Origin of the sequence: Amycolatopsis sp. cmx-4-54 (assembly GCF_046548895.1) — a bacterium.
Classification (GTDB): domain Bacteria; phylum Actinomycetota; class Actinomycetes; order Mycobacteriales; family Pseudonocardiaceae; genus Amycolatopsis.
Genome location: NZ_JAEBEJ010000004.1, coordinates 54,084 through 166,259, shown reverse-complemented (window position 1 = coordinate 166,259; position 112,176 = coordinate 54,084). Strand labels below are relative to the sequence as shown.

Sequence of the window (112,176 nt, the reverse complement as noted above, 5' to 3'; positions counted from 1 at the left end):
ATCCGTTCTGCGCGGTGAAGAACGACCAGAGTGCCTGCGCCTTGTCGAAGTTGTTGGACTCGTTTTCCGTCAGCTGCTTGGCCTTCGCGACCACGCGGGGATCGACGCGGTCGATCTGGGTTAACTGCAGCGGCACCTCGGCCAGGCGGGCGTCGTCGCGCCGGAGTTCGTCCTTCGTCGGGTTCTCGATGGACGCGGTCTCGGTGTAGGCCGGTGCGTTCTGCTTGGTCGTGGTGAACACGGCGCCGCCGACCGGGTCGTACAGCCAGTTGTCGGCCAGCCCGTTGATCGCCCGAGGCGCGCCGTAGATCGGCAGCCAGTTGTCGACCCAGTTCGTCGGTTCGATCCGGATGTCGCGCGCGGGACCGGAGCCGTCGTCGCCCGGAGCGGGCGGAAGGCCCTTGTTGGCCTGCACACCCTGCTGGGCGCGGCCGTTCTGCGCGAGCCCCCAGCCCTTGTTCGGCGTGTACGTGTCGAGGGTGAAGGCGCGCAGCAGCCGTTTGTCCGCGCCCATTCCGTAAACCTTGAACAGCTCCACGTTCTCGCCCTGGTCGAGCAGGCCGCGCAGCTGGGTGAACGGCTCGACGCCGTATCCGCCGGCACCGCCGCGGCCCGAGCCGGTCCCGCCGGGAAGGCTGCCGACCGTGCCGACCCCGGTGACGGCCGTGCCGATCACCAGGCCCATCGCGATCGCGGCGGCCACCACGCCGACGGGGGCCGACAACGTGCTCGCCGAGTTGCCCAGCCCTGGCGCGTCCCGGTTGCGCCAACGGCGATGCCGGTGGTTGCCGTCGACGGCGAGGAGGGCGGCGAAAGCGGCCGCGCCGAGCAGGAAAGTCCACCACGGCAGCATGTCCTCGGCCAGCGCGGCCGGGACGGCGTACACGCACAGCAGGACCAGGCCGGTCGCGGCGGGCGCGGCGGCGGCCACGGCCAGCGTGTCGACCAGGACCGCGACCAGGCCGATCGCGATGGTGATCAGGCAGAGGATCGGCGGGGTGCCCTCGATCGGCGGCAGGCCGACGCGGATCTGCTCGGCCGCCGCGGCGAGGACGCCGCGCAGTTCCCCGAACGCGTCCGGGCCGGGGAAGATCTTCAGGATCCCGCTGGTGGTGAACGCCCCGGTGATCAGCAACAGCAGCACCAGCAGCTGCGCCACGCCGACGACGATGGTCGGCGCGCGCAGCGAGCGCAGTGCGAGCCCGGTCGAGGCGATCAACACGACGGCGACCAGCAGGTAGCCGAACCACGCCCAGCCGGAGACGACGCCGGTGAGCGAGGTCGAGGCGAACAGCGTGGCGAGGCCGGCGGCGACCGGCGCGAGCACGCTGTTCGTCCAGGCGGGGGGAGGGGCGGCCGGGCGCGGTTTGGGGGTGTGCGGCAGGGGTGGCGCGGTCGCGGTCACAGGCCGCCTCCGATCAGCGTGCCCCGGCGGGTGGCCGTCTGGCAGAGCTCGGCCCAGATCTGCGGCATGGGCGAGCCGGGACCGGCGACGACGACGCCCCAGCCCGCGGCTCGCAGCAGCGCCACCGATTCCTCGGTGGCGGCGGCCCGGGTTTCGGGCCGGTTGACGCCGGGGGACCAGCCGGGGGTGTCGAGCAGCACGGCGAGGCTCCGGATCCCGCGCGGGCGGTACCGGGACAGCTCGTGCACGGATTCGTTGCTGACGGTGCCGAGCACCGCGATGAGTTCCTGTCCCTCGGCCGGGTCGTGGCCGAGGGTGATGTCGCGCTGGTGCGCGGGCTGGAGCGCGGCGAGGACGTCGAGCACGATGTTGTCGTAGTGCTCGCCACCCTCGCCGGGGGTGTCGGCCAGGGTCTGGCCGTGTTCGGTGATCAGCCGGACCCGGTGACCGGAGCGGCGCAGGTGCAGCGACACGGAAGCGGCGAACGAGACGGCCCATTCGAGGCTCGCCGCGGGGCCGGTGCCGTGATGCGCCGCCGCGCGGTGGTCCAGCAGCACCGTGGTGCCGCCGCGCCACGGCCGCTCCTCGACGCGGACCATGATCTCGTCGCGGCGGGCGGTCGAACGCCAGTGGACCTTCCGCAGGTCGTCCCCCTGCCGGTACTGCCGGACGATCACGTCCGATTCGCCCTGTCCGGCGTGCAGGCGGATGCTGCCGTCGTCCCCGGCCCCGATCCCGGCGCCGCTGGGCAGCCCCCACAGGCCGACCACCTTCGGCACGACGACCAGCCGGGAATGCCCGATCAGCTCACGTTCGAACTCGCACAGCCCGAACGGGTCGGTGATCGTCGCCCGCAGCGGACCGACCTGCTGGATCCCGCGCAGCACCGGCTGCAGCGGATAGCGCAGCGCGACCCGGCGGTGATGGGGGAGGCGTTCGACGACGAACCGCGGCCGCGAACCCAGCGCGTAGGGCACGCCGTCTTCGAGCAGGACCTCGCCGGCCGGGAGCCTGCCGTCGCGCCAGAGTTCGAGCTGGACCTCGCCCGGCGAACCGACCGCGACCCGTTCCGGGCGCAGCGAGCGGGCCGCGCCCAGCCGCAGCCGGGTCGCCGAGATGAAGTAGGCGACCAGCAGCGGCAGGGCGACGACGAACACCGCGACCCGCAGGAGATCCCGTTCGTTGAGCACGAACGAGCAAACCGCCGCGGCCAAGCCGGCGGCGAGAAGGCAGCGGCCGCGTGTGGTCAGGCCGGACAGAGCACGCAGCATGCGCCCTTTTCCTTACTCAGCGGTGGTTCGAGCCCTGCGGCACGGGGACGCGGTGCAGGATCGCGCGGACCACGTCGGTGGCCGACCGGCGGGCGGCGTGCGCCTCGGTGGTGAGCACCATGCGGTGCGCCAGCACCGGCACCGCGACCGTGTGCAGGTCGTCCGGGACGACGAACTCACGGCCCGAGAGCGCGGCCTGCGCGCGGGCCGAGCGGACCAGCTGCAGGGTCGCCCGCGGCGAGGCCCCGAGACGGATCTCCGGTACCTGACGGGTCGCGGACACCAGGTCGACGGCGTAGCGGCGGATCTCCGGCGACATGTGCACCGACCGCACCATCTCGATCAGCCGCTGCACCGACTCGCGGTCGGAGACGGGTGCGAGATCGGCCAGCGGGTTGTGCCCGGCGTGCTCGTCGACCATGGCCAGTTCGGCCTGCTGGTCGGGGTAGCCGATGGACACCCGCGCGGTGAACCGGTCCCGCTGGGCCTCGGGCAGCGCGTAGGTGCCCTCCATCTCGATGGGGTTCTGGGTGGCGATCACCATGAACGGCTCTTCGAGGTGGTAGGTCGAGGTGTCGACGGTGACCTGGTGCTCTTCCATGCATTCGAGCAGGGCCGACTGCGTCTTCGGCGAGGCGCGGTTGATCTCGTCGCCGACCACGATGTTCGCGAACACCGGGCCGGGACGGAACTCGAACTCGCCGCTCTGCCGGTTGTAGATGGACACCCCGGTGACGTCGCTGGGCAACAGGTCGGGGGTGAACTGGATCCGGCTGACGGTGCAGTCGATCGAGCGGGCCAGCGCCTTCGCCAGCGAGGTCTTGCCGACCCCGGGGACGTCTTCGACGAGGAGGTGGCCTTCGGCGAGCAGGGTCACGAGCGCGATGCGGATGACGTCGGGTTTGCCGACCAGTACCCGCTCCACGTTGGCGGCGATCCGCCGCGCGGTCTCGTGCAGCTCGTCCAGTGATGCTCTGGCATCACGGCCGTTCTGCCGACCGCTGACCGAGCCGGCGCCCGTGGGGTACGGCGCTTGCCCGGTTGCCTGCTCGCCCTGGTGTTCGCCGGGCGTCGCAGACTGGATTCTCGACGTCACTCGACCTCCTGATGCCGCGTGGCTGCATTTCCGCTGGGTCCCCTGCCGGACCGTTCAGTCCCCCGGGCAGCGGTCAGCCTCCCACGAAGTGTGTCAAACTCGGGCGAACTCGTGGGGGGAACCCCACCAACCCCAGTCGATGACTCTGTGCAACCGGAGACTTTACCTCGATCGGGTGAGGTCAGCGCGTTTTCGGGTGCTCCCGCTGACACCGGGTTTTGTCGTATGCTCCGGTGCGAGGTCGCTCGACTACGGAGAGGCGTAATCGCATATGAGCGAGGTGAGTACCGCCAGAACTCGGTTCGACCTGAGCGGATTCGCGGTCGCGCCGGAGCTGGCGGCGGACGCCCACGTGAAGATCTCCGCCCTGCAGGACGTGGTCGGCCAGATGGTCCGGGAGGCCAAGGTGCTCGGCCGCACGGTTCCCCTCGGCGGGGGATACGCGGACGAGGTCGGCCGGTTCATGGCGCAGTACGGGATCGGCGCCGAAGGCTCCGCGGTCGAGGCGCTCACCGCGTTCGGCAAGGAGCTCGAGGCGCTCAAGAACCGGATCGAGAAGGCGCTGGCCCGCTACACCCGACAGGATGAACAAGCGGCGGCGGATGTGGACTGTGTCGGCGGCTGATCCCATGAGCTCCCGCCTTGTCGCGCTCGGCGTCCTCGTCGTCCTCGCGGTGTCCGCTTGCGGGCAAGGAGCCGCGGGCCAGGCGCCGGTTCCGTCCACCCGGATCGTGGTCACCGGCGGGACGTCCGGAGTCCTCGTCCCGCCTGCCGCTCTGGATCCCTGCGCGCTGCTGTCACCACAGGACCGGTCGACGGCCGGGATCAACGTGCTCGGCGTCGCGAAGGAGATCAACGGCGCCCGCGCCTGCGACTGGACGGTGCCCGCGACCTTCGGCGTCACCATCACCGTGGACGAGCGCAACGGCCTGAAGGATCTCGAGGTCGCGCGCAAGACCGCCACCAAGACCAAGGTCGGCGGCCGGGACGCGCTCAAGGTCGCCGACGCCAACGCCGCCGACGGGACCTGCGCGGTCCTGCTCGGCATGGGGGAGAAGGCGAGCGTCCAGATCGACGTGAGCAACACGAACTTCACCGACACCCCGCTCGCCTGCGAGCGAGCGGTGACGGTGGCGGGACTGGCCGAACCCAAACTGCCTTAGGGACTGGCGGCGGAGCGGAGGACGAACTCGGGAATGGACAAAACGTGTGAACCCGCCCGGCCGGAGGCCCCGCTATCGCGGTGGCAGGGCGCCTCGGCTCGCGAACGTGAGAGGTCTGATCGGGTAGCGCCCTGTCGACGTGATCGCGGTCGCGGGTTCACCACCGGATACTGAGGAGAACTGCCGTGCCTGAAGGAGAGACGCCGGGCCGCGAGGTCCCGGTCGCGGCCACGCGTTACGAGGCCTACAGCCACGAAGCGCTGGCCGTCGAAGTCGAAGCGGGCAACGACCCCGAGGCGGCGGGCGGGATCGGCGCCGCTTGGGACGCGCTCGCGCGGCGCATGCACGACGCGACGTCGGAGCTGGCCGGACTGGTCGGCAGCAGCGAAGAGAACTGGCGCGGGGAAGCGGGCGACGCGCTCCGCGGCGTGCTGGCCACCGCGTCCGGCTGGCTGACCTGGTCCGCGGACATCTCCTCCGCGCTCGGGAAGGCCGTGTCCGGGCAGGCCGAAGCGGCGGCGCGGGCCCGTGCCGACATGCCGCCGCCGGTGGACTACGACCCCGGCGCGATGATCCGCGGCGCCGCGGCAGGCGGGAACCTCGCGCTCCTCGCCGCGCTCGCCGACGAGATGGAGGCCAAGCACGCGGAAGCCGAGGAGGCCCGGCGCAAGGCCGTCGACGTCATGAACACCCGCGACGCGTCCCTGCGTTCGCTGACCCCGCAGGTCTCCTTCGGGAAGCCGCCCGAGCTGGGGCGGTCTTGATCCGCGTTTCCGCGTCGGCGTTCGACGTCCTCTGGTCCGACCTGGGCCACGCGGCCCCGCCGTGGCCGCTGTCCGTCCGCAGTGTCGGCGCCACGGAAGCCGAACGCGCCGAGATCCGCGGCGCGGTCTACGAAAACCTCGCCGAACGAGGCCTTTACGACGGCGACCGGCTCGACGCCGCCCTGGAAGCGAGGCTGGACCTGCTCGCGCGCGCCGAGGTCTACGTCGAATGCGAGGCGCTCGCGGACATGACGGCTCAGGCCCCGTTCCGCGCGGTCGCGGCCGCGCGCGGACGGCACGGTGTGCTGGCCACGCAGCCGGAACAGACCATCGCGCTGTCCGGGATCACCGACGGCGAAGTGTTCGCCGCGATCGTCGGCGTCCTGCCCGAACTGCGGCCCGGCCCCGGCTACGGGGTCAGCCTTCCCGCGACGCGTTTCGGCGACGATCTGGAGGATCCGGTGTTCGGCGACGGCGGGCGATCGTCGGCTTCGGACAGTCAGCTGCGCGAGGTGCTCGCGATCCAGGCGCGGCCCGTCTACAGCGCGGGCCAGTTCACCGTGCGGACCCGCGACCGCGACGGCCGGGCGCACCGGGCCGGCGGGCTGACCTGGTTCGACACCGACGTCGGCGCGTACTGTGCCGCGCGGACCGAGGGCCGCGGTGGGCAGGCGTGGGTGACCGTGTCCCCTGTGGACGGTCCCCGGCTGGCCGCTCGGCTGGCTTCGCTGCTGGATCCGGATCGCTAGACCACGTCCCTCGTGAGTGGTGAGCCCGGTCCGTGAAGGCCTCCTTGAGGGACTCTGGGTCCCTCAAGGAGGCCTTCACGGACTCGTGCGGGGCTTCAAGGCGCCCGCACCGCAGTCCTTTGTCGACACATCATGGGATGACCCGACGCCACTCTCCACAGTGTCCCCGGCTGTCCCCACCGCGCCCCACCGGATTCCCCACTTTCACCCCCACTTCGCCCCACAGCAGGGTTCCGGCTGCCGATATGCGGACGCATCAGGCATGGATGAGGTTGCTTCGATACCCGCCCAGGGGGATCTTGGCCACCGTCCCCCACCGAGCCCCCACCTGGCCCCACCTGGCTGACCAGCGAAAACGCCTGACACGACGGAGTGGTCGCGGCTTTTGACGCGTTGACTGTGGTGAAAAGTGGGGTACGGTGGTGCGCAGTGGGGCAGAAGGGAGCCCCGTGGCCGAGCTCGGTTGTTCGCAGCCGGGAGCGGTAGGGAGGTGGAGCCGGTGTTCCTCGGCACCCACACCCCGAAACTGGACGACAAAGGGCGGCTCACGTTGCCCGCGAAGTTCCGCGACGCGCTCGCCGGTGGGCTGATGGTCACCAAGGGACAGGATCACTGTCTCTTCGTCTTCCCCCGGGCGGAGTTCGAGCAGATGGCGAGGAAGGTCGCCGACGCCCCGTTCACGAACGAGGCGGTCCGGGCCTACCAGCGTTATCTCTTCGCCGGGACGGACGAACAACGCCCGGACGGGCAAGGACGTATCGCGATCGCGTCCGAGCTCCGACGCTACGCCGGGCTGAACAAGGAGTGCGTGGTGATCGGGGCGATCACCAGGCTCGAGATCTGGGACGCCCAAGCGTGGCAGGGCTACCTGGACGAACACGAGGACAGCTACGCGAAGGCTCGAGAGGAAGTTCTGCCGGGCGTCTTCTAGACGTGGCCGAGGAAGCACCCACGCCGTCGGGGGGCGCGGGTTCACGCTTCGGGCACGCCGGGAACCGTCCACACGGATGCCGTGAGGCCTCTGTCCGCTCAGTGGCCCTGGTACACCTTCCCCGGTACCAGGTCAGCAGGCGGGCGGACAGGGACCTGACGGCATCCGGCATCTTCCCCGGCACTACAGGAAAGGGGGGAAGACATGGCAGACGAACACGAGCACGTACCGGTGCTGCTGGACCGCATCGTCGAGCTGTTCTCGCCGGTCTTCTCCGACCGCGAGGCCGTGCTGGTCGACGCGACCGTCGGACTCGGCGGCCACTCCGACGCCTTGCTCACCGCGTTCCCCTCACTGCGCCTGGTCGCCCTCGACCGCGACCCCAACGCGCTGGAACTCTCCGCGAAACGGCTCGCGCGGCACGGTGATCGGGTCGGCTTCGTGCACGCCGTCTACGACGAGATGCCGTCCGCGCTGCAAGGTCTAGGACTGTCCAGAGTGGACGGGATCCTGTTCGACCTCGGGGTTTCTTCGATGCAGCTCGACCGGGCCGAGCGCGGTTTCGCCTACTCCAAGGATTCCCCGCTCGACATGCGGATGGACCCGACCACCGGGTTCACCGCGGCCGACGTGCTCAACACCTACGCGCCCGGCGAGCTGATCCGGATCCTGCGCGACTACGGCGAGGAACGCTTCGCCCAGCGGATCGTCAAAGCCGTTGTGGCGGAACGAGAGAAGGAACCCTTCACGCGCAGCGGGCGCCTGGTGGAACTGCTGTACGACGCGGTACCCGCGGCGAGCAGGCGCACCGGCGGGCATCCGGCGAAGCGCACGTTCCAGGCGTTGCGGATCGAGGTCAACGGCGAACTGGAGGTGCTGCGGCGGGCGATGCCGCGGGCGCTGTCCTCGCTCGCCGTCGGTGGCCGCATCGTCGTCGAGTCCTATCAGTCCCTCGAAGACCGGCTGGTCAAGCAGGCCTTCGCGGAACTGGCGAAATCCCGGACGCCGGAAGGGCTTCCGGTGGAACTGCCGGGCCACGGCCCGGAACTGAAACTGCTCACCAGAGGGGCCGAGAAGGCCGGCGAGGCGGAGACCGAACTGAACACGCGGGCCGCCTCCGTGCGGCTGCGAGCCGCCGAACGGATCGGAGACCGAGCACGATGACCGCTCCCGCGAAGTCCCGCGGCCGCCGGACACCGGCACCCGGACGGCGTGCCCGCGCGACCAGCACGGTCGACGAAGCACCCGGCACCACCGAATCCACGACGTCCACCCGTGCCTCCCGCGGCCGCACGTCGGCGGCCGAACGCGCCTACGCCCGCCGCGCCCAGCGCGCCGACCTGCTGCAGCGAGACCAGAAGCGCAACCGTCCCGACGCCGAAGGCGGTGCGGGCAAGGAAGAGCCGGCGAAGAAGCTCACGCTGCGCTGGCCGCGTTCGCGGGCGTCGTTCGTGCTGATGATGATGGGCCTGCTGGCCGTCGGCGTGGCGTGCACGCTGTGGCTGACCACGCAGGCCATCGCCGATTCGTACCGGCTCGAACAACTCCGCACGACCAACGCCGGGCTCGCCGAGGCGAAGGAACGGCTGCAGCGCGAGGTCGCGAAAGCCGAGTCGCCTGCTTCGCTGGCGCCCAAGGCCAGGGAACTGGGCATGGTGCCCGGCGGCGACCCCGCGCATATCGTGATCGGCCCGGACGGACAGTCCACTGTGGTCGGTGAGCCGAAGAAGGCCGAAGGCGAAGCGCCCGCGGCCTCGGCCGAGTCGACGGCGCCGCCGCCCGCGGAGGGAACGCAGCAGGGCACGCCGTACGAGGGCGACCAGCCCGCGGTGCCGCAGGAGAACGCGGCACCGGCGCAGGGAGGTCAGTGATGTCGCCCGGCCGCCCGGCCCAGTCCAGGGCCCGGTCGGCGGGGAGCGCGCGCAGGACGTACGCCGCCGGAACGCGTCGCGCCACCGCCCGCCGGGGCAACGGGGGGAACCGCAGCCGGTTCACCGGCGTCCGGATCCTGCTGATCGTCGTGATGGTGCTCGCCGGCCTCAAACTGGTGCAGGTGCAGTGGTTCGAGGCAGGCGCGCTCTCCGAGGCGGCGGAACGGCAGCGGACGTCGGTGATCGAAAGTCCCGCGCAGCGCGGGTCCATCCTGGACCGCAACGGCACGAAGATCGCGTTCAGCGTCGAGGTACGGACACTCGCCGTGAGCCTGAACTGGCTCCACAAGACGAGGGCCGACTTCGCCGCGAAGAACCCGGCCAAGGGCAATACCTTCGAGGCCGACGTGGCGGGCGCGGCGAAGCTGATCGCGGCCAAGCTGCCGGGGGTGATCACCGAGCAGGAACTGCTGGACAAGTTCCACAAGCCGGACGGTTTCACCTACCTGGTCCACGACATCGAACCGTCGGTCGCCGAGTCGATCGTCAAGGAATACCCGTGGATCAGCGTCGAGAAGCGCTCGAAGCGCGAATATCCGGGCGACTCGATCGGCGCGAACATCGTCGGTTACGCGAACTGGCGCACCGACGACAAGGACGTCTCCAAGCACAACCTGCACGGTGGTTACGGCCTCGAAGCCTCGCGGGACAACGACCTCGCCGGAACGCCGGGCCGCAAGATCGTCAACACCCGTAACGGCAACGACAACCTCGTCATCCCCGGCACCGAACGGGACATCCAGAACGCCGTCCCCGGTTCGGACCTGCAGCTCACGATCGACACCGACCTGCAGTACGAACTGCAGCGGCAGCTGAGCGATTACGTCGCCAAGTCGAAGGCGAAGGGTGGCCAGGCGGTCATCCTGGACTCCAAGACCGGCGAGGTCTACGCGCTGGCCAACGACAAGACCGTCAACCTCAACGATCCGGCTTCGCGCAGCGAGACGGAGAACCTGAACAACCGCGCGGTGACCACGCCCTTCGAGCCCGGTTCGGTGAACAAGATCGTCACCGCCGCGGGCGCGATCGACGCGGGTATCACCACGCCGGAGGCGTCTCTGCCGGTGCCGGGCTCGCTGCAGGTCGCGGACAAGGTCGTCAAGGACGCCTGGCATCACGGCACGCAGCAGTTCACCACCACCGGCATCTTCGCGAAGTCGTCGAACGTCGGCACCCTGCTGCTGGCGCAGAAGCTCGGCGAGGACCGGTACGCGGATCTGCTCAAGAGATTCGGTCTCGGCCAGCGCACGGGGCTCGGCCTCCCCGGGGAGAGCCCTGGCGTCGTTCCGCCGCGCAACCAATGGTCGGCGACGACCTTCGGAAACCTGCCGATCGGACAGGGCCTTTCGATGACCGTCGTGCAGATGGCCGGGATGTACCAGGCCATCGCGAACGACGGGCTGCGCGTGGAACCCCGGGTGGTCAAGGCGAAGGTGAATCCGGACGGGACACTCGTGCCCGAACCGGCGCCCAAGACCGTCCAGGTCATCAGCCCGCAGGCGGCGAAGACCGTCCGCGAGATGATGCGCGCCGTGACGCAGAAGGGCCGCGGGCAGCAGAGCGGCACCGGGCCGAAGGCGGCGCTGGAGGGCTACCAGATCTCGGGGAAGACGGGGACCGGCCAGCAGGTCGACCCGCAGACGAAGTCCTACAGCAACCATCTGTACAACATCACCTTCGCCGGGATCCTGCCCGCCGACAACCCGCGTTTCGTGGTCGGCATCCGGCTCGACGCCCCGGACGCCACCCTGCAGCAAGGGCTCTCGGCCGCGCCGCTGTTCCACTCGGTGGCCGCGTACCTGGCGCAGCGGTTCCAGATCCCGCTTTCGGACGGCCCGTCGCCCCAGGTCCCGCTGGTGCTCTCCTGACGTAACACGCGTGATCGGACACGGAACTCGCGTGATCGAAGGCGTCACTCTCACATCCGTCCGGAGACACGCGAGTTACGGCTCTAATCACGCGAGTTACGGCTTCAATCACGCGAGTTACGGCTTCGGGCACGCCGGGCTGAGCGGCGCACCCGCGTTGCGAAAGCCACTTTCGCAACCTTCAACGTTGCGAAAGTGGCTTTCGCAACCCCGCCTGGCCGCCAACGAGACCACCAGTGTCGCTGCCATTGGTCCAACTCCTCCGTGGACGGCTCGCGGTCGTCGAAGGACGCCAGGAACGCGTACTGGAAACGGACCCGAACAGCAGTGATGCCGCGTCCGCGGGACGCCGGCCGTGAAGTCCGTGAAGGCCTCCTTGAGGGACTCTGGGTCCTTCAAGGAGGCCTTCACGGCTCAACGCCCTGGCTTATCCGGTGGTCGTGAGTGATGGGGTCCGCGGGAGCTACAGCATCAACCGCGGACGCCCACTCGTCCGGCAGACGGTCTCGATCACCCAGGCTGCCCCCCGCGTTTCGTCCTCTCAATGCGGTTGTTGCGTGCGCAACGATCGCCTTGAGAGGACGAAACGCGGAAGTAGAGTCGCGGGGTGATCAGCCGTGCGGTGGTGCTCGCCCCGATCCTGCTCGCGCAAGCCGTCCGGGTGCGCCGGACGACGCCGAGGCTGCCCGGTGCCGAGGGTCCGGTCACCGGCCTCGTGAAGGGCGACGGCCCTCCGCTGCGGCTCGCGGTGCTCGGCGAGTCCACAGTGGACGGCGTCGGCGCGGCCACCCACGCCGAGGCGCTGACCGGACGGCTCGCGGAAGAACTCGCGCGGGACGGCGGCGCGGTCGCCTGGCAGGCCATCGGCAAGACCGGCGCGAACGCGCGCGTGGCGCGCGAGGAACTGCTGCCGCTGCTCGAACCCGCCGACCTCGTGGTGATCGCGCTCGGCGTCAACGACACGATCGAACTGCGTTCGGCCACGCGCTACCGGCGTGACCTGCTCGATCTCGTCGTCGCGGTGCGGCGCCGGGTGGGCCGGGTCCCGGTGGTGCTCGCGGGCGTGCCGCCGATGGGCCGGTTCCCCTCGCTGCCGCGTCCGCTGCGGGACGTCCTCGGCGCGCGGTCGGCCGTCCTCGACGCCGCGGCCGCGCGGCTGGCGCTGCTGCCCGGTGTCGTCCACGTCCCGATGCCCGCCGCGATGCTGGACCCGGCAGCCTTCGCCGAGGACCGCTTCCACCCCGGCCCCGAGGGCTACCGGCGCTGGGCCGGACAACTCGCGGACGTGAGCCGTCGGCTACTCAGCGACACCGATTCCCGGTAAAAACGCTGATCAGGTCACCCGCCTGCCACAGATTAAGAAATTTCCGCGAAAAAGCTGGCTCTGCGTGTATCTGGTGGCAGCCTCATTGCGTCCTATGGAGCAGTCGAGGAAATGAGGGACACCCGATGACGACCGAGACCAACACCGCACCCGTCAACGACGAGGCCACGGCCACCGAGGACCTCGAAGAGACCCTGAAGCCGCAGCCGATCACGGCGCCGGTCCCGCCCCGTCCCGGCACCGGCGCGGACGGCAACTGGGATCCGTACGGCACCAACCCGCCGTCGAACTGAATCAACACGGACAGGTGATGTCCGGAGGCCGAGGGGGCCTCCGGACATTGCCTCCGGGTGCTCCTTCGGGGGAGGGGGACGCCCGGACGCGGGCCCGTTGGGGAGCGGGCCCGGGGGGAGGGAAAAAGGACCGGCCGGTGCGCAGTCCACACCTACTCGCGCCGGCCGGTGCCTTTGTCCTTCGCCCCAGACCGAGGGATGACCGAAACTCGACAAAAAAGTTAGTGACTTGATGTATCCCAGAGCCTCTTGCACGCTCCTTCTCCCCGAAGGGCCCGCGATACTGCCAGCGCCGACACGAAGACACGTCCGAAGTGGGGCAGATACGGTGACCGACGTGCAAACGACCGAGGTAGACCCGCCATGGGAAGGACTGACCGGTGCCGACCTGCATGCCGCCTGCATGCGCGCGGCGCGGGCCGGTGACCGCCAGGCGATGGACAGACTTGTGCACGAGCTGACCCCGCTCGTGTGGCATGTCGCGCGCGCGAACGGGCTCGACCGCCTGACCGCCGAGGACGTGGTCCAGACGGTGTGGCTCGCCCTGTTCAGCCAGCTCGACAAACTCCGTGACCCGAAGGCACTCGCCGCCTGGTTGATCACCACCACCAGACGTGAGGCCCAACATCCCTTCGGCCGCCGCGCCCAGCCTGTCCCGCTGACCGACGAGCTGGCCGAGAGCATGGAGAGCACCCACCCGGCCCCCGAGGAGGAAGCCGTCCGCGCCGACCGGGATCGCCGGGTCTGGCGCGCCTTCCTCCGCCTGCCGCACCGCTGTCAGCAGCTCCTTCGGCTGACCGTGCTCGCCGGGCGGGCCGAATACCAACTGGTCGCCGAAGCACTCCGTATGCCGCGTGGAAGTGTCGGCCCGACCAGGGGCCGTTGCCTCGAATCGATGCGCGACCTGCTGGCCCACGAAGGGGGAAGCCGATGAACGACCTCGGGACGCCGGGGGAGATGACCTCCCCGGGCGATGAGGCCTTGCTCGCCGATATCGGGCGCTTCATGGACGAATTGGACCCGCCACCGGGAAACCTGGTGCAGCGGGTTCAGTTCGCGCTCGCGCTCGAAAACCTCGACGTCGAGGTCGCTCGCTGGGAACGGATGGACGCCACGGCGGGCGTTCGCGGCAGCGACACCGGCACGATCACCTTCACCGTCAGCGACCTGACCGTGATGATCAACCTCACCAAGATCGGCAAGAAACACCGGATCGACGGCTGGCTCGTGCCCGCCGGCGAATACGGAGTGGAGGTTCGCGTCGCCGAGCACGGCACGAGTTCCACCACCGCCGACGAGGGAGGGCGGTTCGTGCTGGACAACGTCCCCCAGGGCACCACCCAGATCGTGATCCATCTCGGCGACGTGACCTGTCGTCGAACCGTCGTGACCCCGACAGTGGTGCTCTGACCGGACGGCTGTTCCGTTATGCGGCGCGGGTGTGCTCCCATAGTGCGTGTGCCCGCGCAGCCTTCCGTCGTCGACGCCGTAGTCGAATCGGCGGCCGAGCTGCACCGCCAGGCCAGGGTCGCGGCATCCGATCACGGGCCCGGCGCGGCGATCAGGCTGCTCCGGCACGGATTGGCCGGTCTCGGGCCGGTGGAGGCGGACAACCCCGGCAGGCTGGAGATCAGGGTCCGGATCCTGGTCAGTCTCGCGGCCGCGGAAGCGGAGATCACGTCGCAAGAGGACGGTTTCGTCCGGCTGGACGAGGCCGAGCGGACGCGGCTTCTGTTGCCGGGCGGTGAAATCCGGCGAGAACTGGGTTTCATCGTCGTGCTGCAGCGCGCGCTGGTGATGATGCGGGTGGGGCGGCTCGACGAATCGCTCGCGCTCTACAACGCGGTGATTCCCCAGCTGGTCGCCGAGGCGGGCCAGCGCAGTCTCCTGCTGACCCGCACCCTGGTGAACCGGGCCTGGCTCCAGTTGCAGAAGACCAATCCCGTCGACGCGCACCGCGACCTCGCCGACGCGCTGGATCTCGCCGTCGAGCACGGGCATCGAATGCTCGAAGGGAAGATCCGCCACAACCTGGGTGACCACGCCCAGCTGCTCGGCGACATCCCCGAAGCGCTCCGGCACTACGAGCAGGCGGCTTCGATCTTCGTCACCGACGGGCCCGGTTCGCTGCCGCTCGTCCGGCTCGACCAGGCGAAGGCCCTGCTCACCGCCGGGCTCGCCGAGGAGGCGGCGCGACATCTCGACGAGGCGATCCCCGAACTCCGCGGCAACGGCGCGCACCATCTCGTCGCGGAAGCGGAGGTCGCGCGAGCCGGGGCCGCCATCCTGGAGGGTGACCACGTCCTCGCGAAGAAACTCGCGACGTCCGCGCGGCGGAGCTTCCTCCGGCGCGGCAACGGCCGGTGGGCGGAGATCTCCGAGTTGACCCGGCTCCGCGCGGACGCGGTGAAGGCCTTGGCGGACAGAGAGAAGAAACCGGCCGCGAAACTGCCAGGACTACTGGCCGATCTCGCCGTCCGGCTGGCCGGGCTCGGGCTGCGTGACGAAGCGGGCGCGGCCAGGATGTTCGCGGTGCGGCTGCTGATCCGTCGCGAAGAGACGGTCGCCGCGCAGGAACTCCTGGCGCAGGTACCGAAACCGCGGCAGACCACGCCGATCGACCACCGGATGCAGTTGCGGTTGTGCCGGGCCGAACTCGCGGTGGCGTCCCACCGGCCGCGTTCGGCGCTCGCGCAGGCACGGGCCGGACTGGCGGAACTCGGGCAGATCCGCGACCGCATGGGCGGGCTCGACCTCGTCTGCGGGACCGCGGCGCACGGCGAGGAGCTGGGCAAACTCGCGCTCACGCTGGTGCTCAAGAAGGCGAGGCGGAGCGGCGCCGGCGCGAAGAGCCTGTTCGCGTGGCTGGAACGCACGCGCGCGCAGGTGTACCGCTACGAACCGCTGCCGGTCATCGAGGACCCCGCGCTCGCCCGGCACATCAACGAAATGCGGCACGTGCAGGGGACGATCCAGGCACGGCGGCTGTCCGGCGAACCGGTCGGGAAGCTCGAGGAACGCTACGACCGGTTGCAGCGAGAGGCGACGCGACTCGGGTGGTACACCAGCCAATGGGGTCGTCCGCGCCCGGTCTCGGCACCCGAAGAGGTGGTGGAGCGGCTCGGCGATCGCGTGCTGGTCAGCCTGATGGGGTATCGCGACACCTTGTACGCGGTGGTCGTCGACCGCGGCCGGTTCCGGCTCGTGAAGCTGGGGCCGCTCGCGGAGATCGTCGAGGCCGCGCGGCAACTGCACGCGGACCTCGACGCGCTGGCCCCGGACAACCTGCCCGCGCCGCTGGTCGAGGTCGTCACCGGTTCCGCGCGGCGCCGGGCGGACAAACTGGACAAGCTGATCTCCGCTTCGCTGGCGAAAACGCTGGAGAACCGCGAGCTGATCATCGTGCCGATCGGTTCGCTGTACGCGCTGCCGTGGGGCGCTTTGCCGTCACTGCACGGACATCCGGTGTCGATCGCGCCGTCGGCGACCGCCTGGGTGACCGCGACCGGGCGGCGGAGTTCCGGGCCGGTCCTGCTCGCCGGCGGGCCCGGGGTGCCGGGTTCGGTCGGTGAGGTGCGGAACCTGCGGACCGTGTACCCGCACGCCCGTCTCGTCGACGGGAAGGACGCGACCAGCGAGGCCGTACTGTCCGCTTTGGACGGTTCCGGGATGGCGCATCTGGTCGCGCACGGCGCGCACGAACCGGCGAACGCGCTGTTCTCGCGGTTGGAACTCGTCGACGGCCCGTTGTACGCGCACGAAACCGCCCGGCTCGCGAAGCCGCCGGAACGGGTGGTGCTGGCCGCGTGCGAACTCGCGATGAGTCACATCCGGCCCGGCGAGGAGGCGCTCGGTTTCGCCGGGACGCTGCTCGCCAGTGGTTCGCGGACGGTCATCGGCGCGATCGCGCGGGTCGGCGACAAGGCCGCCGCCGCCGCGATGTCCGACCTGCACCGGCGGCTGGCTTCGGGGACCGCTCCCGCTTTGGCACTCGCGGAAGCGACCGCCGCCGATCCGCTGCGGCGCCCCTTCCTGTGCCTGGGCGCGGGCTGACTTTCGCCGCGTGATGTGGCGAAAGCTCCCTTCGCCGCGTCCTATGCGGCTATGGCGTCCTTCAGTTCCCCACAGGAGTTGTCCACAACCATCGTCGCCTGTGGACAACTCCGCCGGGCGGCCCTTCCCGACGCCCATCGCCGGTAGACTGGACTCGGGGTCGCCCCCCTTGGGAAGGGCGGGGGGTGGGGTCAGGCGCGTTCCGCGTGTTTCACCAGGCGGGTGGCCAGGATCGAGATCACGGTGCGCAGGGCCGTGCGGACGGCGGCGCCGGTGCCGGGCAGCGGTTCGGTGAACCGGCCCCTCCAGCGCAGATCCGTGCCGCCGGAAGCGTTCGGCGTGAACGAGACTTCGGCGCGATAGTCCTTGAGCGGCGCGAGACCCGCGAAGCCGTAGACGTGCTTGCGGTCCTGTTCGTACTCCAGCGTCTCTTCGTGGAGGTACACCGGCCACAGCCCGACGGCCCGGACGGCGCCCACCCCGTCCGCGTCCGGCTTCCGCGCCCAGCGCGAATGGAACACCACCGGCTTCGCCCATTCCGACCACCGGGAACCATCGGCCTCCAGCGCGAACAAAGAAGCGGGCGAGGCGCTGCTCGTCCGGTTGACCTCGAAGGAGTACGTCTTGCCCATGTGGCGACGATAACCGTTCCGGCCGCCACGGATAAGTGGTCAAGGGTGACAGTGCCGCCTCCGTCGACGTGGCTTTCGCAACGTGTCACCCTCGGCCGTACCGTCCGATGAGCGAAGATAGGGGGCGTGAGCACGACGCGCCGCGAGATCGCCGCACCACATTGGCTGGTGCAGCTGCTCCGCAGCACACCGGTTCCCATTCCGTGGAACATGGTCGCCCGCGCCGTCCTCGCCCTCGCCGTCCCGCTGGCCGTCGGCTACGCGCTCGGCGACATCGGCGTCGGCGCGCTCATCTCCACCGGCGCCCTGCCCACGGTCCTCTCCGAATCCGCCGGTCCGTACCGCTACCGCGCCCGGCGGCTCGGCGGCGCCACCGCGGCCGCCGGACTCGGCTACTTCGCCGGGCTGATCACCGGCGGTATCCCGGCCGCGTCCATCCCCGTCGTCGTCGGCGTCGCGGCGGTGTCCGCGCTGATCAGCGCGGCGGGCAGCAACGCCTCGGTCGCCGGGCTCCAGATGTTCGTCTTCTGCGTCCTCGGCACCGGCCAGCACGTCACCGGCCTGCGCGTCGAAGTCCTCCTCGGCTACTTCTGCGCCGGCGCCGCCTGGAGCCTGCTCGTCGCGCTCGCCACCTGGACCTTCCGCGCCACCAGTCCCGAACGCGGCGCCGTCGCGCACGTCTACGTCGAACTCGCCGCGATGCTGTCCGCGACCGACGAAGCCACCTCCCGCGTCGCGCGCCACCAGCTCACGACCGCGATGAACACCGCGTACGACCGGCTGCTCACCGCCCGATCCTGGCTGTCGGGCCGCGACGCCACCTACCGCCAGCTGCTCAACCTGCTTTCGGCCAGCACCCCCGCCGTCGAGGCGTCCGTCGCGATGGTCAACGCCGGCCGCCGCGCCCCGGACGAGGTGATCGACCACTTCATCGCGACTTCGGCCGCCGTACTCGCGAACCAGGAACTGCCGGAGCCGCCCGAAGCGCCCGAAGACGCCGACCCGGTCCTCGCCGCGCTCTACGCCGGACTCGCCCGGATAGGCAAGGGCGACAACCGGAAACGGCGCGAGATCCAGCCGTGGCACAAACGCCTCCGCGGCTGGGCGGGGTCGCTCGTCTCCGGCCCGCTCACCTGGTTCGCCGCGCTCCGCCTCACGTTGTGCGTCGCGATCGCCGAAGTCGTCGCGCTGCTCGTCCCGTTCGAGCGGTCCTACTGGATCACGCTCACCGTCGGCATCGTCCTCAAACCCGACTTCGGCTCGGTGTTCGGCCGCGCCGTGCTGCGCGGCATCGGCACGGTGATCGGGGTGGGCATCGGCGCGGCCGTACTCGCCGCGGGCGGCGAAGGCTGGCTGCTGGTCCTGCTGATCGCCGTGTTCGCGGGCGGCGTCGCGGTCGGCAAGGTCCGCAACTACGGCATCCTCAGCGCCTTCGTGACACCGCTGATCATCCTGCAGATGGACCTCGCCAGCACCGGAAGCTGGGACGTCGTGCTCGCGCGGCTCGTCGACACCGTGCTCGGCTGCGCGATCGTCCTGCTCTTCGGCTACCTGCTCTGGCCGGGCAGCCGACGGCCGCAGGTCGGCGGACGGCTCGCCGACGGCCTCGACAGCCTGGTGGAATACCTCGACAAGGGTCTCGTGCTCGCGCCGTCGGGCGAAGCGCGATTGGAACGTTCCCGCGCCCGTCGCCGCGCCTACCGCGCACTGGCCGACCTGCGGACCGCGTTCCAGCAGGTCGTCGTCGAACCCTCCGCCGCCGGACGGCAGGCCGTCGCCTGGTGGCCGGTGATCGCCGGGCTCGAACGCGTCGCCGACGCCGTCACCGAGGTCGGCGTCACCCTCGGCCGCGGCGCCCCGGCCCCGGCCGACGCCGACATCGCCCTCCTGACGGCCGCCCTCGCCGAACTCGCGGCCGCCGTCCGCGAAGAACGGGAGCCGGCGGAGATGCCGATGCCCGACAACGAGCAGCTGTCCGGCGTCGTCGACCAGATCGGCGCCGCGTTCGACGCCGTGCGCGGCCCCGATCTCGTCGAACGCGCGCCGCTGCGGCTGGTCCGGCGATTCCTGCCGTACCACCGCCGCGCGTGAAGGCCGACCACCACCCGGACGGGGGAGGGTGAGCATCATCTCGAACTAATGTTCGAGTTTTCACGCATAATCGACCCATGCTCGACACTGGTGACACGCTGCCGCCGGGGCCGCGTCACCTGCACATGGTCCGGCCCAACCAGCCCGTTTGGGTCGATCTCAAGCTGGTGTACCCCGTCGGCGCGGTGAAGACCCGCCTGTCCGACGGCCTGGATCTGACCGGCACCGTCCCCGGTCTGCTGGGGATGTGGCGGGCGACGACGACGGGACACTGGGTCGGCTGGGTCACCTTCCAGCTCGGTCCGGTCGGCCGAGGCGGTACGACGCATTCGCAGTGGGTGCTGGCCGAGGCGCTGCGCCCGCGCGAGGAGCGGAACACGTGGTCGGGCAGTTTCCCCTCCGAGCGGAGACGATGATCGTCCCGCCGCGTGGACGCTGTTGACGGCACGCCAAATCGCGCCCACGATGGGGCCGTGTCCGTAACCTGGGAGTCCGCGCCGCACCGTTCGCTCGGTGAAGGCGTCGCCGCATTGCTCCTGCGCCGTGGACGTTTGGGTTCTCCGCCCGCGTAACCGTATTTCCCGCGAAGGCCATCTGTGAAAGATGGCCGGTTTCGTCATTCCCGGAAATCGGAAACCCCTGGAGCCCAGCATGTCCATCACCCTGTCCGACCGTGTCCGCCTCCGCCCCGCGACCGTCCCCGACGGCGGGATCCTCGAAGGGCCGCGGCTGCTGCGACGCCTGCCGGAAGGCGTCGAAGAACGCCCGTACGAGCTTTTCGCGCTGCGTCCGCTGGGACGGGTGATCGGTGCCGAGATCGGCGGGGTCGACCTCGCCCGGCCGCTGACGCCCGCTCTCCACGCCGAGCTGAATCGCGCGCTGCTGGAGTGGAAGGTGCTGTTCTTCCGCGACCAGGACATCACTTCAGAACACCAGCGCGCCTTCGCCGCCAACTGGGGTCAACTGGAGACGAACCCGTTCATCCCGAAAGGGGAGACCGAGGACACCACCCGGTTCACCCGCTCGGCGAGCATGCCCGCGTTCGAGAACATCTGGCACGTGGACGTCACCTTCCGGCCCGAGCCCGCGCTCGGTTCGGTCCTGCGGCTGATCGAGGTCCCGCCGGTCGGCGGCGACACGATGTGGGCCGACATGGCCGCCGCCTACGACAACCTGCCGGACGACGTCCGCGAGCGGATCGACGGGGCGACCGCGGTGCACGACTTCATCCCCGGCTTCGACCGCTTCTCCGATCCGGGACTGCTGCTGCGCCACCAGGACGCGTTCCCGCCGGTCGAGCACCCGGTCGTCCGCACGCATCCGGAGACCGGGCGGCGCACCCTCTTCGTGAACCAGGCGTTCACGACGCATATCGTCGGCATGGACCGCGACGAGAGCGACCGGCTCCTGCGGTACCTGTTCAGCCGGGCGCATGTCCCGGAGTTCCAGGTGCGCTTCGGCTGGCGGCCGGGTTCGGTGGCCTTCTGGGACAACCGCGCCACCCAGCACTACGCCGTCAACGACTACCACCCGTACGCGCGCGTGGCCGAACGCGTCGCCATCGTGGGCGACCGGCCGTTCTGAGCGTCCCCACGACGGGTGATCGCCGCGGCGTCTTCGCCGGTACCTGTGTGACGATGTGGTCATGGGCATCAACTTCGACGAATTGAAGAACAAGGCCACCGACGCTCTCCGCGAGCACAACGACAAGATCGAGGGCGGCCTGGACAAGGCGGCCGGCTTCGCGAAGTCGAAGTTCTCCGGTCACGACTCGCAGATCGACTCCGGGGTCGAGAAGGCGAAGGGCTTCATCAACAAGTTCGACGACACCCCCGACACCCCGCCCCAGAACCAGCCCCCGCAGGGCCAACAGCCCCCGCAGGGCCAGTAACCGTTCGCGTTTCGTCCTCTGGATGCGGTAGTTGCGTGTGCAAGGACCGCATCCAGAGGACGAAACGCGTCAGGAGACCTCGCCGACCGCGGTGTCGCCGTCGATCGCCGTGATCCGGCCGCCGCGCTCGCCGAGCGCGATCAGGCCGTCGCGCGCGTCCGGCGCGCTCAGGCCGACCCGGACCCCGGCACGTTCCGCGTCCTTGGCGGCCGCAAACGCTTGCGCCCCTTCGTGACCCGCGTTGACCGTCACCGCGAGACCGCCCGTCGACGCCAGCGAGCCCCGCGCGGCACCCAGCCGCCCGAGCGCCTCGTCGACGATCGGCAGCAGCGCGTCCCGGTTGCCCTCGGTCATCGCCCGCACCAGCGCCGGGCTCGACCCGGCCACCCGCGTGCCGTCCGTGTAGGACCCGGCGGCCAGCGCCATCGCCAGCGGCCCGCCCTGCGCGCCGATCGTGGCCAGGATGGCCGCGAAGATATGCGGCAGATGCGAGATCCGCGCGACCGTCTCGTCGTGCGAGTCCGCCGGCAGCGGCACGACCTGCGCGCCGACGTCCAGCACCAGCTGGGCGACCTCCGCCCAAGCGGTCAGATCGGTGTCGTGCTCGACACCCAGCACCCACGCCGCGCCGCGGAACAGCGCCGGATCGCTCGCCTTCCAGCCGGAGTTCGCCGTCCCGGCCATCGGATGCCCGCCGACGAACTTCGCATACGGCGCGCGACGACGGACCGAGTCGAGCACCGGGCCCTTCACGCTGGTCACGTCGGTGAGCACGCAGTGCCCGGCGACCCGCGAAACGGTCCGGAGCACCTCCTCGACCGCGGGCAGCGGCACCGCGAGCACGATCATCGCGTCCCGCTCCGCCGCCTTGCCCAGCGCGGCTTCGACCTGCGTCGTCACGTCGAAACCCGCTCTGCTGGCGGCGTCCGCGTCAGCTTCGGAGGTCGTCGCCCCGAACGTGGTGCGGCCGACCGAATGCGCCGCGCGCAGCAGCGAACCACCGATCAACCCGAGCCCGATCACGCATACGTCCCGCACAAGGGTTCATCCTGCCATCTGTGGGCCCCCACGTCAGAGAACGGCGGCGAGGCGCGTTCCCTGATCGATGGCCCGTTTGGCGTCCAGTTCGGCCGCGACGTCGGCGCCGCCGATGAGATGCACCGGCAGCCCGGCCGCGCGCAGGTCGTCCACGAGGTCGCGCACCGGCTCCTGTCCCGCGCAGACGACGACGTTGTCCACCTCGAGCACACGCGGCCGGTCACCGACGGTGATGTGCAGGCCGTCGTCGTCGATCCGGTCGTAGGTGACCCCGGTGAGCTGCTCGACGCGTTTGGCCTTCAGCGCGGCCCGGTGCACCCAGCCGCTGGTCTTGCCGAGCCCCGCGCCGATGCCGGACTTCTTGCGCTGCAGGAGGAAGACCTGCCGCGGTGACGGCTCGACCTTCCGCTCGGTCAGCCCGCCGGCCGCCCGCTCGGGATCGGTGACGCCCCATTCGGCCATCCACGCGTCCAGATCGAGCGCGGGGGAGGTGGTGTGCGTCAGGAACTCGCTGACGTCCACGCCGATCCCACCCGCGCCGATCACGGCGACCTTGCCGCCCACCGGTTTCCCGTGCCGGACGACGTCCACATAGGACAGAACCTTCGGGTGGTCGATACCGGGGAGCGACGGCACCCGCGGCGTCACGCCGGTGGCCAGCACGACCTCGTCGAAACCGGCGTCGACCAGATCGGCGGCGGCCACGCGCGTACCGAGGTGCACCTTGACGCCGGTGACCTCCAGCCGTCGCGAGTAGTACCGGATGGTCTCCGCGAACTCCTCCTTGCCAGGGATCTTCCGCGCGATCCCGAACTGGCCGCCGATCTCGTCGTCGGCTTCGAACAGTTCGACCGCGTGCCCGCGCTCGGCGAGGCCGGTCGCGGCCGCGAGCCCGGCGGGGCCCGCGCCGACCACGGCGACGCGTTTGGTCTTCCGCGTGGGCGAAAGCGTCAGCGTCGTCTCGTGGCCCGCGCGCGGATTCACCATGCAGGACACCAGTTTGCGCTTGAACGCGTGGTCGAGGCAGGCCTGGTTGCAGGCGATGCAGGTGTTGATCTCGTCCTCGCGCCCGCTCTCGGCCTTGCGGATCCATTCCGGGTCGGCGAGGAACGGCCGCGCCATCGACACCAGGTCCGCGTCGCCGCTCGCCAGCGCCTCCTCGGCGACCTCGGGCATGTTGATCCGGTTCGACGTGACCACCGGGATCCCGACGTGCGGTTTGAGCTTGCCGGTCACCCAGGTGAACGCCGCTCGCGGCACGGACGTCACGATCGTCGGCACCCTCGCCTCGTGCCAGCCGATGCCGGTGTTGATGATCGTCGCGCCCGCCTCTTCGACCTCCTTGGCCAGCGCGACGACGTCTTCCCAGTGCTGTCCGCCTTCGACGAGGTCCAGCATGGACAGCCGGTAGATGATGATGAAGTCCTCGCCGACCGTTTCGCGTGTGCGGCGCACGATCTCGACGGCGATCCTCCGGCGGTTTTCCGCGCTGCCGCCCCATTCGTCGGTGCGTTTGTTGGTCCGCTCGGCGAGGAACTGGTTGATGAAGTAGCCCTCGGAACCCATGATCTCGACGCCGTCGTAACCCGCTTCCTTGGCCAGGAAGGCACAATCGGCGAACGCGCGGATCTGGCGCAGCACGCCGTACCCGGAAAGGGCCCGTGGTTTGAAGGGGTTGATCGGCGCCTTGATGCCCGACGCGGACACGCTCAGCGGGTGGTAGGAATACCGGCCCGCGTGCAGGATCTGCAGCGCGATCTTGCCGCCCGCCTCGTGCACCGGATCGGTGAGTCGCTTGTGCGCCTTGGCTTCCGCGCGCGTCGAGAGCTTGGACGCCAGCGGCAGGAGCCAGCCGGTCCGGTTCGGGGCGAAACCGCCGGTGACGATCAGCCCGACCCCGCCGCGCGCACGTTCGGCGTAGTACTCGGCCAGTTGCGGGAAATGCGCTTCCTTGTCCTCGAGGCCGGTGTGCATCGAACCCATGATCACCCGGTTGCGCAGGGTGGTGAAGCCGAGGTCGAGGGGGGACAGCAGGTTCGGGTACTGGCTCATCGCTGGTCCTTACGCATCGTGGTGGAATGCCCGGAGGACTTCCTCGAGCCACTCGACGTGGCCCTGTTCGGTTCGGATTCCTCCGCGCAGCACGAGGAACTGATGCAACGACTGTCCACTGAGGACACTCGGATCGGGGAAGTCGTGCTTCTCGATCAGCAGGTAGGCGTCGAGTCGTGCCGCGTGCGCGTCGCGATGCCGGGCGACCTCGGCGGCGACGGCGGCCGGATCGCCGAGGGTGGCGCCGCGGATCTTCACGGCGAGTTCCCTGGCGGTGGCCGACGGATCGGGTTCGGCGAGCCAGCGGGCCAGTTCGGCCCGCCCCGCGTCACCGACGGTGTAGACCTTCTTGTCGGGTTTCCCGGACTGCGCGACCGGCGCGACGGCGACCCAGCCCGCGTCCTCCATCCGCTTGAGGACGCGGTAGATCTGCTGGTGGGTGGCGCTCCACCACAGTCCGATGGACTTCTCGAAGCGGCGCGTCAGCTCGTAGCCCGAGCCGGACCGCTCGGACAGTGAAACCAGGATCGCGTGCTCCAGTGCCATGCACCTAGTTTCATATGCACCCAGTTGCACTGCAAGGCGACGCGCGTCACAAGTACATGAAGGCCCCCTTCCTGTACCTAGGCGCAAGGAAGGGGGCCTTCATGTACTACAAGAGCTATGGCTTGCGGGCGATACCGCCGATGACGCGGGACTCCGAGGGGTTCGCGGCGAAGACCGTCTTCTCGTCCGGATGCCACGCCGGCGCGTAGACCAGGCCCGGCTCCAGCAGCGGCCAGCCGCCGAAGAACCGCCGGAACTCGTCCATGGTGCGCAGGAAGCCGGGGTTCGTCGTGGTCTCGTAGTACTCGAGGATGTCGAGCAGCGCCTGGCGTTCCTCGTCGTTGGCCGGGTTCTCGTTGGTCATCTGCGAAAGCACCAGCAGCGAACCCGGCGCGAGCCGGTCGCGGTAGAAGTCCAGCAGCCCGTCGGGGTCCTGCTCGTCCTTGATGAAGTGCATGACCGCGTTGACCACCAGCGCGATCGGCTCCCGGACGTCGATGATGCCGGAATCCATCACCCGGTCCCAGAGGTCTCCGGGGTCGAACAGGTCGGCGGCGATCGCGTGGTGCCGGTCCGGGTCGGCGGTGTCGGCGAGCAGCAGCGTCGAATGCGCGAGCGCGATGGGCTCGTTGTCGATGTAGAGGACGTGCGTGTCCTCCTGCGGCCGCGCCTCGTCGGCGACCTCGTGCACGTTGCCCGCGGTCGGCAGGCCGGAACCGATGTCGACGAACTGCTTGATACCCAGCTCCGCGCAGTGCCGCACGGCCCGGCCGAGGAACTGCCTGCTGGTCTTGCAGTAGTCGCCCATGAGCGGCAGGCGCTCGCGCACCTTCTCGGCGAAGTCGCGGTCGATGGCGTAGTGGGTGTCGCCGCCGATGAAGTAGTCGTAGACCCGGGCCGCGGACGGCCGGTCCAAGCTGTTCTCGACGGCCCTGAGCGCCGCGTCGTGATCGATCATCGTCATCCCTTTGTCCGCGCCGGAAATCCCATGCTAACCGGCCGGGACGTAGGCCTCGCGGTAGGCGTTCACGGATTCGGTCAAGCGATCGAGCTCCGCGCGGGTGCGGGCGAGACCGGCCGCGTCGAGCCCCATCGCGTCGCCGATGATCTTCGGGATCCCGCTCGCGCGCTCGCGGAGCCGGGCGCCGTCCTCGGTCAGGCTGATGCGGACGGACCGTTCGTCGTCGGCCTGCCGGACGCGCTCGACCAGTCCGGACTTCTCCAGCCGCTTGAGCAGTGGCGACAGCGTGCCGGAGTCGAGGTTCAGCACGGTGCCGAGTTCCTTGACCAGCCGCTCGTCCTCCTCCCAGAGCGCGAGCATCACCAGGTACTGCGGATAGGTCAGGTCCAGATCGTCGAGCACCACGCGATAGAGCGCGGTCACGGCCCGCGATGCCGCGTAGAGCCCGAAGCACAGCTGATCGTCCAGGCACAGCGATCCGGTGTTGTCCGTCGGCATCGGTCCTCCTCGTCCCCATGGTGCGTCGATCATGCCGCAGACCGCCACTGGAGTGAGCCAAATCTCCTTGGGTACATTTTAGTTGTGCGCAACTGAGTTGCGAGCTACTTTTATCGCATCGACTTCGGAACCCAGGAGGCAGAAATGACCGCCAACCCGCACAACCTGGCCCTCGAACCGGCCGCGCAGGCTTTCGTCGAGGCCACCGCCACCCCGCCGTTCCTCTTCCAGCTGCCGCCGGAGGAAGGACGCAAGGCCGTCGACGATGTCCAGGGCGGCGACGTCGAACTGCCCGCCGCGGACGTCGAGACCACGCACGTGGACGGCGTCGAGGTCCGCATCGTCCGGCCCCGGGGCGCGACCGGGCCGCTGCCCGTGATCGTCTACATCCACGGCGCCGGCTGGGTCTTCGGCAACTTCCACACCCACGAGCGCCTGGTCCGCGAGCTCGCCGTCGGCGCGGGCGCGGCCGTCGTCTTCCCCGAATACGACCGCTCGCCGGAGGCGCGTTACCCGGTCGCCATCGAGCAGAACTACGCCGTGGCGAAGTGGGTCGCCGAGCACGGCGCCGAACACGGGCTCGACGGCACGAAGATCGCGATCGCCGGGGACTCCGTCGGTGGCAACATGACCGCCGCGCTCACCCTGCTCGCGAAGCGGCGCGGCGACGTCACCTTCCGGCAGCAGGTGCTCTTCTACCCGGTGACCGACGCGGACTTCGACACCGAGTCCTACCGGCGGTTCGCCGAGGGTTACTTCCTCGCCCTCGACGGCATGAAATGGTTCTGGGACCAGTACACGACCGATCCGGCTCAGCGCGCGGAAATCACCGCGTCGCCGCTGCGAGCGAGCCTCGACGACCTCGCGGGCCTGCCGCCCGCGCTGGTGATCACCGCCGAGGCGGACGTCCTGCGTGACGAGGGCGAGGCGTACGCCGCCAAGCTGCGTCAGGCCGGAGTCCCGGTGACCGCCGTGCGGTATCAGGGCATCGTGCACGACTTCGTCATGCTCAACACGTTGCGCGGAACGCACGCCGCGAAAGCCGCGATCGCGCAGGCGATCGGGGTGCTGCGCACCGCGCTCGAAGGCTGAGCGCTTTGTCCGGGGTGACACGCGTCACCCCGGACAACACTTTCCGGTGGTCGCACGTCTCTTGATCCAGATGTGGGAGTGCGGTGCGGGGGCGTGCCGCCGCCGGAGAGGGACACGATCGTCATGGGACTGGGACTGAGTGCCATCCGGCTCGATTCCACACTGAACCTCGTCATCGTCGTGGTGCTGACCCTGCTCGCGATCATCGCCGTGCCGTTCTTCTGGGAACGCTGGCGCCGCAAGCTTCTCGGCCGCAGCGGCACGATCCTCGTCGCGGTGGTGCTGATCGTGGTCAGCACCGGGATGGGCGGGAACATGATCGGCGGCTTCTTCCCCACCGTCGGTGCCCTGTTCGGCACCGGCGTGTACTCGGCGGAAAACGTCGACGCCGTCGCCGGTGAGAACGGCTCGGACCTCGACAAACTGCGTGACGCCGGTGCCATGCGGGCCAAGGAGGGCAAGGGTTCCGTCGTGCACATGACGGTGACCGGCAAGCGCACCGGCCTCACGCGTGACGTCTCGGTGTACTTCCCGCCCCAGTACTACGATCCCGCGTACCGGTCGCTCAAATTCCCGGTCATCGAATGGATCCCGAACTACCCGTCCGGCCCGGAAGTGGTCACCGGCCCGTACGGGATGCCGGGCAGGCTCGACGAAGCCATCGCGAAGCACGTGCTCCCGCCGACCATGGTGATCATCCCGGACCCGACCGGGAAACCGAAGGTCGGCCACGACACCGAATGCGTCGACGAAGTCAACGGCGACGCCAACGACACCTACCTGACCGCCGACATCCGCGACTGGGCCATCGAGAAGCTCGGTGCCGGCACGCAGCGGAAGGCGTGGACGATGGCGGGCTGGTCCTCGGGCGGCTACTGCGCGATGAACCTGGTGACCCGGCATCCGCAGTGGTACGGCCAGGCGGCGAGCGTCAGCGGCTACTACAAGGCTTCGGTGGACGCCGAGACGGAGAACCTGTTCAAGGGCAGGCAGGACATCGTCGACGCGAACACGATCACCTTGAACCTGCAGAAGCACCCGTCGCCGGTCGACCTCCTCGCGATCGCTGGGGACAAGGAAAGCTTCGAGAGCTTCTCGCTCGACCAGCTCCAGTCCGCCGTCCGCGCGCCCGCGACGCTGTCCACTTGGCGGATCCCGGACGCCGGGCACAACATGAACACCTTCAAGACGCAGATCCCGGACGTGCTGGCGTGGATCGGCGCGCGCACCGCGCCGCCGAGCGCACCTCAGGACAAGAAGATCGCCAACAGCGGCGGGGTCAAGCCGTGGCCGTTGCCGAACACCGGAGCCAAGGGCGCGCTGGTCGACGTCGTCGAGTAGTCAGGCGCGGTAAGCCTTGGGGTACAACCGAAGCCGGTCGGGAACGCGGTTCCCGGCCAGCTTCACGACCGCGCCGAGGCGCCGGAGTCGACGCTCGTCCCTGTCTGTCCACTTGAGACTCAAGCGGTCCCGAAGAGCTGGGGGGAGCAAGCCGATCGCGCACAGGGTCAGCACGTTCCCGCCCGCCGGCCGGACGGGACGCCACCAGGCCTCCGACAGGAACCACCACGGCGGCGGTGGCGTGTCCCGCATGGTGATCGAGCGGAGCAGTTCCCGGACCGTGTGGTTGTCCTCGAGCCGGTTCTCGACGACGTCGTCGAAGTAGGCGTCGAAGCCTTCCATGTCGTCGGGCATGTGGTGCTCGCGTAGGCCGAGCAGCAGGCCGAGGCGTCGCCATTCCGCGTAGAAACGGCGTTTTTCGGTGGGGGACAACGGATTTATGAACACCTCGTGCATGCGGACCGTCGTCCAGAACGTCGAGCCGTGCACCCACCAGTACGCCTCGGGGTTCAGCGCGTGATAGCGCTCGCCGTGGTGGTCGACGCCCTTGATCGCCTTGTGCAGCTCGCGGAGCCGCTCCGCCTCCGCGATCGCCTTCCAGTCACCGAAAACCTGGCACAGCAAGGAATCGATGGTCCGGTCGAGGCGGCCCCACGGGTCTTCGGTGTAGTTCGAATGGTCGTGGACGCCCGCGCCGACCACCGGATGCGCGACCTGCAGCAGCAACGCCGTCCCCGCGCCGAGCACCAGCCTCCGGTCGCCGACCACTTGCCAGGCAACGGAATCCGGGCCGAGCGGGGTCACGGCGGGCAGGCTGGCTTCGGTGCTCACGACGACCTCCCGGAAGAGTGGCGTACGGCCACTGTCCCACCTTGTTTACAGGCCGTCAATAGCCGGTCGAAGCGCTTTCACCACCTCGGAAACCCGCCTGCCGGCGCCGGGGTAGGTGGTCGACACCGGTTGGGAAGTCAGAACGACGACGATATGGCGATCGTCTTCGCCGACCGTGCCGGAACTGTGCAGGATCCGCGAGCCGCGGCAGCACGCCCAGCCCTGCTTGATCGACCAGCGAAGGGAACCGACGGCGTCCGGGATGCCGAAGTACTGCCGGACGCCGTCGGAGCCGCTTTCCGTCGCGCCGCTCAACGCCCGCATGATCGTCGTCCGCGTCCCCGGGCCCGCCTGGTCCAGCAGGTAGCGGTAGATCTTCGCGACGTCCGCCGCGGTGATCCGGGTGTCGCCCCAGCGGCCGGGATCCTCGGGAGGACGCGTGCCGCCGAGGCCGATCTTGGTCGCCCAGCGGGTGACGATGGCGGGTCCGCCGTGTGCCGTCCACAGCCTGCTGGCGATGTCGTCGTCGCTGGCCGAGAGCATCCGCTGCACGGTGCTCGCCGGTGCGCCCGCTTGAAGCGCTTCCAGCGCGATGAGGAGTTTCACCAGCGAAGCCGACGTGTACGACCGGTCCGCTTTGACGGAGACCGTGGTCTTCTTGGCGGTGCGGTCGTAGACGACCACGCTCACCTGCCCGCCGGGGACGAGGCCTGGGAGGGCCTTGGTGTCGACGGACCTCGGCGGTGAACCCGGTACCGCGGAGGAGAGCGGGGGCGGGGACTCGGCCTGTTCCGGTTCTGCTTCGAGGGTGATCACCGTGTCGGCGGCGGCCGCGACCGCCGCCGGGCCGGGACGCGACCGCGGAATCAGCACCATCGCGAGGATGGCTCCCAGGCACAACCCCACCAGGAGAAAGACTCCGCTCACCTTGCCCACATGACTTGTTGACCGGATCACCCGATCGTGTTCACGGTTAGGCCGTTCGGCCGCCTCGGTTTGCCCGCGAGGGCCCCTGGGTATCCGGCACCCAAGCCTGAATACAGGTCGCCAACTCTGGGAGGCGGAGCAATGGCACGTGCACAACGCGCTCGTATCCGGACTGCGGGTGTCCAGCCCGCGCAGGTTCTCGCCGGGCTGTCGAGCCTGGCCTTCCTGGTGTTCGGGATAGTGGGCTTCACCAGGACCGGGTTCGCCGATTTCGCCGGTCGCAGCGACGCGACGGTGCTCGGATTCTCGGTGAATCCCCTTTACAACCTCGGATTCGTCCTACTGGGCGCGATCGGTCTACTGCTGACCTTCGGCTCGGGCCGGTCCAGGGTCTTCGGACTCCTGACGTTCGCCGCCTTCGGGGCGCTGTTCATCTGGGGCCTGATGATCGCCGGGACGGTTTCGACGAACCCGGTTTCAGAAGCGGGTAACCCGTTCAACCTCAACTCGACGGACAACTGGCTGCACCTCGGCCTCGCCGCTCTCGGGCTGCTGATCGCGGTCCTGCCCGCGCGGCACAAGGTGCTGCTGCCGGAGGACGAAGAGGAGAACGTGGTGACGGACCGGGCCGACAGCGCCACGGTCGTCGAACCCCTACCCGACGGCTCGCGACGGCCGAAGCATGAAAAAGGCCCGACCGTCGCTCATGAAGAGCGACCGCCGGGCCTGGCCCACTAGGTCTCAGTAGCCGTACTCCTGGGCAGGAGCGTCGTCCCCTTTCTTGGGGGCGGCGTTCCCGCTCTGCGCGGCCTTGTTCTTCACCGGCGCGGTGCTCTTGCAGCCCGCGGGCTCGATGACGAACCAGGTGCCGCCGACGCCGTGCCCGTTCGCCTCGCCGGCGTTCGCGTCCTTGGCGTAGCGGTAGACGGCCCAGCCGCCGACGGTGACCTGCGTGGTGCCGTCCGCGCGCTTCACCGTGCCGAGCAGCTTCTGGTCGATGCCTTCGGGCTGGACGTCGCCCTCGGCGAGCACCGGCGGCCAGGTCTTCGCGCAGTCACCGTTGCAGGTCGGCTGCTTGTTCTTCTTGTCCTTGGTGAACATGTAGAGGGTGAAGCCCTCCTGGTCCACAATGGCCGGTCCGATGCCGTCGACGTCGGTCGCGACCAGCTTCGTGGCGCCGTCCTTTTGTTCGGCCGGAGCCGCCTCTTTCGCGGCCTGGCCCGCCTTGCCGCCCTTGGCGTTCGCGGCGTACCAGGTGCTGCCGACGCCCTGCCCCTTCGCCTCGCCCGCCTTGGCGTCCTTGGCGTAGCGGTAAAGCGCCCAGCCGCCGACGGTGACCTGCTTGCGTCCGTCGGTGCGAGTCACTTCGCCGACCAGCGCCTGATCCACGCCCTCGATCTGTACGTCGCCTTCGGCCAGCATCGGCGGCCAGGTCTTCGCGCAGTCACCGTCGCAATTGGACTTCGGCGGTTTCGCGCTGTCCTTGTCGAAGCGGTACAAGGTGAACCCGTCCTTGTCGACGAGCACCTGGCCGAGATCACCGGCTTCGGCCACGGCCACCTTGGTCTCACCCTTGGCCGCGGGGGCGTTCCCTCCCGCCCCGGCCACCGCGGCGGCGGGAGCGACGGCGGGGGCCGCCGTCTCGGTGCCACCGGAGCAGGCCGACAGTGCGACCAGGCCCACGGCCGCGGACGCCGCTGCGACGACGAAACGCTTGCGAAGCATGGGATTTCTCCTTGTTCGTAGGGGTTCCGCGGCTTGGCGCGGTGAGCTTGTACCCCCTACACGGAGCCGGCGCGGGACCGGTTCAAGGAGTTTTCGGATTTTCTTCGCGCGTCTCCAGCGCGACGTCCGTGAGCACGCCGGCCGAACCGGTGTAGTGCGCGGGATCCAGCAGCTCGGTGAGGGAATCCGCGGGGAGGACTCCGGTTATCTCCGGCAGGCCGGAAAGAACCTCGCCGAGCGGCTTGTCCTGCTCCAGCGCGAGTTTGGACGCGCGTCCCAGAACCTCCTTGGCCCGAGCCTTGCCGAGCAGCGGGGCGAGCACGGTCGACAGGCGCTCGGAGACGATCTGGCCGTGCGTGAGGCCGAGGTTCTCGCGCATCCGCTCGTCGTCGACCACCAGGCCACGGGCGAGCTCGGCCGCCGTGTGCGCGGCACCGCCGGTCAGGCGCAGGCATTCGCGCAGCAGCTGCCACTCGGCGTGCCACGCGCCCGCGGACCGTTCGTCCTCGGAGACCATGGCCTGGGTGACGCCGGTGGCCAGCACCGGGACCTGGAGCGCGGCCGACCGGATCAGCGTCGCGAGCACCGGATTGCGCTTGTGCGGCATCGCCGAGGAGCCGCCACGGCCCTCGCCCGCCGGTTCGGTGACCTCCCCGACCTCGGTGCGGGTCAGGAACTGGACGTCGACCGCGATCTTCCCGAGCGCGGCGGCCGTGAACGCGAGGGCGGCCGCGAGGTCGGCCGTCGGGGTGCGGAGGGTGTGCCAGGGGAGCGTGGTCTCGGCAAGCCCGGTCTCCTCGGCGAAGGCCGTCTGGAGCCGCTGCGGATAGCCGTCGGGCAGGTCGGCGAGGCGCGCGTACTCGGCGTACGCGGCCCTCGTGCCCGCCGCGCCACCGAGCGAGACCGGGAGGACGACACGGTTCAGCCGGTCGAGCGCGTCGAGCGTCAGCTGACGCCAGCCCGCCGCCTTGAGCCCGAACGTGGTCGGGACCGCGTGCGCGGTGAGGGTGCGCCCGGCCATGATCGTGTCGCGATGCGCGCGGGCGAGGCCTTCCAGCGCGTCCGCCGTCGCCTCGATATCCGCGACCAGGATCGCCCGCGTCCGCGCCGCGACCAGCATCATCGCGGTGTCGAAGATGTCCTGGCTGGTGGAGCCGCGATGGACGTACTCCGTGCCGGCGGCCTCGGTCAGCTCCTTGATCAACCCCACGACCGGGTTCGCCGTCTCACGACCCGCCCTCGCCAACGCGACCACGTCGATCTCCATCGACGCGGCGGCCTCGGTGATCGCCTCCGCGGCGGCCCGCGGGATCAGCCCCGTGCCGGCCTGTGCCCTGGCGAGCGCCGCCTCCGCGTCCAACAGGGCCCGCACCCAGGCGAGATCACCCGTCGCCGCCTCGGCGGGCGTGCCGGCGCGGACCGGGGACAAGAGGCCGGAATCGGGATCGGCGTTCATCGGCCCAGCATCGCACTTCAAGGGTTCAGTGGCCTGTCCTCCCGTCGATGCGCTCACGCAGCAGGTCGGCATGCCCCGTGTGGCGCGCGTACTCGGCGATGTGATGGGTCAGCAGCCACCGCAACGAGAACGGCTCACCGTCGCGGCGGCTCTTGCCCGTGTCGTCGAGCGACGCGGCCGCCACGATCTCCCGCGACCGCGCGCACTCCTCGTGCCACGCCGCCCACGCCTCCTCGACATCGCCGCCCAGATCCTCGAAGTCCTGCTCGGGCCACTCGTCGGAGTAATAGAGCAACGGGACGTCCTCGCCCGCGAACTGCAGGCGGAACCACCAGCGCTCGACGCCCGTGAGGTGCCTGAGCAGCCCGTGCAGCGACATGCTCGACGGCTCCACCGACCGCAGCGCCATCTGCTCCGGCGTCAACCCCTGGCACTTCAGCTCGAAGGTGCGGCGATGCCAGTCGAGCGTGGACGTCAGGATCTCGCGCTCGCTCGCCACGCGCGGAGGCTCCGGACGGTCGCCGTCCCAGCTGGCCGCATAGTTCTCGTCGGGGATCTCGTCCATGCCCCCGACCATGACAGAGACCCCCGACAATTCCGTGGCGCTCCGGCGGCCGCCCCGCCATCCTGGTGGTCGACGGCGGTCTACTAGACTCGGCCGCACGGGCCGTTAGCTCAATTGGTAGAGCTGCGGACTTTTAATCCGTAGGTTCTGGGTTCGAGCCCCAGGCGGCCCACAACATCAACATCCCCGCCGACCTGCGGGGATGTTGATCTTTCTGCGGCATGGCCATCTCTGCGTTGATTGCGATTGGGCTCCGTTTCGTCTCCGTTCGCTCTGCTGTGCCGAAGTTCGTGTCCAGCTAGCTGCACCGGGCCATGGCCCCTCGGCGCTCTCCTCGCCGTGTGAGCGGTCCGGCGTGCCCGTGCTCTGCAACATCCCTGCCGATTCCAGCAACGTCTTCGCTGGTGTCCGCGACGATGAAGGTGATGACCGAAGACGCGCGGCGGGCGGCCGTGAGCGCCTCCTCAACGCCGGGCTCGGAAACAGCAGGACGCCGAGGTGTGGCCGCGCGGTGGCCTCCCTCGAACAACGGCGGAAAACTTTGCACTTCGCCATGAGCTCGCTGCCGAGGACTTCGATGGTCTGGCATGGGACCGCTTCGCCGCGCCGCCTACAACCAGGCAGAACCCGCTATCGCCGCGATCGTCCTCTAGCTCCAGTGATTTGCAGGACACGGCCAGTTGCGAAGCCGTCTTAGGATGGAGAGGGGCCGAGCGAGGAGCAGGGCATGACGCGTGACGGGACGCTGGGGCGTTACGCGGTGCTGCGTGATTCCGACGTCGACGGATTCCGTACCGCGGTGTCCCGTTACCTGACCCCGCACCGGCTCACCCCGATGGGGCGCGGCGCGACGGTCCACAGCGCGTTGGCGGTCGCCGCGATGGGGCCGTTGTCGCTGGTCTACGGGTGGCATCGTGGCTCCGAGCTGGGCGCCAGGCTGACGGAGCAGGTCGACTACTACGACGTCAACCTCTCGTGGGGTGGTCGCAACCGGATCACCTGCGGCGCCGACGAGGTGGTGGTGGACCACCTGACCGCGGGGATCATCTCACCGCGGATGCAGGCTCAGATGCTGCTGAGCGCGGAGTACCGCCAGCTCCACGTCCGGGTGGAACGGTCCGCGCTGGACCGGCACCTCGAGGAGTTGCTTGGCAGGCCGATCGTCGCGCCGATCCGGTTCACCCCGGCGATGGATCTCCGCGCGCCCGCGGCGGCTTCGTGGGCACGTGCCGTGCGGCTGCTCGTCGCCGACCTCGACGCGATCGGTCTGTCCGGTCATCCGTCGGGGGTCACTCCGTGGTCGTCGTTCTTGATGACCGGTCTGCTGCTGGCGCAGCAGCACAACTATTCCGATGAGCTCGAGTCCGGAGTGGACCGTGCTTCGCGTCCTTCACCGCTGAAGCGGGCCATCGAGTTGATCGAGACCCAGCCCGAGACCGACCTTTCCATCGGCCGGATCGCGACGCAGGTCGGTGTCGACCCGCGTTCGTTGCAGCGGCATTTCCGTGACCATGTCGGGGTTTCGCCCCGGGAGTACGTCCGGCAGGTCCGGCTCACGAGAGTTCGTGAGGACCTGCTGGCCGCGGATCCGGTGAGCGGGGTGACGGTGGCGGAGGTGGCCTTCCGGTGGGGATTCGGTCATGTGCCGCGCTTCGCCGCCGTCTATCGGGAGCGGTACGGCGAAGCACCTTCCGCGACGTTGCGGCAGCCCTGTCGGGAAACGGATCGGGGTGTCGCGAAGGGGATCGGTATCGCGGAACGCCGCGTTTAGCGTCCCTTCCCATCAGCAGGAGCAGTGGCGCTCCTCGTCGATGCGGGAGTAGGCGACATGATCCACGAGTACGACGTCGCGGTTGTCGGGTATGGCCCGACCGGTCTCGTCCTGGCCTCGGCCCTCGGCAAGGCGGGGCATCGAGTGGTGGTGTTCGAACGGTGGCCGGGGCTGTACGGGTTGCCGAGGTTGACGCATATCGACGGTGAAACCGCGCGGACCATCCAGGCCGTCGGCGACCTCGACCTGGCGCTGCGGGACGCGTCGCCGTTGGAGCACTACCGGTATTTCAACGGTCAGGGTGAGCTGCTGTTCGAGATCGACTGGCGGGGTAAGTCGTGTGGTCACCCGGCGCATATCGCGATGTACCAGCCGGACATCGAGGACAGCATCGACCGGCACGTCCGGGCCTCCGGCACCGTCGAGGTCAACCAGGGTTGGGCCGTGGTGAACGTCCACCCGACCGACGCCGGGGTCGAGCTCACCGCCCGCCCGTGGACGAAGTCACGCACCGGACAGTGGGCGCACGCGGGTGAGGAACGCACCGTCAGCGCGAAGTACCTCGTCGGCGCCGACGGGGCGAACAGCTTCGTCCGCGCCACTCTCGGCATCGAGCGCAGCGACCTCGGCGTGCACGACAACTGGCTCAACATCGACTGCGAACGGCTGCGCCCGCTGCCGGAACGGTTCGACCGGACGACGCAGTTCTGCGATCCGGTCCGGGGCCATATGTTCATGCCGATCGGCAAGAGCAGGCAACGGTTCGAGCTGGCTGTCCTGCCAGGTGAGGACATCGCGGCGTTCGAGGACCCCGGCTACGCCTGGTCCTGGCTGCGGGACACGCACGGGCTCGGTCCCGAGGACGTCAAGATCCTGCGCAACGTGGTCTACGGGTTCGAGGCCCGCATCGCCGAACGCTGGCGGACCGGCCGGGTGTTCCTGGCGGGCGACGCCGCGCACACCACGCCGCCGTACATGGGCCAGGGGGCCTGCTCCGGCATGCGTGACGGAATCACGCTCGGGTGGAAGCTCGACCTGGTGCTGCGTGGCCTGGCCGAAGACGGCTTGCTGGACACCTATGAGGCCGAACGGCGCCCGCACGCCACGACGATCACCGAAACGTCGACGATGCTGGGACGGGTGGCCAACACCCATGACCCGGCCGCCGCGGCCGCTCGCGATCAGGCCTTCCGGGACGGCACGGCGCCCCCGCCTCCGCCGTTCCCGACGATCGTCGCGGGCGTCGTCCGGCACGGCGCGGACGGACGGCCGTCACCACTGGCGGGAACGCTGGCACCTCAGGGCGTGGTGGCCAAGGACGGCGTCCAGGGGCTGTTCGACGACGTCGTCGGCCGCGGGTTCAGCCTGGTGAGCGCGACCGATCCGCGCGGTGTGCTGACCGGCGAACAGCTGGACTTCCTGGCCGAATTGGGTGCCACGACGGCGACCCTGGCTCCCGGCGCGCAGGACTCGGTGACGGACGTCGCCGGGACCTACCGCGATTTCCTGCACGACAACGGGGTGGAGGCTTTCATCGGCCGTCCGGACTTCCACCTGTTCTGGGCCGGCTCACTGGCCGAGCTGCCCGCGGCGGTCGGAGAACTCCGCGACCGACTGCGCTGGGTGTCGGCATGAACGCGCTCGCTCCCGCGGAAGCCTTGTGGCGGGCCATGTCTCCCACCCGCATGCTGGACTGCGGGATGGACTACGCCGACGTACTCGAACTCCAGACGCTCACCGGAGCGGGGATCGCGTGGGACGTCGCGGCCGAGGAACTCGGCGACCGGCAGTTCGCTCGCGCCCGAGCCGCCGAGGAAGCCGGTCGAGTCGTCACCGCGGAGGAGGCGTATCTCGCGGCCACGGCCTGCTACCTGTTCGCGCAGATGGCCTACAACTTCGACGGGCCACGCAAACGGCAGCTCTACACGCGGCTCACCGAGGCGTTCGCGGCAGCCGGGGCGTCACGGAATCCGCGATGGGAGCACCTCGAAATCCCCTTCTCGGGCGGACGGCTGTTCGGCTGGCTGATCCGCCCGCCCGGCCCGGTGACCGGGACCGTGGTGGTCTTCGGCGGCCAGAGCGGGTGGGGCCCGGCGTATGTCCGGCAGGCCGAGGCCCTGAACCGCCGGGGCTTGGCCGCGTTGCTCGCGGAGGGCCCCGGCCAGGGCGAGTCCAGACTCGACGGCGGCTTGCTGCTGGACGTGGACGTGCGGGCGGCGTACAGCGCTTTCGTCGACCACGTTCTCGCGCGAGGGCCCGTCGGCCTGTGGGGGAACAGCAACGGCGGCCTGTTCGCCGGCACGACGGCCGCGTCCGACCGCCGGGTGGCCGCGGTGTGCGTCAACGGCGGGCCCGCCCGGCCTCGTCTCCTCGACTTCCGCACCTACGTCGAGCAGGCGGCGGCGATGCTCGGCACAACCGACACCGACGCGATCCAACGCAACTTCGACCGGATCGCGTTGCGGCCAGAGGACCGCATCGACTGCCCGGTACTGGTTCTGCACGGCGGGAACGATCCCATCGTCACCGCGGCCGATCAGCGACCGTTCCTGGACGCCGCGACCCACGACGACGCGACGCTGCGGATCTGGGACGACGGAGAGCACACCATCTACAACCACGCCACCGAGCGAACCGCCTACGTCGCGGACTGGTTCGCGGACCGGCTCACGCGGCGAGACTGAGAGGGCCGACATGGACTTCGACGAACACACCACCCTCGATGCGGTCGTGGACAGCTTCCGGGACACGCCCGATCCGCGGGTGAAGCAGATCCTGACCACGCTGGCCCGGCACGCCCACGCCGCAGTGCGCGAGTTGAGGCCCACCCACGAGGAGTGGGAACGGGCCATCGGCTTCCTGACCGCGGTCGGCCAGAAGAGCGACGACACCCGCCAGGAGTTCGTCCTGCTGTCCGACGTGCTGGGGATCTCCACGCTGGTGGAGACGATCAACGGCGACGCGCACGGTACCGAGGGAACCGTCCTCGGCCCGTTCCACCTGGTCGAGTCGCCGGAGCGCGAACTCGGCGAGTCCATCGACCTGGTCGGCACGGGGACCCCCTGCGTCATCACCGGAACGATCACCGGCGCCGACGGCGTCCCCCTCGGCGGCGCCACCGTCGACATCTGGCAATGCGACGAGAACGGTTTCTACGACGTCCAGCGACCCGACGCGCAGCCGCGAGGCAACGGACGCGGCCTGTTCCGCACCGACGAGAACGGCCGGTTCTGGTTCCGCACCGTGGTGCCGAGCCATTATCCGATCCCGACCGACGGCCCGGTCGGAGAGCTGCTCGCGGCGTCCCGGCGCCATCCGTACCGGCCCGCTCACGTCCACGTGATCGCGGAAACCGCCGGGTACAAGCCCTTGACTACCCACATGTTCGTCGCGGACAGCCCGTATATCGACAGCGACGCCGTCTTCGCCGTGAAGGAGAGCCTCGTCGTCCCCTTCACGGAGTCGCACGACCGGTCCGAAGCCGACCGTTATGGCGTCGGCGTTCCCTTCCGGCACGCGCATTTCGACATCCGACTCGCATCCGACGGAGCGCCTGAATGACTTTCGACTCCTTTGTGTACGACGCCCTTCCGATGCGGGTCGTTTTCGGCGCCGGCGGCATCGGACAGCTACCCGAGGAAGTCCGGCGGCTGACGCTCCGGCGGGTGCTCGTACTGTCCACACCGGAGCAACGGGACCTCGCCGAGCGCGCTTGGGATCTGCTGGGTGACTCGGCGGTGGGCATCTTCGACCGGGCCCGCATGCACGTACCGACGGACACCGTCGCCGCCGCCGAGGAGTCGGCGAAGGAACTCGGCGCCGACGGATGCGTGGCGATCGGCGGGGGATCGACCATCGGCCTCGGCAAGGCGCTCGCCCTGCGGCAGGGTTTGCCGATCCTCGCCGTGCCGACCACCTATGCGGGTTCGGAAATGACCCCGATCTGGGGGATCACCGACAACGCGCGCAAACAGACCGGCCGGAACCGGAGCGTCTTACCCCGCACCGTCGTCTACGACCCCGACTTGACCCGGTCCCTGCCGGCCGGGATCTCGGCCACCAGCGGTCTCAACGCGCTGGCCCACGCGGTCGAGGCGCTCTACGCCCCGGACGTCTCCCCGGTCATCGCGGCGATGGCCGAACAGGGAGTGCGGGACCTGGCCGCCGCCTTGCCCGCGATCGGAAAGAATCCCGCAGACCCGGCCGCCAGGGCCGCCGCACTCCAGGGCGCCTGGCTGTGCGGCGCGTGCCTGGGCGCGACCACCATGGGGCTGCATCACAAGCTGTGCCACGTACTCGGCGGAAAGCTCGACCTGCCGCATGCCGAGACCCACTCGGTCATCCTGCCCCACGTCGCGGCCTTCAACCTGCCCGCGGCACCGCGGGCACGGGCGGCACTCGCCCGCGCCTTGCCCGACGACGACCCGGTGGCGGCGCTGAACTCACTGACGCACCGGATCGGTGCCCCGCACCGGCTGTCCGCACTCAGGGTTCGCGAGTCCGATCTGCCCGCAGTGGTCGACGAAGTACTGGCCGACCCGTACGCCAACCCGCGACCCGTGGGACGGGCGGAACTGGAACGGCTTCTGGCAGAAGCCCTATGAGACGGTCAGCGTGGCCAGCCCCTCCCGCGCTTCGGCGGCCACGGCCTGGTCCCAAGGAACGACCTCGGCGAGGGCCCGCCGGAACCACTTGCCGGCGAAGTATGAGGCGCACGAGTTGGCCGAGCGCACCGTCGCGAACACGCTCGAACAGCAGCAACAAGCGGCGGCGGATGGTCGGCATGACGCGGCTGCGGACCCGCGTTGGGTGGATCTAGACGTGGGACCAGGCGACTCCCGAGATGGTGCGTGAGTTACACGCTTCAGAGCGAGTGGAAACTGTGTCCGCTACCTGTCTTGCTCCGGAGAATGTCGTCCTATTCCGAACAAGACGTCTCAGACAGAAACCCGCTCGAGGCTTATGCCGCCTGCCGAAGCGACGTGTTATCCGGGACGAGAACCGAGATGGGGACCGTGGCCGCGTTCCGGCTCCTGCCCAGACCGCCGGACAGTGCCCAACCATGCGCCGCGCGGGGCGGCGTGTTGGTTACTCGGCGGGGCGGCGTCGTTTGTCGCGGATGTAGATGACTGCCGGCTTGCCGTCGCCGGGGGTGCGCCGGTCGTGTTCGAACAGGGTGGTGGCGGTGATCAGGCCGCTGAGCTTGGGGTAGCCGTAGTTGCGTGGGTCGAAGTCCGGGCGTTGTTTGGTGATGATGCTGCCTACCGCGGCGAGTGCGGCCCAGCCGTCGTCGTCGGAGGCTGCCTCGACCGCGTTGCGCAGCTGGTTCACCAGTGCTGTGTCGGCCTTCAGCTGCGCCGCGGCCATCACGGCTTGCGGCTTGGGGTCTGTTTCCACCGGCGCGGTGGGGTTGTGGGGATGGGCGAGGTTCTCGGTGTAGATGAACTTGTCGCAGGCCGCGACGAAGGGTTGGGGTGTTTTGCGTTCGCCGAAGCCGTAGACGGTGAGGCCGGATTCGCGTAGTCGTGCGGCGAGTCTGGTGAAGTCGCTGTCGCTGGAGACGATGCAGAATCCGTCGAAGCGCCCGGAGTACAGGAGGTCCATGGCGTCGATCACCATCGCGGCGTCGGTAGCGTTCTTGCCGGTGGTGTAGGCGAATTGCTGGATGGGCTGGATCGACTGGGCCAGCAGGTGGTCCTTCCATCCTTTGAGGTTGTTGCCGGTCCAGTCGCCGTAGGCGCGTTTGACGTGTGCTGTGCCGTACTTGGCGACCTCGGCCAGCAATCCTTCGGTGATCGACGGCCGCGCGTTGTCCGCGTCGATCAGTACCGCGAGTCTGACAGTGTTCTCGCTGGCCATGGATCAAACACTCCTGTAGTAGTTGTTAGGCCCTCGTCGGCCGATACCGGTCGATCACCCCCCTGCAGCGCGTCATCATCATCATCATCATCGTCCCTGGTCTCGTGCCGCGCTGGACAGCGGAGCAGGAGTTTTAGCCTGGTCGATCAGACTCAGCGAGGTGGGGGGCGTCCACGGCGGACAGTCGTTGCTCGGGAATCTTGCCGTCGGTGTCCTCGGAAATCTTCGACGGTGGGTCGGTCTCGATCTCCACGAATAGCGTTTTGATCTGGATGTGGTCGCCGGGCTGCACCTTCTTGAGGATCAGGCGCAGGAGGCCCTAGATGTCGATGAGCATAACTGCGAGTACGAAGCTCCAGAGCCCAGAGGTCCGATGCGGACATGGTCGCGACACGGGCGGTGTTTTCGACGCACAGCCCTTACCGTCAGGAGCCGGGTATCTCGCCAGCCGGTAAATGCGGTGCGCATCAGGCAGTACGTAGTGGTGCCTCTCCGCTCCGGTCCCGGTGGTGTGCCGCGCGGTCAGCGCGACGAAGCAACCGTATTCGCCTTGGGTGCGGTCCGAGTCTGCGTCATAATCGCCGCGTGAAACGTGCGGACCGCCCCCTTACCCGTGATGACCTCGAGGTAGATCCACCCGAAGGCCACGACCAAGGCAGGCCTGAACCGCGATTCGGGGTGTACTCCGTGTCATGGTCGGACGCAAAGAACCAGATGTACCCGCTGCCTGACGAAGACGGACGCGGCCAGCCTGACGACAGCTCGGCCGATGAGATGAACCGTCTACGTGGTCTCATCATGGTTCAAGCGGCCGAAACTGAAGCAGTGCTGGGTGAGGTGCTCTTGCATCTCGATCCTGAGGCCAAGCCAGGCAAGATGATGGCCGGGTCGCTCTTTAACGCCGTCTGGGACGCGTTGCTGGATTCTGACAGACATTACTGGGAATACGAGTTGTACTGGATCCGGCAAGCGCAGAAGCTTCGAAATCGCGCAGTCCATCACCGGCCGGTAGTTGGGTTCAGCTGGCGGGACTATTCGAGCGGAGCGGGAGGCGAGTGGGTTCCGGTAATTAGCTTTCTTGGGTACGAGGCGAAGAAGCCCGGCGAGAAGAGTGCCATACCGAAAATCTACAATGAACAGGATTTACTGGGGGACCTAGCCGAACAGCAGACTGCGATGGCATTCGCGATTGAGATCTTGCATCGTCTCAAGTGCCCTGGCCACGACGCTGAGGATGGTTGTCCGCATGCTTGGTAGGGGTTGGAATCATCGCGAGAGTCCAGGTCGCGTCGGTGCAGTATGCGGTTTCCCAACTTCCCGAAGTCGGTGAGAGCGGCGGGCGGCACAGCTGCTCGTCCGCGATCCGTCCCCGGCCATCGGTCTGGGATCTGCGCCGGTTGGGACGAGCAGGTCCGTAGGCGTGGAGTCAGACGCTGGCGTTACCCGCGGTGAATGTGGGTCTCAGCGAGGCGCGGACGGCTCGTGAGACTCTGGTAGCGCCGGTCGAGCGCGCTGCGATCTAGGTAGTGGCCCGGCAGTCCTCCCCTCACCGTCGGGCTATTGAAGACTTCCCTGGTCCCTCCGTCGTACGGCCGCGGAGGACTGGCGTTACAGCCCACTTTGGCGGCTCGACACCTGGGGGCCGGGCGACCAAGCAATGACGTCGACAGCAGCTCGCGCAGCCATCGCTGGATGGACAGACGACGGACGAAGCGGCCTGATCGTGTATGTCCACGGTGGCGCGTTCCACGCCACCGACGGCATTTTCGGCGCACCTGTCCCCCTGCACAGCTACCTCCTTTGCGTCTCCCGGCCAGCGGCCACCCACGATGAATTCGATGCGGTTCACCGACTCACGCTTTCGTGCCCTGGCGAGAACTGGTGTCATCGTGGTGGATGTACCGAGGAGCCATGTCTGGAACTGGAGGCGCTGCTTCGTCCCATCGTCACTGCCGGCATCGCCGCCGATGCGGTTCGTACGGAAGGACAGGAGGAATATCAACAGCTTTACGGCGGCGCCGGGAGTGTCGAATACACGGACACGGTCCTCGGTATTGCCCACCTGACACTCGTCACCGCAGGCTGGGCGGACCTGGGACGCTCGGAATGGGAGGGCGGTATCGAAGAAGGCCACTTTCGCCGAGGCGAGCACTGCTTGACTGTCACCTATGATCCGGTCACTCGCCAGCTGCAGCTGGCTGACGGGAAGCCTGAGCTGGAACTGACTCTCCAGTTGCTGGCTGAGGACGGGGTGCTGACCGGTGATGAGGGAGCCGAGTCCCTCGACACCGGTGAGGACACAGTCGAGACGTGGGGTGCTGATCTCCTCGACGCTGCCGCGGAACTGTTGCGAGGTCGCATCAGCCCCCTTCCGGGTTTGGATGACGCCGTGCGGATCACGCTGGTTGGATTGCATCCACACGCTGACGGGAGCTTGCGTGGTTCCGGCTCGAGCGACCTCGTCGAGGAGCAGCTGACAACCTTCTTGCGCACGATCGGGGTCCTCCACATGCCGAGCTGATCAGTCGCACGACACGCGTGAGACGGCAGCTCGTTTGGCCGTCGACCGGTCTTGTTGCCGAGCGGCCGGAGCACCATCGCGCATCCTCGGGCCGGCCACTTCGCGGCCGCGAGCGTGGAGCCGGCCGCGAAGCTTCGCCGTGGTCAGGCGCCGAGGCGGTTGTAGATCCGGCTGGCCAGCGTGGCGGCAAGCTGGTTCAAGGCGCTCCAAGGTTCGTCGAGCGCGAACCGGCCGAGCAGTTCCGCCACCGCGTAGGCCTCCGCCTCGGAGAGCAACGTCGTGCGCCGGTCCTCGAGGCCCCGCTCGACCAGCCGGGACAGAGCTTCGGCGTACTCCTTCAGGTCACGCACCTCCGCCAGGCCGTACCGCTCGTCGAGCGAATCCCCGACGAGGTCGTCACTCATGGTCGTCTCCTTCTTCCTTCACCCGTCCGACGCACCTCAGAAAATCTATGGCGGCTGGGGTAGACATTCAACGCCGGGTGTGTGTAATGTTCTCCTCGTACCGAGAAGACAACGTCAAGCAGGCGCGGGAGATGACGTAACTACCCGCGAGGTGAGACAAGCCGGTCAGGCGGCGCGGGGCCGATGAAGGAACGGGTTCCGCACGGTGATCGGGAGCAGGACCCCGGGCCGGGTTGTGAAGAAGGTTCGACCAGGTAGTGCCGGCCCTGGAAGGAAAGTGCAGGACGCGGGCGGAGCAGGTGCGTCCGTGAAGAAACACAGTTGTAGGTAGTGAATGCAGTTGCAGGACCGGTCAGGTGGCCGGAGCCGATCAGTGACCGGGGCTCCGGGCAGTGACCAGCGGCGTCAGCGTGCTGGGACCGATCAGTGGAAGGGTTCCCGCGTTGTCGTCCGTAGCAGGTGAAGTAGCAGTACCCAGCAAGGTGAAAACACAGGAAAGAAGGGAACGGCAACATCATTGGATCGCCCGCAGCGGCAAGGCAGCGCCGCGCGGGTGCCGTAGTTCCATCGAGTTCGGAGGTGGTTCGCGGTCACGAATGAGCGATCCCCGCGAGATCCGGCTTTCCAGCGGACGCGGGTGCAAGAGGCCGGCGGTCACGTCGGTCGACAATGGTGAAACCCAACCCTGAGGACCCCGGGTGCCGTTCTGGCACCCGGGGTCCTTTGTGATGCGGAGGTGGAATGATCCCTGACCAGAACGGATCGGCCGACGGGGCCGACAAATTCGATGACGAGCACTACCCCGCCTACACGATGGGCCGGGCCGCCGACATGCTCGGCGCCACCCAGGGCTTCCTTCGCAGCCTCGACGAGGCCGGTCTGATCATCCCGCAGCGTTCCGCCGGCGGGCACCGCCGCTACTCCCGGCACCAGCTCCGCCTGGCCGCCCGGGTGCGGGAACTGGTCGATCAGGGCACCGCCGTCGAGGCCGCCTGCCGCATCGTCACCCTCGAAGACCAGCTTTACGAAGCGCGGCGTGTCAACGCACGCCGCGCCGACGACTGACAACCGTGCCCTGTGAACGCCCTTGTCCGGATCGGACAAGGGCGTTCGTGCGTCGATGTCGAGACGGCCGAGTCCGCTCCGACTCCCTCCTGAACGTGCCGGACGGGAGCGAAGGAGGCCTTGCGATGAGCAAGGTGGTGCTGGATGTGTCGATGTCGCTGGACGGCTTCACCGCGGGGCCGAACGTCCGGGCCGGAGAGCCCATGGGCGACGGCGGGGAACGTCTGCACGAATGGATGGCCGGGGCGGGGCCCGACGCCCGCGTTTTCCAGGAGGTGAACGCGATGGCCGGGGCGACCGTCATCGGCAGGCGCACTTTCGACCTCGGGTTGCGGCCGTGGGGCGGGACGCCGTGGCCGGGTGTCCCCGGCTTCGTGGTCACCCATCGGACCCGGGAAGACCTCCTCGGCGACAACGGCGGCACGTTCGCCTTCGACGGGCTGGAGGCCGCGGTCCGCCGTGCCAAGGACGCCGCGGGGCACAAGGACGTACTCGTGATGGGCGCCGACGTCGCCGGGCAGCTGCTGGCGGCGGGCCTGCTCGACGAGGTCTACCTTCACCTCGCCCCGGTGGTGCTGGGCCAGGGGACGTCCGTGTTCGCCGGGCACGTGGGCGAGCTCGTCCCCCAGGGCGAACCTGTCGCGGGCGTCGCCACTCACCGGCGTTATCGCGTCCGGTGATCACCACGGGATGACGGCCCGGATGGCGGCCGAGATCGGTTCGAGGTCGGCGACGACGTTCTCGAGTTCGCTGGGGCTCAAGGCGTTGTAAGGCGCTTCAGCGAGCCGGTCCGTCGTCGCCTCGACGCGCTCTTTCGTGGCCTGCCCGGACGTGGTGAGCCGGCCGTCGGATCCGATCAGGCCGCGGTCGCGCATCCCGTCCACGACCGCGGCCAGCTGCGCGGCGGGGAGATGGCCGACCCGGCCGAACTCGTTCGCGGGGATGCCGACGGACAGCGCGTGAAGCACGTGGCACTCGGTCCCGCCGATGCCTTCGGCCACCAAGGCGACGGTGTGGCCGTCGCCGCGATGTTCACGCAGCAGGGTGGCCGCGTGCCACAGCCGCGCCACGGGCTCCTGCGGAATCGGGAGCGTCCGGACGGCGGCGAAGAGGGCGCGTCCCTCGACGGGCGCGCTGGTCGCCGCCTTCAGCAGGAGGTCGGCGGCGCGCGTGACGCCGGGGGCGTCGGCGAGGTCACCGAGGATCCGCCGCATTCCCGCGACGCATCCCCGCTCGCGGGCCGCCAGCGCCGCCTCGGGCGTGGTCAGCTCCCAGACCTTCGGGAGATGACGTGCGACCTCGCCCGGGGCGAAGTTGTAGAAGATCGCGTGGATCACCTCGGCGGGCACCGACCGGCCGAACGGCGCGACCCGCCCGGCGAAGTAGGCGTCCCACGGATTGCGCAGGCCGAGCGCCATCAGCGCCTCATCGGACTCGTCGGCGAAGTAGGGGATCAGGCCGATCGGCTCGACCAGGTCGTACATGCGGCGGGCGACGGGTTCCGGGTGCGACATCGTGTCTCCTGCGGTCGTGGCGGCGCCCTCGTGGCGACCGCTCGACTACCCCACGAACGCCGCACCCGGAAATCGACATCGGCCTACTTCAGGTGCCGGGCGATGAACCGGCCCGCGGCGTCCCCTTCGAAGTGGGGGACACCGGTGTGCCCGCCCATGTTGGCGTGCAATGTCTTCTCCCGCGAACCGAAGGCGTCGAACAGGTCGAGGGCGTGCTGCCGGTCGTTCCCCTCGTCGTCCCACTGCAACAGGACCAGCAGCGGAATGGTGACCTGCCGGGCCTCTTCGAGGATGCTGCGGGGCACGTAGCTCCCGGCGAACAGGACAGCTGCTTCGACGCGGGGTTCGACCACCGCGAGTCGCGTGGCGATGGCGATCACCCCGCCCGAGAACCCGACCGGACCGCCGATTTCGGGCAGCGCGAGGAGGGCGTCCAAGGTGGCCCGCCATTCCGGGACCGCCGTTTCGACCAGCGGGAGGACGAGCCGGTCGACGATGTCGCCGGTGACCGGCTCGCCGGCCTTCAACGCGCGCTGCAGGTCGGCGCGGGCCTCGTCGACGGCGGCGAAACGGGGCCGGTCACCGGCTCCCGGGAGTTCGATGGTGGCCGCGGCGTAGCCCGCCGCCGTGCAGGCCTTGGCCCTGGCCACGAGCCGGGGGTACATCTTGCCGAGTCCGCCGGGATGCCCCATCAACATCAGCGGGGCCGGTGCCGCCGATTCGGGCGTCCACAGGATTCCGGGGATGTCGCCGAGGGTGAATTCGCGCTCGAGGGCGTCTTCGAGGCGTCGTTCGGAAGTGAAGCGCATGGTCGTGCCTTTCGGGAGTGCTCGTGAAACGGCGCTCCCGGACGACCTATCGCCCGGCCGTGACCCCTGAGGGGAGCACCCTGGTCGAAATGTCCACGGGTACCACCTCCTCGTTCGCTCGCACGGCCTCCGGCAAGTTAGCAGCGGACGGCGACCGCGCGCCAGCGCTTTACCCCAGCACTGAAAGCCCGTCCGCCACGACGACGCCGTCGTGCAGCACCGTGCGGTCCTTGCCGCGGTCCATCACCGCGCTCGTCGGGGTCTCGCCGTCCACCAGCACCAGGTCGGCGCGGTCGCCGACGGCCACGCCCGGCCGGTCGGCGATGCCTGCCAGCCGCGGGACGTCGTGGCTCATGATCGACGCGCCGCCCATCGTCGCGACGGCCAGCGCCAGCTCGATCAGGTCGTCGCGGCGGAAGCCGTTGGTGAAGGCCAGCTGCCAGGTGCGGTCGAGCAGGTCGCAGTTGCCGTACGGGCTCCAGTAGTCCCGCTGGCCGTCCTCGCCGAGGCCGACGCGCACACCCGCGGTCGTGAGGTCCGCGAGCGAAAGCCGACCGTCGGTGGACGGCGCGACGGTCGCCATCGCGATGTCCAGTTCGGCGAAGGTGTCGATCAGGCGGCGGCTCACCGATTCCGAGATCGAGCCCAGTTCGTACGCGTGCGACAGGGTCACCTTGCCGCGCATGTCCAGCGCGCGGACCCGTTCGATCACCAGATCGGTCGAGAACAAGCCGAGGTGACCGGGTTCGTGCAGGTGGATGTCCACCTCGACGCCGTACTTCTCGGCGAGCCCGAACACGACGTCGAGATGCCCCTTGGGATCCTTGTCCAGCGAGCACGGGTCGATCCCGCCGACGACCGTGGCGCCCGAGCGCAGCGAGGCCTCCAGCACGTCCACGGTGCCGGGTTCGCGCAGGATCCCGGCCTGCGGGAACGCCATGATCTCGACGTCCGCGTGCTGGGCGAAGCGCTCCTTCGCGGCGAGGACGGCGTCGAGCTTCTCGAGCCGGCAATCGACGTCCACCTGCGCGTACGTGCGCACGCGGGTGGTGCCGTTCGCGATCATGCGCTCCAGCGTTCCGATGACGCGTTCGGGCAGCGGGACCTCGGCGTCGCGCCAGTTCTCGCGGTCGTTCAGCATCATCGCCCAGACGCCCGGGGCGCCGGTATGCGGCCGGAACGGCAGGCCGATCCGCGTCGAGTCCAGGTGGACGTGCACGTCGCTGAACGACGGGAACAGCAGCCGTCCGCGCCCGTCGACCGTGTCCGGTGCCGGCGCGACGGCGGGATCGTGCGGCCGTATCGCGGTGATCCGGCCGTCGGCCACCTCGACGTCACTGCGTTGTCCACCCCAGGGGCGGACGTCACGGATCACCACGGAGGACACCTTTCTCGCCGGACTTCATTTGGTATACCAAAGCCGGTGAGCGGCGGCAACGTCACTTGGTGTGCCGGTACGGGCGCGTGTGCCCGGTTTCCGCGTTGTGCTTGGTGATGTGGTCGATCCCCATTTTTTCGAGCCGCGGGTACTCGGTCACGTCGAACACGTTGTCCTCGCGGCGATGCGGGTAGACGTCGTGTCCCTTGCCCGGCCAGTAGGGGAAGACCACGTGCGTGTCCTTGTTGGAGTTCTTGGCGAAGGTTTCGGAGACGTAGTCCCATTTCTCCTGGACGAGCGGTTTCCTCGGGTCGTTGGGATCGTTGATCCACCCGGGCATCTTGATGTTGTTGTCCTTGAGGGTTCCCTCGAGGGTGTTGCCGCCGTCCTGCTTCGCGATCTTGGTGGCCTTCTCCTCGACCGAGCCGAGGTACTCGTCCTCTTCGCCACGCTTGCGTTTCTTGGTGCCACCGGACCAGAAGAAGTGCTTGTCCGCCTTCAGGATCTGGTCGAGTTTCGGCTTGAACTTCTCGAACTCCTCCTTCGACATCTTGTCGACGTCGATGGGAGGCTTCCGCGGGCTCCTCCGCAAGGGCTGGGGTTGCCCGCTGGGCCCGACCGGCTGAGGTCGCTGCTGGCTGCCCGGACCGCTCCGCCCGCAGGGCGGGACGAGGCCGAGCGGGTCGCCGATGAGCAGTGGCTGGTCGACGTAGCCGACGGGGTCCGGCGCGGCGGCGAGGCCGAGCGGATCCTGGCTGAGATACCGCGACGTCCTGGGGTCGTAGTACCGGAAGACGTTGTAGTGCAGCCCGGTTTCCTCGTCGCGGTGCTGGCCGGGAAACGCCAGCGGCATCGACGCGGTGTCGGCGCCGGGCAGTGGCACGCCCCAGAAACTGCTGCGGTCCTGCCAGACGAGCGTGCCGTGTTCGTCGAGCAGTTCGGTCGGTGTCCCCGCGGGCGACGTGATCACGGCACGGAACACGGCGTCCTCGAGAGCGCCCGTGCGCTCGATCTGCACGACGGGGCGGTCGTCGTCGTAGCGTTCCCAGGTCAGGAGCCGGTAGGACTCGTCGGCGGGGTCGTAATCCATCCGCTCGACCACGTTCATCCCGCTCCACAGGAACCGGACGTCGTGCGTGAGCTCGGCTTCCCCCGCCGGATCGAGCAGCCAGCGGCGTTTGGCGAACCGCCGCCCGAGCGCGTCGTAGTGGTAGGTCCAGAGCGCGCCGTCGGGGGTGCGCACGGAGCGCAGCCGGTCGAGGTGGTCCCACTCGTAGGCGCAGGACCGGTCGGCGGTGACCCGGCCCCGCTCGTCGTCGCTGTAGACGCCTTCGCCGAGGGAGATGGCTCCCGCGGCGTCGTGGGTGAACCGTTCGGCCCCGGCAGGCCCGCGCGCCTCGCTGACCCGGCCCGCGGTGTCGTAGGTGAGCTGCCAGGGCCGGATCGCGTCGTCGACGGCGGCGAGCCTGCCGTCCGGCCGGTAACCGTAGACGCGCGGCCCGACGCCCGCGATGTGCTCTTCGGCGAGCCGGTCTTCCGCGTCGAATCGCCGCCGGAGCACCACGGTGCCGTCGACGCTGCGCGTGACCTCCCGCCCGGCGTCGTCGTAGCCGAACTCGACTTCGTGCCCGCCGATCCGCAGTGACCGCGGCAGCCCGGACTCGGTGAACCGCCACTCACTGTCCACACCGGACGATGTCCGCCGGACGAGCACGTCGCCGTCGTGGCGCCAGCACACCCCGAGCCCGTTGATCGTGTCGGTGACGACCTGGTCCCCGTCGTCATGGACGAGTTCGACCCGCGACTCGATGTTCTCGGCGACGGTCATCCTGCCGAGCGCGTCGTATTCGTACCGCGTGACGTCGTCCGGGGTACGCCTCGCCACGACGTTGCCCCCGACGTCGTAGTCGTACTCGGTCGCGTCACCCGTACCGCTGGTCATGCGAAGCAGTTGCCCAGCCGCGTCGTAGGCGTAGCCGATCCGGCGGCCGTCGTAGTCGATCTCCTCGACGAGCCTGCCCGCGGCGTCGCGGACATAGCGCCAGGTGCGGCCGTTCGGGTTGGTCACCGAGGTGAGCCGCAGTTCGCCGTCGTAGGTGAACAGCGTGCGCGCGCCCGCGGCGTCGGTCTCTTCCAGGACGAGGCCGAACGGCCCGTATTTGCGGCGCCGGGCGGCACCCGCCGCGTCGCGGTGCTCGACGACGTGGCCTTCGGCGTCGTGCACCCACGTCTCGCGACCGCCGTCGGGCCCGAGCCGCCAGGCACGGCGCCCGTCGGCCGTCCAGCCGAGCCGGGCCGCGCCGCCGGAGGCGGTGTACGCGAGGCGGGGGCGGCCGAACAGGTCGCGGTCGCCGGGCCGGTCCGTCACGGGCGCGTCGGTGAGCGGGTCAGGCGCGTCCGGGATCTCCACCGGCATCCCGGTGCCGACCAGGGTGGTGGCCGGGTCGAACGCGGGGACCACGCGTTCGACGTCGCCCGCCGACAGCCGCACCTCGCCGCCGGTGGCGCGCGCCAGCCGGACCGTGGAGCCACCGGGACGGTGGACGGCCACCAGTTCGCCGTCTTCGTCGTACTCGTAGCCGGTCTCGCGGCCGAGTCCGTCCACTTGGGACAGCAGCTCGTCGCGCCGGTTCCAGGAGTAGCGCTGGGAGTTGCCCAGCGGATCGACGCGTTCGACCAGTTGCCTGGCGTCGTTGAGGCGGTACGTCCAGGTGTGGCCGTCGGCGTCGGTGTGCCGGGTCGTGCCGGGTTCGTAGGCGAACGTCGCGTTGTAGTAACCGCTCGCCCCGACGGCGCGGACGCAGCGCCCGGCGTCGTCGTAGACGTAGCGGTACCAGGTGCCCGTGCGGTCCCGCCAGCCGACGAGCCGGTGCCCGAAGTCGTAGTCGAGTGTCATGGGGCGGCCGGCGTAGTCCGTGACGGTGCTCAGCTGGCCCAGCCTGTTGTACGAGAAGCGCACCAGCGGCGGCTGTCCCGGAGCCCCGAGCGCGACGATCCGCCCGTTCGCGGTGCCGATCGCGAGCTCGACGCCGTCGGCACGGCGGAGCCGGGCGGGCGTGCCGTCGGCCGCGTAGGCGAACTCGGTGCGGACGCCGTTCTGCTCGATGGCCGTGAGCGGCAGGATCCGGCCCACGCCGGCGAAGTGCAGCTCGCAATCGCCCATCGACAGCCGGTAGCCGTCCGCCGCGCGGCGCAGCCGGTGCCGCGGGCCCTGCACCGGAAGGACGGGGCCACCCGCCGGAAGGGGATAGGTCAGCACCATCCCGTCTTCGGCGTAGAACAGGACTCGGTCGCTTTGCACCGCCAGCCGTTGGTCCATTGTGGACGTCCAAGATGGACCGAACCAGCGGCCGGCGGTGTAGGACGACAGATGTGTGCGGGAGAGTTCGAGTTCGCCCGCGTCGCCGGGCAGGGTCACGTCGACCTGCTTCATGACGACCTCACCGGTCGCGACGTCGACGGGGTCACCGCAGTAGTTCTTGGAATCCGACGACGTCGAGCGGTCGCCGTTGCCGTCCTTCTTGGTGGTGTCGGTGCTGCCGCCCCGGTCGCGCGTGCCACCGCCGCCGCCAGTGCCGCTGGTGTTCGTCTGGTCGTTGTCGCTCTTGGTGTTGGTGCTCTTGTCGTTGGTGGGGCCGTCGTTGCCGCCGGGCTTACCGCCCCCATCGGCGCTGGAACTGCTGGTGCCCTCGTCGATCCCGCGGTCGTTGCCGCCCTTGGTCTTGGGCGGCGGCGGGGCGTCCACCTTGCCGCCCTGCAGTTTGCGCAGCGCCTTGGCGGTGTCGTCGAAGAGCGTGTCGGCCTTCTTGAGCAGCGGCATCAGGCCCTTGAGCGCCTTGACGAGCTTGGTGGTGAGGTCGGCGATCTTCGACGCGGTCTTGGCGACCGCGGTCACCACCTGCGGCACCACCCAGGTCAGGCCGATGCCGAGGGTGAACAGCACCTGCAGCGCCCAGCTGATGAGGTGGCCGACGAGTTCGGCGATGATGTCGCGGACCAGGGTGCGGACGGCCGCGACGACCTCGCCCGCGGTCTTGACTCCGCTGGACGCGCCCTCGCAACCCTTCTGCGCGGCGGTGAGCACGGTGACCGTGTCCTGTGACCGTTCGCGGTAGCGGTCCGCCGCGTCGCCCGCCCACGTCTGCAGGTCGGCCTTGACCAGATCGGTCAGATCCGTGCCGATGGCGCCGAGTTCCTTGGCGATGTTGGACCAGGTCTCGGCCTGTGCCTTGATCTGATCGGCGTCGCCGGTCAGGGCGTCGAGCGCATCGGAAAGCGGGCCGACGTGTTCGAGCAACCAGCCGACGCCCGCGGCGAGGATCGAACCGAACGGGTCCATGGCCATCGACAGCGCGTCGAGAGCCGTCCCGACGGCGCCCATCGCGACCGCGGCCCAGTCGCCCTTCTCGATGCCTTCCTTGAGGTCGATCGCCGATTCCAGCAGCGGCACCCCGGAGTGGGCCTTGGTGGAGTCCTGACGCTCAGCGACCAGCGGATTCGCCATGTATGCCGTCTTTCCTGCCTCGGGATCCTCACCGACGGGGCAGGAGATTTCTACCATCGCCGCGCCGTGGTCCCCCTGCGAGGAAAGGATCTTTGTCCGGTCGCCGGGAGGACGACCCGTAGGGGCAGGGGCTTGCGAGTTCTGCCATGCGGAAGTTAACCTCCGCAGATTGAAATTGCCCGGCATCGCTCGCTTCTATCGAGAGGCGGATCCATGGTGAAGAGGACGCGGGCCGAAGCGGCCGCGAGCGGCAGGCCCGAGGACGAACGGCTCGGGATCGGCAAGAGTTTCACTTACGGCGTCCAGCACGTCCTGACGATGTACGGCGGGATCATCGCGCCGCCCCTGATCATCGGCGGCGCAGCGGGCGTCTCGACCGCCGAGATCGGCCTGCTCGTCGCGTCGTGCCTGTTCATCGGCGGCCTGGCGACGATCCTGCAGTCGTTCGGAATACCCTTCTTCGGCTCCCGGCTGCCGCTGGTCCAGGGCACCTCCTTCGCGGGCGTGGCGACGATGACCGCGATCGTGGCCGACGGCGGGCTGCCCGCCGTGTTCGGCTCGGTGATCGCGTCCGCGCTGCTCGGCCTGCTCATCACGCCGGTGTTCTCCCGGCTGGTGAAGTACTTCCCGCCGGTGGTCACCGGGACGGTGATCACGGTGATCGGGCTCAGCCTGATGCCGGTCGCGGCCCAGTGGGCGATGGGCAACGACACCAAGGCGCCGGAGTTCGGCTCGGTCTCCAACATCGGCCTGGCCGCGATGACGCTGGCGATCGTGCTGCTGCTCAGCAAGGTCGCCGTCCCGGCCATCTCCCGGCTCTCGATCCTCCTGTCGATCGTGGTCGGCACCGTGCTGGCCGCCGTGCTGGGCAAGGCCGACTTCTCGCAGGTCTGGGACGGCCCGATCTTCGCCGTGCCGACCCCGTTCGGCTTCGGCGCGCCGACCTTCGACGTCGCCGCGATCGTGTCGATGTTCATCGTCGTGCTCGTGACCCTCACCGAGACCACGGCCGACATGCTCGCGGTGGGGGAGATCGTCGGCACGCGGGTCGGCAAACGCCGGATCGGCGACGGGCTGCGCGCCGACATGGCGTCCTCGGCGGTCGCGCCGGTCTTCAACGGGTTCATGCAGAGCGCGTTCGCCCAGAACGTCGGTCTCGTCGCGATCACCGGCGTCCGGAGCCGGTTCGTGGTGACCGCCGGCGGCGTGATCCTGCTGGTGCTGGGCATGCTCCCGGTGCTCGGCCGGGTCGTCGCCGCGATCCCGTATCCGGTGCTGGGCGGCGCCGGACTCGTCCTGTTCGGCACGGTGGCGGCGTCCGGCATCAAAACCCTGTCCAAAGTGGACTACAACGGGAACATGAACCTGGTGATCGTCGCGGCGTCGGTCGGGCTGGGCATGGTCCCGATCGCGGCGCCGGAGTTCTACCACCACTTCCCGGCGTGGGTCGGCACGATCTTCCACTCGGGGATCAGCTCCGCCGCGCTCATGGCCGTCGTGCTGAACCTGCTGTTCAACCACCTGAAGCCGGCCAAACCGGGCAGCGACCCGTCGGTGTTCGCGACGGCGACCCGGGTGATCGACTACTCCGATCTCAAGGCCTTCTCGCGGCTCAAGGACGGCGACAAGATCGTCGACGGCAAGATCGTGGACGCCGAGGGCAAGCCGGTCCAGGTGCGCGACGAGGACGGCAGGCCGGTGCCCTACCGGATCGGCTCCGAGCCGGAAGAGCACTGACGCAGCCGGGCGCGGTGGGCGAGTTCGCCGACGATGCGCCGCCACGCCGGTGACGTCTCGGAGATCCGGGACACCACCAGCTCGCGGTGTCCCGGCCGCCCACCGTCCCGTTCGTGTTCGATCTCCCAGGCGTCCAGGTCTTCGATGAGCCGGTCGAGGCGCGGATCGCGCGGATCCCAGCCGACCGCCTGGTCGCAGGCCAGGTAGACACGCAGCGTCTCGGGATCGTCGAAGGCCGCGTTCTTGTCCCGCAACCGCTCCGGCATGGCGCGCGGCTCCAGTGCCTGCATCAGGATCCACGCGTCGCGTTCGAGCAGCACCCGCTGTTCGCTGACGCCGAGGCCGCGCATCCGCTCCAGGAGGGCGACCACGCCGGGCGGCAGGACGAGCCGTTCGCCGCCGGTCAGCTCGGCGATCCGGTGGCGGTTTTCGGTGAGCCGGTCGATCTTGCGCCGCAGTTCGGCGTCGATGTCGGTGATGGCGGCGGCGAACTCGGCGGGCTCCGCGTGCAGCAGCGCGTCGACGCGGGCCAACGGGACGCCGGCGTCCGCGAGGGTCTTGATCCGGATGAGGTCCACCGCCGCCTGCGCAGGGTAGCGGCGGTAACCGGAGGCGTCGCGTTCCGGCTCGGGCAGCAGGCCGATGTGGTGGTAGTGGCGAACCGCGCGCACGGTCACGCCGGCGGTCGCCGCGAGCTGGCCGATCGTGAGCACCCGTCCTCCTGTCCGTGCGACCCCTCAGCGGGATCGGCCGACGACGTCGCGGACGGCCTGGACCACGGCGTCAGGACGATCGAAGCAGAGCCGGTGATGGGCCGTGCCGGTGAGGGTGCGCTGCTCCCCGCGCGAGAACCCGCTCACCCGGGCGGCGTCCAGCTTCGTCTTCGCCTCGCCGATCTCCGGTGACGGATCGGCGACGGTGAGCGCGATCATCGGGACGTCGGGGAGGGCGGGCCCGGCTCGCAGTTCGTCGGCGAGCGCGACCAGCCTGGTGCGTTCCGCGGCGCCGGCGCGGAGCCACGCGTCACTCACCTTGGCCTCGATCAGCGGCCGGGCCACGTCGTCCGGATAGCCCGCGCGCAGCTCGGTGTGCATCGCGCGAAGGGCCTGGCGGTCCGGAGCGGGTCCCGGACGCTCGGCCTCGGCCAGGCTCGCCGCGGGCGGCATGAAGTCGTCCCAGTCGGGGTGAAGCGCGTCCAGGAAGACCAGACCGGCCACATCGCGCGGGTAGAGCTGCGCGAACCGGTGCGCGTAGAGGCCGCCGAGCGAGTGCGCGGCCAGTACGTACGGGGCGGCGATGCCCAGGGCGAGCAGCAGTTCGCGCAGCTCGGTGGCGACGGCCGTGGCGCTGCGGGGCAGCGGGAGGGCGTCGCTGTAGCCCGTTCCGCCGCGGTCGTACAGCACGGCGGTGGTGAACCGCGCGACCTCCTGTTGGACACCGAAGTAGTCCAAGCCGACCGCGCTCGCCCCCGGCAAGAACACGACGGCGGGCCCGCCGTCGCCCGATCGGTGCACGTAGAGGCGGCGGCCGTCGATCTCCTGGAACTCTCCCAGCGGGGGTGTGTTGGTCATGGGGCCAGCCTCCGACCCTGACGCAGGGTCAAGGTCAAGCCACGGACCTCCAAGATGTCGAAAATCGGCGATCCGGCCCTCCGGCCGACCCGCCGAGGGTGGCCTTGACCTGGTGATCTGTAAGAATTTGGGATGGCAACGTGTGCGACGCGGCAAGACCTGCGACAATGGACGGCGAGATCGGGGCATCGAATGGGCTCAGACTCGCTATGAAGAGCAGGTATAAAAGTATGGCTCAGGGCAGCGTTAAGTGGTTCAACGGCGAAAAGGGCTTCGGCTTCATCGCTCAGGACGACGGCGGACCGGACGTTTTCGTGCACTACTCGGAGATCCAGGGCAGCGGTTTCAAGTCCCTGGACGAAGGGCAGCGCGTCGAGTTCGAGATCGGCCAAGGTCAGAAGGGCCCGCAGGCCCAGCGCGTCGTCGCCATCTGACTTTCTTCACGCCGAAGGCCTCCATCCGTACCGGGTGGGGGCCTTCGGGCGTTTCGGGACCCGATATCGTCGATACATGCTTGTGATCGTTCGTGAGCACCCGTGCGGCCGGACGCGGTGAGCCGCGCCGCCCTGGAGCCCGAGCAGGTCGGTCGGAAGGTGCGGTTGCGCGAGGTCGGGCTCCGGGATCGCCGGGTCCTGATGGGCTTCGACCGTGACATGGCCCGCGAGGCGACACCGCTGCTCGGCGGCGGGCACCGCCACTGGGCCTCGCACCGTTCGGGGTCCTCTGGCGACGACATCCACTTCGGCATCGAGACCGTGCGCGGCCGGATGCTGGTCGGATCGGTCTGCACCATCGGTGCCGACCCGGTGACCGGCCGGTTCGGTTACGGCATCGGGATCGCCCCGCGCCATCAGCGCTGCGGCTACGCCACGGACGCGATCATCGTTCTCCTGGCGCATATGTTCGGGCAGCGCGGCTTCCGCAAATGCGAGGTCAGCGTGTACGGCGGCAACCTGGCGTCGCTTTCGCTGCACGGCGGTCTGGGCTTCCGCGAGGAAGGCAGGCTGCGCGACACCGAGGTGGTGCGCGGCGAGATCAAGTACCTCGTCCGGATGGGCATCACCGCCGAAGAATTCGCCGCGCGCCCCCTGGACAGCCTCGCCGACCTCGGCAGGCGTGGACAGCACCGGCGGCCCCGGCGCGGTAAGCACTGGCGCGCGCCCGCCGCGATCAGCGGCTGATCATCCCGGATTCGTAGGCGAAGACGACGGCCTGGACGCGGTCGCGGAGGCCGAGCTTCGTGAGGATGCGGCCGACGTGGGTCTTCACCGTCCCCGGCGAGAGGAACAGCAGTTCGGCGATCTCGGCGTTGGACAGGCCGCGCGCCAGGTGCTGAAGCACCTCGTGTTCACGCCCGGTGAGCAGCGCGAGCCGGTCGTCCGGCGGCGGCACGGGCAGGCCGGTGACGACCCGGTCGAGCAGCCGCCGGGTGACGGTGGGCGCGAGGGTCGCCTCGCCCGCGGCGACCACCCGGACGCCGGCGAGCAGATCCGGCGCCAGCGAGTCCTTGAGCAGGAAGCCGCTGGCCCCCGCCTGGAGCGCGGCGTAGACGTATTCGTCCAGATCGAACGTGGTCAGCACCAGGACGCGGGCGCGCTGTGCCGCGGCGATCGCGGCGGTGGCCTCGACACCGTCCATCTCGGGCATCCGGATGTCCATGAGCACGACGTCGGGATCGAGCTCCGCCACCAGCGCGACGGCCTCCGCGCCGTCGCCCGCCTCGCCGACGACGTCGATGTCGTCCGCGTTGTCCAGGATCATCCGCAGGCCGGTGCGCACGAGCGCCTGGTCGTCGGCGATGACCACCCGGATCGTCATGACGGCAGGGTCGCGCGGACGACGAAGCCGCGCTCCGGCCGTGGTCCCGCGTCGAAGGTGCCGCCCAGTACGTTCACTCGCTCCCGCATCCCTTCGAGGCCGTGCCCGGTGCCGGACGGCGCTTCCGCCGCGACGCCGTCGTCGGTCACCTCGATCTCCAGCGTCCCGGGCTCGTACCGCATCACGATAGTCACCGCCGCGTCCGGACCGGCGTGTTTCAGCACGTTCGTCAGCGACTCCTGCACGATGCGGTAGGCCGCCAGGTCCACTGTGGACGAAAGTGGCCGGGGCTCCCCTTCGACGCGGAACTCGACCGGGGTGCCCGCCGATCGGATGTCGGCGGCCAGCCTCGGCAGGCGTTCCGCACCGGGCCGGGGTTCCCAGTCCGGCTCGTCCTGGCCGAGCGCGCCGAGCAGCCGCCGGATCTCGCTCAACGCGGTCCGCCCGGTGTCGACGATGGCGTCCAGCGCCTCCCGCGATCGCTCGGGCCGCCGGTCCAGTTCCGCCTGGGCGCCCTGCGCCTGCAGGACCACCACGGAAAGCGCGTGGGCGACGACGTCGTGCAGTTCGCGGCTGATCCGCCCGCGTTCGGCCGCCACGGCCAGCGCGGCCTGGGTGTCGCGCTCACGTTCGAGATCGGCGGCCCGCTGTTCCAGCACCGACAACCGGATCCGGCGCTGCCGCGTGTTCAGTCCGGCGAGCCACGCCACCCCGAGCGACAGGCCGATAGCCGGAAATCCGCCCCAGTCCTGCACTTGGTGGTCGTCGGCGTCGGGGTCGACCGGTGCCAGCCGATCGATGATGATGAGTCGCGGTGGTGTCGGGCCCGGGGTCCGCGTGTTCGCTTCGGAGGCATAGAACGACCACGCCCCCGCGACGGCCAGCCCTGTCGCGAGCAAAACGACGGAACGCCGTCGCGACCCCCAGGCCGCGACGGAGAAGAGGCCGACCAACGCCACGACGTCGACGGGTTTGAGGTCGTTGCCCATGACCAGATGCAGGAGCGAGGCCGTACCCCCGGCCGCGAAGGTGATCGTGGGGTTCCGGTGCCGGACGAGCAGAGAAGCCAAGGCCACCAAGGAGACCAGCCACCACTCGAAACCCTCCGGGTCGTCCGCCGAGACCACAGTGGACAGTCCGATGAGGATGGTCAGACCGCGGTCGACGGCGCTCGGGTGATTCCGGAGGAAGGCCAGCACCACCCGAGCGTAATCGGAGGATCGGGCCGCGCGAATCCCTCTCGCGGCAGACCTCGGGATACGACCTGCGGCAGACGCGCGAATACGGCGCCGGGCTCCAGCCTTGGACGCAGGAAGATCCTCGACAGAAACGGAAACCTCATGAGACGGCTTCTCGTCGCGCTGGCCGCCCTCGCCGGCATGGTGTCCCTGGCGAGCCCGGCCGCGGCGGCCCCGCGTTTGACGCTGCCGCCGCCGACCGGCTCGCATCCCGTCGGCGCCACCGACCTGCATCTCGTCGACCGCTCGCGCCAGGACCCCTGGGTGCCGTCCGGCCCGCGCGAGCTGATGGTGTCGATGTTCTACCCCGCGCTGGTGCCGATCGGCCCGAAACGGCCGTACCTCACCTTCGCCGAGGCCAAGGCGTTCCTGACCGAATCGGGCCTCCCCGACGTCGACCCCGCACTGGTCGCCGGGACTCGGGCCAGCGCCAGGGTCGACGCACCGCCGCTGCCGGGGAAGCGCGCGCTCGTCGTCCTGTCGCCGGGATTCGGCAAACCGCGCACGACGCTCACCGGACTGGCGGAGGAGCTGGCGAGCAAGGGGTTCGTCGTCGCGCTGATCGGCCACAATCACGAGTCCCACGGCACGGCGTTCCCGGACGGCCGCGTCACCGAATGCGCCGCGTGCGGGTCCGACTCGACACTGCTCCCGCCGATCCGCTCCGCGGATGTCTCATTCGTCCTCGACACGCTGACCAGACCTTCGTCGCGCTGGTCCCTCCTGATCGACCGGACGCGGATCGGGATGGCGGGGCATTCGATCGGCGGATACAGCACGCCGACCGCGATGGTCGACGACCGGCGGATCCGTGCGGGCGCGGACCTGGACGGCAGGCTGTGGTCGCCGATCCCCGCGTCCGGGATCGACCGGCCGTTCCTGCTTCTCGGCCGCGAAAGCGAGTACACCCCGGCCGGCCCGGACACGACCTGGGCGGGCAGCTGGCCGAACCTCACCGGCTGGAAGCGCTGGATCAGCGTCGCGGCGGCCGGGCACGCGTCCTTCACCGACGTCGGTGTGCTCGGTGAACAGCTCGGCCTGAGCTGGCCCGGCCTGCTCGGTGGCGAGCGTGGAATGACGTTGACCAGGGCGTATGTCTCGGCATTCTTCGACAAGAACCTGCGCGGCGGACAGCAGCCGCTGCTGGACGGGCCGGTGGCGGGAAACCCCGAGATCAAGTTCTGGAACTAGTGCGGTGATGTCCCGGTGAGGTCCTCGAAGCTTCCAGAGCCGCGCGGCCTCACCGGGATCGATCGCGTACGGGCGCCGGCATTAACGCAGTGTCCACAATGGACAGACGTTGCCACCCGATCGGTGCAACGTTTCGCCTGGCGATGGGCGTGAGCGGCCCCTAAGCTTTGCCGCTCGTGACCTGCGAGGTGAGACGATGAGGTCCTTCGGTGCGGTGGATCCGGTCAAGCTCGCGCTCGCCGGGCTCACCACGATGGCCCTTGGGATGGCGGCGGCCCTCAACGCCGACGCGCTGCCGGTGATCGGCGGCGGCACCACCTATTCCGCCGAATTCTCCGACGCGGGCGGGCTGCGCGCGGACAACGACGTCCGGATCGCCGGGGTCAAGGTCGGCAAGGTGTCCGAGATCGACCTCGAAGGCGATCGCGTGCTCGTGTCCTTCCGGGTGAAGGGCGCCTGGGTCGGCGACGCCACGAGCGCCTCCATTCAGATCAAGAACGTCCTGGGGCAGAAGTACTTGGCGCTCGACCCGCGCGGCGAAGCGACCCTCGATCCCGGTGACCCCATTCCGCTGCGGCGGACCACCGCGCCGTATGACGTCCTTGAAGCGTTTCGGGATCTGTCGAAAACCGTCGACGCCATCGATGTCGGCCAGCTCGCGAAAAGCTTCGACACGATTTCGGCGACCTTCGCCGATACGCCTGCCGACGTCCGCTCCGCGCTGGACGGGATCTCGAAACTCTCCGGCACCATCGCCTCCCGTGACCGGCAACTCCGGACCCTGCTCGCGAACACCCGGCAGGTGTCGCAGACCCTCGTCGACCGCGACACCGAGGTCCAGCGGCTGATCCAGGACGGCAACGCGCTGCTGCGCGCGATCTCCACCCGGCAGCAGGCGATCAAGGAGCTGCTCGACGGATCGAAACGGCTCGCGACCGCGCTCGACGGCATCATCGCCGACAACGACGGGCAGCTCGGCCCGGTGCTCGAACAACTCGACCGGCTGACGTCGATGCTCCAGCGCAACCAGGATTCGCTGGCCAAGGGGATCGCCGCGTTCGCGCCGGCGATCCGGGTGCTCACCAACGTCGCGGGCAACGGGCGCTGGATCGACGGCTACCTGTGCGGGCTGGTGCTGCCCACCTTCGGGCCCCTCAACGAAAAGGGCTGCTTCGAGAAGTGAGGTGCCGGCCGGACTCGGGTGCCGTCGGTGTGTTGCGAAAGCCACTTTCGCAACCTTCAACGTTGCGAAAGTGGCTTTCGCAACGCGTCACGTCGACGGTCACACCTTCGTCCGCCGCAACCAGTACAGCCCGATCACGGGCAGCACCAGCGGGATGAAGAGGTAGCCCTGGCCGTAGACCGACCACACGGTGGCGTGCGGGAAGGCCTCGCGGTCGAAGAGGCTGAACGTGCCGACGGTCAGCACGCCGAGCAATTCGACGGCGCAGGCGGCCAGCGCGATCCGCCACCAGCCCGCGCCGCGGCGGGCCAGCGCGACGGTGGCCAGGAGGTAGACGACGGCCGCGAACGCGGAGAGGGCGTAGGCCAGCGGGGCTTCGTGGAACTTGGTGCTGATCTGCACGGCCGCGCGTGAGGTCGCCGCCAGCGCGAAGATCGCGTACACGGCGACCAGGATCCGTCCCGGGCCGGAGGCCTTGTCCACCGTCTTCTCCTCGGTTTCTTCACGCACTGGCGCCCGCCCACACCTCGTGCAACCGGAGCACCATCACCGGGATCGCGAGGCAGGCGATGCCGAGGATCACCGTGCTCGACCGCGTGCGCTCGGCCAGCGCCCAGAAGGTTCCGATCGGCAACACGACCAGGCAGCCGATCAAGTAGGCGAGATAGGTGGCCATGCTGCCGGGTTCGCCGCCGCCGATCAGGAGCACGACACCGATCACGAGCTGGGCCACCAGCAGGGCTTCGACCACGGCGAGGCCGCCGAGCAGTGCGTTGTCGGGCAGTTTCCCGCGTGCGGCCTGGACGAAACTCCACGCCGCGACCAACGTCGCGCAGATCGCGACGGTCACCGCGAAGCCTGTGATCACGTCGGCCTCCTTACCTGCTCCACCGGCGACAACGTACCTCCGGGCGGATCACCGCCGACGGGCGACCGGCAGGGTGCGTGGCGGGCGCCACGGCACGCACAATGGTCCAGACCTCGGGTGAATAGATCACGAAGCGCGTTCGGTTGGCGTACCGCTGATTCGATCGTGTGTTATTGGGTTCACCACCTGGACCAGGGATTACGTCGCCGGTTCACTCCTGTTACACACCGACCGGGTGGTTGAAATAAGAGTTGATCTCACGCTGGGTACCCCTACCATTCGGTAGATTTCGAATTCACGTCCCTGAACAGCCCATCCGAACCCCCGATATGGCGGATTGGCCGTTCGGTGTCCGGCGGGTGGAATATTCTCCATCGCGATGGTGCACATGGCCCATCCGATTGGTGCCAAGGAGGGGGTCGCTCGATGGACGTCCGGTACGAAGCGTATTGCTTCGCCGATCCGCTGTTCTTCGATGAGCAGCGGGAAACCGGGGACGCCGCCGACGATTTCGCCTCCCTGTTGCCCGCACCCGAGGCGGGCTGGCGCACCGGAGTGCGCGGAGTGTGGCGGCTGTTGCACCCTGTTGCTCGAAACCTTCCCTTGCAGGGCTGGAAAATCCATGTTTCGGCAGGATTGGGCAACGCCGAGCGAGTGCTCGTGAAGGTGCACGAGCACTGCGTCGAGCACGACGTGGCGTACAAGCATCTGCGGTCGCGGACGACCCTGCTCGCGAGGAATTCGAAATACGCTCCGCGTGACGGAAGCGGTAAGTTACTGACTCTTTATCCAGCTGACAACAACGAGCTCCAGCGCGTTCTCGGCGAGTTGTCGGCGAAGCTCGACGGCGAACCCGGGGCCTACATTCTCAGTGATCTCCGGTATGGTGCCGGGCCGCTCTACGTCCGCTACGGCGGATTCGCCGAGCAATGGGTCGAACTCGACGGCAAGCGGGTCCTCGCGGTGCGCAAACCGGACGGGACGCTGGTCCCGGACAAACGCGAGCCGACGTTCTCCGTCCCCGACTGGGTGACGATTCCGGAGTTCCTCGCGCCCCATCTCGCCGCTCGCAAGAGTGGCGGCGCGGATCAATTCCCCTATCAGGTGAAGAGTTCGCTGCACTTCTCCAACGGCGGCGGCGTCTACCTCGCCGACCGGAAGCCCGACGGCGAACGGGTGGTCCTCAAGGAGGCGCGGCCGTTCGCCGGCCTGGACCGTGACGAGGTCGACGCCGTCGAGCGCCTCCGCCGTGAGCACGAGGTGCTGGAGCGGCTGCAGGGCATCGACGGCATCCCCGCCACCTACGACCGCTTCACCGTCTGGGAGCACCACTTCCTGGCGATGGAGTACATGCCCGGTGTTTCGCTGGGCAACTGGCTCGCCCGCAACTACCCGCTCACCAGGCGCGATACCACCGAGGCCGACATCGCCGCGTACACCGAACGCGCGCTGGCCCTCGTCCGGAAGGTGGAGGCGATGGTCGGCCAGGTGCACGGCCGCGGGATCGTCTTCGGCGACCTGCACTCGCTGAACATCCTGGTCGGCGGGGAAGACGGGGAGGACGGGGCCGTCTCACTGATCGACTTCGAGATGGCGTCCGACATCGAAAGCGGCAAGCGGCCCGCGCTCGGCGCGCCCGGTTTCCGCGCCCCGCGGGACCGGAACGGGTTCGAGGTCGACGAGTACGCGCTCGCCGTCCTGAAGCTGTGGATCTTCCTGCCGCTCACCACGCTCCTCGAACTCGCCCCGGCGAAGCTGCGCGGGCTCGCGGACTTCGTCCAGCAGCGCTTCGACGTCCCGGAGGGCTACGCCGACTCGATCGTCGCCGAGCTCGCGCCCCGGAACACCCCGCCGCTGACGAGCGCGACCGAGCTGGACCAGGACAAGCCGGACTGGGCGCTGGTGCGCAAGCAGATCACCGAGGCGATCCTCGCCAGCGCGACCCCCGAGCGCACCGACCGGCTCTTCCCCGGCGACATCGAACAGTTCCGCGTCGGCGGAGCGTGCTTCGGCTACGGCGCGGCCGGCGTCCTCCACGCCCTGAAGACGGTCTGCGGCGAGCGTCACCGGGAACACGAGCGCTGGCTGCTGGACTCGATCCGCCGCGAACCGCCGGGACGGCCGGGGTTCTACGACGGCTCGTACGGGATCGCGTACGTCCTCGAAGAACTCGGCTACCGGGACGAGGCCACCAAACTGCTGTCGGCGTCGTCGACGCTGGTCGAGCAGACCACCGACCACGGCCTGGAAGGCGGCCTGTCCGGTATCGGGCTCACCCAGCTGTACTTTGCGGTGTCCCGCAAAGACAACGAGTTCGGCAGGCAGGCCCTCGCCACGGCCGTCCGGCTCGCCGAAGCGCTCGAAACCGCCGCCCCGCCCGGTGACTTCGGCAGGGCCGGGTTGCTCAACGGCTGGTCCGGTACGGCGTTGCTGTTCGTGCGGCTGTTCGAGCGCACCCGCGAAGAGGGTTGGCTGTCCTTCGCCGATCAGGCGCTGGAGCGGGACATCGAGGAGTGCGTCGAGAGCGACGACGGCTCGCTGCAGGTCCGCGACGGCGGGACGCGGACGCTGCCCTACGCGGGTGTCGGCAGCGCCGGGATCCTCATGGTCGCCGAGGAGCTGGCGAAGCACCGTCCCGACGCGAAGGCGTTGAAGAGCCTTCCCGGCCTGCGTGAAGCGTGCCGCGGCGAGTTCGTCATCCACCCCGGGCTGCTGTTCGGCCGGGGCGGCCTGATGACCGCGCTGGCCATGGGCGCCGAACCGGACCAGCGGGTCCGTGACGCCATCGACCTGCATCTTTCGCGGCTGGCCTGGTACGCGGTGCCGTACAAGGGCGGCCTGGCGTTCCCTGGCAACCAGCTGCTGCGGCTGTCGATGGACGTCGTCACCGGCGGCGCGGGCGTCCTGCTCGCACTGGCCGCCACCCTGGACGGGAAGGCCGCGCTGCCCTTCCTGTCCTCCCGAACTGCCGTCCGGTGAGGACGGCGGAACCAAGAGATAACTAGTGAAAGGGAACACCATGGAACTGGTTCTCGACTTGCAGGCTCTGGAAACCCCCGAGGTCCTCGAAGGCGGCGGCGGTGGCAGCCACGGCGGCGCGAGCAACCTCAGCCTGCTGGCCTCGTGCGCGAACAGCACCGTCAGCCTGCTGACCTGCCACTGAGTCACGGCTGATCACTGAGGGCGCGGGAGCGGCACAGGCCAAGTGCGCCGCTCCCGCGCCTTCATTTTGCCGTCTGGTTCATCTCGTTGGGATCACGGTGCAAGGAATGGGACGCGGAGCTGGGGATGCGCTCCCGAACTGGCCCCGAACGTGGCCCCGCCCGGCCCTGCCGACGTCGATCGCGGGGTCACCAAGACGAAGGAGTGGGATGGCGGGTTCAGCCGATCGGTTGCTGGTCACCGTGACCCTGCTCGATCGCCCCCGCCTGATCGCGCTGATCTTCAGCGCGCTCGCCGGGACGGCGGCGGGGCTGCTGCTGCCCGGCGCGCTCGCCGCCGCGGTGGACGCCGTGGTGGCCGGCCGGCCCAGCCTGCCCGAGGTCACCTGGCTGATCGTCCTCGGTGTCACCGAAATCGCCGTCGGCCTGATCGGCGGCATCCTCACCGCGCGGATGACCTCGGCCGCGACCGCCTGGCTGCGCCGCAAGCTCACCGACCGCTGTCTTGCGCTCGGCACCAGATCGTCCTTCGCCGACGGCGACGCGATCAGCAGGCTCACCGGTGACTGCACCGGAGCGGGAATGGTCGCCTCGGTCGTCGTCCAGCTCGGGTCGACCACCCTGATCTCCGGCGGGGCCGTCGTCCTGCTCGCGCTGATGGACTGGCGGCTCGCGCTCGTCTTCCTCGGCAGCATCCCGTTCGGCCTGATGCTCGCGCGCACTCATCTGAGGAGCACCGCGGACGACGTCCTGACCTATCAAGAGGTGTCCGGCGAACTCGCGGCGAGGATGGTCGACGCCGTCGCCGGGCTCCGCACGATCGCCGCGTCGGGCACCGCCGACCGCGAGGCCGAACGGGTCCTGAGGCCGCTGCCGAAACTGAGTCTCGCCGGCCGCGGGATGTGGCGGACGCAGGCGCGGATGGTCTGGCGCTCCGGGCTGCTGCTGCCCGCGGTGGAAATCGCGGTGCTCGCCGCCGCCGGTTTCGGCGTGCTGGAAGGCAGGCTGACCGTCGGCCAGGTCCTCGCGGCGCTCGGCTACGTCGCGCTCGGCATGGGCCTGATCACCCAGATTCCTTTGCTCACCACACTTTCCCGCGCGCGCTCGTGTGCGCGGCGGATCAACGAGGTGCTGGACTCGCCGGTCCCCGAACCGGGCGACCTCGGTGTCGTCCCCGGCCGGGGCGCGCTCGAACTGCGCGGGGTCACCGTCGAAGGCGCGCTGCGGGACGTCGACCTGTTCGTGCCGGGCGGCCGGTTCACCGCGGTCGTCGGGCGGTCCGGTTCGGGGAAGTCCGCGCTGGTCAACGTCCTCGGCGGCTTGCTGATCCCGGACGAGGGAGCGGCGCTGCTCGACGGCCGCCCGCTGGAGCGCCTGCGGCCGAACGAACTCCGCGCGGTCGTCGGGTTCGCCTTCGAGCGGCCCGCGTTGCTCGGGGCGACCATCGGTGACGCCGTCGGCTACGGCTCGTGGGCAGGCGACGCCGCCGTGCGCGCCGCCTGCCGGTCCGCGCAGGTCGACGACCTGATCGTCCGGCTGCCGGACGGCTACCGGACGCCGCTTTCGGAGACGCCGCTTTCCGGCGGGGAAGCGCAGCGGATCGGGCTGGCGCGCGCGATCGCGCACGCGCCGCGGGTGCTCATCCTCGACGACGCCACCGCCAGCCTCGATACGGTCACGGAAGCCGCGGTCGAAGAGGCGATCGAACGCACACTGCCCGGCCGGACCCGGGTGGTGGTGACCCATCGCGCGGCCACCGCGTCGCGGGCGGACACGGTGGTGTGGCTGGAAGACGGCCGCGTCCGCGCGGTCGGCACGCATGACGGGTTGTGGCGGGATCCCGCCTATCAGGCCGTTTTCACCGGCATGGGGGCGGAGCAGGGGTGAAGAGCGAAACCGTCTTGAGTACGACGCGAACCCGCCTCCGCCGAAGGCTCCGCTGTCGCGGCGGAGGGGTGCCCGGTCGACACGATGTGCGAGGCGCCGGAAAGGGGCGCCCCGGCGACGCGGTCGCGGATTCGCCGATGAGCGCAGCGGGCGTGCCATGAGCGTCTGGGGGCTCTACCGCTCGGCGCTGGCCGGGCAGTGGCGCGGCGGGCTGGTCCTGCTGGCCTGCTCCGTACTGGAAAGCGCGCCCGCGTTCTTGTCCGGTCGCCTGGTCGAACTCGCGGTTGACGAGGGGTTTGCCGCGGGTCGGCCAGGCACCGGACTGCGTTGGCTCGCGGTCTTCGGGCTGGTCGCCGTGATCGGGGCGCTGGGCTCACGGCTGGTGTGGCATCAGCTCGGCAAGGTGGTCGAGCCGTTGCGCGACGCGCTGGTGACGGCCGTCGTGCGCGGGGTCCTGCACGATCCGTCGCCGCCGCGCAACCAGCCGGACGCCAGCGGCGTCGCCCGCATCACCCAGCACGTCGAAGTGGTCCGCGACGCCACGGCCGGGCTCCTCGTTCAGGCGCGCGGGATGATCGTGACGACGGTGGCGGCGCTGGCCGGGCTGTTCACCGTCGCCGGTTCGCTCGCGGTGATCGTCGCGATCCCGGTGGTGGTCGCGGTCGGGGTGTTCGCCTGTCTGCTCCCGTCACTGGCCCGCCGTCAGCGCGCGCTGGCGCTGGCCGACGAGCGGACCGCCGAGGTCGCGGGCGCGTCGCTGTCCGGGATGCGCGACGTCGTCGCCTGCGGCGCGGAACCTCTTGCCGCGCTGGAGCTCTATGACGCCATCGACACGCAGGCCGCGGCGGCCGTGCGGGTGGCGCGGTCCGGGGCGGCGAGGACGGTGGTCATCGCGACCGGCGGTTTCGTGCCGCTGCTCCTGGCGTTGCTGGTCGCGCCGGGCATGGTCAGGGACGGGGTGCTCACGGCCGGGGCCGCGCTCGGCGCGCTCGTCTACCTCGCGACGACGATGCAGCCGGCGTTGCGCGGGCTGGCCGCGACCGCGAGCACCGTGGTGCTGCGGTTGATCGTCGCGCTGCGGCGGCTCGCGGAGACCGCGCAGGCCGAACCGGAACCCGACGGCACGGCGGAACCCGACGGAACCGCGATCTACGTGCGTGACCTGACCTTCAGCTGGGGCGCGGCGGCGCAGCCGGTGGTGCGGGGACTCGATCTGCACCTGCGGCCCGGCGAGCGGCTCGCGGTCGTGGGGCCGAGCGGTATCGGCAAGTCGACCTTGGCCGGGCTCCTGACCGGAATGCTCGAACCGCAGGGTGGCCGGGTGCTGCTCGGCGGGGTGCCGGTCCGGGAGGTCCCGGCGGCGCTGCGGCACCGGATGATCGCGCTGATCCCGCAGGAGGCCTACGTCTTCGCGGGATCCGTGCGGGACAACGTCGGCCTGTTCGCGCAGACCGCGATGGACCGCGAGCTCCTGGCGGCGGTGACGGCCGTCGGCGCGGAACCACTGGTCACGCGGCTGGGCGGGCTCGACGGCGAGATCGGGCACGGCACGCTGTCCGCAGGTGAGGCACAGCTGATCGCGCTCGCCCGCGTCTACGCGAGCGACGCGGGCGTCGTCATCCTCGACGAGGCGACGTCGCATCTCGACCCGCCCGCCGAAGCCCGTGCGGAACGGGCGTTCGCCGAGCGGGGCGGGGTGCTGGTGGTGATCGCGCACCGGCTGTCGTCGGCGTTGCGCGCGGACCGGGTCCTGGTGATGGACGGCAAGGAGACCGCACTGGGCACCCACCTCGAACTCATGGACCGGTCCACGCGCTACGCCCAGCTCATGCACGCTTGGTCGCCGCGGCTACCCCAGCCCAGTGCGCAGTTCTTCCAGCGCGCTCCGGAGTAGACCTTCGACGGGGACCGGCCGCCTGGACGCGCGATCGACGAAGACGTGCACGAAACGCCCTTCCGCGATCACCGTCTCCTTCGAGTACATCCCGACCTCGTAGCGGACACTGGACCGGCCGAGATGGCCCACCCGCAGGCCGACCTCGAGTTCTCCCGGGAACGACACCGAAGCGTGGTACTTGCACTGCGATTCCACGCACAGCCCGATGACCTCACCGGTTTCGATGTCGAGGCCGCCGCGTTCGATCAGCCACGTGTTGATCACGGTGTCCATCACCGAGTAGTGGACGACGTTGTTGACGTGCCCGTAAACGTCGTTGTCCTTCCACCGCAACGGAACCGTCTGCCAGTGCGGGTACTCGGTGTTCACCACAGCGTCACCGATTCCCGCAGGATGACGGCGAGATCGGCTTCGGACGCCTCACGCGGCGCCGTCGCCAGCAGCCGTTGTTGTTTCACCGTGCCGGAAACCAGCGAGTCCACATCGGACTCGGTGTAGCCGACGGCGCCGATCCCGTTGGGGATCCCGATCTCCCGCATGATCTGCCCCAGCACCGCGGGCAGGTGGTCGCGCAGATCGCCCGGCCATTCGTAGTCCGGCGCGAGCAGCCTGGCCACCCGGATGTGCCGGTCCGGCGCGGCGTCGAAGGTGAACCGGAACGCCGCCGGCGCGGTCAGCGAGACCGCCATCCCGTGCGGCACCATCGCTTCGTCACCCGGATACCCGGACGGATGGAAGTCCCGGACCTGCCCGGCGATCGGATACGCGTTGGCGTGCGGGATGTGCACGCCGGCGTTGCCGAAGCCGAGCCCCGCGAACGTCGCCGCGAGCGCCATCGCCTCGCGCGCCTTCAGGTCGGAGCCGTCCCGCACGGCCGCGGGCAGCGCCCACGACAGCAGCCGCAGCGACTGCTCGGCGAACATGTCGGCCAGCGGATTCGAGCCACAGTAAGGGACCCGGTCCTCCGGCCGCTTCCGGTCGAACTCGGTGTACGGCTTGGCCGTGTAGCTCTCGGCGGCGTGGCAGAGGATGTCCATCCCGCTCGCGGCGGTGACCTCCGGCGGCTGCGAGACCGTCAGCCGCGGATCGACCACGGCGAGACTCGGCCGCATCCGGAGATGGCTGATGCCGCTCTTCACGCGCAGTGACAACACGTCCAGCACGCAGACCGTGGTGCTCTCCGAGCCCGTCCCGGTGGTGGTCGGCACCGCGACCAGCGGTTTCAGCGGCGCGCTCGGCGCGCGACCGCCGCCGACCGGCGCGTTGACGTAGTCCATCAGGTCACCGTCGTTGCTGGTCAACAGATTCACCGCCTTGGCGGTGTCGATGGCCGACCCGCCGCCCACGGCGACGAAGGCGTCCCACTCGCCCTGTCCGCGGGCGAAGTCGACGGCCTTCCGCATGCTGACGTCGGTCGGCTCGACGTGCACGCCGTCGAAGACGACGGCTTCGATGCCATAGGTTTCGATGCCTTCGGCGATCCGTTGTGGCCAGCCCGTCGCGGCGACACCCGCGTCGGTCAGGACGAGCACCCGGCGTGCGCCGTACTGCGTGAGGTCGTAGCCGATCTCGTCGCTCGACCCGGTGCCGTATTTCAAGGCAGGCGCCCCGTAAGTGAAAACAGATTCACGTCCGGCGGTGGCTGAGGTCACGTTTTCGTGCTCCCTTGCTCGAACACGTTACGAATTTCGGACATTCTTCCCGCTCCGGGGTCGCCGGAATCGGAAGATCGCTTGACGGCACCGATCACCGCCCGCCTAAGCTCTTCTCATTAGATACCAACCGGGAGCGTCCGTCGCCCAGACGGCCGTGCGGATCCTGACCGAGGCGCGAATCCACCGTGTGTACGCGGTGGTGGGTGAGTCCTTCCTGGATCTGCTCGACGCGCTGCAACGCGAGCGCTCGATCACCTTCGTCTCGGCGAGGCACGACTCCGGTGCGGCCTTCATGGCCGAGGCCGAAGGCAAGCTGACCGAGCACCCCGCGGTGCTGCTGGCGGGCCGCGGCCCGAGCGCGGCGAACCTCGCGATCGGGGTTTCCACGGCGTACCAGGACGAGAGCCCGATGGTCGTCCTCCTGGAGAACCCGCCGCAGGATCCCGGTCCGACGAGCGAGCTGCCCACCGCCGACCTGACCGCGATGTTCGAGCCGATCTCGAAGTGGACCGGCCGCGCGGAATCGCCGGACGAGGTCCCCGGCCTGCTGGTCGAGGCGCTGACCCGCTGCCGGGAAGGGCGTCCGGGGCCCACCGTCGTCGCCGTCCCCGCCGACTTCTGGGGGGTCCCGTTCGATTCGGCCAAACCGGTCGCCTCCGTGCGTCCGCCCGCCACCGGCGCGCTCGGCCGCACCGCCGAGGCCGTCGCGCAGCTGGTCGACGAGGCCCGCTACCCGGTGGTGATCGTCGGCGGCCGGGCCCGCGCCGCGCGCGACGAGCTGATCGCCGTCGCCGACGAGCTCGCCCTGCCGGTCTACAACGCGTTCCGCCGTCAGGACGCCTTCCCCGAGAACCACGCCCGCTACGCCGGCCACCTCGGCATCGGCATCCCCGCGCGGCAGCTCGACGCGCTGGAGCGCGCGGATCTCGTGCTCGCGCTGGGCACCCAGCTCGACGAGGTCACCACGCAGTCCTTCCGCTACCCGACGCCGTCGCAGACCCTGGTGCTGGTCGGCACCGGGATCGAGCCCGCCCGCCGCGGCGGGCTGACCTTCCGGGTTGATTCCGAGGTCGAACCCTTCCTGCGCGAACTGCGCACGGTCGCCTCACCGCGGCAGCGGCGGGCGTCGGCCGCGAACGCCGCCGTGCACACCTTCATGACACCGCCCGACACCAGCGGCGCCACCCGCGTCCACCCCGCCGACGTCATCCGGGCGGTGCGCAAACTCGCGCCCGAGGACGCGATCGTGACCAGCGACGCGGGCAACTTCGCCCAGTTCATGCACCGCTACTGGTGTTTCACCGCCCCGCGCAGCCAGCTCGGGCCCAGCAACGCGGCCATGGGCTACGCGGTCCCGGCGGCGGTCGCGGCGAAACTCGCCGAACCACGCCGGACGGTGATCGCGATGGCGGGCGACGGCGGCGCGCTCATGACGGGGCAGGAGATCGAGACCGCCGTCCGCTACCGCGTTCCGGTGACGGTCCTGGTGTTCCAGAACGGGGTGCACGGCCCGCTCGCCGTGCACCAGGCGCGCAAGCACGGACGGCTTTCGGGGGTCACCGTCCCCGTCACCGACTTCGCGTCGTGGGCACGCGGGCTCGGCGCCGCCGGGTACACCGTGGACGATCGTGAAGAGCTGGAGCCGATCATCGCGAGCGCGCTGGTGCGGCAACGGCCGTGTGTGATCGACATCAGGACGGATCCGGACGTGGTGACCCCGGACATCCGGCTGACGGGCCTGCTGGGCGCCGCGAGGCCGCAGCAAGGAGGTCAGTAGGGCCGCGCCGGCTGCCGGACGGTACTTTTTTCTCAGGGGATACACAGAAACCCTTGTGGTGCCGCCTTCACCTGCTCCAAAGGGTGGGAAACCGGTGACGACTCGGCCGACTTTCGGTCGCGGAGACCGGCTTTTGTCGGTCGTCCGTGGCACAATCGCCGCAACACCGAGGGTCCGATATGGACCGGAACGATCACCGGTGAAGTTGTTGGCACGCAGTACTTAGAGTGTTGTGTTGACACTGGGAGAAAACATGGCCGACGAATCGAAGCCACAGGACAAGTCCGTTTCCGGCGTGGTGCCGGTGCAGTTCAGCGCGGACGCCGAGACCCACGACATCGCCGTCGTGGCCACGAACCGGGAGGCGCTGCGCCGTTCGCCGTTCGGCGCCGAGGTACCCCTGCGCGCCGCCAGCGGCGAATAGCCCGGGCGGCGGAGACTCCGGCGGGAGAGGTACAGTGCGGCCGGGCACACCCGGGTGAAGATGCTTGTCGGCCCTGCGTGAGATGTGCTTTACTGCTTCAGGTCTCGTTTTTTGTGTTCGTGTTGGTTCACGCTCGCAGAACTCAGCGGGCGTAGTGTCTCCTCGTGTTTCCGGGGAAGCAAACCGTCTGGTCATGACCCGGGCTGCCGACGTGGCTTCCTGTTTGTTTGTGTTGCATATGGAGATTTTATGACTCAGGGCACTGTGAAGTGGTTCAACTCCGAGAAGGGGTTCGGCTTCATCACTCCCGACAACGGCGGCGGCGACGTCTTCGTGCACTACAGCGAGATCAAGGGCAACGGCTTCCGTACCCTCGAGGAGAACGCCCGCGTGGAGTTCGAGATCGGGCAGGGCGCGAAGGGTCCGCAGGCCACCTCGGTCACCGTGATCTGATCCAGGTTTTCCAAGCAGGGCCGTCATCCCCTCGGGGAGGCGGCCCTGCTGCTTTTCCGGGGTTCTCACCGGCGCGCCGCCGCGTGTCGTCCGCCTGATCACGCGTGTTGTCCATCCCATCACGCGTGTCGTCCATTCAGTCACGCGAATCCGCCACCCGCGCACCCCAACGGCCCCCGATCCTGACGAAAGTCGAGGCTTCCGCCTGACCTTCGTGCACTGTCTCAAGTCGCCCTTACCGGCGACGATTCCGCCATGAACGGGAAAACCGGCCGATGGATCGGCGGAGTGGCACTGATTCTCGCCCCGCTCGTGTGGTGCGCGGGCCTGTTGCTGCGGCATCTGGTGCTCAAGGACTTCACGCCGGAGCAAGTCGCTTGGTTCGACCAGCAGCCCTTCGCCGCGCCTGGACAGCTCGCCGCGTACGCCGCGAACCCGGGTTTCGTGACGGCCGCGTACTCGCTCTTCCTGCTCGGAGCGGTCCTCCTGCTGCCGGCTTTCCTGATGTTGGCGAAAATCGTCGCGGCGAAGGCGCCGGCGCTGGCCGCGTGGGGATTCCTGCTGCTCACGTTCGGTTTGTTCGCACGGGTCTACTTCGCCGGTGTCGAGCTGACGGCCTTCGAGCTCGTCGACAAGCTCGGTCTGGACCACGCGACGAAGCTGGTGATGGACGACTACGTCGACCTGTCCTACGGGTTGTGGCGCGTCCCGGTCACCGCGTCGGCCGGCCAATACGCCGGGGGACTGCTGCTGGCCATCGGGGCGTTCCGGGCAGGCACCTTCGGCATCGTGCGGGCGCTGCTGTTCCTCTGGCCGTGCACGCTCTGGATGGGCGTGCTGAAGGAAAGCGAGCTCCTGAGCGTCTTCACCGCGGTGGCCCTCGGTCTGGCGCTCGTCCCGCTCGGCGTCCGCGTCCTGACGAGGCGCGCCGACCCTCAGGTGGGGGAGACGAGTCCCGCCTCGTAGGCGAGCACGATCGCCTGTGTCCGGTCCCGTAACCCGAGTTTCGCCAGTATCCGGCCGACATACGTCTTGATGGTCTGTGCCGAGAGCACCAGATCCGCGGCGATCTCCGGATTGGACCGTCCTTTCGCGATCAACCGCAGCACTTCCCGTTCGCGTTCGGTGAGCACGTCGAACTTCGCCGGGGAGGGCCGCGGAACCGGTGCGCTCGCCACGAAGTTCGTGATGAGCCGCTTCGTGACCGCGGGGGAGAGCAACGCGTCACCGGCGGCGACCACTTCGATGGCGTTGATCAGCTCGGCCGACGGCGCGTCCTTCAACAGGAACCCGCTCGCACCCGCCCGCAGCGCCTCGTAGACGTAGTCGTCCAGATGGAACGTCGTCAGGACGAGCACTTTCGGCTTCTCGCCGTCGCCTTCGAGCAGCCGCCTGGTCGCTTCGAGACCGTCCATCACCGGCATCCGGATGTCCATCAGGACGACGTCCGGTGGCGTGGCCAGCGCGGCGATGCTCGCGAGCGCCGCGATCCCGTCGCCCGCCTGGCCGACCACGTCCAGACCCGGTTGCGCGTTCAGCAGGCCGGCGAAGCTCTCCCGCACCAAGGCCTGGTCGTCGACGATGAAAACGGTCGTCACGCGTCGTCCACCCCCGGGAGATCCAGCTTGACGGCCACGCGGAAACCGCCGTCGGCGCGCGGTCCCGCCTCGTAGGATCCGCCGATCAGCGTAACGCGTTCGGCGATCCCGGCGAGGCCGGTGCCGTCGCCGGCCGAGGGCGCGGCAGGCCGTGTGGGCGGTCCGTTCTCGACGAGGATTTCGAGCCCGTCGGGTCCTCGCCGCACCTCGACGTCCACTTCCGCCCCCGGGCTGTGCCGTGCCGCGTTGCTCAGCGCCTCCTGGAGGATCCGGTACGCGGCGAGTTCGACCAGGGCGGGGACGTCGTCGCGGGCGGAGAGCTCCGCGCGGATCCCGATCCCGGAGGCCCGGCAGCCGTCGATCAGCGACGGCACGTCCGCGAGCCCCGGCTGTGGTTCGTGCTCGGGCTCGGCCTCCGTGTCACGCAGGACGCCGACCAGCCGCCGGGCCTCGTCGAGCGCCTCCCGCGCCGCGACCCCGATGGCGCGGAACTCCTCCTCCGCGGCCTCGGACACGTCCGCGACGCGATAGCGCGCGCTGTCGGTCCGCAGCGCGATCAGGGAAAGATGATGGCCGATGATGTCGTGCAGCTCCCTGGCGATCAACGCGCGTTCCTGCAACGAAGCCCGTTTCGCCCGCTCCTCGACCGTCGTGCGCTCGGCCGCGTCGGCCTGCTCCAGCGCCCTGCGGCGTTGCTGCATCCCGTATCCGGCCGCGATGGTCGCGGCCACCACGATCAACGACCACGCCAAGGTCTTCGTGCCCGCGCGTGGTAGCTGCGCGATGCCGACCCCGACGGCCAGCGTCACGGCGATGATCGAGATCCCCCTGCCCTGCCCGGGTTTCGCGCGGGCGAGCGTCATCGCGAGCACCGGGAGATACGGCAGGACGTGGACCTGCAACGGCCAGTCCGACAGGGTCGGGCCGAACAGCGTGTGGTCGGCGGGGAAAAGCACCGCGATGATCGCGCTGACCATCCCCGCCGCCGCCACCCGGACGGCGGTCAGCGGGCGCTTGACGACCAGCAACGGCGGCGCGATCTGCAGGAGCAGCAGGAAGAAGACCAGCGGTGCGCTGGTGCCGCCGAGGTAACGCGCCCAAGTGCCGTAGGTCATGCCCACCAACACCGCGAGCGCGGATCCGGCGAGGAGTGTCTTCACCCAGACCGGGCCGCGCCACCAGGCCGACGGCGGTTCCAGATCGGCGTCGCGGCCGGTGAGGAGCGCCCACCCCAGGGAACCGCCGTACGAGTCCATGGCTCGACGCTAACGACGCCGCGGACCGGGCACATCCCCTCGTGGGGGACACCGGGAGTCCCCCACGAGGTGACGCGGACTGCTCGCCCGGGCGGGATGTGCCGGACGGTGCCCGGCGGTCAGGCTCGGTTCATGAACGACATCAGAGGGCTGATCAGGCTGTCCGCGTTCGCGTGGCTGGCCGTGGGACTGGTCATCGCGGTCTACGTCGAGATCGTCAACGCCGGCGCGGTCGATCCGCTCGCCACCACCTTCAGCGAGTACGTCCACGTCGGCCAGGGCACGCGGCTCGTCGGGGTCGCCATGCTGGCCGTCGGCTTCGGCGCGCTGACCATCGCGGGCGGCGTCCGTCTGTCCGGCGCGGTGTGGGCGGCCAGGCTCGTCGCCTTGTCCGGCGTTGCGCTGTGCCTGCTCGCGGTGTTCCCGCAGGAGCCGATGGACCAGCCGCTGACCTGGCACGGCGCGATCCACCGGCATGCCGCGCTCGTCGCTTTCGCCGCGTTGCCGCTGGCAGGACTGCTCCTCGGCGGGGCCCGGCGGTTGTCCTACGCCGCGTTGGCCGCCCTGGTGGTCTTCGTCGCGACGTTCCTGGTCGACGCCCGCGCGGTGAGCGGATTGGCCGAACGGATCCTGCTGATCCTCGAACTCGCGCTGCTGGTCACCCTCACCCGCCGCGGTGGGTTTGCGATGCAACCTCGTGCAACTCTTTCTTTCGTGGCCCGGACGTCGTTTCCTTGTAGGGACTTGGCGCGGCAGCGGAGGACATGTGGGCGAAGCGGTTGCGGGGATCGTGGCGAACCCCGCTTCGGAGCGTGACATCCAGAGCCTGCGTTCGGCACTGAGAGTGGCCGGCGTCGGCCGCGTGATGGTGTGGACCGACGCGGGGAAGATCATCGGCACCGTCCGCCGGATGGTGGACGCGGGGGCCAGCGTGCTCATCTGCCTCGGCAACGAGACCATGATGCGCGCGGCGGCCGCCGCCTGCGGTGATGTGCCGCTGCTGATGCTGCCCGCCGGAGGCGCGGACGAGTCCACCGTCGCCGGCCTCGCCGCCGGGCTGGTGGCCACCCATCAGGTGGACACGGACCTGGTCACGAACCGCGCGACCGTGCTCGAGGTCGTCACGAAGGCCCGGCGCGAGATCGCGTTGAACGACGTCAGCGTGTGTTCGGAGAGCCGGTGGGATCCCGCGTCATTGACCGAGCTGTACTGCACCTTCGCCGTTCCGGACGGGGTCGGGCTGTCGAGCATCCCCGGACGGCTGTGCCCCAGTCCAAAGTCCACTGTGGACGGTGTCGCGGTCTCGCTCGGGCCGGTCGACGAGACGCCGTACGTCGTGCAGGCGCCGATCGCGCCCGGCGAGGTCCGGGCGGTGGGCGTCCGGGGCTGGAGCGTGCTGTACGCGGGCGTCCGCGTGGACCTCGCCGCCGCCGGCGGCTCCATCGCGCTCGACGGCCAACCGCATTTCGTGCTCAAGCCGGGAGAGAGCGCTTTCGTGGAGTTGAAGCCCGACGGCCCGTGGTGCGTCGACGTCCGCGCTGTGATGGCCGAGGCCACCAGGACCGGTCTGCTGCTTGGCCGGAAACCGGCGGAGGTCCTTCCCGCGCCCCGGCTCGCGGACGCCCCCTTCCCCGGGTAGACCGCGCCCAGGTCACACAGACCTTTCGCTCCCCGGGACACCCGGGCACACTGGCCTGAACAGAGCAAAAAAGGAGTAGGCCAGGTGCAGCTGGAGGCGGCGCTGCCGGTCGGCGCGGACCCGCGGCGGCACGCGCGCGCCCTCGCCGAAGCGCGTGAGGCGGCGCTCGCCGGGACCACCCTCCCGAGCCTTCCGCGAGCGGTCATCGGCGCGTCCTGGCAGCGTATGCGGCGTCTCGGCCTGGACCCGGACCGCGGCTCGCCCTCGTCCGCGCTGACGCCGGACCAGCTGGAAGCCCGCCGCCGCCGGAGCGGCCTCGCGGCCGTCCTCCCCGTTCTGCGCGGCGGCCTGATCAGCCTCGCCGAGCAGGCCGCGCACATCATGGCCGTCGTCGACGCCGACGGCCGTGTCCTCTGGCGTGACGGCAGCACCGCGGTCCGCCGCCGCGCCGACGGGCTCGGGTTCGTCGAAGGGGTCGGCTGGCACGAGCGCGCCGCGGGCACCAACGCCATCGGGACGGCGCTGGTCGCCAGGCATCCGGTCCAGGTCTACTCGGCCGAGCACTACGTCAGCAACCAGCACGACTGGACCTGCGCCGCCGCGCCGCTGCACGATCCCAGGGACGGCAGGCTGCTCGGCGTCGTCGACCTCTCCGGACCGGCCTCCACCGTGCATCCGACGACCCTCGCCCTGGTCGACACGGTCGCGAAGCTCGCCGAAGCACATCTGCGCACCACCCACCTCTCGGATCTCGAACGGCTGCGCGGTCTGGCCACGCCGCTGCTCGCCAAGGTGAAGGGCCGGGCGGTCATCGCCGACCCGCACGGCTGGATCGCCGCCTCGGCCGGACTCGTCCCGGTCGGCCGGATCGCGTTGCCGAACGACGCCGCCCCCGGCCGCACCTGGTTGCCCGCCTACGGCGAATGCCTGCTGGAGCCGTTGCCTGGAGGCTGGCTCGTCCGGCTCGCCGATGAGGAGGACGCGCCGCCGACGCGGGTCGTACTCGATCTGAGGTCGTCGAGGGAAAGCACCCTGCGCGTCTCGGGCGCGGCGGGAACCTGGTCGCATCGGCTGAGCCCGCGGCACGCGGAGATGCTGTACGTCCTCGCGCGGCATCGCGAAGGCAGGTCGGCGTCGGAACTGTCGCGCGACCTCTTCGGCGACGCCGGCCGCACCGTCACCGTCCGCGCGGAGATGTCCAGGATGAGGCGGCATTTCGGCGGATTCCTGCTGGCCAGGCCGTACCGGTTCGACGACGACGTCGAGGTCGTCGTCGAACGGCCGTCCGAGGGCGAGGTGCTCCCGCATTCGGTCGCGCCCGCCGTCCGTGCCTGAGTGCGCGATCGTGCGGTACGGCCTGAAAAAGGCCGTTCACCCGGCCGGGAGATCACGTGCCGATGACACACACCGGTGTCACTGGCTGCGCCGATCCCGACTCGGATACCTTCTTTGCGGGTAGAGCCAATGGGGAGGATCGGCGATGACGAGCACAGTGACCCGGCCGGGGCCGCCGGGGAGCCCCGAGCCGCCCCCTGCGCCGGGGGGTCGCGGAGGGATCGCCGGGCTGCTCGAACTGCCGGGCAACGGCGTCCGCGCGGTGGTCCGGTCCGCGGCGACCACGCCGGGCAGGCTGTCGGTGATCGCGATCGGGCTCGTCCTGCTGTCGCTGGTCGCGGGCCTGTTCGGCACGCTGGCCGCGCAGGACAAGAAGGACACCATCAACGGCCTGATCGACCACCGCGAACCGCTCGCCGCCGCCGCGCAACAGGTCTACCGCGCGCTTTCGGACGCCGACGCGACCGCGGCCAGTTCGTTCCTCTCGATCGGCACCGAGCCACTCCCGATGCGCCAGCGGTACGAACGCGACATCGCGGAGGCCGGGGCGGCGCTGGCGAAGGCGGCATCGGACTCCTCCGGCGTCGACGAAGCGGCGGAGCGGATCAACACCCTCGGCCGTGAGATCCCCGTCTACACAGGACTGATCGAGACCGCGCGCACCTACAACCGGCAGGGTTTTCCCGTCGGTGCCTCGTATCTGCGGGAAGCGTCCGAGCTGATGCGGGCGAAAATCCTTCCTGCCGCCCAGGACCTGTACCGCATCGACACCGAACGGCTCGCCGCCGAACAGGACGACGCGACCGGATTCCCTTGGCTGGCAACGGCTTTGGCGCTCGCCCTGCTCGCCGCGCTGATCGTCACGCAGGTGCATCTGACGCGGAAGACCAACCGGCTGCTGAACGTCGGGCTGGTCGTCGCGACGGTGTCGGTGGTGGTGGCCCTGCTGTGGGGCGCGGTCGCGCTGATCGTGCAGAGCAGCCTCGTCGGCAGCGGTGAGGAAGACGGCTCCCACCAGGTGGACGTCCTCGTCCGCGCCCGGATCGCGGCGCTGCAGGCACGAGCCGACGAAACGCTGACCCTCGTCGCCAGGGGCGACGGCGCGGCGTACGAAAAGGACTTCATCGAACTCACCGGGCAACTCGGCGGGACGGACGGCCAAGGTGGCCTGCTGGGCGAGGCCCGCGGTCTCGCCGCGGGCGGTGCGGCCGCGGACAAGGTGGACGCGGCCATCCAAGCGGCGTCGGCCTGGTTCAAGGCGCACGGTCAGGTGCGGCGGCAGGACGACGACGGCTCCTACCAGGACGCCGTCGACACCGCCATCCGTGACGACAAGCCAGAGGGCGCCGCCGTGGCGTTCCTGCGGCTCGACGAGAACCTGGTGGCCGCGATCAACGTGGGACGACAGGAATTCCTCGACGACACCCGCGGCGCCGAACGGGCGCTGACCCTGCTCGCGCCGGGCATCGCGGTACTGGCACTGATCGCGGCGGCAGGGGCCGCGTTGGGAATCCGTGAACGGCTGAGGGAGTACCGGTGATGCGGAAAGGTCTGCGAACGGCCGTTCTCGGCGCGGTCTTGGTGCTGGCGACGGCTTGCGGCAGCGCGGGGGCGCCGGTCGACCCGGCTCCCGTCGGCGAGGTCGCGCCGCCGATGCCCGCGAACGTCGGCGGCGCCGACAACGCCGGCGGTGGCGGAACGACCGACACGAGCTGCAACCCGCTGGCCAGCCTGCGGCCGACCAGCGGCACGTCGATCACCAGCGGTTCGACGATGGCGAGGATCAAGGAGAACGGCAAGCTCGTCGCGGGGGTCGACCAGACGACGTTCCTGTTCGGTTTCCGCAATCCGACGTCGGGCCAGCTCGAAGGTTTCGACATCGACATGGTCAACGAGATCGCGAAGGCGATCTTCGGCAGCGCGGAAGGCCGCGTGCAGTTCCGGGCGATCCCGTCGAAACTGCGGGAAGAAGTGCTCGAGAAGAAGCAGGTCGACATCGTGGTGCGGACCTACAGCATCACCTGCAGCAGGCTGAAGAAGGTCAATTTCTCGACCGCGTATTACCAAGCGGGGCAACGGATCCTGGTCGAATCCGCCTCGAAGGTCGCGAACCTGTCGGACCTCGGCGGGCGGCGGGTGTGCGCGACCAAGACGTCGACCTCGCTGACGAAGATCGCGGCGGATCCGGCGAAGGCGGTGCCGGTCTCGGTGGACAACTGGTCGGACTGCCTGGTGATGCTGCAGCAGAAGCAGGTCGAGGCCGTGTCGACGGACGACGTCATCCTCGCCGGGATGCTCGCGCAGGACCCGACGCTGAAGATCGTGGGAAGCAGGTTCACCGAGGAGAACTACGGCATCGGTGTCCCGAAGGAGAACGAGGACATGGTGCGGTTCGTGAACGCCGTACTGGAGAACGTGCGCGGCGGCGCGTGGCAGGAGAGCTACGCGAAATGGATCGGGAACAAACTCGAGGGCGGTACGCCGCCTCCGGCCCAGTACAAGTGAGAACGGGCCGTTCGGGATTCGCTCCCGAACGGCCCGCTTCCGCTCAGGGGGACTTCTCGCCGATCACCGGCGGCACCGGCTTCGTTTCGCCTTCATAGCCGCCGAACAAGACGTCGGCGTCCTCCTCCTGCAGGTAGTTCGGGGCCTTCTTTTCCTTGTCCTCTTCTTTTTGCCCCCTGCCGCCCGGAGCGCCACCGGCACCCATCGCGCCCGGACCGCCGCTCTTGCCCGCGGCGGCCGCGCCACCCCGGGTGACCCGCTCCTCCGGCAGCTTGCCGGCCCCGGAGCCGCCGCCCTTACCCGCGAGCTTTTCGGCCTCACCGGCCGAAACCTTGCCGCCCGCGAGCCGCTCGGCGACGTTGCCCGAGCCGCCGTTGCGCCCGAACCCGCCGCCTCCGCCACTGGTCAACCGGCTCGCCGCGCTGCCGCCCGGCCCACTCGTCGTCCGGCCGGGCTTGCCGCGATACTGCTCGCTGCCCAACCGGCCGAGACCGCTGGGACCGGGCGTGTTCAGCGCCGCCAACCCCGGCGTCGGCCCAGGCCGGAACGGCCCCGGCTGTCCACCGACCGGCTGACCCGGCGACGGCACCCCCGGGTGGCCGCCACCCGTGGTGATCCCAGGCGCCGGCGCGTTCGGACCACCCGTCGCGGGCATCCCCGGCCCAGGCCCGCTGTTGGGCCCCGGCCCGCCGCTGAAGCCCCTGGCTTCCGTACCCCCGGAGAACCCGGACGCCGTCGTCGACTCGCCCATTTCCGGCGGTGGCGCGAACGTGGGCTGCTTGGAGTTGACGTCGAAAAGCGACTGGTCGTAGGTGTGCATCACCTGCGCGGCCTGCTGGTGCGCCTGGAACGACTGCTCCTGCTTGGCGGAAATGTTGCCGACCGTGTCCACCGCGCCCGCCAAGTTGCCTGTGGCGAGCTGGTTGAGGGCGTTCTTGTACTCGGCGTTGCGGTCGAACGGGACCTCTTCGGGCATGGAGTTCTTCGCGGTGGTGGCCGCCGCGGCGGACTGGGAGAACCGGTTGGACGCGAGATACGCGCCGTCACCCGCGGTGTCGGCCCACTTGCTGATGTTGGAGAAGAAATCGGTGACCGACTTGGCGCCGTCGCCCTGCCAGTGCTCGCCCTCTTTGCCGATCGCCTCGCGGACGGCGTTGCTGAAGGTGTTCAGGGAGTTGCCCTGGTTGTTCCAGAGCTCGCCCTTCTCGTCGATGTCCCGCGGGTCGAGATCCTGCGTGACCATGTTCTTCAGGTCACCGTGCGGGACCGCTTCATAGCGCTGGTCCGAGGGATTGAGGCCGGCGCGGAACTGCTGACCTTGTGTCAGCGCCGCAGCCTGGTCGGCCGAGTACTGCCCCGCCTTCGCCTCAGCCGTCAGCTTCGCGGTGAGGGAGTTGCCGCCGGGACCGGCGTTGACTTCGTCGTACGTGTCGGAGTACCGCTTGGCCTCGTACGTCCGGCCGGTGTTGCCCATCGCCGAGAAATTGCTGTCGAAGTCGTCTTGGCCGACGTTGACCATGGTCCCTCCCGCTCCGTAGTCAGTTGCGTCTAGGCAGTTTCGGTTCAGCGGCCGTGGCGATCTCTCTGGAGAGTGCGCAGGCCTCCTCGTTGGTTCCCTTGTTCAAACCGGTGACGGCGATCGCCACTGTGCAGGCTTGCTTACCCGCATCGCCCGGGATCTCGACTGCCTCACGCTCGCCGACCTTCGTTGGAACCTTGGTTCCTTGGCCGGGGGACAGTTGATCGATCCCTGCCTCAGGGACGAGGTACAGGGTCACAGAGCCGAATCCATACTTCCGCGTGCCGCACCCGTTGTCGCTCTCGTAGATCTCCTCGGCAGGAGGGTCGAATGCTTTGGCCGTCGTCGTCGGCTCCAGCACGTCACAGGCCTTGAGGTTCCTGAACACATCGATCGGCTGAGTGCTGGACTTGTTTGCCGCGGCCTGAGGCACGGCACTACCCCGACGCTCGGATGAACAAGCACTGGCCACGACCGCGAGTACCGCGCTCGGGGCGACCAGATAACCGGGGCGCGAGCGAAGGATCATCAGCCCACCCTGGGAAGTTTGGGCTCAGCGGCGACGGCCAGTTCTCTGGCGAGGGCACAGGCTTCTTCGTTCGTGCCCTCGTTGAGGGACGTCGATGCCGTCATCCGGGCATTGGGAGTGACGGCGATCGCGACGGTGCAAGCTTCGGTGCCAGAGTCGCCTGGAATTTCGACGGCCTCACGGCCACCGACCTTGGTCGGGATCTTGGTTCCTTGGCCAGGTGACAGTTGGTCGATGCCCGCCTCGGGAACGAGATAAATGCTCACGGATGCGTATCGACGTTTCTGAGCGGCGCAGCCGTTGTCGCTCTCGGCTGTCTCCACAACTGGTGGATCGAAGCCTTTTGATGTCGTGGTCGGCTCGAGCAGGTCGCAGGCCTTCAGGTCGCCGAATACATTCTCGGACCCATTTCCATGCGAAGACGAGGGAGAGGTAATTGGGCTTGTGGCCGGGGTGGCGTTGCCCGGCTTTTCTGATGAACAAGCGGTAATAGTGAAAGCAAGAGCGGGAATTAGTATGGCGAGGAACCGGAACCTTGCTTTGGTGGTCATCGGTGATCTGTCAGTCCTGTCGCAGGGATCTTAAGCTGGTCCGCGTTGTCCGAATCTCGTTGGTGGTATCGGGCCTTGGCCAGATCGATGGCTTCCTTGGCACGGTTGAGCACACTCTGTAGAGCGTCTAGTTGCTTCTTGGCCGACAGTTCGTCACCGTCTGCTACCAGCGAGGCGTGATGGCCAACCTGCTGGGCGAACGGGCCAGTGCCGAGTTTGGGTTTCTCGGCAAGTCGGTTGAAGTGTCGTTGGTTGTTCGACCAGTCGTCGATGTAGTCATCGATGGCGGTCTTCAGGGCTTCCCCGGCTTCCTCGCTGACCGCGAACCGCCCCTCCTTCGCAGCCGTCACCATCCGGTCGGCCTGCGCCGAGAAGTCGCCCAGAATGTCCGAGAAGTTGCCCGGCGGCCCGCCGCCACCTTCAGTCATGGTCTCTCCCCTGTACCAAGTCCCGGTTACTCATAGCGCTCGTCAGATCACGATATCAGCGGAAACGGCCTCGGGGCCCGTCTTCCAGCGAGGATCACGCGCTGCCGACGCGGGCGGCTTCGACCAGGTCGTGGACCCATCGTGCCAGGTGGGAGCCACTCGTCGGGGTGAACGTGCGGCGGACTTCGCCGTCGGGGAAGCGGTCGGTGGCGAGCATGAAGCGGCCCTGGACGCTGTCGAACCACTGGACGCTTTTCTGCTGCGGTTTGCCCCGGTCGTCGCGCAGGGTGACGCTGACCGTGCCCAGTCGCGCGAGGGGGTGTTCGAAGAACCGGCCGGCGGCGCCCAGGCGGAGGTTGTTCGGATCCTCGTCGAACGGGTCGTCCGGTCGTTTGGACGGGGGGAGTGTGCTGGACGTCGTCACCCGTCCGGGGAAAGGCTGCAGTGACGGCAGATAACCGAGAACGGTCGCGACGACCTGTTCGGGGTAGACCGGCTCGAAGAGGATGTCGAATCCGCGTTGCTGGCTCACGACACCCAGGCGACTGTTCCACGCCCCTCGATAGAGGTATTCGGCGTCCTGCTCGACCTCGTGCGCCTCCATGGTGAGAACGAAGTCGCCGGTGGCCCAGAGCCGGAGGGTCTGGTCATAGTCGCGCAGGAGTTCACCGCCGCGGGCGAAGCCCCGCTCGGCCAGCTCGGTCCAGATCTCTTCGCAGTGCCGCTCGCGTTCGGAGACGGTGGTTCCGGCCGTCGGGATCTCGAAGGGCAGCACGAATCTGCCGAGCCCGAGTTCTTCGAGTACGACGTCGAGCTGGGCCATCGACATCGAAAATGACGCAGGCACCGGTCCCTCCCCCTCATCACCTGCTGAATCGGTTCTCCACCGCACCGTAGCGGGTTCGACCCGGCGCGGACACGACCTGCCTGCTCACGTCTAGGATCAGAGGGACGCTGTCGCGGGGATTTCGGGAGGTACCAGTGTCGGAAGAGCCGCGCCGTCCTCGGCACGCAGCGCCGGACGACGCCACGCCGGACCGTGAGGCGGAGTCCGCCTCCTGGACGCCGCCGGCGCCGGTCCGCTGGGAAACGCCCGAACCGTCCATTTCCGGCAGACTCGATTTCTCCGAGCCACCGCGGCCCAGGCCGGAGAAGGACGCCGAGCGCACGGTCTTCCACGCGCCCGTCCAGCGTCCGCAGACTCCGCCGCGCGGCCAGCAGCGGCCGATCCCGGGCGCCGAGGATCCGACTCGCCCGCCGGGCGACATGGCCCCGGTGAGCCCGAAGAACCAGATCGCCCGCCCTGACCGGCAGGCGCCCGCCGACGCGCCGCAGCCGACCAGCGTGCTCGCCTCGCCGGCACCGGAGACGCAGAGCATCATGCCGCCGACGCCGCGCGTCGACCACGGGCCCGGGCCGCTGCCGGATCCGGGGACGGAAAGCGTCCTCCCCGAACGCTCCAGCGAAAGCCGCGGAACAGGCACCGGGACCGGATCGGGCAGCCGTGGCACGGGCACCGGCACCGGAACCGGCTCGTTCCCCGGCACCGCGCGCCGGACGTCGTCGCGCACGTCGCGTCGTGGCCGTCTCGGCGCCGGGCTCGTCGACGTCCCGCAGGTGCCGTACCGCGACCCGGCGTCCGCGGTCCTCGACAACCCGATGGTGTCGGAGGAGAAGCGCTTCTGCGGTAGTTGCAGCGCCAAGGTCGGCCGCGGCAAGGACGGCAAACCCGGCTCGCCCGAGGGCAACTGCGAGAAGTGCGGGAACCCGTTCTCCTTCGTCCCGAAGCTGCGGCCGAACGAGATCGTCGGCGGTCAGTACGAGGTCCTCGGCGCGCTCGCGTACGGCGGCCTCGGCTGGATCTATCTCGCGCAGGACCACAACGTCAGCGACCGCTGGGTGGTCCTCAAGGGCCTGATCGACACCGGCGACGCCACCGCGATGGCGGCCGCCGCCAACGAGCAGCGGTTCCTCGCCGAGGTCGAACACCCCAACATCGTCAAGATCCACAACTTCGTGCAGCACCCGGACGGCGACACCGGCAACTCGGTCGGCTACATCGTCATGGAGTACGTCGGTGGCCAGTCGCTGCGGCAGCTCGCGCTCGCGCACCACCGCGAGACGAAGCGCCCGGAGCCGCTGCCGATCGGCCAGGTGATCGCCTACGGGCTCGAGATCCTGCCCGCCATGGGCTATTTGCACGGCCAAAACCTGCTGTACTGCGACCTCAAACCCGACAACGTCATCCAGACGCACGAACAGCTCAAGCTGATCGACCTCGGCGCGGTCCGCCGCATCGACGACTACGAGAGCCCGCTGTTCTTCACCACCGGCTACAGCGCGCCCGAGCTGGCGACGCACGGCGCTTCGGTGGCGTCGGACCTGTACACGGTCGGCCGCACGCTCGCCGTCCTCAGCTTCGAATTCTCCGGCTACACCACCAAGTACAAGACGACCCTGCCCGGACCGGACGTCGTCCCGTTGTTCGCGCTCTTCGGTTCGTACTACCGGTTCCTGAAGCGCGCGACGCATACCGACCCGGATCGCCGGTTCATCGCGGCCGAGGAGATGGCCGACCAGCTGACCGGGGTGCTCCGCGAGATCATGGCGCTGGGCACGGGTAAGCCGCGCCCTGGCGCTTCGACCGTGTTCGGCCCGGAGACCCGCACGTTCGGCGTCGACATGGTCGTCCCGGAGCACGGCGGGAGTGTGCCGCTGCCGGATCCCGGCGAGGTCGTCTCGGGTCTGCCGATCCCGCAGGTCGACACGGACGACCCGGCGGCGGGTGTGCTCGCGTCGACGGTCGCGCTCGATCCCAAGGGCGCGATCGACTCGCTGGCCGGCGCGCCGCGCGAGTCGATCGAGGTCCGGCTGCGCATCGTCCGCGCCCGGATCGAGCTTGGTGAGCTGGTCGAGGCACAGCGGCAGCTGCAGGCCGCGCAGTACCTCGCGATCAAGGCCGGTTTCCCGCACGACTGGCGGATCGACTGGTACCGCGGGCTGATCGAGCTCGCGGGCGGCCGGTCCCGTGTCGCGCACGTCGCGTTCGAAGCGGTGTACGACGATCTGCCCGGCGAGATCGCGCCGAAGCTGGCCTTGGCCGTCAGCGCGGAGGGTGTCGGGGACTACTTCGGCGCCGCGCGCTACTACGAGCTGGTGTGGCGAACGGACCGGTCGTACGTCAGTGCCGCCTTCGGCCTCGCTCGCGTGTACCTCGCGCAGGGCGCCAGGGCGAGTGCGATCGAGGTGCTCGAGGCCGTCCCCGCGTCTTCGACGCACTATGTCGCCGCGCAGGTGGCCGCGATCAAGATCAAGACCAGGATCAACGGCGGCGGCAAGGACCCGGTGATGGTGTCCGAGCGGGATCTCGTCGACGCCTCGACCAGGCTGGAGCGCCTGCAGCTCGACGCCGAACGCCGCACGCGTTTGTCGGCGGAGGTCCTCGAAGCGGCGTACGGCTGGCTCAACTCGCAGAACCGGCCGACGCCGGGAGCGAAGGTGCTCGGCTGCGACCTGGACGAACGAGGTCTGCGGTTCGGGCTCGAGCGCTGCTACCGGACGCTTGCCCGGCTGGCCGGTTCGGTCGACCAGCGGGTCGAACTCGTCGACAAGGCGAACGCGATAAGGCCGAGGACCCTCACCTAGCACGCATTTCGTCCTCTGAATGCGGTAGTTCGGCCTACGAACCACCGCATTCAGAGGACGAAATGCTCAGGGGTTGATGTCCCACTCGCGTTCGCGCTTGGCCTTCTCGTGCGCGGCGGCGAGCTTCTGCAGCGCCTCGGGATCCCCGTGGGTGCTGAAGTGCTCGAACTCGACCCGCACGAACAGTGCCCGCGCGCGCACCGCGACAGGGCCGTCTTCGGCGTCGAGCCGTCCGTCGGCGCTCACGTAGATCTTCCGGCCGGCGACGCCGTCCAGTTTCGTGGCGATGTACAGGGTCGAGCCGACCGGGACCGGCCGGAGGAAGTCCGTCTCCAGCTTCCCGGTGACCGCGGGGCGGCGCAGCAGGTTGCCGACGGTCGCACCGAGCGCCTCGTCGAAGGCGCAGGCGAGGAGGCCGCCGTGGGCGAGGCCGGGCGCACCCTGGTGGGCGGAGGTGACGGTGAACTTGGAGTACACCGTCGTCCCTTCGCCCACCGTCGAATGCAGGTGGAGCCCGGCCTCGATCTCGTCGCCGCACCCGAAACACTCACCGAAGTGGATGCCGAGGTGACTGCCCGGCTGCGGGGCTTTCGGGTGAACGGTCGCCGGTTCGACTTCGACCGGCGGCCACGGCTGCGAGATACGGCTCATGGCAAGACGTTAACTCGCCGGTAGCTCGGAGGGATCGCCGGGAGTGACCGTTTCCGGCTTCCGGCGCCGGATGATCCGCGAACTCACGATGCGACGCAGCGACACCCCGGCCGTCTCCGGCAGCAGCAGGATCGGGATGGCCGCGATCGCCGCCGCGCCCATCAGGTAGTACGCGGGCCACAGATTGTCGCCGGTGGACTTCACCAGGCTGCCGATGACGTACGACGCCGTGCCGCCGAACGCGGCGGTGGAAACGCTGTATCCGATGGAGAAACCGCCGTAGCGCTCCTGGGTCGGGAACATCGCGGGCAGCGTCGCCGCCAGCACGGCGAGGATCAGCACCAGCGGTATCGCGATCATCACCAGGCCGAGCATGAGCTGCCAGGCGTTCTGGTCGTCCGCGGCCGCGCCCATCAACGAGAACGCCGGGATCGGCAACACCAGGAAGCTCGCACAACTCGCGATCAGGATGGGTTTTCGCCCGATCTTGTCGGACAGGATGCCGACCGGCACGATCAAGATCAGCATCAGCGCGATGGTCGCCAGGATGATCAGCAACGGCGCGTGCCCGCTGAAGCCGACCACGTCCTTGAGATACGTCTCCAGGTAGGTGATCACGATGTAGTCGGCGACGTTCAGCATCACCACGATGCCGATCAGGTGCAGGATCGACGACCAGTGCTTCTTGAGCAGCGCCTTCAGCGGCGACTTCTCGACCTGGTTCTTCTTCTCGATCTCCTGGAACAGCGGAGTGTCCTCCAGCTTGTTCCGCAGGTAGAGACCGACGATGCCGAGCGGGCCCGCGATCAGGAACGGCAGGCGCCAGCCCCATTCGCGCATGGCCTCGTCGCCGAGGACGACGGTGAAGATCGTGACGAAGCCGGCGCCCATCGCGAACCCGACGAGCGTGCCGAACTCCAGCCAGCTGCCCCAGAACCCCCGGCGCCGGGCGGGCGCGTACTCCGCGATGAACGTCGCCGCGCCGCCGTACTCACCGCCCGCCGAAAAACCTTGGATGGTGCGCAACAGGATCAGCAGGACAGCCGCGGCCGGGCCGATCGTCGCGTAGGACGGCAACAGGCCGATGATGAACGTCGACCCGGACATCAGGATGATCGTCAGCGCTAGCACCTTCTGGCGCCCGATCTTGTCCCCCAGCGGGCCGAACACGAAGCTGCCGAACGGCCGCACGATGAAGGTGATCGCCAAGACCGCGAAGGTCGCCAGCGCGCCTTCGGAAGTGCTCGAAGCGTTGAAGAAGACCTGCCCCAGGATGGCGGGCATGAAGCCGAATACGCCGAAGTCGTACCACTCGATGCAGTTACCCATCGCCGCGCCGGCGACGGCCTTTCTGATCTGCTCAGGTGGGGCCTCCGCCGGTTCCCCTTTTTCCTGATGTGACGCGCTCAGCGCCTCTTCGGCCATGGGTTTGACCTCCCGACCCACCCGTTACTTACCCATCGTCGAGGGTTTGTTCCCTCGACCGTAGGCATTCAAACGTCCTGATTCAGCGCTTTGGAGTGGTCACGCGAGCGTCGTTCCCCCGAATCGGTGACGAAGCACCAGGTGAACCCGATGTCGGAGAATTACCGATTACTTTGGGTCACACTTCGGGAATCGGATGTTCCGGACGGGCGGATCAGTGGGTCGTGATCGCCGTCGGTGGCGCGCTCGACTCCTTCGTCGGCGACGGAGCGTGAGGAGGACCGGCCGTCGTGGTGCGTCCGGGCTGGACGGACCTGGGTGTCGAACGCGTCTGCTCGGTCTTCGGAGCCGTCGCGGCCGGCGGCGGCTTCCCTGGAGAGACCGCCGGGCGAGGAGTCGGCTCGGAAGGCGCCGGCGACACCGGTGCCGGGGCGATGGTCGACAGGCCCGGCCCCGCGGGCTGAACCGGCACGGAACCGTCGCCGCCACGGCCGCCGACGGCGATCGCGCCGAACACGATCACCGCGACCGTCGCCAGCGAACTCCCCGCCACCGCCAGCCGTTTGCGTCGTCGGCGGATCCGGCCACCCCGCTCGATGATGTCCGCCGCCCGGATACCCAGCGGGGGACCGCTCGCCCCGTGCGAAAGCACGCCTTTGATGTCCTCGTCCATCTCCTCACCTCCCATCGTCGTGCGCTCCGCTCAAGGCCAGTTCGCTGAAATGCGGTCCGAGCCGCTTACGCAGGGTCGCCAGACCCCGCGCGGCCTGGCTCTTCACGTTCCCGGTGCTGCAGCCCAGCGCCGCGGCCGTCTCCTCGACACCGAGATCTTCGAAGTAGCGCAACACCAGTACGGCCCGCTGCTTCGGGGCGATACCGGACAGGGCGTGCCTGACCAGCATCTCGTGTTCCGTACCGCCCGCCTCGCTCGGAACGTCGGGAAGGGCGTCGGTGAGTTTCTCCCGTTTGCGCCACACCCGCCGATGCTCGGAGAGGAAGGTCCGCAGCACGATCTTGCGCGCGTAGCCGTCGAGCGCGTCGTGCCGGGAGAGCCTCGGCCAAGCCAGGTACAGCTTCAGCAGCGCGGCCTGGGTGATGTCCTCGGCCTGGTGCCAGTCGCCGCACAGGAGATAGGCGGTGGCACGCAGGTTGTGCGCGCGCTCGTCGAAGTACCGGGCGAACTCGCCGTCCCACGGCGAGCCCGTCCCGGTCTTCGACGAGCGGCTCGACGACACCTAGTTACCGGCTCCTTCGACGATGGCGGGGAGGCGCAGATCCCCGGTCGGCCCGGCGGGCACGGCCTTGGGCACGCGGTGCTCACCCGGCTTCACGACGGCGGCGCTGGTCTTCGCCGGGGCCGGCGCCGGCGAGGTGGAGGTGGCGCGGGTCGGTTCGCCCGGTGCCGCGGTGGGCGCCTTGGTCGGCGCCTGGGGCGCCTCGGTGGTCGGTGACGGGGCGCTCTGATCGGCGGAAGCCAGCGACGTGGTCGCGAAGGCGGCACCGCCCGCCAGCAGCAGCGCGCCGAGGGAAAGAGCGATACGAGTACGCAAGAGTGTCTCCTCGATCCGGGCGCCGCTCATTGGCCGCGGCGCCTTACGTCGTTAGACATGCGTCCCGCCCACCCTTTGGTTGCAGTGATTTTTCGAAAGTCTCGCAAGACGTCTCCCCAAGGGCGCCCCGCGCCCGACGGAGACTTCACCCGTGCGCCCTCTATTCGGGCCGAAGGCCCACTGGAACCTTTTGCGGGGCGCCCTTCGCGGAGACGTGAGCCTGATCGCGGTGTCGCGCCCCTCGAAAGGTTCCAGTCAGCGCACGGCAATAGACACGAACGGCCGGGAGACTTGTGGGTCTCCCGGCCGCCCGGTTCCATGGAAGTACTTCAGCTCGCGAGAGCGGACAGCTTGCTCCACTCGTCCCAGGAGTAGGTCCAGTCGCTGTAGTCGCGCGCCCGGTTGATCTTCACCGTGCTGCCCTCGATCTCGACGGGGTCGCCGACCAGGGCGCCATCCATGTACGCCTTGGCGTTCGCGGGCGCCAGGTTCACGCAGCCGTGCGAGATGTTCTTCTTGCCCTGCGCCCAGATCGAGGGCGCGTAGCCGTGGATGAACTCGCCGTTGGTCGAGAACCGCACCGCGGACGGGACGACGATGTTCTCGTAGTTGTAGCGCTCATTGGTCATCGAGTACGTGTCGTGCTTGGACATCACCACGTGCGTGCCGGTCGGCGTGACGCGGCCCTGGTCGGCGTCGAGGCCGTAGCTGGCCGGGTAGTCCGCGATCTGCTGCCCCTCACGGATCACCACGAGCCGGTGGGTCTGGGTGTTGCCCTTGACGATCTGCGAGCGGCCGATCGTGAAGCTCGCCGAGCGGTCTTCCTTGCCGTACACGCCTTCGCCGATCTTGACGCCGTAGATCTTGGCGTTGAACTTCACCGTGGTGCCGGGCTGCCAGTAGGCCTTCGGCCGCCAGTGCACCGAGGTGTCGTCGTGGACCCAGGCCCAGGACCCCTCGGTCTTCGGCGTGGTCTCGACCGACAGCGCCTTCTCGACCGACGCCTTGTCGGTGACCTTGCCCGGGAACGTCAGCGTGATCGGCATGGCGACGCCGTACGTCTGCCCGTCGAAGACGTTGATGTTCGCGCCCACCTGCTTGCGCGGCTTGACGGTGGTGAAGTTCCCGCCGATCTCGACGGGTTTGCCGTCGGTGCCGGTGGCCTTGCCGGACCACGTGTACGCCTTGCCGTAGCCCAGCTGTTCGGTGGTGGACCAGCTCTTCTTGTCCTCGGACGGCTGGCCCGCGACCTGTTTGCCGTCCGGATTGGTCAGCACGACCTGGTCGAGCGTGCCGTCGGCGACGCTGACCTTGATCGGCTGCCCCGGCGCGACGTCCTGCGCACCCGCCGAGGGCTCGTACGTCAGTTTGGCGGGCGCGGGCGCCTTCCCGCCGGTGTCGCTGCTGACCGGTCCGCCGCCGTCCGGCCCGCTGGCCGAGACGGTCGGCTCGCTGCTGCACGCCCCCAGCGTCAGAACGGCCACCAACCCCAGTGCCGCGAACGCCGCCCGGCGGCGCGCGGTTTCCGTGAACCTCAAAGCTTCCCCTTTGCTCCCCTGTACACCGACCATGACGTCCGGGCCGCCCCTTAAGTTGATCCCACAGAGAGTGATGCGAGTCACAATCGGGTGGATCATAGTTCACGATCGGGGCATGACCGACTTCGGTCCGTGTCCGGCGATGACCTGAGGTCGGCGTGCGGCGGAAGGGTAGTGAGGGGGTCCGACAGAAGCCGGATCGGCGTACGACGTTCCGGTGACCTTGGGACTTGGGGGTGCCCGGAGTCCGATCACGGGCTTCAAATATGGCCAGATCCCGGTACGCTGCCATCAGGCCGTCGTTTTGCGTGTTCGTGGCTTCACACTCGCGGAACTTCTGACGCGAGCCATGAGCCGGTGACGCGCTCTTCGCTCGACTCGTTGGAACCGCCCGGGACGGTCTGGGTGTCGCTTCGGAGGCACTCGAAGCGGATGTGCAACGAGGAGTAAAGCGGTGGCGCAAGGCACTGTGAAGTGGTTCAACGCGGAGAAGGGCTTCGGCTTCATCGCGCAGGATGGCGGCGAGGGCGACGTCTTCGTTCACTACTCGGAGATCGAGGGTCGCGGTTTCCGCACACTCGAGGAGAACCAGCGAGTGGAGTTCGAGGTCGGTCAGGGCCAGAAGGGCCCGCAGGCCCAGAAGGTCCGCGCGATCTGAGTCCGCCCTTCAGGCGTTGCTCAGACTGATTCAGAAAAGCCCCCGGCGGCCGCCGGGGGCTTTTCTCTTGCCTTGAAGGCTTCTTCTGTTGTGCTGTTCCGTTCCGGGTGACGGGGGTTCAGCGGGGGACGGGCTGCTCCCACGCGTCGGCGTCGAAGCGGAATTCGTCGGTGTGGGCTTCCTCGTGGCGGCGCTGCTGGGCCGAGTTGGCCTGCGACTCCCACGAGAGGCGCTCGAGGATCCATTCCTGCGCCAGCGCCTGCGGCGACAGGTTGCGCTCGGCGGCGGCGTCCTTGAGCTGTTCGCAGGCGATGAGGTTCATGCGCAGCTGGAACACCTGCGCTTCGCCGAAGCGCTTGCCGGTGCCGGTGCTCTCCGGGTCGTTCTCAGGGGCGAGGGCACGAAGGTAGCTGGTGAGCTCCGTGTCTTCGACGACCGCTTCGGCCTCCTTGGAGGCGGAGTTGCGGTGACGACCGGGGTTGACCGGCTTCAGGTTCGTGCGGCTGCCGCTACGACGGCTCAAGGAAGGAAGGGGCACCGGGCCACGATAACGGTTCGGTCTCGGCAAACCAACCACAGTGAGCCACGACACACCGATTCTTTTGTCTCGAATGGCCCAACCCCGACAGGAAAACCTTTTCCCGTGATCACAAACCGCGACCGGAAAGAATTCGATCAAGGTTCCCGATCCCGGGGCCGCCAACCGCCGCCGCAAGGAACCTGGGGTCTGGGGGTGGCCCCCAGAAAACGGAGCGACCCCCGCGCCAGGGGGAGAAACGCGGGGGTCGGAGGGGATCTCCACAGGCGCTGACCGGGGGTGTGTCAGCAAATCGATTGTTGCACGGTTTGCTGAGAAGGGCGAGTGGACGCGGTCAGAATTCCGGGCAGGACGCCACCTGTGGTTCGCCTGTGGTTCATGTGGCGCGTTCGTATGCGTGATCGCTCTGCGTTGTGCGGAGCGTGGCGACAGGTTCACTCTCCGGGGGGCTGTGTGTCGCGGCCGGCTCTGGCTAGCCTCGCGGCCAAGCTGTTCGTTGGCCGTCTGGAGGAACCATGGGTGGGTCTGTGGAAGTTCGACAGTTCCTCCTTCGGTACGAAGGTGCCGATGGGGGAAGCGCGACGACGTTGGCCGGTGGTCTGCCGGCGCAGCGCACGGGTCAGGGGGACGCGCAGCGCGTGTCCGACGACCAGGTGCGCCGTGCCCGGCTGGCGGTGGCCAACGGGGCGTTGGGTGTCGATGACTGTGTCCAGCTGCTGGACATGCTGGGGTTGACGCTGGACGAGGACGGGCAGGCGCCCGTTCAGCGCTGAGTTCGTTCACGGGGCCCGGTCGCGCGGGGTGTGCCGCGCGACCGGGCCCCGTTTCACGTCCGGGCGGCGGCTCGGGCCTGATATCCTGAACTCGCCGCGTTCTCGCAGGTCCCAGCCCTGTGAACAACTAAGGGACCCCCTGTGCGGAAGCGGAAACCGGGGTGTCCTATAGTTATGTTCGCTCCCGGGGACACCGGAGAGCGCGGGTCGGTCGGTTCGCCGAAACCGAACCGGGCTCCCATCGTCCAGCGGCCTAGGACTCCGCCCTTTCAAGGCGGCAACGCGGGTTCGAATCCCGTTGGGAGTACGCAGTACAGTTAGAAAGCAGTATGCAAGGCCCTGTGGCGCAGTTGGTTAGCGCGTCGCCCTGTCACGGCGAAGGTCGCGGGTTCGAGTCCCGTCAGGGTCGCAAGATCGTTCGGCTCCTTGCCGGCGTTCCCGGCCAGGTAGCTCAGTTGGTACGAGCGTCCGCCTGAAAAGCGGAAGGTCGCCGGTTCGACCCCGGCCCTGGCCACCGCTCAACGAACCGCCTCGATGCTCTTCGAGGCGGTTTTTTCATGTCTGGGGAAGGTGCACGGCAACGCGCGGTGGCGTCCGATGTCGCAGGAGCATCGGGCGCCACCGCGCGGTGGCGGACTCGGCGGCTACTTACCGGTCTGCTGCTCGACCCAGTCGGAGAACGCGGTCACGTCGGTGTAGATGCCCGGCATCTCCGGGCAGCTCGCGGTCTGACCGCGGCTGGTGGCGCCGACCAGCGTCCACTTGTCACCCGACTTCACCACGGCGGGGCCGCCCGAGTCGCCGTAGCAGGCGCTCGCCTTGCCGCCCTGGTTGTCCATGCACAGCTCGGTCTGCGCGTCGTAGGGTCCGGAGCCGGAGCACCCGCTGTCCTCGGCGATCTTGGTGTCGAGCTGCTGGAGCACCACCGGGGCGGAACCGCAGCCGCGCGTGGGACAGGTCAGCCCCCAGCCGATCTCCCGCACGTCGGTACCCGCCGCCGGAGACCGGCCGATCTCGATCGGTGCCGCCTCGGCAGGCTTGCTCAGACGCACCAGGGCGATGTCGTACGGGCCCGAGCCGTCGTACTTCTCGTGGACCACGAACTTGTCCACCTCGGCGACCTCGCCGCCCTTGGTGTGGTCGGTGGTGTTGAGGCGGTACTGCCAGTTGGCGGGCTGCTCACCCTCGACGCAGTGCGCGGCGGTCACCAGCCACTCCGGAGAGATCAGGGACGCGCCGCAGTTGTGTTCACCGCTCTTGGTCTGCATGGACGCCATGAAGCTGTAGGTTTCGGTCGCGTCCACACCACCCACGATCAGCGGCTGCACACCCGAGGGTTCGGCGGCGGAAGCCGGCATCGCCAACCCGAGCACGGCGGCCGCGCCGGTCAGCAGACCGGCGACGAGGGAACGAGTCCTCATCTGGCTTTCTCCTTCCAGACCGGTGTGTTTCACCGGCTCACTCCGGAAGGGTGGCCAACCGTCACTCGTCCGTGGAAGTGACGAAAGTCGGTGGCCGTTGCCAGTTACCAGTTGGGCGGCCTTGACTTCGAGTTAGGTGGAGGTGTCAATCTCGCAGCATGACACTCGCACCCGAGCAGGTAGACGAATGGACCGTCGACACCCTCGACCTCGACGCGTACCTCGGCCGGATCCGCCAAGACCGCGCGAAGCCCTCCGCCGTCGCGCTGCGTGAGCTGGCGAAGGCGCACATCCTGGCCGTCCCTTTCGAGAACGTCGATGTCGTTTTGGGGCAGCACAAGGGAATCGCGCTCGAAGACGTGATCGGCAAACTCGTCCACCGCCATCGTGGCGGCTACTGCTACGAGCACGGAAGCCTTTTCGCGGCGGCCGCCGAGCAACTCGGCTCCCCCGTACGCCGCCTGGTCGCGCGGGTGCAGCCGCAGAAGAACGGGCCGTACACGCATATGACGCTCGTGGCCGAGGCGGACGGCGTCCAGCATCTGGTCGACGTCGGATTCGGTGCCGGGATGCTGGTGCCGATGCCGCTGGTCGACGGCGCGGTGGTGGATCAGGCCGGCTGGCCGCATCGGCTCGTCGCCGACGGCGATTGGTGGCGCCTGCAGAAACAGGAGGGCGGCGACTGGACCGACCTGCACGCCTTCACGCTCACGCCGATGCACCGGATCGACTACGAGGTCTACCACCACTACACCTCGACGCATCCGCGGTCGCCGTTCACCGGGCAGCTGGTGGTCATGCGGCTGGAGGAAGGACTCAGCCGCAAACTGGTCGGCGAGGAGTTCATCGTCGAACGCCCGGACGGGACCAAGGAGACCACCACGATCCCACCCGAACGGCTCGACGCGACACTGCGCGAGCTGGACGTCGTCCTCACCGAGGACGAGCTCGCGAAACTGCTGACGATCTATCCGGGCTGAGGGCTCAGAGTTCGAATTCGGCGCGCTTGTCCTCGGGGACGAGGTCCTCGTACTCACGGTGCTTCGCGATGAACGAGCGCACGTACGGGCAGTAGGGCAGGACGGACCCGCCCCGCGACCGGACGTCGTCGAGCGCCGCGGTCACGAGCTTGCCCGCCAGGCCCTGTCCCGCGAAGTCGTCCGAGATCTCGGTGTGCAGGAACAGGATCGCGTCCGGGCGGGTGCGGGTTTCCAGGAACCCGGCGGTCTTCCCGTCCACGACGATGTCGTAGCGGTCTTCTCCGGCTTTGATCTCGACACTCATCCCACGGCTCCGAAAAGTTCGTCCGGCGGCGCGGGGCGACCGAGATGGAAGCCCTGCGCCTGGTCACAGCGCAGCTCACTCAGGATCATGAGCTGCTGTTCGTCTTCGACACCTTCGGCGACGACGATCAGGTCGACGGCGTGCGCCATCGCGATGATGCTCTTGACGATCGCCGCCGCGTCACGCGATTCCGCGATGCCGGTGACGAAGGTGCGGTCGATCTTGAGCGTGTCCAAGGGGAGCCGTTGCAGCTGGGCGAGCGACGAGTAGCCGGTGCCGAAGTCGTCGATCGCCAGTGAGACACCGAGATCGCGCAACGATGTCAGGACTTCGGCGGCCGCGGCCTGGTCCCGCATCAGCGCGCTCTCGGTGACCTCCAGGGTCAGCGCGTGCGGTGGGAGCCCGGTCGTCTTCAGCGCGTCCTGCACCCCGGCGACCAGATGCGGGTCGTCCAGCTGCCGGGCCGAGAGGTTCACCTTGAGGTTGAGATCGATGCCGAGTTGCTCGCGCCGTCTGGCGATCTCGCGGGTCGTGGTGCGCAGGACGTACTTGCCGATCAGGTTGATCAGGTCGCTTTCCTCGGCCAGCGGGATGAACTCGGCGGGCGAGATCGTGCCGTGCGCGGGATGTTTCCAGCGCAGCAACGCTTCCACGGCGACCATCTCGCCGGATTCGATGTCCACGACCGGCTGGTACGCCGTCCAGAGTTCCTCGTTCTGCAGCGCGTCGCGCAGGTCCTGTTCCATGCGGAGCCGCCGCTGCATCCGCTCGCGCAGCTCGACGTCGAAGAACTCGTAGCGCGCCCGGCCGAGCGTTTTCGCTTGGTACATCGCGACATCCGCGTCGCGCAGGAGGTCTTCGGCGGTGCGGGTGTCGTCGTTGGCCGCGGTGACGATGCCGATGCTGGCGTCGATGTGCAGCTGCCTGCCGTTGACGGTGATCGGTTCGGTCAGCGCCTCGCGCAGATGCTCGGCCAGCGCCTTGATCTCGTGCGGCTCGGTGATTTCCGCGGTCACGACGACGAATTCGTCGCCGCCGAGCCTGCCGACGAGATCGTTCTCGCCGATCCCCCGGCGCAGCCGTTCGCCCGCGATGCGGAGCACCTTGTCCCCGACCGAATGCCCGAGGGAATCGTTGATCACCTTGAATTTGTCGAGATCGATGAACAGCAGCGTGGTCAGCTCGGCGCGGCCCGCGCCGGACAGTGCCTCGGCGAGGCTGTCCAGCACCAGTGTCCGGTTCGCGAGTTCGGTGAGCGGGTCGTGCGTCGCCTCGTGGGCGAGCCGTTCGCCGATGGCACGGCGTTCGGTGATGTCGGTGAACGAGGCGACCACCGCCTGGGCCGACGGGTCTTCCGGGGTCAGCAGCCGCGAGGTCAGCGAGATCCAGACGTCATCGCCGGCGGGCCTGCGCAACCGCAGCACGAGACCGGTCAGCGTGGCGCCGGTGCGCCGGGTGATCACCGACGGCATCCGGGCGGGCGGGATCCGGCCCTGTTCGTCGTACAGCTCCAGCGTCACGCACGGGACGCCGATGAGGTCGTCGTGGCCGACGCCGATGATCCGGCACGCCGCGGGATTCGCCGATTCGATGAGGCCGCCGGGGCCGATCACGACCACGCCTTCGTCGAGGGACGCGACCACCGTGCTGTAGTGCTGTTCGGCGCGCCGCCGGGCCGTTTCGTCGGCGCAGACCAGGACGAACCCGTCGTTCATCTCCGCGGCCGAGATGCGGATGGCCAGCGTCGAGCCGTTGCGGTGGCGGTGGGTCGTCCGCATGACGCCGCCCCTGCGCAGCACCGTTTCCGGGTCCAGCTCGGCGCCGACGAGCTCGCTGACCGTGCCGCCGATCGCCTCGCCCGCCGTCCAGCCGTAGACGTTCTCGGCGGCGGGGTTCCAGCTGGTCACCACGCCGGTGCCGCTGGTCGCGATGATCGCGTCGCTGACGTGGCTGATCAGCGCGGCCTGGTAGCGCAGGGTCGCTTCGGCGGCCTTCTGCGCGCTGATGTCACGCATGATGACCTGGAACGCGGGCCTGCCTTCCCAGGTCGTGCGCACGGAAATGCTCTGGACCAAATACTTCGTGCCGTCGAGCCGGAGCATGACGGTGTCGGCGGGGTCGGTCGACGCGCCCTGGCGGTGGAGCGACGCGATCCTGTCCAGCAGTGCCGGGAGCGACTCGTCGGCGACGAAGTCCATGATCGGCCGCCCGATCAGCTCGGCGGTCGAAGAGGCACCGAGCGCGGTGACGGCCGCTCGGTTGACGTACGTGACAACGCCGGCTTCGTGGACACAGACCGCGTCGGGGCTGAGTTCCACCAAAAGCCGGTAACGGTCAGTGAGATCTTCGAGGGCTTGCCGGTTCTCGCGGATGTCGGTCACGTCGGTGGCGATGCCGAGCAGACCCGTCGAGCCGTTGTCGTCACCGATGGTGCGCGCACGCAGCCGGACCCAGCGGACCTCGCCCACCGGGTTCCGGAACGACTGCTCGAGTTCGAACTCGCGCCACGGCGGGGAAGTGCGGGTGCCGGAGGTCAGCGGGGCCACCAGATCGGCGAGCCTCGACTCGATCTCGGCTTCGGTGAGGACGCTTCCACCCAGCAGATTCTCCAGTCCGGGCAGCCAGGACAGGGTCTCGTGCTCGAAGTCGTACGACCAGATGGCGGCGTGGTCGCCCGCGAGGCCGAGATCGCCGACCGGCCCGTTTCCGAGCGGGGCGCCTGCCGGGGGACCGGAATTCCCGGCTCCGGGCACGGCGAGGGCGTCAGCCTCCATGATCCGTCCGAACCCCCTCTTCCGGTGCTGGCACCGTCGATTACACCACCCGCGGGGGGCGCTGTATACGCGAACCGGAGGTGGGTCACCGCCGACAGGAGCGGAAGCGGACGAATACACGCTGTGTGACTGGCCTACGCTGGCGTGTTCCATCGGGTGAATAATTTTTGGTTAACTTCACCCATTCGGCGGTGAGTTGAGGTAAAACTACTCTCCGCCTGTTCCCGGTGCGAAAGGGTTTCAGCTGGTGGATGACGACGACGTTTCGGTCGCCGACCTGCTTATTCGCGAGGGCTGGGACGACCACGAGGAGTCACGGGCGAAGTCACGCTGGAGAGTTGTCGCGGTGGTGATCGCCGTGGTCGTCGCCTGCGGCACGGCCGCTGTTCTCGTCGGATTCGATGCGGACCCCGAACCGAACGCGGCGCCGCACCAGATGAGCGTCATCGAGATGCCGAAGAGGCCTTCGGACAACGGCGGAGCCGGCGCGACGTCAGCGGTCCCGTCCACCGAGACGGTCGAAACCGGTGAGGGACAGGCTTCCTCGCGACCCAGCCGGACGTCGTCCAGCCGCCGCACGTCGAGTTCGGCCGCGTCGACGTCCGACTCGCCGGATCCCACCACGACGCCGACCTCTTCGAACGGTCCCGCCGATCCGCCGAAGACGACCGGGTCCACCGTCGTACCGCGGCCGCCCAACGCGTCTCCGCCGCCGCCCTCGACGACGCCGACCGAAGAATGCAACCTGTGGCCGAAATGGCTCTTCTGCTAGGGCGCTTTCAGTAGATCCGGCTCCCGGCGGTTGCCGAGGTGATTGAACAGCAGGTTGAGGGTGAAGGCGACGATCGCGGCGACCGTGATCGGGCTGCCGCAGATGGTCTGAAGCCACGCCGGGAAATGCTGGAAGAAGATCGAATTCCCGAACCGGTTCGTGGCGAACGCGGGCAGCAGGCCCACCCCGACCGACACCGCGACGATGAAAGTGTTGTGGTTGCCGGAGAACTCCACCTTCTTCAGGTTCTGCACGCCGACCGCGGCGACCATCGCGAACATGACCACCGCGACCGCGCCGATCACCGGCTCCGGGACGGCCGCGACGAAGGCGCCGACCTTCGGCACCAGGCCCATCAGCACGAGCAGGCCCCCCGCCATCGCGACCACCCATCGGCTGCGCACCCCGGTCATCTGCACGAGGCCGACGTTCTGCGCGAAAGCCGTGTCCGGGAACGAGTTCATCGCGCCGCCGAGGATGGCCGAAAGCCCGTCGGTGGCGAGGCCGCGCGCGAGGTCGGAGTCCGTCGCCGGCCGTCCGGTGATCTCGCCGACGGCGACCAGGTCCGCGGTGGATTCGGTGTAGGTCACCAGCATCACGACGCACATCGAGAGTACGGCCGCGATCGGGAAGGTCGGTGGGCCGAAGTGGAACGGCGACGCGAGGCCGAACCAGCCGGCGTCGGCGATGCCCTTGAAGCTCACCAAGCCCATCGGGATGGCCGCGCCCAGGCCGATCAGCAGCGCCAGCAGCGGGCCGATCTGGCTCGCGAATCCGCGCAGGACCCGGGTGAACAGGACGATCACCGCGATCACGCCGAACGCGAGCGCGATGTTGGCGGGTTTCGCGTAGTCCGGCGATCCGGTGTCGTGTCCGGCGATCAGGCCGACGCCCGGGCCGATGAGCGAAATTCCGATGACCATGAGCAGCGTGCCCGAGACCAGCGGCGGGAAGAACCGGATCATCTTCGCGAACGGTTTCGCGATGAGCAGGCCGAAGACACCCGACGCGATCATCGCGCCGTAGACGGCTTGCATGCCGTACTGGGACGCGATCATGATCATCGGGTTGACCACGGTGAACGTCGCGCCCGCCACGACCGGCAGCCGGATGCCGAAGATCTTCCCGATCCCGACCGCCTGAATCAGCGTCGCGATGCCCGCGACCAGCAGATCGGCGTTGACCAGCAACGCGATCGTCGCCGCGTCCAGGTTCAGCGCGCTGCCCACGACGAGCGGGACGGCCACCGAGCCCGCGTACATGATCGTCATGTGCTGCAGGCCCAGCAAGGTCAGCTTCGGCAGCGGTGGGCGGGCGTCGACCGGGTGGACCTCGGGCCTGCTCATGGAGCCCCCTTTTCACGTGCGGGAACAAGCAGTGGACTCGCCGGACCTGACCGTAGCGCGTCCCCGCGTGAGGATCACGTTGTGACGAAGCGGTGTTGAATGGGCATCGGGCACAACGGAAGGAGCGCCGATGGAGACCGTCCTCGTCGTAGGGGCCGGGCAGAGCGGGTTCGGAGTGGCGACCTCGCTGCGGGACAAGGGGTTCGACGGCCGGGTGGTGCTGATCGGTGACGAACCAGGCCTGCCGTATCAGCGGCCTCCGCTTTCGAAGGGCTACCTCGCCGGGACCGCGGGCGACGCCCAGTTGCGTTTGCGGCCCGAGGACTTCTTCGGGGAGAAGGAGATCGAGCTGATCCCCGGCCGTGTCGCCTCGGTGGATCGCGAGGACACGAAAGTGGTACTCGAGGACGGGAGCGCCCACGAGTACGACCATCTCGTTCTCGCTACAGGAGCGGACAACCGCGTCCTGCCGGTCCCCGGGTCCACTTTGGACGGTGTGTTCACCTTGCGGACCAAGGGCGACGCCGATGTACTGCGGGCCGCGCTGGAAAGCGCGGAGAACGTGGTGGTGGTCGGTGGGGGCTTCATCGGGCTCGAATTCGCCGCGCACGCCGGGCGGCCCGTGACGATCGTGGAGGCGCAGGACAGGCTGCTGGCCCGCGTCGCGACCCCCGAGGTCTCGGCGTACTTCGCGGCTCTGCACGAGGGAGCCGGGCACACCATCCTGCTCGGCACGGGGGTCGCCGCGTTGCACGGCGACGGCCGGGTGTCCGAGGTGGAACTGAGCGATGGCAGCCGCCTGCTCGCCGACCTGGTGCTGGTCGGGGTCGGGGTGGTACCGCGGACACGGCTCGCCGAAGAGGCGGGGCTCGCCGTGGCGAACGGCGTGGTCGTCGACGAGCATCTCCGCACGAGCGACCCGAAGATCTCGGCGGTGGGGGACTGCGCGAACTTCCCGTGTGTCCAGGCGGGGACGGCGACCCGGCTGGAGTCGGTGCAGAACGCCGTCGACCAGGCGCGGGCCGTCGCGGCCGTCCTCGTCGGCGAAGCCGCGCCTTACGAGAGCCTGCCGTGGTTCTGGACCGACCAGCTCGGCGCGAAACTGCAGATCGCCGGGTTGCTCACCGGGGCGGACAAGACCGTCGTGACCGGGGACCGGGAAGGCGGGAAGTTCTCGGTGCTGTCGTTCCGCGACGGCGTGCTCGTCGGGGTGGAGTCGGTGAACCGGCCGCCCGACCACATCGCCGCGCGCCGCCTGTTCGCCGCGGATCCTGAGCCGCGGTTCGAGACACTGGAGGCCAATGGCTTCGATCTCAAGGCCACCTTTGCGTCAACCTGCGGTTGACGATCGACTATCGTCAACCTAAAGTTGACGGCATGGCGAATCCAGTCCGGCTCGACGACCTCATCTCCCACATCAAGCAGCAGCATCCCGACGGCGACGTGCTCGGCCAGCTGTCCGACGCGGTCTTCCTCGGTGAGCACCTCGGCGAAGTGGCCGACCATCTGATCGGCCACTTCGTCGATCAGGCGCGACGCTCCGGTGCGTCCTGGACCGAAATCGGCAAGAACATGGGGGTGTCCAAACAGGCCGCCCAGAAGCGCTTCGTCGACTCCAGTGGCTCTTCGCTCGAAGACCTGGTGAAGGTCTTCAGCCGCTACACCGATCGCGCGCGGCACGTCGTCGTCGCGTCACGGGACGCGGCGGTCTCGGCGAAGAGCCCGCAGATCGAACCCGTGCACCTGGTCCTCGGCCTGCTCGCGGAACCGGCCGCGCTCGCCGCCGGGGCGATCGTGGCGCAGAAGGTGACTCTCGAGGCCGTTCGTGAGGCCGCCGAGGCGAGGCTGCCGGAACCCGCCGGCGAACCGGTGGAGGTGGCGAAGATGGCGTTCGGCGCGCAGGCGAAGAAGGCGCTGGAACTGACCATGCGGGAGTCCCTGCGCCTCGGGCACAACTACATCGGCACCGAGCACATCCTGCTGGCCTTGTTCGAACTCGGCGACGACCTGCTGACCGGGCTCGGGCTCACGAAGGAGACGACCGAGAAGCTGATCCTGCAGGCGCTGACGGAGATCGTCGCGGCGCGCGGGGAATGACGCGGATCGCGCTCACCGTGCTGGTATTCGTCGCCCTTGTCCTGTTGGCCGCGTGATGGCCCTCGCGCGGTTTGCCCTTCGTCGGCAGATGGCGATGAATCTCGTACCGAATCGGACGTCACGCGTGACTGGGCGGACGTCACGTGTGACTGGGTGGACGTCACGTGTGACTGGGTGGACGTCACGTGTGACTGGGCGGACGACACGCGCGTCGTCCGTCCAGCCACACGGGCTTTGTCAGGCGGAGGACTCGGGGCGGCCGTCGGCTGCCCAAGCGGTGTGGAACGAACCCTCGCGGTCGACGCGGCGGTACGTGTGGGCGCCGAAGTAGTCCCGCTGCCCCTGCACCAGCGCGGCCGGGAGCCGCTCCGCGCGCAGGCCGTCGTAGTAGGCCAGCGCGGTCGAGAAGCCAGGCGTCGGGATGCCGAGCCGCACCGCCGTGGAGATCACCGAACGCCATGAGTCCTGGGCGTCCTCGACGGCCTTGCGGAAGCCACCTGAAGTCAGCAGCGTCGGCAACGCGGGCTCTTCGGCGTACGCGGCCGTGATGTCGTTCAGGAACTTCGCGCGGATGATGCAGCCGCCGCGCCAGATGGACGCGACCTTGCCGAGGTCGATGTCCCAGCCGTATTCGGCGCCGCCTGCCTGGATCTGGTTGAAGCCCTGGGCGTACGCCACCACCTTCGACGCGTACAGAGCCTGCTCGACGTCGTCCGCGAAGGTGTCCAAAGCGGACCCTGTCAGCGGAGCGCGCGAGGGGCCGCCGAGGCCGCGGGAGGCCTCACGCAGGCTCGACGAGCCGGACAGCGAACGCGCGAAGACGGCTTCGGCGATGCCGCTGATCGGCACGCCCAGGTCCAGTCCGATTTGGACGGTCCAGCGGCCGGTGCCCTTCTGCTCCGCCTGGTCCGCCACGATGTCGACGAACGGCTTGCCGGAAGCGGCGTCGGTGTGGGCCAGCACCTGCGAGGTGATCTCGATCAGGTACGAGTCGAGCCGTCCCGAGTTCCAGGTGCGGAACACCTCGGCGATCTCGGCGGGGGAGTAGCCGCCGGCGCCGCGCAGGAGATCGAACGACTCGGCGATGAGCTGCATGTCGGCGTACTCGATGCCGTTGTGCACCATCTTCACGAAATGCCCGGCGCCGTCCGCGCCCACGTGCGTGCAGCACGGTTCGCCGTCGACCTTCGCCGAAATGTCCTCGAACAGCGGCCCGAGCGACTGGTACGACTCCTTGGACCCGCCCGGCATGATGCTCGGCCCGTGCAGCGCGCCCTCTTCGCCGCCGGACACGCCGGTGCCGACGAAGTGGATGCCCTTCTCGCGCAGCGCGGCCTCGCGGCGCCGGGTGTCCGCGAAGTGCGCGTTGCCCGCGTCGACGATCACGTCGCCCTTTTCGAGGAGCGGGACGAATTCGTCGATCACGGCGTCCGTCGGCGCACCGGCCTTGACCATGATCACGACCTGGCGCGGCCGCTCCAGCGCGTCGACGAACTCCTGCGCCGAATACGCCGGGATGAAGTCGCCTTCGTCGCCGAACTGCTCGACCAGTTCCTTCGTCCGCTGCTCGGAACGGTTGTGCAGGGCCACCGTGTGCCCGTGCCTCGCCAGGTTCCTGGCCAGGTTGCGGCCCATGACCGCCAGGCCCGTGACCCCGATGCTCGCCTTCTTGCTCATCCGCACCCTTCCGCTTCGATTCCCGTGCCGAGCCTATCCCCGTTGAGGGATACGGCGCCGGGATGAGAGGGGATCAACCGGGAGTTGTCCACAACCTGGCCTGCCTGTGGACAACTCGGCTCGACCGCCCCGGCGCCGCGTTCTTGGCGGTACGCTGGGATCGGGGTCGCCCCCAGGGACGGGTGGGGGCTGCGGGTAGGGCGTGTGTTGCCGTTTTGATGGCTTTGTGGGCGCCTGTGGGGTTGTCGGGTACCGGGGCGGGTGTTTCGGGCATCCAGCGCTCGGAATTCGCAGGGTGTGGCGGGAGTCGGGGAGTCCGGAGGGTTGCGAAAGCCACTTTCGCAACGTTGAAGGTTGCGAAAGTGGCTTTCGCAACAGCGCGACGGCGGCGGCCGTGAGCAGCGTTCAGAGAAGCAAGCGTCAAGAGAAGCAAGCCTCAGGAGAAGCAGCGGATCGGGGCGCCGTTGAAGGTGACCATGTCTCCCAGCGCGGCCCCCAGGTCGATCGGCGCGCCCCATTCGAGACCGTCCAGTTCGGCATACGCCCGGTGCAGGTTCGCCGGCAGCCGCTCCTGTTCGGACAGTGCCGCGTAGGGCCCGAGATCCGCTTCGCGAGCGGCCTGAAGCGGCGTCAGCCCGGCGGCCTTCCCGTAGGAAGCGAGTTTCTGCAGGAAACCCAGGTATCCGTCGACGACGTCGATCGCTTCGGGGCCGCACAACGGCCCGTGGCCCGGCACGATCGTCTCCGGCTCCAGCTCGCGGACCTGCTCCAGCGCCTTCCGCCAGCCGGCGGGCGAGCCCATCAACGCGAAGGGGCTGCCGCCGTTGAAGATCAGGTCCCCGACGAACAGCACCCGCCGCTCCGGCAGCCAGACGAGGACGTCGTTGGTGGTGTGCGCGGCGTGTCCGGGGTGGATCAGCTCCAGCCGGACGTCGCCGGCGTGCACGGTCAGCCGGTCGTCGAACAGCACCTCGGGCGGCCGCAGCTCCAGATGGCCCCAGTCGTTGCCGGTGAACGAGTTCTCGTAGGTGTCGATCCCGGTCGCGACCATCACCTCGCGCGTCTTCCGGTGCCCGACGATCGTGGCGCCGGTCGCCAGGTAGTTGCCGTTCGTGTGGTCGCCGTGGTGATGCGTGTTGACCACGGTGGTCACCGGCGCCCCGCCCACCGATTCCGCCGTCGCCAGCAGCGCCCGGGTACGCCGTTCGGTCGAACAAGTGTCGATCAGCACCGTGTGATCGCCCGCGGCGACGAACCCGCAGTTGTTGATCCACCACGAGCCGTCGGGCTGAACGTATCCGAAGACACCATCGGTGACCCGGCTGGCGAAGGGGGATTGGTCCACCCGGTCACTATGCCCGACCGGCGTGCCCGAAATGTGACGAGATCGCTCCGCCACCAGGGTGACGTACCAGGTGACTGGTGTTTTCGGCCGTTTCCTGGAACGCTGCGCAATGTCATCATCGAACCCCTCAAGGTGAAGTACCCTGGGTGGGTTCGAGTATTCGCGCGCAGGACCGCGGGCAGCCGCGGACCTGGTTATGTGGCCCGGGAGAGCAAGGCGATGGCCAGCACCGTCACCTCGCGCCGGAAGCAGCTCGGGAACGAGCTCCGGCATGCCCGCAACGCCGCGCGGATGACACAGCAGCAGGTCGCCGAGGTTCTCGGCTGCACCCAGGGCAAGGTCAACAAGATCGAGTCCGGTGCCGTCGGGGTCAAGCTCGGGGATGTGCGCTCCATGCTGAACGCGTTCGGGATCAACGGCGACGAGGCCGACACGTTGATGAACCTGGCCCGCGCCGCGGCCGGGCAGCGCGGTCACTGGTCCGGTTACCGATCCGTGGTGCCGCACTGGTTCCGCACCTTCACCGACCTCGAACCCGCGGCCGCGGAGATCCTCACCTGGCACGGTGAGCGCATCCCCGGCCCGTTGCAGTCCGAGCACTACATGCTCAAGCAGTTCACCGAAGCGGGCGCCACGGACGTCACCTCGCTGGTCCGCAACCGGCTGGACCGCAAGGCCGTCTTCGAACAGCAGCAGCCGCCCTACTACCGGTTCATCATCAGCGAGGGCGCCTTGCGCCGTGCTCCGGGCGGCTCCGCCCCGGCGGTGATGCTGGACCAGGTCGAGCATCTGCTGGCGCTGGAGAAGCATCCGCGCGTGTATGTGCACGTGTTGCCGTTCGGCGCGCGCCTCGCCGCGGTGCCCAACGATTTCACCATCATGCGTTTTCCCGATCGCACCAGGGATTTCGTCTACATCGAACATTCCGCGGGCGGGTTGTACCTCGACGACGTCAAGGACTTCAACATCTTCGTCGACTCCTGGGACAGGTTGCGCGGCGCCGCGCTGGAGCGCCAGGAGACCCGGCAGTTCCTCAAGGAGCTCGCCGAGCTGTACAGAACCCAGATGCAATCCTGAGATGGACCCGCGGTTCCTGCCCGACGGCGTGGATCTCGAGCGGCCCAACGCCGCCCGGATCTACGACTGGGCGCTCGGCGGAACCGCGAACTGGGCAGTGGACAGGGAATTCGGCGAGCAGCTGGTCAAGGCGTTCCCGCTCATCCGCTCGCTCGCCAGGGCCAACCGCGCCTTCCTCGGCCGGGCGGTGCGGTATTGCGCCGAGCGCGGCGTGAACCAGTTCCTCGACCTCGGTTCCGGCGTGCCGACGGTCGGCAACGTCCACGAGATCGCCGACGACGCCGACGGTGACAGCCGGTGCGTGTACGTCGACAACGAACCGGTCGCCGTGGCGCACGCCAAGATCCTGCTGGAGCGAAACGGGGATCCCGCCAGGCACGCGGTGCTCGGCGGCGACCTGTGCGACGCGGATGACATCTGGGAACGCGCCATCGACATCGGCGTGCTCGATCCGGCGAAACCGGTGGCCCTGCTGACCGTCGCGGTCCTGCATTTCGTGCCGGGGCCCGGGCTGGCCGGCGTCATCGCGCGCTACCGGCGACTGCTGCCCGCGGGCTCCTTCTACGTCCTGTCCCACGTCACGACGTCCGGTGTGGAGGGTGACGAGCTGGGACAGGTCCGGCGTGTCGTGAAGCAGTACGAGCAGTCGAGCACGCCCGCGTCGTTCCGCGACAAGGAAGAGATCCTCGGTTTCTTCGGGGATTTCGACCTCGTGGCACCGGGTCTCGTCCCGGTCGGCGCATGGCGGCTGGACGACCCCCACTCGCCTGCGCTTAACTGCGCCATCGGCGGGGTCGCCCGCAAACCCGGTTTCTGACGAGGTGTGACGGTATGACGACACAGCAGGACCCCAGCGACCCGGCGGCTCCCGAGGGGGTCGACCTGGAACGACCCAACGTGGCCAGGGTGTACGACTGGTTCCTCGGCGGTTCGGCCAACTGGGCCATCGACCGCGAGTTCGGCACGCAGGTGCTGAAGCAGTTCCCGGAGGTCAAGACGTTCGCCAGGGTCGGCCGTGACTTCCTCGGCCGCGGCGTGGGATACCTGGCCCGCCAGGGGATCACGC

At 69.0% G+C, this 112,176-nt stretch carries 106 protein-coding genes and 4 tRNA genes (2 of these 110 running past the window's edge); 60 read left to right on the top strand and 50 right to left on the bottom strand.

The window, feature by feature from the left end; translation table 11 throughout:
* The 3 genes in view from ACLJQ7_RS14595 to ACLJQ7_RS14585 are tightly spaced (at most 16 nt apart) and all read right to left on the bottom strand, a layout consistent with a single transcriptional unit that may run on beyond the window.
* Positions 1-1,405: the 5' portion of a transglutaminaseTgpA domain-containing protein gene (locus ACLJQ7_RS14595; RefSeq protein WP_410648744.1), read on the bottom strand. It extends 1,124 nt beyond the left edge of the window; the window shows 1,405 of its 2,529 coding nt (coding positions 1-1,405); its start codon is at positions 1,403-1,405; its stop codon lies off the left edge, out of view.
* Entirely contained in the window at positions 1,402-2,676 is a 1,275-nt protein-coding gene (locus ACLJQ7_RS14590) for a DUF58 domain-containing protein (RefSeq protein WP_410648743.1), read from the bottom strand. Before ACLJQ7_RS14590 ends, ACLJQ7_RS14595 begins: the two co-directional genes overlap by 4 nt.
* 16 nt (positions 2,677-2,692) lie before the next feature.
* On the bottom strand, positions 2,693-3,772 hold the full coding sequence (locus ACLJQ7_RS14585; RefSeq protein ID WP_410648742.1) for an AAA family ATPase: 1,080 nt from the start codon (positions 3,770-3,772) through the stop codon (positions 2,693-2,695).
* Between the two features lie 271 nt (positions 3,773-4,043).
* On the opposite strand from ACLJQ7_RS14585, the gene ACLJQ7_RS14580 reads away from it, so the two are divergent.
* From ACLJQ7_RS14580 to ACLJQ7_RS14520, 13 genes are all read left to right on the top strand, one after another.
* A complete protein-coding gene (locus ACLJQ7_RS14580; protein WP_410648741.1) occupies positions 4,044-4,397 on the top strand; it encodes a hypothetical protein in 354 nt (117 codons plus the stop codon).
* 4 nt (positions 4,398-4,401) lie between these two features.
* Positions 4,402-4,935: a DUF3558 family protein gene (locus tag ACLJQ7_RS14575; protein WP_410648740.1), complete on the top strand. Its 534-nt coding sequence runs from the start codon at positions 4,402-4,404 to the stop codon at positions 4,933-4,935.
* 185 nt (positions 4,936-5,120) lie between these two features.
* Positions 5,121-5,699, top strand: a complete 579-nt coding sequence (locus ACLJQ7_RS14570; RefSeq protein ID WP_410648739.1) for a PPE domain-containing protein — start codon at positions 5,121-5,123, stop codon at positions 5,697-5,699.
* Positions 5,696-6,448: an ESX secretion-associated protein EspG gene (locus ACLJQ7_RS14565; protein ID WP_410648738.1), complete on the top strand. Its 753-nt coding sequence runs from the start codon at positions 5,696-5,698 to the stop codon at positions 6,446-6,448. The genes ACLJQ7_RS14570 and ACLJQ7_RS14565 overlap by 4 nt, the downstream gene beginning before the upstream one ends.
* Before the next feature lie 499 nt (positions 6,449-6,947).
* The gene (gene mraZ, locus ACLJQ7_RS14560) at positions 6,948-7,379 is read left to right on the top strand and encodes a division/cell wall cluster transcriptional repressor MraZ (RefSeq protein WP_005156436.1); all 432 of its coding nucleotides are present in this window, start codon (positions 6,948-6,950) and stop codon (positions 7,377-7,379) included.
* A 204-nt stretch (positions 7,380-7,583) separates the two neighbouring features.
* Positions 7,584-8,543 carry a 16S rRNA (cytosine(1402)-N(4))-methyltransferase RsmH gene (gene rsmH / locus ACLJQ7_RS14555; RefSeq protein WP_410648737.1) on the top strand — a complete coding sequence of 320 codons (960 nt, stop codon included), beginning with the start codon at positions 7,584-7,586 and terminating at the stop codon, positions 8,541-8,543.
* On the top strand, positions 8,540-9,250 hold the full coding sequence (locus ACLJQ7_RS14550; protein WP_410648736.1) for a hypothetical protein: 711 nt from the start codon (positions 8,540-8,542) through the stop codon (positions 9,248-9,250). The genes rsmH and ACLJQ7_RS14550 overlap by 4 nt, the downstream gene beginning before the upstream one ends.
* The gene (locus tag ACLJQ7_RS14545; RefSeq protein WP_410648735.1) at positions 9,250-11,178 is read left to right on the top strand and encodes a peptidoglycan D,D-transpeptidase FtsI family protein; all 1,929 of its coding nucleotides are present in this window, start codon (positions 9,250-9,252) and stop codon (positions 11,176-11,178) included. Before ACLJQ7_RS14550 ends, ACLJQ7_RS14545 begins: the two co-directional genes overlap by 1 nt.
* Before the next feature lie 607 nt (positions 11,179-11,785).
* Entirely contained in the window at positions 11,786-12,502 is a 717-nt protein-coding gene (locus tag ACLJQ7_RS14540; RefSeq protein ID WP_410648734.1) for an SGNH/GDSL hydrolase family protein, read from the top strand.
* A 125-nt stretch (positions 12,503-12,627) separates the two neighbouring features.
* The gene (locus tag ACLJQ7_RS14535) at positions 12,628-12,795 is read left to right on the top strand and encodes a hypothetical protein (RefSeq protein WP_410648733.1); all 168 of its coding nucleotides are present in this window, start codon (positions 12,628-12,630) and stop codon (positions 12,793-12,795) included.
* Between the two features lie 328 nt (positions 12,796-13,123).
* Positions 13,124-13,729: an RNA polymerase sigma factor gene (locus tag ACLJQ7_RS14530; protein ID WP_101611873.1), complete on the top strand. Its 606-nt coding sequence runs from the start codon at positions 13,124-13,126 to the stop codon at positions 13,727-13,729.
* On the top strand, positions 13,726-14,205 hold the full coding sequence (locus tag ACLJQ7_RS14525) for a carboxypeptidase regulatory-like domain-containing protein (RefSeq protein ID WP_410648732.1): 480 nt from the start codon (positions 13,726-13,728) through the stop codon (positions 14,203-14,205). Before ACLJQ7_RS14530 ends, ACLJQ7_RS14525 begins: the two co-directional genes overlap by 4 nt.
* Positions 14,206-14,247: 42 nt before the next feature.
* Positions 14,248-16,848: a CHAT domain-containing protein gene (locus ACLJQ7_RS14520; protein WP_410648731.1), complete on the top strand. Its 2,601-nt coding sequence runs from the start codon at positions 14,248-14,250 to the stop codon at positions 16,846-16,848.
* A gap of 191 nt (positions 16,849-17,039) precedes the next feature.
* On the opposite strand, the gene ACLJQ7_RS14515 is transcribed toward ACLJQ7_RS14520, so the two are convergent.
* The gene (locus tag ACLJQ7_RS14515) at positions 17,040-17,480 is read right to left on the bottom strand and encodes an SRPBCC family protein (RefSeq protein ID WP_410648730.1); all 441 of its coding nucleotides are present in this window, start codon (positions 17,478-17,480) and stop codon (positions 17,040-17,042) included.
* Between the two features lie 126 nt (positions 17,481-17,606).
* On the opposite strand from ACLJQ7_RS14515, the gene ACLJQ7_RS14510 reads away from it, so the two are divergent.
* The 4 genes from ACLJQ7_RS14510 to ACLJQ7_RS14495 all read left to right on the top strand — a co-directional run bounded on the left by ACLJQ7_RS14510 (position 17,607) and on the right by ACLJQ7_RS14495 (position 21,462).
* Complete coding sequence (locus tag ACLJQ7_RS14510; protein WP_410648729.1) at positions 17,607-19,571, top strand: FUSC family protein; 1,965 nt, start codon at positions 17,607-17,609, stop codon at positions 19,569-19,571.
* Between the two features lie 77 nt (positions 19,572-19,648).
* The gene (locus ACLJQ7_RS14505; RefSeq protein WP_410648728.1) at positions 19,649-19,987 is read left to right on the top strand and encodes a hypothetical protein; all 339 of its coding nucleotides are present in this window, start codon (positions 19,649-19,651) and stop codon (positions 19,985-19,987) included.
* A gap of 235 nt (positions 19,988-20,222) precedes the next feature.
* A complete protein-coding gene (locus ACLJQ7_RS14500) occupies positions 20,223-21,155 on the top strand; it encodes a TauD/TfdA dioxygenase family protein (protein ID WP_410648727.1) in 933 nt (310 codons plus the stop codon).
* A gap of 61 nt (positions 21,156-21,216) precedes the next feature.
* Entirely contained in the window at positions 21,217-21,462 is a 246-nt protein-coding gene (locus ACLJQ7_RS14495; RefSeq protein ID WP_410648726.1) for an antitoxin, read from the top strand.
* Between the two features lie 69 nt (positions 21,463-21,531).
* Here ACLJQ7_RS14495 and ACLJQ7_RS14490 read toward each other — a convergent pair whose 3' ends face one another.
* The 5 genes from ACLJQ7_RS14490 to ACLJQ7_RS14470 form a co-directional block, all read right to left on the bottom strand.
* Entirely contained in the window at positions 21,532-22,485 is a 954-nt protein-coding gene (locus ACLJQ7_RS14490; protein WP_410649198.1) for a prephenate dehydrogenase, read from the bottom strand.
* Positions 22,486-22,533: 48 nt separating this feature from the next.
* Positions 22,534-24,552, bottom strand: coding sequence for an FAD-dependent oxidoreductase (locus ACLJQ7_RS14485; RefSeq protein ID WP_410648725.1), 2,019 nt, complete (start codon positions 24,550-24,552; stop codon positions 22,534-22,536).
* A 9-nt stretch (positions 24,553-24,561) separates the two neighbouring features.
* Positions 24,562-25,098 (bottom strand): PadR family transcriptional regulator, encoded by a 537-nt coding sequence (locus tag ACLJQ7_RS14480; RefSeq protein WP_125679028.1) that lies wholly within the window; start codon positions 25,096-25,098, stop codon positions 24,562-24,564.
* Between the two features lie 115 nt (positions 25,099-25,213).
* Positions 25,214-26,062, bottom strand: a complete 849-nt coding sequence (locus ACLJQ7_RS14475) for an SAM-dependent methyltransferase (RefSeq protein ID WP_410648724.1) — start codon at positions 26,060-26,062, stop codon at positions 25,214-25,216.
* A gap of 27 nt (positions 26,063-26,089) precedes the next feature.
* Complete coding sequence (locus tag ACLJQ7_RS14470) at positions 26,090-26,557, bottom strand: MarR family winged helix-turn-helix transcriptional regulator (protein WP_410648723.1); 468 nt, start codon at positions 26,555-26,557, stop codon at positions 26,090-26,092.
* A gap of 144 nt (positions 26,558-26,701) precedes the next feature.
* Here ACLJQ7_RS14470 and ACLJQ7_RS14465 point away from each other — a divergent pair, with 144 nt between their 5' ends.
* Together ACLJQ7_RS14465 and ACLJQ7_RS14460 are read left to right on the top strand one after the other, a co-directional pair.
* Entirely contained in the window at positions 26,702-27,649 is a 948-nt protein-coding gene (locus ACLJQ7_RS14465; protein WP_410648722.1) for an alpha/beta hydrolase, read from the top strand.
* Between the two features lie 123 nt (positions 27,650-27,772).
* A complete protein-coding gene (locus ACLJQ7_RS14460) occupies positions 27,773-28,990 on the top strand; it encodes an alpha/beta hydrolase (protein WP_410648721.1) in 1,218 nt (405 codons plus the stop codon).
* On the opposite strand, the gene ACLJQ7_RS14455 is transcribed toward ACLJQ7_RS14460, so the two are convergent.
* Together ACLJQ7_RS14455 and ACLJQ7_RS14450 are read right to left on the bottom strand one after the other, a co-directional pair.
* Positions 28,991-29,821, bottom strand: coding sequence for an oxygenase MpaB family protein (locus tag ACLJQ7_RS14455; RefSeq protein WP_410648720.1), 831 nt, complete (start codon positions 29,819-29,821; stop codon positions 28,991-28,993). It lies immediately after the preceding gene.
* A gap of 45 nt (positions 29,822-29,866) precedes the next feature.
* Positions 29,867-30,757: a hypothetical protein gene (locus tag ACLJQ7_RS14450; protein ID WP_410648719.1), complete on the bottom strand. Its 891-nt coding sequence runs from the start codon at positions 30,755-30,757 to the stop codon at positions 29,867-29,869.
* Between the two features lie 132 nt (positions 30,758-30,889).
* On the opposite strand from ACLJQ7_RS14450, the gene ACLJQ7_RS14445 reads away from it, so the two are divergent.
* Positions 30,890-31,486: a DUF4383 domain-containing protein gene (locus ACLJQ7_RS14445; RefSeq protein ID WP_410648718.1), complete on the top strand. Its 597-nt coding sequence runs from the start codon at positions 30,890-30,892 to the stop codon at positions 31,484-31,486.
* Between the two features lie 3 nt (positions 31,487-31,489).
* On the opposite strand, the gene ACLJQ7_RS14440 is transcribed toward ACLJQ7_RS14445, so the two are convergent.
* The 3 genes from ACLJQ7_RS14440 to ACLJQ7_RS14430 form a co-directional block, all read right to left on the bottom strand.
* The gene (locus tag ACLJQ7_RS14440; RefSeq protein WP_410648717.1) at positions 31,490-32,473 is read right to left on the bottom strand and encodes an SCO0930 family lipoprotein; all 984 of its coding nucleotides are present in this window, start codon (positions 32,471-32,473) and stop codon (positions 31,490-31,492) included.
* Positions 32,474-32,555: 82 nt separating this feature from the next.
* Positions 32,556-33,929 (bottom strand): lyase family protein, encoded by a 1,374-nt coding sequence (locus tag ACLJQ7_RS14435; protein ID WP_410648716.1) that lies wholly within the window; start codon positions 33,927-33,929, stop codon positions 32,556-32,558.
* Between the two features lie 25 nt (positions 33,930-33,954).
* Positions 33,955-34,494: a DinB family protein gene (locus ACLJQ7_RS14430; RefSeq protein WP_410648715.1), complete on the bottom strand. Its 540-nt coding sequence runs from the start codon at positions 34,492-34,494 to the stop codon at positions 33,955-33,957.
* A gap of 99 nt (positions 34,495-34,593) precedes the next feature.
* Here ACLJQ7_RS14430 and ACLJQ7_RS14425 point away from each other — a divergent pair.
* The 6 genes from ACLJQ7_RS14425 (at position 34,594) to ACLJQ7_RS14400 (ending at position 40,869) form a co-directional block, all read left to right on the top strand.
* A tRNA-Lys gene (locus ACLJQ7_RS14425) sits at positions 34,594-34,666 on the top strand.
* 555 nt (positions 34,667-35,221) lie between these two features.
* Positions 35,222-36,265 carry an AraC family transcriptional regulator gene (locus ACLJQ7_RS14420; RefSeq protein ID WP_410648714.1) on the top strand — a complete coding sequence of 348 codons (1,044 nt, stop codon included), beginning with the start codon at positions 35,222-35,224 and terminating at the stop codon, positions 36,263-36,265.
* A 57-nt stretch (positions 36,266-36,322) separates the two neighbouring features.
* Positions 36,323-37,900 carry a bifunctional 3-(3-hydroxy-phenyl)propionate/3-hydroxycinnamic acid hydroxylase gene (locus tag ACLJQ7_RS14415; protein WP_410648713.1) on the top strand — a complete coding sequence of 526 codons (1,578 nt, stop codon included), beginning with the start codon at positions 36,323-36,325 and terminating at the stop codon, positions 37,898-37,900.
* Positions 37,897-38,949 carry an alpha/beta hydrolase gene (locus ACLJQ7_RS14410; protein ID WP_410648712.1) on the top strand — a complete coding sequence of 351 codons (1,053 nt, stop codon included), beginning with the start codon at positions 37,897-37,899 and terminating at the stop codon, positions 38,947-38,949. The genes ACLJQ7_RS14415 and ACLJQ7_RS14410 overlap by 4 nt, the downstream gene beginning before the upstream one ends.
* A gap of 10 nt (positions 38,950-38,959) precedes the next feature.
* Entirely contained in the window at positions 38,960-39,826 is an 867-nt protein-coding gene (locus tag ACLJQ7_RS14405; RefSeq protein WP_410648711.1) for a dioxygenase, read from the top strand.
* Positions 39,823-40,869, top strand: a complete 1,047-nt coding sequence (locus ACLJQ7_RS14400; protein WP_410648710.1) for a maleylacetate reductase — start codon at positions 39,823-39,825, stop codon at positions 40,867-40,869. The genes ACLJQ7_RS14405 and ACLJQ7_RS14400 overlap by 4 nt, the downstream gene beginning before the upstream one ends.
* Here the strand turns inward: ACLJQ7_RS14400 and ACLJQ7_RS14395 are convergent.
* Together ACLJQ7_RS14395 and ACLJQ7_RS14390 are read right to left on the bottom strand one after the other, a co-directional pair.
* The gene (locus tag ACLJQ7_RS14395; protein ID WP_410648709.1) at positions 40,864-41,010 is read right to left on the bottom strand and encodes a hypothetical protein; all 147 of its coding nucleotides are present in this window, start codon (positions 41,008-41,010) and stop codon (positions 40,864-40,866) included. The two genes, ACLJQ7_RS14400 and ACLJQ7_RS14395, sit on opposite strands and share 6 nt — an antisense overlap.
* Positions 41,011-41,353: 343 nt before the next feature.
* Complete coding sequence (locus tag ACLJQ7_RS14390) at positions 41,354-42,124, bottom strand: NYN domain-containing protein (protein WP_410648708.1); 771 nt, start codon at positions 42,122-42,124, stop codon at positions 41,354-41,356.
* Between the two features lie 585 nt (positions 42,125-42,709).
* Here ACLJQ7_RS14390 and ACLJQ7_RS14385 point away from each other — a divergent pair.
* A complete protein-coding gene (locus tag ACLJQ7_RS14385) occupies positions 42,710-43,381 on the top strand; it encodes a hypothetical protein (RefSeq protein ID WP_410648707.1) in 672 nt (223 codons plus the stop codon).
* 400 nt (positions 43,382-43,781) lie between these two features.
* Positions 43,782-44,645, top strand: coding sequence for a hypothetical protein (locus ACLJQ7_RS14380; RefSeq protein ID WP_410648706.1), 864 nt, complete (start codon positions 43,782-43,784; stop codon positions 44,643-44,645).
* Positions 44,646-44,788: 143 nt separating this feature from the next.
* On the opposite strand, the gene ACLJQ7_RS14375 is transcribed toward ACLJQ7_RS14380, so the two are convergent.
* Entirely contained in the window at positions 44,789-45,049 is a 261-nt protein-coding gene (locus ACLJQ7_RS14375) for a hypothetical protein (protein ID WP_410648705.1), read from the bottom strand.
* 741 nt (positions 45,050-45,790) lie between these two features.
* Between ACLJQ7_RS14375 and ACLJQ7_RS14370 the strand changes: the two genes are divergently transcribed.
* Positions 45,791-46,114, top strand: coding sequence for a helix-turn-helix domain-containing protein (locus tag ACLJQ7_RS14370; protein WP_410648704.1), 324 nt, complete (start codon positions 45,791-45,793; stop codon positions 46,112-46,114).
* Positions 46,115-46,239: 125 nt separating this feature from the next.
* Positions 46,240-46,794: a dihydrofolate reductase family protein gene (locus ACLJQ7_RS14365; RefSeq protein WP_410648703.1), complete on the top strand. Its 555-nt coding sequence runs from the start codon at positions 46,240-46,242 to the stop codon at positions 46,792-46,794.
* Here ACLJQ7_RS14365 and ACLJQ7_RS14360 read toward each other — a convergent pair whose 3' ends face one another.
* The 4 genes from ACLJQ7_RS14360 to ACLJQ7_RS14345 all read right to left on the bottom strand — a co-directional run bounded on the left by ACLJQ7_RS14360 (position 46,795) and on the right by ACLJQ7_RS14345 (position 54,319).
* Complete coding sequence (locus tag ACLJQ7_RS14360) at positions 46,795-47,628, bottom strand: SCO6745 family protein (protein WP_410648702.1); 834 nt, start codon at positions 47,626-47,628, stop codon at positions 46,795-46,797.
* 83 nt (positions 47,629-47,711) lie between these two features.
* Entirely contained in the window at positions 47,712-48,437 is a 726-nt protein-coding gene (locus tag ACLJQ7_RS14355) for an alpha/beta hydrolase (protein ID WP_410648701.1), read from the bottom strand.
* A 169-nt stretch (positions 48,438-48,606) separates the two neighbouring features.
* Positions 48,607-49,815: an amidohydrolase family protein gene (locus ACLJQ7_RS14350; RefSeq protein ID WP_410648700.1), complete on the bottom strand. Its 1,209-nt coding sequence runs from the start codon at positions 49,813-49,815 to the stop codon at positions 48,607-48,609.
* 61 nt (positions 49,816-49,876) lie between these two features.
* Entirely contained in the window at positions 49,877-54,319 is a 4,443-nt protein-coding gene (locus ACLJQ7_RS14345; RefSeq protein ID WP_410648699.1) for a DUF6531 domain-containing protein, read from the bottom strand.
* A gap of 213 nt (positions 54,320-54,532) precedes the next feature.
* Between ACLJQ7_RS14345 and ACLJQ7_RS14340 the strand changes: the two genes are divergently transcribed.
* A complete protein-coding gene (locus ACLJQ7_RS14340; protein ID WP_410648698.1) occupies positions 54,533-56,056 on the top strand; it encodes a nucleobase:cation symporter-2 family protein in 1,524 nt (507 codons plus the stop codon).
* Here the strand turns inward: ACLJQ7_RS14340 and ACLJQ7_RS14335 are convergent.
* Together ACLJQ7_RS14335 and ACLJQ7_RS14330 are read right to left on the bottom strand one after the other, a co-directional pair.
* Positions 56,023-56,769: a MerR family transcriptional regulator gene (locus tag ACLJQ7_RS14335; protein WP_410648697.1), complete on the bottom strand. Its 747-nt coding sequence runs from the start codon at positions 56,767-56,769 to the stop codon at positions 56,023-56,025. The two genes, ACLJQ7_RS14340 and ACLJQ7_RS14335, sit on opposite strands and share 34 nt — an antisense overlap.
* Before the next feature lie 24 nt (positions 56,770-56,793).
* Complete coding sequence (locus ACLJQ7_RS14330) at positions 56,794-57,627, bottom strand: alpha/beta fold hydrolase (RefSeq protein WP_410648696.1); 834 nt, start codon at positions 57,625-57,627, stop codon at positions 56,794-56,796.
* A 230-nt stretch (positions 57,628-57,857) separates the two neighbouring features.
* On the opposite strand from ACLJQ7_RS14330, the gene ACLJQ7_RS14325 reads away from it, so the two are divergent.
* Positions 57,858-58,061 (top strand): cold-shock protein, encoded by a 204-nt coding sequence (locus ACLJQ7_RS14325; RefSeq protein ID WP_005149851.1) that lies wholly within the window; start codon positions 57,858-57,860, stop codon positions 58,059-58,061.
* A gap of 102 nt (positions 58,062-58,163) precedes the next feature.
* A complete protein-coding gene (locus tag ACLJQ7_RS14320; protein ID WP_410648695.1) occupies positions 58,164-58,808 on the top strand; it encodes a GNAT family N-acetyltransferase in 645 nt (214 codons plus the stop codon).
* Here ACLJQ7_RS14320 and ACLJQ7_RS14315 read toward each other — a convergent pair.
* Both ACLJQ7_RS14315 and ACLJQ7_RS14310 read right to left on the bottom strand, forming a co-directional pair.
* Complete coding sequence (locus tag ACLJQ7_RS14315) at positions 58,798-59,445, bottom strand: response regulator (protein WP_410648694.1); 648 nt, start codon at positions 59,443-59,445, stop codon at positions 58,798-58,800. The genes ACLJQ7_RS14320 and ACLJQ7_RS14315 overlap by 11 nt on opposite strands.
* On the bottom strand, positions 59,442-60,644 hold the full coding sequence (locus ACLJQ7_RS14310) for a sensor histidine kinase (protein ID WP_410648693.1): 1,203 nt from the start codon (positions 60,642-60,644) through the stop codon (positions 59,442-59,444). Before ACLJQ7_RS14310 ends, ACLJQ7_RS14315 begins: the two co-directional genes overlap by 4 nt.
* 141 nt (positions 60,645-60,785) lie before the next feature.
* Between ACLJQ7_RS14310 and ACLJQ7_RS14305 the strand changes: the two genes are divergently transcribed.
* Both ACLJQ7_RS14305 and ACLJQ7_RS14300 read left to right on the top strand, forming a co-directional pair.
* Entirely contained in the window at positions 60,786-61,874 is a 1,089-nt protein-coding gene (locus tag ACLJQ7_RS14305) for an alpha/beta hydrolase family protein (protein ID WP_410648692.1), read from the top strand.
* A gap of 196 nt (positions 61,875-62,070) precedes the next feature.
* Entirely contained in the window at positions 62,071-63,057 is a 987-nt protein-coding gene (locus ACLJQ7_RS14300; protein WP_410648691.1) for an MCE family protein, read from the top strand.
* Positions 63,058-63,156: 99 nt separating this feature from the next.
* Here the strand turns inward: ACLJQ7_RS14300 and ACLJQ7_RS14295 are convergent, their stop codons facing one another.
* Positions 63,157-63,567 carry a hypothetical protein gene (locus ACLJQ7_RS14295; RefSeq protein WP_410648690.1) on the bottom strand — a complete coding sequence of 137 codons (411 nt, stop codon included), beginning with the start codon at positions 63,565-63,567 and terminating at the stop codon, positions 63,157-63,159.
* Positions 63,560-63,925: a hypothetical protein gene (locus tag ACLJQ7_RS14290; protein ID WP_410648689.1), complete on the bottom strand. Its 366-nt coding sequence runs from the start codon at positions 63,923-63,925 to the stop codon at positions 63,560-63,562. Before ACLJQ7_RS14290 ends, ACLJQ7_RS14295 begins: the two co-directional genes overlap by 8 nt.
* A 426-nt stretch (positions 63,926-64,351) precedes the next feature.
* On the opposite strand from ACLJQ7_RS14290, the gene lanKC reads away from it, so the two are divergent.
* The 4 genes from lanKC to ACLJQ7_RS14270 all read left to right on the top strand — a co-directional run bounded on the left by lanKC (position 64,352) and on the right by ACLJQ7_RS14270 (position 70,867).
* The gene (gene lanKC / locus ACLJQ7_RS14285; protein WP_410648688.1) at positions 64,352-66,904 is read left to right on the top strand and encodes a class III lanthionine synthetase LanKC; all 2,553 of its coding nucleotides are present in this window, start codon (positions 64,352-64,354) and stop codon (positions 66,902-66,904) included.
* A 40-nt stretch (positions 66,905-66,944) separates the two neighbouring features.
* Positions 66,945-67,088 (top strand): SapB/AmfS family lanthipeptide, encoded by a 144-nt coding sequence (locus ACLJQ7_RS14280; protein WP_091598068.1) that lies wholly within the window; start codon positions 66,945-66,947, stop codon positions 67,086-67,088.
* Positions 67,089-67,296: 208 nt separating this feature from the next.
* Positions 67,297-68,973: an ABC transporter ATP-binding protein gene (locus ACLJQ7_RS14275; RefSeq protein ID WP_410648687.1), complete on the top strand. Its 1,677-nt coding sequence runs from the start codon at positions 67,297-67,299 to the stop codon at positions 68,971-68,973.
* Between the two features lie 157 nt (positions 68,974-69,130).
* Positions 69,131-70,867, top strand: a complete 1,737-nt coding sequence (locus ACLJQ7_RS14270) for an ABC transporter ATP-binding protein (RefSeq protein WP_410648686.1) — start codon at positions 69,131-69,133, stop codon at positions 70,865-70,867.
* Here the strand turns inward: ACLJQ7_RS14270 and ACLJQ7_RS14265 are convergent.
* Together ACLJQ7_RS14265 and ACLJQ7_RS14260 are read right to left on the bottom strand one after the other, a co-directional pair.
* Positions 70,823-71,242 carry an acyl-CoA thioesterase gene (locus ACLJQ7_RS14265; protein WP_410648685.1) on the bottom strand — a complete coding sequence of 140 codons (420 nt, stop codon included), beginning with the start codon at positions 71,240-71,242 and terminating at the stop codon, positions 70,823-70,825. The genes ACLJQ7_RS14270 and ACLJQ7_RS14265 overlap by 45 nt on opposite strands.
* On the bottom strand, positions 71,236-72,468 hold the full coding sequence (locus ACLJQ7_RS14260) for a hydroxyacid-oxoacid transhydrogenase (protein ID WP_125678993.1): 1,233 nt from the start codon (positions 72,466-72,468) through the stop codon (positions 71,236-71,238). The genes ACLJQ7_RS14265 and ACLJQ7_RS14260 overlap by 7 nt, the downstream gene beginning before the upstream one ends.
* Positions 72,469-72,640: 172 nt before the next feature.
* Here ACLJQ7_RS14260 and ACLJQ7_RS14255 point away from each other — a divergent pair, with 172 nt between their 5' ends.
* From ACLJQ7_RS14255 to ACLJQ7_RS14240, 4 genes are all read left to right on the top strand, one after another.
* Positions 72,641-74,302, top strand: a complete 1,662-nt coding sequence (locus ACLJQ7_RS14255; protein ID WP_410649197.1) for a thiamine pyrophosphate-dependent enzyme — start codon at positions 72,641-72,643, stop codon at positions 74,300-74,302.
* 253 nt (positions 74,303-74,555) lie between these two features.
* Positions 74,556-74,726: a hypothetical protein gene (locus ACLJQ7_RS14250; protein ID WP_410648684.1), complete on the top strand. Its 171-nt coding sequence runs from the start codon at positions 74,556-74,558 to the stop codon at positions 74,724-74,726.
* A 249-nt stretch (positions 74,727-74,975) separates the two neighbouring features.
* Entirely contained in the window at positions 74,976-75,179 is a 204-nt protein-coding gene (locus ACLJQ7_RS14245) for a cold-shock protein (protein ID WP_005163378.1), read from the top strand.
* Between the two features lie 255 nt (positions 75,180-75,434).
* The gene (locus ACLJQ7_RS14240) at positions 75,435-76,145 is read left to right on the top strand and encodes a hypothetical protein (protein ID WP_410648683.1); all 711 of its coding nucleotides are present in this window, start codon (positions 75,435-75,437) and stop codon (positions 76,143-76,145) included.
* On the opposite strand, the gene ACLJQ7_RS14235 is transcribed toward ACLJQ7_RS14240, so the two are convergent.
* Together ACLJQ7_RS14235 and ACLJQ7_RS14230 are read right to left on the bottom strand one after the other, a co-directional pair.
* Positions 76,115-76,777, bottom strand: a complete 663-nt coding sequence (locus ACLJQ7_RS14235) for a response regulator (RefSeq protein ID WP_410648682.1) — start codon at positions 76,775-76,777, stop codon at positions 76,115-76,117. The genes ACLJQ7_RS14240 and ACLJQ7_RS14235 overlap by 31 nt on opposite strands.
* On the bottom strand, positions 76,774-78,033 hold the full coding sequence (locus tag ACLJQ7_RS14230; RefSeq protein WP_410648681.1) for a sensor histidine kinase: 1,260 nt from the start codon (positions 78,031-78,033) through the stop codon (positions 76,774-76,776). Before ACLJQ7_RS14230 ends, ACLJQ7_RS14235 begins: the two co-directional genes overlap by 4 nt.
* A 132-nt stretch (positions 78,034-78,165) precedes the next feature.
* Here ACLJQ7_RS14230 and ACLJQ7_RS14225 point away from each other — a divergent pair, with 132 nt between their 5' ends.
* From ACLJQ7_RS14225 to ACLJQ7_RS14205, 5 genes are all read left to right on the top strand, one after another.
* A complete protein-coding gene (locus ACLJQ7_RS14225; RefSeq protein ID WP_410648680.1) occupies positions 78,166-78,849 on the top strand; it encodes a DUF998 domain-containing protein in 684 nt (227 codons plus the stop codon).
* Positions 78,800-79,672: an ATP-NAD kinase gene (locus ACLJQ7_RS14220; protein ID WP_410648679.1), complete on the top strand. Its 873-nt coding sequence runs from the start codon at positions 78,800-78,802 to the stop codon at positions 79,670-79,672. The genes ACLJQ7_RS14225 and ACLJQ7_RS14220 overlap by 50 nt, the downstream gene beginning before the upstream one ends.
* Before the next feature lie 84 nt (positions 79,673-79,756).
* The gene (locus ACLJQ7_RS14215; protein WP_410648678.1) at positions 79,757-81,007 is read left to right on the top strand and encodes a GAF domain-containing protein; all 1,251 of its coding nucleotides are present in this window, start codon (positions 79,757-79,759) and stop codon (positions 81,005-81,007) included.
* Positions 81,008-81,152: 145 nt separating this feature from the next.
* Positions 81,153-82,547: a hypothetical protein gene (locus ACLJQ7_RS14210; RefSeq protein WP_410648677.1), complete on the top strand. Its 1,395-nt coding sequence runs from the start codon at positions 81,153-81,155 to the stop codon at positions 82,545-82,547.
* Positions 82,547-83,512, top strand: coding sequence for a glutamate ABC transporter substrate-binding protein (locus ACLJQ7_RS14205; protein ID WP_410648676.1), 966 nt, complete (start codon positions 82,547-82,549; stop codon positions 83,510-83,512). The genes ACLJQ7_RS14210 and ACLJQ7_RS14205 overlap by 1 nt, the downstream gene beginning before the upstream one ends.
* A 43-nt stretch (positions 83,513-83,555) precedes the next feature.
* Here ACLJQ7_RS14205 and ACLJQ7_RS14200 read toward each other — a convergent pair whose 3' ends face one another.
* From ACLJQ7_RS14200 to ACLJQ7_RS14180, 5 genes are all read right to left on the bottom strand, one after another.
* Positions 83,556-85,031: a hypothetical protein gene (locus tag ACLJQ7_RS14200; protein ID WP_410648675.1), complete on the bottom strand. Its 1,476-nt coding sequence runs from the start codon at positions 85,029-85,031 to the stop codon at positions 83,556-83,558.
* 19 nt (positions 85,032-85,050) lie between these two features.
* Positions 85,051-85,560, bottom strand: coding sequence for a hypothetical protein (locus ACLJQ7_RS14195; protein ID WP_410648674.1), 510 nt, complete (start codon positions 85,558-85,560; stop codon positions 85,051-85,053).
* The gene (locus tag ACLJQ7_RS14190; protein WP_410648673.1) at positions 85,560-86,111 is read right to left on the bottom strand and encodes a DUF3558 family protein; all 552 of its coding nucleotides are present in this window, start codon (positions 86,109-86,111) and stop codon (positions 85,560-85,562) included. Before ACLJQ7_RS14190 ends, ACLJQ7_RS14195 begins: the two co-directional genes overlap by 1 nt.
* The gene (locus ACLJQ7_RS14185) at positions 86,108-86,539 is read right to left on the bottom strand and encodes a hypothetical protein (RefSeq protein ID WP_410648672.1); all 432 of its coding nucleotides are present in this window, start codon (positions 86,537-86,539) and stop codon (positions 86,108-86,110) included. Before ACLJQ7_RS14185 ends, ACLJQ7_RS14190 begins: the two co-directional genes overlap by 4 nt.
* Before the next feature lie 94 nt (positions 86,540-86,633).
* The gene (locus tag ACLJQ7_RS14180) at positions 86,634-87,386 is read right to left on the bottom strand and encodes an ESX secretion-associated protein EspG (RefSeq protein ID WP_410648671.1); all 753 of its coding nucleotides are present in this window, start codon (positions 87,384-87,386) and stop codon (positions 86,634-86,636) included.
* A 134-nt stretch (positions 87,387-87,520) separates the two neighbouring features.
* On the opposite strand from ACLJQ7_RS14180, the gene ACLJQ7_RS14175 reads away from it, so the two are divergent.
* On the top strand, positions 87,521-90,184 hold the full coding sequence (locus ACLJQ7_RS14175) for a tetratricopeptide repeat protein (RefSeq protein WP_410648670.1): 2,664 nt from the start codon (positions 87,521-87,523) through the stop codon (positions 90,182-90,184).
* Between the two features lie 66 nt (positions 90,185-90,250).
* Here the strand turns inward: ACLJQ7_RS14175 and ACLJQ7_RS14170 are convergent, their stop codons facing one another.
* The 6 genes from ACLJQ7_RS14170 to ACLJQ7_RS14145 form a co-directional block, all read right to left on the bottom strand.
* Complete coding sequence (locus tag ACLJQ7_RS14170; RefSeq protein WP_020633063.1) at positions 90,251-90,835, bottom strand: PaaI family thioesterase; 585 nt, start codon at positions 90,833-90,835, stop codon at positions 90,251-90,253.
* Positions 90,836-90,844: 9 nt separating this feature from the next.
* Positions 90,845-92,260: an MFS transporter gene (locus ACLJQ7_RS14165; protein ID WP_410648669.1), complete on the bottom strand. Its 1,416-nt coding sequence runs from the start codon at positions 92,258-92,260 to the stop codon at positions 90,845-90,847.
* Between the two features lie 214 nt (positions 92,261-92,474).
* The gene (locus ACLJQ7_RS14160; protein WP_410648668.1) at positions 92,475-92,933 is read right to left on the bottom strand and encodes a hypothetical protein; all 459 of its coding nucleotides are present in this window, start codon (positions 92,931-92,933) and stop codon (positions 92,475-92,477) included.
* A gap of 4 nt (positions 92,934-92,937) precedes the next feature.
* On the bottom strand, positions 92,938-93,495 hold the full coding sequence (locus ACLJQ7_RS14155; RefSeq protein WP_410648667.1) for a SigE family RNA polymerase sigma factor: 558 nt from the start codon (positions 93,493-93,495) through the stop codon (positions 92,938-92,940).
* Entirely contained in the window at positions 93,496-93,810 is a 315-nt protein-coding gene (locus tag ACLJQ7_RS14150) for a hypothetical protein (protein WP_410648666.1), read from the bottom strand.
* 329 nt (positions 93,811-94,139) lie between these two features.
* On the bottom strand, positions 94,140-95,381 hold the full coding sequence (locus ACLJQ7_RS14145) for a L,D-transpeptidase (protein WP_410648665.1): 1,242 nt from the start codon (positions 95,379-95,381) through the stop codon (positions 94,140-94,142).
* Between the two features lie 421 nt (positions 95,382-95,802).
* Between ACLJQ7_RS14145 and ACLJQ7_RS14140 the strand changes: the two genes are divergently transcribed.
* Positions 95,803-96,006: a cold-shock protein gene (locus tag ACLJQ7_RS14140; protein ID WP_003097368.1), complete on the top strand. Its 204-nt coding sequence runs from the start codon at positions 95,803-95,805 to the stop codon at positions 96,004-96,006.
* Positions 96,007-96,124: 118 nt separating this feature from the next.
* Here the strand turns inward: ACLJQ7_RS14140 and ACLJQ7_RS14135 are convergent, their stop codons facing one another.
* Entirely contained in the window at positions 96,125-96,544 is a 420-nt protein-coding gene (locus ACLJQ7_RS14135) for a hypothetical protein (protein WP_410648664.1), read from the bottom strand.
* A gap of 515 nt (positions 96,545-97,059) precedes the next feature.
* Between ACLJQ7_RS14135 and ACLJQ7_RS14130 the strand changes: the two genes are divergently transcribed.
* The 4 genes from ACLJQ7_RS14130 (at position 97,060) to ACLJQ7_RS14115 (ending at position 97,831) form a co-directional block, all read left to right on the top strand.
* Complete coding sequence (locus ACLJQ7_RS14130) at positions 97,060-97,317, top strand: hypothetical protein (RefSeq protein ID WP_410648663.1); 258 nt, start codon at positions 97,060-97,062, stop codon at positions 97,315-97,317.
* A gap of 234 nt (positions 97,318-97,551) precedes the next feature.
* Positions 97,552-97,624: transfer RNA gene (locus tag ACLJQ7_RS14125), tRNA-Glu, on the top strand.
* A gap of 28 nt (positions 97,625-97,652) precedes the next feature.
* Positions 97,653-97,726: transfer RNA gene (locus tag ACLJQ7_RS14120), tRNA-Asp, on the top strand.
* Positions 97,727-97,757: 31 nt separating this feature from the next.
* Positions 97,758-97,831 (top strand) — tRNA-Phe (locus ACLJQ7_RS14115).
* A gap of 130 nt (positions 97,832-97,961) precedes the next feature.
* Here the strand turns inward: ACLJQ7_RS14115 and ACLJQ7_RS14110 are convergent.
* Positions 97,962-98,738, bottom strand: coding sequence for a S1 family peptidase (locus ACLJQ7_RS14110; protein WP_410648662.1), 777 nt, complete (start codon positions 98,736-98,738; stop codon positions 97,962-97,964).
* 158 nt (positions 98,739-98,896) lie between these two features.
* Here ACLJQ7_RS14110 and ACLJQ7_RS14105 point away from each other — a divergent pair, with 158 nt between their 5' ends.
* Entirely contained in the window at positions 98,897-99,718 is an 822-nt protein-coding gene (locus tag ACLJQ7_RS14105; RefSeq protein ID WP_410648661.1) for an arylamine N-acetyltransferase family protein, read from the top strand.
* A gap of 4 nt (positions 99,719-99,722) precedes the next feature.
* Here ACLJQ7_RS14105 and ACLJQ7_RS14100 read toward each other — a convergent pair whose 3' ends face one another.
* From ACLJQ7_RS14100 to ACLJQ7_RS14085, 4 genes are all read right to left on the bottom strand, one after another.
* Positions 99,723-100,022, bottom strand: coding sequence for a GNAT family N-acetyltransferase (locus tag ACLJQ7_RS14100; RefSeq protein ID WP_410648660.1), 300 nt, complete (start codon positions 100,020-100,022; stop codon positions 99,723-99,725).
* Entirely contained in the window at positions 100,019-102,796 is a 2,778-nt protein-coding gene (locus tag ACLJQ7_RS14095; protein WP_410648659.1) for an EAL domain-containing protein, read from the bottom strand. The genes ACLJQ7_RS14100 and ACLJQ7_RS14095 overlap by 4 nt, the downstream gene beginning before the upstream one ends.
* Positions 102,797-103,036: 240 nt before the next feature.
* Positions 103,037-103,540: a hypothetical protein gene (locus ACLJQ7_RS14090; RefSeq protein ID WP_410648658.1), complete on the bottom strand. Its 504-nt coding sequence runs from the start codon at positions 103,538-103,540 to the stop codon at positions 103,037-103,039.
* Positions 103,541-103,564: 24 nt separating this feature from the next.
* The gene (locus ACLJQ7_RS14085) at positions 103,565-104,914 is read right to left on the bottom strand and encodes a nucleobase:cation symporter-2 family protein (protein ID WP_410648657.1); all 1,350 of its coding nucleotides are present in this window, start codon (positions 104,912-104,914) and stop codon (positions 103,565-103,567) included.
* Between the two features lie 130 nt (positions 104,915-105,044).
* On the opposite strand from ACLJQ7_RS14085, the gene ACLJQ7_RS14080 reads away from it, so the two are divergent.
* Together ACLJQ7_RS14080 and ACLJQ7_RS14075 are read left to right on the top strand one after the other, a co-directional pair.
* On the top strand, positions 105,045-106,259 hold the full coding sequence (locus ACLJQ7_RS14080; protein WP_410648656.1) for an NAD(P)/FAD-dependent oxidoreductase: 1,215 nt from the start codon (positions 105,045-105,047) through the stop codon (positions 106,257-106,259).
* 32 nt (positions 106,260-106,291) lie between these two features.
* The gene (locus ACLJQ7_RS14075; protein WP_410648655.1) at positions 106,292-107,011 is read left to right on the top strand and encodes a Clp protease N-terminal domain-containing protein; all 720 of its coding nucleotides are present in this window, start codon (positions 106,292-106,294) and stop codon (positions 107,009-107,011) included.
* A 237-nt stretch (positions 107,012-107,248) separates the two neighbouring features.
* Here ACLJQ7_RS14075 and gndA read toward each other — a convergent pair whose 3' ends face one another.
* Both gndA and ACLJQ7_RS14065 read right to left on the bottom strand, forming a co-directional pair.
* The gene (gene gndA, locus ACLJQ7_RS14070; RefSeq protein ID WP_378434523.1) at positions 107,249-108,688 is read right to left on the bottom strand and encodes an NADP-dependent phosphogluconate dehydrogenase; all 1,440 of its coding nucleotides are present in this window, start codon (positions 108,686-108,688) and stop codon (positions 107,249-107,251) included.
* A gap of 436 nt (positions 108,689-109,124) precedes the next feature.
* On the bottom strand, positions 109,125-110,033 hold the full coding sequence (locus ACLJQ7_RS14065) for an MBL fold metallo-hydrolase (RefSeq protein ID WP_410648654.1): 909 nt from the start codon (positions 110,031-110,033) through the stop codon (positions 109,125-109,127).
* 219 nt (positions 110,034-110,252) lie between these two features.
* Between ACLJQ7_RS14065 and ACLJQ7_RS14060 the strand changes: the two genes are divergently transcribed.
* The 3 genes in view from ACLJQ7_RS14060 to ACLJQ7_RS14050 are tightly spaced (at most 14 nt apart) and all read left to right on the top strand, a layout consistent with a single transcriptional unit that may run on beyond the window.
* On the top strand, positions 110,253-111,110 hold the full coding sequence (locus tag ACLJQ7_RS14060; RefSeq protein ID WP_034310454.1) for a helix-turn-helix domain-containing protein: 858 nt from the start codon (positions 110,253-110,255) through the stop codon (positions 111,108-111,110).
* 1 nt (position 111,111) lies between these two features.
* The gene (locus ACLJQ7_RS14055; RefSeq protein ID WP_410648653.1) at positions 111,112-111,927 is read left to right on the top strand and encodes an SAM-dependent methyltransferase; all 816 of its coding nucleotides are present in this window, start codon (positions 111,112-111,114) and stop codon (positions 111,925-111,927) included.
* A gap of 14 nt (positions 111,928-111,941) precedes the next feature.
* Positions 111,942-112,176 carry the start of an SAM-dependent methyltransferase gene (locus ACLJQ7_RS14050; RefSeq protein ID WP_410648652.1) on the top strand. It continues 623 nt past the right edge of the window, so only the first 235 of its 858 coding nucleotides appear in the window; it begins with the start codon at positions 111,942-111,944; the stop codon falls past the right edge of the window.

Excerpts from the sequence above, each read along its gene's own strand:
- ACLJQ7_RS14590 (WP_410648743.1), bottom strand. The coding sequence starts at position 2,676 with ATGCTGCGTGCTCTGTCCGGCCTGACCACACGCGGCCGCTGCCTTCTC.
- ACLJQ7_RS14580 (WP_410648741.1), top strand. The coding sequence starts at position 4,044 with ATGAGCGAGGTGAGTACCGCCAGAACTCGGTTCGACCTGAGCGGATTC.
- ACLJQ7_RS14575 (WP_410648740.1), top strand. The coding sequence starts at position 4,402 with ATGAGCTCCCGCCTTGTCGCGCTCGGCGTCCTCGTCGTCCTCGCGGTG.
- rsmH (WP_410648737.1), top strand. The coding sequence starts at position 7,584 with ATGGCAGACGAACACGAGCACGTACCGGTGCTGCTGGACCGCATCGTC.
- ACLJQ7_RS14550 (WP_410648736.1), top strand. The coding sequence starts at position 8,540 with ATGACCGCTCCCGCGAAGTCCCGCGGCCGCCGGACACCGGCACCCGGA.
- ACLJQ7_RS14545 (WP_410648735.1), top strand. The coding sequence starts at position 9,250 with ATGTCGCCCGGCCGCCCGGCCCAGTCCAGGGCCCGGTCGGCGGGGAGC.
- ACLJQ7_RS14535 (WP_410648733.1), top strand. The coding sequence starts at position 12,628 with ATGACGACCGAGACCAACACCGCACCCGTCAACGACGAGGCCACGGCC.
- ACLJQ7_RS14525 (WP_410648732.1), top strand. The coding sequence starts at position 13,726 with ATGAACGACCTCGGGACGCCGGGGGAGATGACCTCCCCGGGCGATGAG.
- ACLJQ7_RS14515 (WP_410648730.1), bottom strand. The coding sequence starts at position 17,480 with ATGGGCAAGACGTACTCCTTCGAGGTCAACCGGACGAGCAGCGCCTCG.
- ACLJQ7_RS14505 (WP_410648728.1), top strand. The coding sequence starts at position 19,649 with ATGCTCGACACTGGTGACACGCTGCCGCCGGGGCCGCGTCACCTGCAC.
- ACLJQ7_RS14500 (WP_410648727.1), top strand. The coding sequence starts at position 20,223 with ATGTCCATCACCCTGTCCGACCGTGTCCGCCTCCGCCCCGCGACCGTC.
- ACLJQ7_RS14495 (WP_410648726.1), top strand. The coding sequence starts at position 21,217 with ATGGGCATCAACTTCGACGAATTGAAGAACAAGGCCACCGACGCTCTC.
- ACLJQ7_RS14485 (WP_410648725.1), bottom strand. The coding sequence starts at position 24,552 with ATGAGCCAGTACCCGAACCTGCTGTCCCCCCTCGACCTCGGCTTCACC.
- ACLJQ7_RS14480 (WP_125679028.1), bottom strand. The coding sequence starts at position 25,098 with ATGGCACTGGAGCACGCGATCCTGGTTTCACTGTCCGAGCGGTCCGGC.
- ACLJQ7_RS14475 (WP_410648724.1), bottom strand. The coding sequence starts at position 26,062 with ATGACGATGATCGATCACGACGCGGCGCTCAGGGCCGTCGAGAACAGC.
- ACLJQ7_RS14470 (WP_410648723.1), bottom strand. The coding sequence starts at position 26,557 with ATGCCGACGGACAACACCGGATCGCTGTGCCTGGACGATCAGCTGTGC.
- ACLJQ7_RS14465 (WP_410648722.1), top strand. The coding sequence starts at position 26,702 with ATGACCGCCAACCCGCACAACCTGGCCCTCGAACCGGCCGCGCAGGCT.
- ACLJQ7_RS14460 (WP_410648721.1), top strand. The coding sequence starts at position 27,773 with ATGGGACTGGGACTGAGTGCCATCCGGCTCGATTCCACACTGAACCTC.
- ACLJQ7_RS14445 (WP_410648718.1), top strand. The coding sequence starts at position 30,890 with ATGGCACGTGCACAACGCGCTCGTATCCGGACTGCGGGTGTCCAGCCC.
- ACLJQ7_RS14440 (WP_410648717.1), bottom strand. The coding sequence starts at position 32,473 with ATGCTTCGCAAGCGTTTCGTCGTCGCAGCGGCGTCCGCGGCCGTGGGC.
- ACLJQ7_RS14435 (WP_410648716.1), bottom strand. The coding sequence starts at position 33,929 with ATGAACGCCGATCCCGATTCCGGCCTCTTGTCCCCGGTCCGCGCCGGC.
- ACLJQ7_RS14430 (WP_410648715.1), bottom strand. The coding sequence starts at position 34,494 with ATGGACGAGATCCCCGACGAGAACTATGCGGCCAGCTGGGACGGCGAC.
- ACLJQ7_RS14420 (WP_410648714.1), top strand. The coding sequence starts at position 35,222 with ATGACGCGTGACGGGACGCTGGGGCGTTACGCGGTGCTGCGTGATTCC.
- ACLJQ7_RS14415 (WP_410648713.1), top strand. The coding sequence starts at position 36,323 with ATGATCCACGAGTACGACGTCGCGGTTGTCGGGTATGGCCCGACCGGT.
- ACLJQ7_RS14410 (WP_410648712.1), top strand. The coding sequence starts at position 37,897 with ATGAACGCGCTCGCTCCCGCGGAAGCCTTGTGGCGGGCCATGTCTCCC.
- ACLJQ7_RS14405 (WP_410648711.1), top strand. The coding sequence starts at position 38,960 with ATGGACTTCGACGAACACACCACCCTCGATGCGGTCGTGGACAGCTTC.
- ACLJQ7_RS14400 (WP_410648710.1), top strand. The coding sequence starts at position 39,823 with ATGACTTTCGACTCCTTTGTGTACGACGCCCTTCCGATGCGGGTCGTT.
- ACLJQ7_RS14390 (WP_410648708.1), bottom strand. The coding sequence starts at position 42,124 with ATGGCCAGCGAGAACACTGTCAGACTCGCGGTACTGATCGACGCGGAC.
- ACLJQ7_RS14380 (WP_410648706.1), top strand. The coding sequence starts at position 43,782 with ATGACGTCGACAGCAGCTCGCGCAGCCATCGCTGGATGGACAGACGAC.
- ACLJQ7_RS14375 (WP_410648705.1), bottom strand. The coding sequence starts at position 45,049 with ATGAGTGACGACCTCGTCGGGGATTCGCTCGACGAGCGGTACGGCCTG.
- ACLJQ7_RS14370 (WP_410648704.1), top strand. The coding sequence starts at position 45,791 with ATGATCCCTGACCAGAACGGATCGGCCGACGGGGCCGACAAATTCGAT.
- ACLJQ7_RS14365 (WP_410648703.1), top strand. The coding sequence starts at position 46,240 with ATGAGCAAGGTGGTGCTGGATGTGTCGATGTCGCTGGACGGCTTCACC.
- ACLJQ7_RS14360 (WP_410648702.1), bottom strand. The coding sequence starts at position 47,628 with ATGTCGCACCCGGAACCCGTCGCCCGCCGCATGTACGACCTGGTCGAG.
- ACLJQ7_RS14355 (WP_410648701.1), bottom strand. The coding sequence starts at position 48,437 with ATGCGCTTCACTTCCGAACGACGCCTCGAAGACGCCCTCGAGCGCGAA.
- ACLJQ7_RS14345 (WP_410648699.1), bottom strand. The coding sequence starts at position 54,319 with ATGGCGAATCCGCTGGTCGCTGAGCGTCAGGACTCCACCAAGGCCCAC.
- ACLJQ7_RS14340 (WP_410648698.1), top strand. The coding sequence starts at position 54,533 with ATGGTGAAGAGGACGCGGGCCGAAGCGGCCGCGAGCGGCAGGCCCGAG.
- ACLJQ7_RS14330 (WP_410648696.1), bottom strand. The coding sequence starts at position 57,627 with ATGACCAACACACCCCCGCTGGGAGAGTTCCAGGAGATCGACGGCCGC.
- ACLJQ7_RS14325 (WP_005149851.1), top strand. The coding sequence starts at position 57,858 with ATGGCTCAGGGCAGCGTTAAGTGGTTCAACGGCGAAAAGGGCTTCGGC.
- ACLJQ7_RS14315 (WP_410648694.1), bottom strand. The coding sequence starts at position 59,445 with ATGACGATCCGGGTGGTCATCGCCGACGACCAGGCGCTCGTGCGCACC.
- ACLJQ7_RS14305 (WP_410648692.1), top strand. The coding sequence starts at position 60,786 with ATGAGACGGCTTCTCGTCGCGCTGGCCGCCCTCGCCGGCATGGTGTCC.
- ACLJQ7_RS14300 (WP_410648691.1), top strand. The coding sequence starts at position 62,071 with ATGAGGTCCTTCGGTGCGGTGGATCCGGTCAAGCTCGCGCTCGCCGGG.
- lanKC (WP_410648688.1), top strand. The coding sequence starts at position 64,352 with ATGGACGTCCGGTACGAAGCGTATTGCTTCGCCGATCCGCTGTTCTTC.
- ACLJQ7_RS14280 (WP_091598068.1), top strand. The coding sequence starts at position 66,945 with ATGGAACTGGTTCTCGACTTGCAGGCTCTGGAAACCCCCGAGGTCCTC.
- ACLJQ7_RS14275 (WP_410648687.1), top strand. The coding sequence starts at position 67,297 with ATGGCGGGTTCAGCCGATCGGTTGCTGGTCACCGTGACCCTGCTCGAT.
- ACLJQ7_RS14270 (WP_410648686.1), top strand. The coding sequence starts at position 69,131 with ATGAGCGTCTGGGGGCTCTACCGCTCGGCGCTGGCCGGGCAGTGGCGC.
- ACLJQ7_RS14250 (WP_410648684.1), top strand. The coding sequence starts at position 74,556 with ATGGCCGACGAATCGAAGCCACAGGACAAGTCCGTTTCCGGCGTGGTG.
- ACLJQ7_RS14245 (WP_005163378.1), top strand. The coding sequence starts at position 74,976 with ATGACTCAGGGCACTGTGAAGTGGTTCAACTCCGAGAAGGGGTTCGGC.
- ACLJQ7_RS14240 (WP_410648683.1), top strand. The coding sequence starts at position 75,435 with ATGAACGGGAAAACCGGCCGATGGATCGGCGGAGTGGCACTGATTCTC.
- ACLJQ7_RS14230 (WP_410648681.1), bottom strand. The coding sequence starts at position 78,033 with ATGGACTCGTACGGCGGTTCCCTGGGGTGGGCGCTCCTCACCGGCCGC.
- ACLJQ7_RS14225 (WP_410648680.1), top strand. The coding sequence starts at position 78,166 with ATGAACGACATCAGAGGGCTGATCAGGCTGTCCGCGTTCGCGTGGCTG.
- ACLJQ7_RS14210 (WP_410648677.1), top strand. The coding sequence starts at position 81,153 with ATGACGAGCACAGTGACCCGGCCGGGGCCGCCGGGGAGCCCCGAGCCG.
- ACLJQ7_RS14205 (WP_410648676.1), top strand. The coding sequence starts at position 82,547 with ATGCGGAAAGGTCTGCGAACGGCCGTTCTCGGCGCGGTCTTGGTGCTG.
- ACLJQ7_RS14200 (WP_410648675.1), bottom strand. The coding sequence starts at position 85,031 with ATGGTCAACGTCGGCCAAGACGACTTCGACAGCAATTTCTCGGCGATG.
- ACLJQ7_RS14195 (WP_410648674.1), bottom strand. The coding sequence starts at position 85,560 with ATGATCCTTCGCTCGCGCCCCGGTTATCTGGTCGCCCCGAGCGCGGTA.
- ACLJQ7_RS14190 (WP_410648673.1), bottom strand. The coding sequence starts at position 86,111 with ATGACCACCAAAGCAAGGTTCCGGTTCCTCGCCATACTAATTCCCGCT.
- ACLJQ7_RS14185 (WP_410648672.1), bottom strand. The coding sequence starts at position 86,539 with ATGACTGAAGGTGGCGGCGGGCCGCCGGGCAACTTCTCGGACATTCTG.
- ACLJQ7_RS14170 (WP_020633063.1), bottom strand. The coding sequence starts at position 90,835 with ATGAGCCGTATCTCGCAGCCGTGGCCGCCGGTCGAAGTCGAACCGGCG.
- ACLJQ7_RS14165 (WP_410648669.1), bottom strand. The coding sequence starts at position 92,260 with ATGGCCGAAGAGGCGCTGAGCGCGTCACATCAGGAAAAAGGGGAACCG.
- ACLJQ7_RS14160 (WP_410648668.1), bottom strand. The coding sequence starts at position 92,933 with ATGGACGAGGACATCAAAGGCGTGCTTTCGCACGGGGCGAGCGGTCCC.
- ACLJQ7_RS14145 (WP_410648665.1), bottom strand. The coding sequence starts at position 95,381 with ATGGTCGGTGTACAGGGGAGCAAAGGGGAAGCTTTGAGGTTCACGGAA.
- ACLJQ7_RS14130 (WP_410648663.1), top strand. The coding sequence starts at position 97,060 with ATGGGTGGGTCTGTGGAAGTTCGACAGTTCCTCCTTCGGTACGAAGGT.
- ACLJQ7_RS14110 (WP_410648662.1), bottom strand. The coding sequence starts at position 98,738 with ATGAGGACTCGTTCCCTCGTCGCCGGTCTGCTGACCGGCGCGGCCGCC.
- ACLJQ7_RS14105 (WP_410648661.1), top strand. The coding sequence starts at position 98,897 with ATGACACTCGCACCCGAGCAGGTAGACGAATGGACCGTCGACACCCTC.
- ACLJQ7_RS14100 (WP_410648660.1), bottom strand. The coding sequence starts at position 100,022 with ATGAGTGTCGAGATCAAAGCCGGAGAAGACCGCTACGACATCGTCGTG.
- ACLJQ7_RS14095 (WP_410648659.1), bottom strand. The coding sequence starts at position 102,796 with ATGGAGGCTGACGCCCTCGCCGTGCCCGGAGCCGGGAATTCCGGTCCC.
- ACLJQ7_RS14085 (WP_410648657.1), bottom strand. The coding sequence starts at position 104,914 with ATGAGCAGGCCCGAGGTCCACCCGGTCGACGCCCGCCCACCGCTGCCG.
- ACLJQ7_RS14080 (WP_410648656.1), top strand. The coding sequence starts at position 105,045 with ATGGAGACCGTCCTCGTCGTAGGGGCCGGGCAGAGCGGGTTCGGAGTG.
- ACLJQ7_RS14075 (WP_410648655.1), top strand. The coding sequence starts at position 106,292 with ATGGCGAATCCAGTCCGGCTCGACGACCTCATCTCCCACATCAAGCAG.
- gndA (WP_378434523.1), bottom strand. The coding sequence starts at position 108,688 with ATGAGCAAGAAGGCGAGCATCGGGGTCACGGGCCTGGCGGTCATGGGC.
- ACLJQ7_RS14060 (WP_034310454.1), top strand. The coding sequence starts at position 110,253 with ATGGCCAGCACCGTCACCTCGCGCCGGAAGCAGCTCGGGAACGAGCTC.
- ACLJQ7_RS14055 (WP_410648653.1), top strand. The coding sequence starts at position 111,112 with ATGGACCCGCGGTTCCTGCCCGACGGCGTGGATCTCGAGCGGCCCAAC.